Origin of the sequence: Pseudomonas sp. SWRI68 (assembly GCF_014269165.1) — a bacterium.
Taxonomy (GTDB): Bacteria; Pseudomonadota; Gammaproteobacteria; order Pseudomonadales; family Pseudomonadaceae; genus Aquipseudomonas; species Aquipseudomonas capeferrum.
The window spans coordinates 1-113,944 of record NZ_JABWRU010000012.1 but is presented as its reverse complement, the minus strand read 5'-3'; the positions used below and the strand labels follow the sequence as shown (position 1 = coordinate 113,944).

The 113,944-nt window shown below is 63.4% G+C and carries 103 protein-coding genes, 1 other RNA gene and 1 pseudogene (1 of these 105 cut by a window edge); 38 read left to right on the top strand and 67 right to left on the bottom strand.

Going from position 1 to position 113,944, the window contains the following annotated elements; translation table 11 throughout:
* Positions 1-2,143: the 5' portion of a heavy metal translocating P-type ATPase gene (locus tag HU770_RS18110; protein WP_186657816.1), read on the bottom strand. Its footprint begins 71 nt before the window's first position; only the first 2,143 of its 2,214 coding nucleotides appear in the window; its start codon is at positions 2,141-2,143; its stop codon lies beyond the left edge, outside the window.
* An 83-nt stretch (positions 2,144-2,226) separates the two neighbouring features.
* Between HU770_RS18110 and cadR the strand changes: the two genes are divergently transcribed.
* On the top strand, positions 2,227-2,670 hold the full coding sequence (gene cadR / locus HU770_RS18105) for a cadmium resistance transcriptional regulator CadR (protein WP_186657814.1): 444 nt from the start codon (positions 2,227-2,229) through the stop codon (positions 2,668-2,670).
* 39 nt (positions 2,671-2,709) lie between these two features.
* On the opposite strand, the gene HU770_RS18100 is transcribed toward cadR, so the two are convergent.
* Genes HU770_RS18100 through HU770_RS18090 form a run of 3 tightly spaced genes read right to left on the bottom strand, consistent with a single transcriptional unit; the run spans position 2,710 to position 5,352 of the window.
* Complete coding sequence (locus HU770_RS18100) at positions 2,710-3,681, bottom strand: thymidylate synthase (protein WP_186664688.1); 972 nt, start codon at positions 3,679-3,681, stop codon at positions 2,710-2,712.
* Positions 3,682-3,730: 49 nt separating this feature from the next.
* On the bottom strand, positions 3,731-4,540 hold the full coding sequence (gene lgt / locus HU770_RS18095) for a prolipoprotein diacylglyceryl transferase (protein WP_033702066.1): 810 nt from the start codon (positions 4,538-4,540) through the stop codon (positions 3,731-3,733).
* A 29-nt stretch (positions 4,541-4,569) separates the two neighbouring features.
* On the bottom strand, positions 4,570-5,352 hold the full coding sequence (locus tag HU770_RS18090; RefSeq protein WP_186664686.1) for a sulfite exporter TauE/SafE family protein: 783 nt from the start codon (positions 5,350-5,352) through the stop codon (positions 4,570-4,572).
* A gap of 130 nt (positions 5,353-5,482) precedes the next feature.
* Here HU770_RS18090 and HU770_RS18085 point away from each other — a divergent pair, with 130 nt between their 5' ends.
* Positions 5,483-6,229, top strand: coding sequence for an NRDE family protein (locus HU770_RS18085; RefSeq protein WP_033702070.1), 747 nt, complete (start codon positions 5,483-5,485; stop codon positions 6,227-6,229).
* 42 nt (positions 6,230-6,271) lie between these two features.
* Here the strand turns inward: HU770_RS18085 and ptsP are convergent, their stop codons facing one another.
* Positions 6,272-8,551, bottom strand: coding sequence for a phosphoenolpyruvate--protein phosphotransferase (gene ptsP, locus HU770_RS18080; RefSeq protein ID WP_033702071.1), 2,280 nt, complete (start codon positions 8,549-8,551; stop codon positions 6,272-6,274).
* Positions 8,552-8,573: 22 nt separating this feature from the next.
* Positions 8,574-9,053, bottom strand: coding sequence for an RNA pyrophosphohydrolase (locus tag HU770_RS18075; RefSeq protein ID WP_003249017.1), 480 nt, complete (start codon positions 9,051-9,053; stop codon positions 8,574-8,576).
* A gap of 141 nt (positions 9,054-9,194) precedes the next feature.
* Between HU770_RS18075 and HU770_RS18070 the strand changes: the two genes are divergently transcribed.
* Complete coding sequence (locus HU770_RS18070; protein ID WP_033702072.1) at positions 9,195-9,851, top strand: HAD family hydrolase; 657 nt, start codon at positions 9,195-9,197, stop codon at positions 9,849-9,851.
* Positions 9,852-9,901: 50 nt separating this feature from the next.
* Here the strand turns inward: HU770_RS18070 and HU770_RS18065 are convergent, their stop codons facing one another.
* Together HU770_RS18065 and ilvA are read right to left on the bottom strand one after the other, a co-directional pair.
* Positions 9,902-10,327: a DUF2269 family protein gene (locus HU770_RS18065; protein ID WP_033702073.1), complete on the bottom strand. Its 426-nt coding sequence runs from the start codon at positions 10,325-10,327 to the stop codon at positions 9,902-9,904.
* A gap of 44 nt (positions 10,328-10,371) precedes the next feature.
* Positions 10,372-11,886, bottom strand: a complete 1,515-nt coding sequence (gene ilvA / locus HU770_RS18060) for a threonine ammonia-lyase, biosynthetic (RefSeq protein ID WP_033702075.1) — start codon at positions 11,884-11,886, stop codon at positions 10,372-10,374.
* Between the two features lie 133 nt (positions 11,887-12,019).
* On the opposite strand from ilvA, the gene rpiA reads away from it, so the two are divergent.
* Positions 12,020-12,694, top strand: a complete 675-nt coding sequence (rpiA, locus tag HU770_RS18055; RefSeq protein WP_033702077.1) for a ribose-5-phosphate isomerase RpiA — start codon at positions 12,020-12,022, stop codon at positions 12,692-12,694.
* A 121-nt stretch (positions 12,695-12,815) separates the two neighbouring features.
* Here rpiA and HU770_RS18050 read toward each other — a convergent pair whose 3' ends face one another.
* From HU770_RS18050 to HU770_RS18035, 4 genes are all read right to left on the bottom strand, one after another.
* The gene (locus tag HU770_RS18050; RefSeq protein ID WP_033702078.1) at positions 12,816-13,718 is read right to left on the bottom strand and encodes an SdiA-regulated domain-containing protein; all 903 of its coding nucleotides are present in this window, start codon (positions 13,716-13,718) and stop codon (positions 12,816-12,818) included.
* A 91-nt stretch (positions 13,719-13,809) separates the two neighbouring features.
* Entirely contained in the window at positions 13,810-14,736 is a 927-nt protein-coding gene (locus HU770_RS18045) for an SdiA-regulated domain-containing protein (RefSeq protein WP_186657769.1), read from the bottom strand.
* Between the two features lie 239 nt (positions 14,737-14,975).
* A complete protein-coding gene (locus HU770_RS18040; protein ID WP_186657765.1) occupies positions 14,976-15,641 on the bottom strand; it encodes a fumarylacetoacetate hydrolase family protein in 666 nt (221 codons plus the stop codon).
* Positions 15,642-15,666: 25 nt separating this feature from the next.
* Positions 15,667-17,064, bottom strand: coding sequence for an FAD-binding oxidoreductase (locus tag HU770_RS18035; protein ID WP_033702081.1), 1,398 nt, complete (start codon positions 17,062-17,064; stop codon positions 15,667-15,669).
* A gap of 171 nt (positions 17,065-17,235) precedes the next feature.
* On the opposite strand from HU770_RS18035, the gene serA reads away from it, so the two are divergent.
* Entirely contained in the window at positions 17,236-18,465 is a 1,230-nt protein-coding gene (gene serA / locus HU770_RS18030) for a phosphoglycerate dehydrogenase (protein ID WP_027592284.1), read from the top strand.
* A gap of 81 nt (positions 18,466-18,546) precedes the next feature.
* Here the strand turns inward: serA and HU770_RS18025 are convergent, their stop codons facing one another.
* Positions 18,547-19,026 carry a DUF4399 domain-containing protein gene (locus tag HU770_RS18025; protein WP_186657759.1) on the bottom strand — a complete coding sequence of 160 codons (480 nt, stop codon included), beginning with the start codon at positions 19,024-19,026 and terminating at the stop codon, positions 18,547-18,549.
* Between the two features lie 199 nt (positions 19,027-19,225).
* Here HU770_RS18025 and HU770_RS18020 point away from each other — a divergent pair, with 199 nt between their 5' ends.
* Entirely contained in the window at positions 19,226-19,714 is a 489-nt protein-coding gene (locus HU770_RS18020) for a transporter substrate-binding domain-containing protein (RefSeq protein ID WP_186657757.1), read from the top strand.
* A 6-nt stretch (positions 19,715-19,720) separates the two neighbouring features.
* Here HU770_RS18020 and HU770_RS18015 read toward each other — a convergent pair whose 3' ends face one another.
* Together HU770_RS18015 and HU770_RS18010 are read right to left on the bottom strand one after the other, a co-directional pair.
* Positions 19,721-20,218: a DUF523 domain-containing protein gene (locus HU770_RS18015; protein ID WP_186664684.1), complete on the bottom strand. Its 498-nt coding sequence runs from the start codon at positions 20,216-20,218 to the stop codon at positions 19,721-19,723.
* A complete protein-coding gene (locus tag HU770_RS18010; RefSeq protein WP_033702087.1) occupies positions 20,205-20,837 on the bottom strand; it encodes a 2OG-Fe(II) oxygenase in 633 nt (210 codons plus the stop codon). The genes HU770_RS18015 and HU770_RS18010 overlap by 14 nt, the downstream gene beginning before the upstream one ends.
* A gap of 113 nt (positions 20,838-20,950) precedes the next feature.
* Here HU770_RS18010 and HU770_RS18005 point away from each other — a divergent pair, with 113 nt between their 5' ends.
* Complete coding sequence (locus tag HU770_RS18005; protein WP_186664682.1) at positions 20,951-21,703, top strand: DUF2059 domain-containing protein; 753 nt, start codon at positions 20,951-20,953, stop codon at positions 21,701-21,703.
* Here the strand turns inward: HU770_RS18005 and HU770_RS18000 are convergent, their stop codons facing one another.
* Positions 21,704-22,630 (bottom strand): alpha/beta hydrolase, encoded by a 927-nt coding sequence (locus tag HU770_RS18000; protein ID WP_033702090.1) that lies wholly within the window; start codon positions 22,628-22,630, stop codon positions 21,704-21,706.
* 235 nt (positions 22,631-22,865) lie between these two features.
* Between HU770_RS18000 and HU770_RS17995 the strand changes: the two genes are divergently transcribed.
* Entirely contained in the window at positions 22,866-23,423 is a 558-nt protein-coding gene (locus HU770_RS17995) for a DUF6436 domain-containing protein (RefSeq protein ID WP_186664680.1), read from the top strand.
* Here the strand turns inward: HU770_RS17995 and HU770_RS17990 are convergent.
* On the bottom strand, positions 23,402-23,968 hold the full coding sequence (locus HU770_RS17990; protein WP_186664678.1) for a sugar O-acetyltransferase: 567 nt from the start codon (positions 23,966-23,968) through the stop codon (positions 23,402-23,404). The genes HU770_RS17995 and HU770_RS17990 overlap by 22 nt on opposite strands.
* Positions 23,969-24,054: 86 nt before the next feature.
* Between HU770_RS17990 and HU770_RS17985 the strand changes: the two genes are divergently transcribed.
* Positions 24,055-26,418 (top strand): penicillin acylase family protein, encoded by a 2,364-nt coding sequence (locus tag HU770_RS17985; protein WP_186664676.1) that lies wholly within the window; start codon positions 24,055-24,057, stop codon positions 26,416-26,418.
* 105 nt (positions 26,419-26,523) lie between these two features.
* Here HU770_RS17985 and HU770_RS17980 read toward each other — a convergent pair whose 3' ends face one another.
* The 11 genes from HU770_RS17980 to HU770_RS17930 form a co-directional block, all read right to left on the bottom strand.
* On the bottom strand, positions 26,524-27,309 hold the full coding sequence (locus HU770_RS17980; protein ID WP_047582135.1) for a MetQ/NlpA family ABC transporter substrate-binding protein: 786 nt from the start codon (positions 27,307-27,309) through the stop codon (positions 26,524-26,526).
* A gap of 176 nt (positions 27,310-27,485) precedes the next feature.
* Positions 27,486-28,316: a sigma 54-interacting transcriptional regulator gene (locus HU770_RS17975; protein WP_186664674.1), complete on the bottom strand. Its 831-nt coding sequence runs from the start codon at positions 28,314-28,316 to the stop codon at positions 27,486-27,488.
* Positions 28,317-28,380: 64 nt separating this feature from the next.
* Positions 28,381-28,962, bottom strand: a complete 582-nt coding sequence (locus HU770_RS17970) for an alpha/beta hydrolase (protein ID WP_186657736.1) — start codon at positions 28,960-28,962, stop codon at positions 28,381-28,383.
* Between the two features lie 443 nt (positions 28,963-29,405).
* Positions 29,406-30,395, bottom strand: a complete 990-nt coding sequence (locus HU770_RS17965) for a sulfate ABC transporter ATP-binding protein (RefSeq protein ID WP_033702112.1) — start codon at positions 30,393-30,395, stop codon at positions 29,406-29,408.
* A gap of 3 nt (positions 30,396-30,398) precedes the next feature.
* Positions 30,399-31,271, bottom strand: a complete 873-nt coding sequence (cysW, locus tag HU770_RS17960) for a sulfate ABC transporter permease subunit CysW (protein WP_033702114.1) — start codon at positions 31,269-31,271, stop codon at positions 30,399-30,401.
* A 12-nt stretch (positions 31,272-31,283) separates the two neighbouring features.
* Positions 31,284-32,102, bottom strand: a complete 819-nt coding sequence (gene cysT, locus HU770_RS17955) for a sulfate ABC transporter permease subunit CysT (RefSeq protein WP_033702116.1) — start codon at positions 32,100-32,102, stop codon at positions 31,284-31,286.
* An 87-nt stretch (positions 32,103-32,189) separates the two neighbouring features.
* Positions 32,190-33,197, bottom strand: a complete 1,008-nt coding sequence (locus HU770_RS17950; RefSeq protein ID WP_033702118.1) for a sulfate ABC transporter substrate-binding protein — start codon at positions 33,195-33,197, stop codon at positions 32,190-32,192.
* Between the two features lie 51 nt (positions 33,198-33,248).
* Positions 33,249-33,431 (bottom strand): sulfur starvation response protein OscA, encoded by a 183-nt coding sequence (oscA, locus tag HU770_RS17945; RefSeq protein WP_186657732.1) that lies wholly within the window; start codon positions 33,429-33,431, stop codon positions 33,249-33,251.
* Positions 33,432-33,615: 184 nt separating this feature from the next.
* Positions 33,616-36,669 carry an efflux RND transporter permease subunit gene (locus tag HU770_RS17940; protein WP_186664672.1) on the bottom strand — a complete coding sequence of 1,018 codons (3,054 nt, stop codon included), beginning with the start codon at positions 36,667-36,669 and terminating at the stop codon, positions 33,616-33,618.
* On the bottom strand, positions 36,666-37,733 hold the full coding sequence (locus HU770_RS17935) for an efflux RND transporter periplasmic adaptor subunit (protein WP_186664670.1): 1,068 nt from the start codon (positions 37,731-37,733) through the stop codon (positions 36,666-36,668). The genes HU770_RS17940 and HU770_RS17935 overlap by 4 nt, the downstream gene beginning before the upstream one ends.
* Entirely contained in the window at positions 37,730-38,818 is a 1,089-nt protein-coding gene (locus HU770_RS17930) for an efflux RND transporter periplasmic adaptor subunit (RefSeq protein ID WP_033702123.1), read from the bottom strand. The genes HU770_RS17935 and HU770_RS17930 overlap by 4 nt, the downstream gene beginning before the upstream one ends.
* 108 nt (positions 38,819-38,926) lie before the next feature.
* Between HU770_RS17930 and HU770_RS17925 the strand changes: the two genes are divergently transcribed.
* Positions 38,927-40,087 (top strand): AAA family ATPase, encoded by a 1,161-nt coding sequence (locus tag HU770_RS17925; RefSeq protein WP_186657700.1) that lies wholly within the window; start codon positions 38,927-38,929, stop codon positions 40,085-40,087.
* A gap of 27 nt (positions 40,088-40,114) precedes the next feature.
* On the opposite strand, the gene HU770_RS17920 is transcribed toward HU770_RS17925, so the two are convergent.
* The 7 genes from HU770_RS17920 to HU770_RS17890 form a co-directional block, all read right to left on the bottom strand.
* A complete protein-coding gene (locus HU770_RS17920) occupies positions 40,115-41,008 on the bottom strand; it encodes an ABC transporter permease subunit (protein WP_033702126.1) in 894 nt (297 codons plus the stop codon).
* The gene (locus tag HU770_RS17915) at positions 41,005-41,886 is read right to left on the bottom strand and encodes an ABC transporter permease subunit (RefSeq protein ID WP_177326479.1); all 882 of its coding nucleotides are present in this window, start codon (positions 41,884-41,886) and stop codon (positions 41,005-41,007) included. The genes HU770_RS17920 and HU770_RS17915 overlap by 4 nt, the downstream gene beginning before the upstream one ends.
* Before the next feature lie 35 nt (positions 41,887-41,921).
* On the bottom strand, positions 41,922-43,064 hold the full coding sequence (potA, locus tag HU770_RS17910) for a polyamine ABC transporter ATP-binding protein (RefSeq protein ID WP_033702130.1): 1,143 nt from the start codon (positions 43,062-43,064) through the stop codon (positions 41,922-41,924).
* Positions 43,065-43,136: 72 nt separating this feature from the next.
* Positions 43,137-44,231, bottom strand: a complete 1,095-nt coding sequence (locus tag HU770_RS17905; protein ID WP_033702132.1) for a polyamine ABC transporter substrate-binding protein — start codon at positions 44,229-44,231, stop codon at positions 43,137-43,139.
* A gap of 159 nt (positions 44,232-44,390) precedes the next feature.
* Positions 44,391-45,488, bottom strand: coding sequence for a polyamine ABC transporter substrate-binding protein (locus HU770_RS17900; protein ID WP_186664668.1), 1,098 nt, complete (start codon positions 45,486-45,488; stop codon positions 44,391-44,393).
* Between the two features lie 169 nt (positions 45,489-45,657).
* Complete coding sequence (locus HU770_RS17895) at positions 45,658-47,019, bottom strand: aspartate aminotransferase family protein (protein ID WP_186664666.1); 1,362 nt, start codon at positions 47,017-47,019, stop codon at positions 45,658-45,660.
* A gap of 48 nt (positions 47,020-47,067) precedes the next feature.
* Complete coding sequence (locus HU770_RS17890; RefSeq protein ID WP_033702137.1) at positions 47,068-48,426, bottom strand: glutamine synthetase family protein; 1,359 nt, start codon at positions 48,424-48,426, stop codon at positions 47,068-47,070.
* Positions 48,427-49,000: 574 nt separating this feature from the next.
* On the opposite strand from HU770_RS17890, the gene HU770_RS17885 reads away from it, so the two are divergent.
* Entirely contained in the window at positions 49,001-50,377 is a 1,377-nt protein-coding gene (locus tag HU770_RS17885; RefSeq protein WP_186657692.1) for a glutamine synthetase family protein, read from the top strand.
* 51 nt (positions 50,378-50,428) lie between these two features.
* On the opposite strand, the gene argA is transcribed toward HU770_RS17885, so the two are convergent.
* A complete protein-coding gene (gene argA / locus HU770_RS17880; RefSeq protein WP_033702141.1) occupies positions 50,429-51,727 on the bottom strand; it encodes an amino-acid N-acetyltransferase in 1,299 nt (432 codons plus the stop codon).
* A gap of 124 nt (positions 51,728-51,851) precedes the next feature.
* Complete coding sequence (gene argE / locus HU770_RS17875; RefSeq protein WP_033702143.1) at positions 51,852-52,994, bottom strand: acetylornithine deacetylase; 1,143 nt, start codon at positions 52,992-52,994, stop codon at positions 51,852-51,854.
* Between the two features lie 115 nt (positions 52,995-53,109).
* On the opposite strand from argE, the gene HU770_RS17870 reads away from it, so the two are divergent.
* Positions 53,110-54,486, top strand: a complete 1,377-nt coding sequence (locus HU770_RS17870; protein ID WP_186657690.1) for a CYTH domain-containing protein — start codon at positions 53,110-53,112, stop codon at positions 54,484-54,486.
* A gap of 116 nt (positions 54,487-54,602) precedes the next feature.
* On the opposite strand, the gene HU770_RS17865 is transcribed toward HU770_RS17870, so the two are convergent.
* The gene (locus tag HU770_RS17865) at positions 54,603-55,073 is read right to left on the bottom strand and encodes an Lrp/AsnC family transcriptional regulator (RefSeq protein WP_033702147.1); all 471 of its coding nucleotides are present in this window, start codon (positions 55,071-55,073) and stop codon (positions 54,603-54,605) included.
* 126 nt (positions 55,074-55,199) lie between these two features.
* Between HU770_RS17865 and HU770_RS17860 the strand changes: the two genes are divergently transcribed.
* The 3 genes from HU770_RS17860 to HU770_RS17850 all read left to right on the top strand — a co-directional run bounded on the left by HU770_RS17860 (position 55,200) and on the right by HU770_RS17850 (position 57,703).
* Positions 55,200-55,505: a hypothetical protein gene (locus HU770_RS17860; RefSeq protein ID WP_186657687.1), complete on the top strand. Its 306-nt coding sequence runs from the start codon at positions 55,200-55,202 to the stop codon at positions 55,503-55,505.
* 109 nt (positions 55,506-55,614) lie between these two features.
* Complete coding sequence (locus tag HU770_RS17855; protein ID WP_186664664.1) at positions 55,615-57,300, top strand: GspE/PulE family protein; 1,686 nt, start codon at positions 55,615-55,617, stop codon at positions 57,298-57,300.
* A gap of 88 nt (positions 57,301-57,388) precedes the next feature.
* Positions 57,389-57,703, top strand: a complete 315-nt coding sequence (locus HU770_RS17850) for a DUF2388 domain-containing protein (protein ID WP_186657680.1) — start codon at positions 57,389-57,391, stop codon at positions 57,701-57,703.
* A 28-nt stretch (positions 57,704-57,731) separates the two neighbouring features.
* Here the strand turns inward: HU770_RS17850 and gcvP are convergent, their stop codons facing one another.
* From gcvP to HU770_RS17800, 10 genes are all read right to left on the bottom strand, one after another.
* Positions 57,732-60,605, bottom strand: a complete 2,874-nt coding sequence (gcvP, locus tag HU770_RS17845; RefSeq protein WP_186664662.1) for an aminomethyl-transferring glycine dehydrogenase — start codon at positions 60,603-60,605, stop codon at positions 57,732-57,734.
* Between the two features lie 130 nt (positions 60,606-60,735).
* Positions 60,736-61,119: a glycine cleavage system protein GcvH gene (gene gcvH, locus HU770_RS17840; protein WP_186657668.1), complete on the bottom strand. Its 384-nt coding sequence runs from the start codon at positions 61,117-61,119 to the stop codon at positions 60,736-60,738.
* 51 nt (positions 61,120-61,170) lie between these two features.
* Positions 61,171-62,253, bottom strand: a complete 1,083-nt coding sequence (gcvT, locus tag HU770_RS17835; protein ID WP_186657665.1) for a glycine cleavage system aminomethyltransferase GcvT — start codon at positions 62,251-62,253, stop codon at positions 61,171-61,173.
* Between the two features lie 123 nt (positions 62,254-62,376).
* Positions 62,377-63,999, bottom strand: a complete 1,623-nt coding sequence (locus HU770_RS17830; RefSeq protein WP_033702160.1) for an iron ABC transporter permease — start codon at positions 63,997-63,999, stop codon at positions 62,377-62,379.
* 160 nt (positions 64,000-64,159) lie between these two features.
* Positions 64,160-65,161, bottom strand: a complete 1,002-nt coding sequence (locus tag HU770_RS17825) for an extracellular solute-binding protein (RefSeq protein WP_033702162.1) — start codon at positions 65,159-65,161, stop codon at positions 64,160-64,162.
* Positions 65,162-65,275: 114 nt separating this feature from the next.
* A complete protein-coding gene (locus tag HU770_RS17820; RefSeq protein WP_167334469.1) occupies positions 65,276-66,493 on the bottom strand; it encodes a 2-octaprenyl-3-methyl-6-methoxy-1,4-benzoquinol hydroxylase in 1,218 nt (405 codons plus the stop codon).
* A gap of 9 nt (positions 66,494-66,502) precedes the next feature.
* The gene (locus tag HU770_RS17815; RefSeq protein ID WP_033702166.1) at positions 66,503-66,985 is read right to left on the bottom strand and encodes a DUF4442 domain-containing protein; all 483 of its coding nucleotides are present in this window, start codon (positions 66,983-66,985) and stop codon (positions 66,503-66,505) included.
* Positions 66,982-68,181 (bottom strand): 2-octaprenyl-6-methoxyphenyl hydroxylase, encoded by a 1,200-nt coding sequence (gene ubiH, locus HU770_RS17810; RefSeq protein ID WP_033702168.1) that lies wholly within the window; start codon positions 68,179-68,181, stop codon positions 66,982-66,984. The genes HU770_RS17815 and ubiH overlap by 4 nt, the downstream gene beginning before the upstream one ends.
* Entirely contained in the window at positions 68,178-69,512 is a 1,335-nt protein-coding gene (gene pepP, locus HU770_RS17805) for a Xaa-Pro aminopeptidase (RefSeq protein WP_033702170.1), read from the bottom strand. The genes ubiH and pepP overlap by 4 nt, the downstream gene beginning before the upstream one ends.
* A 21-nt stretch (positions 69,513-69,533) precedes the next feature.
* The gene (locus HU770_RS17800; RefSeq protein WP_186664660.1) at positions 69,534-70,088 is read right to left on the bottom strand and encodes a YecA family protein; all 555 of its coding nucleotides are present in this window, start codon (positions 70,086-70,088) and stop codon (positions 69,534-69,536) included.
* A gap of 181 nt (positions 70,089-70,269) precedes the next feature.
* On the opposite strand from HU770_RS17800, the gene HU770_RS17795 reads away from it, so the two are divergent.
* The 4 genes from HU770_RS17795 to HU770_RS17780 all read left to right on the top strand — a co-directional run bounded on the left by HU770_RS17795 (position 70,270) and on the right by HU770_RS17780 (position 71,644).
* Positions 70,270-70,452, top strand: coding sequence for a TIGR02449 family protein (locus tag HU770_RS17795; protein ID WP_033693939.1), 183 nt, complete (start codon positions 70,270-70,272; stop codon positions 70,450-70,452).
* The gene (locus HU770_RS17790) at positions 70,449-70,769 is read left to right on the top strand and encodes a cell division protein ZapA (protein WP_033702174.1); all 321 of its coding nucleotides are present in this window, start codon (positions 70,449-70,451) and stop codon (positions 70,767-70,769) included. The genes HU770_RS17795 and HU770_RS17790 overlap by 4 nt, the downstream gene beginning before the upstream one ends.
* A 17-nt stretch (positions 70,770-70,786) precedes the next feature.
* A non-coding RNA gene (ssrS, locus tag HU770_RS17785) (6S RNA) lies at positions 70,787-70,966 on the top strand.
* A 69-nt stretch (positions 70,967-71,035) separates the two neighbouring features.
* Positions 71,036-71,644, top strand: coding sequence for a 5-formyltetrahydrofolate cyclo-ligase (locus HU770_RS17780; protein WP_033702176.1), 609 nt, complete (start codon positions 71,036-71,038; stop codon positions 71,642-71,644).
* 19 nt (positions 71,645-71,663) lie between these two features.
* Here HU770_RS17780 and HU770_RS17775 read toward each other — a convergent pair whose 3' ends face one another.
* Positions 71,664-71,816: a hypothetical protein gene (locus HU770_RS17775; RefSeq protein WP_167334468.1), complete on the bottom strand. Its 153-nt coding sequence runs from the start codon at positions 71,814-71,816 to the stop codon at positions 71,664-71,666.
* Between the two features lie 178 nt (positions 71,817-71,994).
* Between HU770_RS17775 and HU770_RS17770 the strand changes: the two genes are divergently transcribed.
* The 4 genes from HU770_RS17770 to HU770_RS17755 all read left to right on the top strand — a co-directional run bounded on the left by HU770_RS17770 (position 71,995) and on the right by HU770_RS17755 (position 77,329).
* Positions 71,995-72,444, top strand: coding sequence for an EVE domain-containing protein (locus tag HU770_RS17770; protein ID WP_033702178.1), 450 nt, complete (start codon positions 71,995-71,997; stop codon positions 72,442-72,444).
* Positions 72,445-72,538: 94 nt separating this feature from the next.
* Positions 72,539-73,498, top strand: coding sequence for an HlyD family efflux transporter periplasmic adaptor subunit (locus HU770_RS17765; RefSeq protein ID WP_033702180.1), 960 nt, complete (start codon positions 72,539-72,541; stop codon positions 73,496-73,498).
* Complete coding sequence (gene rbbA, locus HU770_RS17760) at positions 73,495-76,215, top strand: ribosome-associated ATPase/putative transporter RbbA (protein ID WP_186664657.1); 2,721 nt, start codon at positions 73,495-73,497, stop codon at positions 76,213-76,215. The genes HU770_RS17765 and rbbA overlap by 4 nt, the downstream gene beginning before the upstream one ends.
* 1 nt (position 76,216) lies before the next feature.
* The gene (locus HU770_RS17755) at positions 76,217-77,329 is read left to right on the top strand and encodes an ABC transporter permease (protein ID WP_186657657.1); all 1,113 of its coding nucleotides are present in this window, start codon (positions 76,217-76,219) and stop codon (positions 77,327-77,329) included.
* On the opposite strand, the gene HU770_RS17750 is transcribed toward HU770_RS17755, so the two are convergent.
* Positions 77,330-77,734: a flagellar basal body-associated protein FliL gene (locus tag HU770_RS17750; RefSeq protein ID WP_033702186.1), complete on the bottom strand. Its 405-nt coding sequence runs from the start codon at positions 77,732-77,734 to the stop codon at positions 77,330-77,332.
* Between the two features lie 157 nt (positions 77,735-77,891).
* Between HU770_RS17750 and HU770_RS17745 the strand changes: the two genes are divergently transcribed.
* The gene (locus HU770_RS17745) at positions 77,892-78,869 is read left to right on the top strand and encodes an NADPH:quinone oxidoreductase family protein (RefSeq protein ID WP_186664656.1); all 978 of its coding nucleotides are present in this window, start codon (positions 77,892-77,894) and stop codon (positions 78,867-78,869) included.
* Between the two features lie 94 nt (positions 78,870-78,963).
* Here HU770_RS17745 and HU770_RS17740 read toward each other — a convergent pair whose 3' ends face one another.
* The 5 genes from HU770_RS17740 to trxA form a co-directional block, all read right to left on the bottom strand.
* Entirely contained in the window at positions 78,964-79,614 is a 651-nt protein-coding gene (locus tag HU770_RS17740) for a gamma-glutamylcyclotransferase (RefSeq protein WP_186657648.1), read from the bottom strand.
* 246 nt (positions 79,615-79,860) lie between these two features.
* A complete protein-coding gene (locus tag HU770_RS17735) occupies positions 79,861-80,829 on the bottom strand; it encodes a CDP-6-deoxy-delta-3,4-glucoseen reductase (protein ID WP_033702191.1) in 969 nt (322 codons plus the stop codon).
* Positions 80,829-82,295, bottom strand: a complete 1,467-nt coding sequence (gene ubiD / locus HU770_RS17730) for a 4-hydroxy-3-polyprenylbenzoate decarboxylase (RefSeq protein ID WP_033702193.1) — start codon at positions 82,293-82,295, stop codon at positions 80,829-80,831. Before ubiD ends, HU770_RS17735 begins: the two co-directional genes overlap by 1 nt.
* A 190-nt stretch (positions 82,296-82,485) precedes the next feature.
* Entirely contained in the window at positions 82,486-83,745 is a 1,260-nt protein-coding gene (gene rho, locus HU770_RS17725; protein ID WP_003253661.1) for a transcription termination factor Rho, read from the bottom strand.
* Positions 83,746-83,973: 228 nt separating this feature from the next.
* Positions 83,974-84,300 (bottom strand): thioredoxin TrxA, encoded by a 327-nt coding sequence (gene trxA / locus HU770_RS17720; protein WP_186657633.1) that lies wholly within the window; start codon positions 84,298-84,300, stop codon positions 83,974-83,976.
* A gap of 245 nt (positions 84,301-84,545) precedes the next feature.
* Here trxA and ppx point away from each other — a divergent pair, with 245 nt between their 5' ends.
* On the top strand, positions 84,546-86,048 hold the full coding sequence (ppx, locus tag HU770_RS17715; protein ID WP_033702200.1) for an exopolyphosphatase: 1,503 nt from the start codon (positions 84,546-84,548) through the stop codon (positions 86,046-86,048).
* On the opposite strand, the gene ppk1 is transcribed toward ppx, so the two are convergent.
* A complete protein-coding gene (gene ppk1 / locus HU770_RS17710) occupies positions 86,035-88,284 on the bottom strand; it encodes a polyphosphate kinase 1 (protein ID WP_033702202.1) in 2,250 nt (749 codons plus the stop codon). The two genes, ppx and ppk1, sit on opposite strands and share 14 nt — an antisense overlap.
* Positions 88,285-88,500: 216 nt before the next feature.
* Here ppk1 and HU770_RS17705 point away from each other — a divergent pair, with 216 nt between their 5' ends.
* Positions 88,501-89,145, top strand: coding sequence for a DedA family protein (locus HU770_RS17705; protein ID WP_186657619.1), 645 nt, complete (start codon positions 88,501-88,503; stop codon positions 89,143-89,145).
* 501 nt (positions 89,146-89,646) lie between these two features.
* Here the strand turns inward: HU770_RS17705 and HU770_RS27125 are convergent.
* Positions 89,647-90,273 (bottom strand): annotated as a pseudogene (locus HU770_RS27125) (sterol desaturase family protein); the annotation flags it as partial.
* Between the two features lie 112 nt (positions 90,274-90,385).
* Here HU770_RS27125 and elbB point away from each other — a divergent pair.
* Positions 90,386-91,054: an isoprenoid biosynthesis glyoxalase ElbB gene (gene elbB / locus HU770_RS17695; protein ID WP_186664654.1), complete on the top strand. Its 669-nt coding sequence runs from the start codon at positions 90,386-90,388 to the stop codon at positions 91,052-91,054.
* A gap of 173 nt (positions 91,055-91,227) precedes the next feature.
* On the opposite strand, the gene HU770_RS17690 is transcribed toward elbB, so the two are convergent.
* On the bottom strand, positions 91,228-91,683 hold the full coding sequence (locus HU770_RS17690; protein WP_033702205.1) for a YaiI/YqxD family protein: 456 nt from the start codon (positions 91,681-91,683) through the stop codon (positions 91,228-91,230).
* A gap of 198 nt (positions 91,684-91,881) precedes the next feature.
* Here HU770_RS17690 and HU770_RS17685 point away from each other — a divergent pair, with 198 nt between their 5' ends.
* Positions 91,882-94,737, top strand: a complete 2,856-nt coding sequence (locus tag HU770_RS17685) for a class I adenylate cyclase (protein ID WP_186664652.1) — start codon at positions 91,882-91,884, stop codon at positions 94,735-94,737.
* A 31-nt stretch (positions 94,738-94,768) separates the two neighbouring features.
* Here the strand turns inward: HU770_RS17685 and rnk are convergent, their stop codons facing one another.
* The 3 genes from rnk to cyaY all read right to left on the bottom strand — a co-directional run bounded on the left by rnk (position 94,769) and on the right by cyaY (position 95,858).
* A complete protein-coding gene (gene rnk / locus HU770_RS17680) occupies positions 94,769-95,179 on the bottom strand; it encodes a nucleoside diphosphate kinase regulator (RefSeq protein ID WP_033702208.1) in 411 nt (136 codons plus the stop codon).
* A gap of 132 nt (positions 95,180-95,311) precedes the next feature.
* Entirely contained in the window at positions 95,312-95,524 is a 213-nt protein-coding gene (locus HU770_RS17675; protein ID WP_095063924.1) for a DUF1289 domain-containing protein, read from the bottom strand.
* A 1-nt stretch (position 95,525) separates the two neighbouring features.
* Entirely contained in the window at positions 95,526-95,858 is a 333-nt protein-coding gene (gene cyaY, locus HU770_RS17670) for an iron donor protein CyaY (protein ID WP_186657601.1), read from the bottom strand.
* A 191-nt stretch (positions 95,859-96,049) separates the two neighbouring features.
* On the opposite strand from cyaY, the gene HU770_RS17665 reads away from it, so the two are divergent.
* The 6 genes from HU770_RS17665 to HU770_RS17640 are packed head-to-tail and all read left to right on the top strand — an operon-like array spanning position 96,050 to position 100,672.
* Positions 96,050-96,265 carry a lipoprotein gene (locus tag HU770_RS17665; protein ID WP_033702214.1) on the top strand — a complete coding sequence of 72 codons (216 nt, stop codon included), beginning with the start codon at positions 96,050-96,052 and terminating at the stop codon, positions 96,263-96,265.
* Positions 96,266-96,274: 9 nt separating this feature from the next.
* Positions 96,275-97,522 (top strand): diaminopimelate decarboxylase, encoded by a 1,248-nt coding sequence (gene lysA / locus HU770_RS17660; protein WP_033702216.1) that lies wholly within the window; start codon positions 96,275-96,277, stop codon positions 97,520-97,522.
* A 4-nt stretch (positions 97,523-97,526) separates the two neighbouring features.
* Positions 97,527-98,357, top strand: a complete 831-nt coding sequence (gene dapF / locus HU770_RS17655; RefSeq protein ID WP_033702218.1) for a diaminopimelate epimerase — start codon at positions 97,527-97,529, stop codon at positions 98,355-98,357.
* Between the two features lie 13 nt (positions 98,358-98,370).
* Complete coding sequence (locus HU770_RS17650; RefSeq protein ID WP_033702220.1) at positions 98,371-99,081, top strand: DUF484 family protein; 711 nt, start codon at positions 98,371-98,373, stop codon at positions 99,079-99,081.
* Positions 99,081-99,980 carry a tyrosine recombinase XerC gene (gene xerC / locus HU770_RS17645; RefSeq protein WP_033702222.1) on the top strand — a complete coding sequence of 300 codons (900 nt, stop codon included), beginning with the start codon at positions 99,081-99,083 and terminating at the stop codon, positions 99,978-99,980. Before HU770_RS17650 ends, xerC begins: the two co-directional genes overlap by 1 nt.
* A complete protein-coding gene (locus HU770_RS17640) occupies positions 99,977-100,672 on the top strand; it encodes an HAD family hydrolase (protein ID WP_033702224.1) in 696 nt (231 codons plus the stop codon). The genes xerC and HU770_RS17640 overlap by 4 nt, the downstream gene beginning before the upstream one ends.
* Positions 100,673-100,898: 226 nt before the next feature.
* On the opposite strand, the gene sutA is transcribed toward HU770_RS17640, so the two are convergent.
* The 3 genes from sutA to glnK all read right to left on the bottom strand — a co-directional run bounded on the left by sutA (position 100,899) and on the right by glnK (position 103,375).
* On the bottom strand, positions 100,899-101,225 hold the full coding sequence (sutA, locus tag HU770_RS17635; RefSeq protein WP_033702226.1) for a transcriptional regulator SutA: 327 nt from the start codon (positions 101,223-101,225) through the stop codon (positions 100,899-100,901).
* 432 nt (positions 101,226-101,657) lie between these two features.
* Positions 101,658-102,989 (bottom strand): ammonium transporter, encoded by a 1,332-nt coding sequence (locus HU770_RS17630; protein ID WP_186664650.1) that lies wholly within the window; start codon positions 102,987-102,989, stop codon positions 101,658-101,660.
* A 47-nt stretch (positions 102,990-103,036) separates the two neighbouring features.
* The gene (gene glnK, locus HU770_RS17625; protein WP_002555808.1) at positions 103,037-103,375 is read right to left on the bottom strand and encodes a P-II family nitrogen regulator; all 339 of its coding nucleotides are present in this window, start codon (positions 103,373-103,375) and stop codon (positions 103,037-103,039) included.
* 384 nt (positions 103,376-103,759) lie between these two features.
* On the opposite strand from glnK, the gene HU770_RS17620 reads away from it, so the two are divergent.
* The gene (locus HU770_RS17620) at positions 103,760-104,020 is read left to right on the top strand and encodes an accessory factor UbiK family protein (protein WP_033702230.1); all 261 of its coding nucleotides are present in this window, start codon (positions 103,760-103,762) and stop codon (positions 104,018-104,020) included.
* A gap of 3 nt (positions 104,021-104,023) precedes the next feature.
* Here HU770_RS17620 and HU770_RS17615 read toward each other — a convergent pair whose 3' ends face one another.
* On the bottom strand, positions 104,024-106,051 hold the full coding sequence (locus HU770_RS17615; RefSeq protein WP_186664648.1) for a DUF4034 domain-containing protein: 2,028 nt from the start codon (positions 106,049-106,051) through the stop codon (positions 104,024-104,026).
* A 255-nt stretch (positions 106,052-106,306) separates the two neighbouring features.
* On the opposite strand from HU770_RS17615, the gene HU770_RS17610 reads away from it, so the two are divergent.
* The 3 genes from HU770_RS17610 (at position 106,307) to HU770_RS17600 (ending at position 110,846) form a co-directional block, all read left to right on the top strand.
* The gene (locus HU770_RS17610) at positions 106,307-107,794 is read left to right on the top strand and encodes a YifB family Mg chelatase-like AAA ATPase (protein WP_186664646.1); all 1,488 of its coding nucleotides are present in this window, start codon (positions 106,307-106,309) and stop codon (positions 107,792-107,794) included.
* Between the two features lie 158 nt (positions 107,795-107,952).
* Complete coding sequence (locus HU770_RS17605; protein ID WP_033702242.1) at positions 107,953-109,740, top strand: monovalent cation:proton antiporter-2 (CPA2) family protein; 1,788 nt, start codon at positions 107,953-107,955, stop codon at positions 109,738-109,740.
* A 194-nt stretch (positions 109,741-109,934) separates the two neighbouring features.
* Positions 109,935-110,846, top strand: a complete 912-nt coding sequence (locus HU770_RS17600; RefSeq protein ID WP_033702243.1) for a LysR substrate-binding domain-containing protein — start codon at positions 109,935-109,937, stop codon at positions 110,844-110,846.
* Between the two features lie 107 nt (positions 110,847-110,953).
* Here the strand turns inward: HU770_RS17600 and HU770_RS17595 are convergent, their stop codons facing one another.
* Together HU770_RS17595 and HU770_RS17590 are read right to left on the bottom strand one after the other, a co-directional pair.
* Complete coding sequence (locus HU770_RS17595; RefSeq protein WP_162181163.1) at positions 110,954-112,795, bottom strand: amidohydrolase; 1,842 nt, start codon at positions 112,793-112,795, stop codon at positions 110,954-110,956.
* A 301-nt stretch (positions 112,796-113,096) separates the two neighbouring features.
* On the bottom strand, positions 113,097-113,915 hold the full coding sequence (locus HU770_RS17590) for an alpha/beta hydrolase (RefSeq protein WP_047582060.1): 819 nt from the start codon (positions 113,913-113,915) through the stop codon (positions 113,097-113,099).
* Positions 113,916-113,944 lie beyond the last annotated feature (29 nt).

Sequence of the window (113,944 nt, the reverse complement as noted above, 5' to 3'; positions counted from 1 at the left end):
TCCACAAGGTGGCCATGCCGGCAAAGGTGATCGCCAGGAAAATCGCCTTGATGCCCAGGGCCAGAATGATGTTCTGCCTGAGAATCGCCGCACTTTGGCGCGACAGCCTGACGAAGGCCGGGATTTTGCGCAAGTCGTCGTCCATCAACGCCACATCGGCCGTCTCGATGGCGGTGTCGGTACCAGCAGCGGCCATGGCAAAGCCGATTTCGGCACGGGCCAGGGCCGGCGCATCGTTGATACCGTCGCCGACCATGCCCACCCGATGGCCCTGGCTGTACAGCGCTTCGATGGTCTTGAGCTTGTCGTCCGGCAACAGGTTGCCTTCGGCGCGATCGATGCCGACCTGGGCGGCGATGGCCTCGGCGGTATGGGGATTATCACCGGTCAGCATGACCGTCTTGATACCCAGCTCATGCAGCTCGGCGATGGCCTGGCGACTGCTTTGCTTGACCGTGTCGGCCACGGCGAACAAGGCCAGCGGGCCGCTGCGGTCGAGCAGCAAGACCACGGTCTTGCCCTGACGCTCCAGTGCATCCAGCTGCGCCTCCAGCGCCGGCGAGCACAGGCCCAGCTCCTCCACCAGGCGGTGATTACCCAGGTGGTAGACCTCGCCCTCGATCACCCCGCGCACACCACGCCCGGCCAGGGCGGCGAAATCGCCCACCTCGCTCAAGGCCAGCCCTTGTGCCCTGCCGAACTGGGCAATGGCACGCGACACCGGGTGGTCCGAACGCTCACCCAGGCTGGCAGCCAAGGCTTGGGCACGGCCTTCGAACAGAGGCTCCAGCACCTTGGCGTCGGTCTGCACCGGCTTGCCGTGGGTGAGGGTGCCCGTCTTGTCGAGGGCCAGGTAATCCAGCTTGCGCCCGCCCTCCAGGTAAACCCCGCCTTTGATCAGGATGCCCTTGCGCGCCGCTGCGGCCAGGCCACTGACGATGGTAACCGGGGTAGAAATGACCAGTGCACACGGGCAGGCCACTACCAGCAGCACCAGCGCACGGTAGACCCAGTCGAACCAGGCGCCAGCCAGGAACAGCGGCGGGATCAGCGCCACGGCCAAGGCCAGGGCAAAGACCACCGGGGTGTAGATACGCGAGAACTGGTCGACGAAGCGTTGGGTGGGCGCACGGGCGCCTTGGGCCTCCTCGACGGCCTTGATGATGCGCGCCAGCGTCGATTGCCCAGCGGCGGCAGTTACGCGGTACTCCAGGGCACCGGCCTGGTTGATGGTGCCGGCGAACAGCTTGTCACCCATGGCCTTTTCCACAGGCAGGCTTTCACCGGTGATCGGCGCCTGATCGACGCTGGATTGGCCGCTGGTGACTTCACCGTCCAAGCCGATGCGCTCACCTGGCCGTACCCGCACCTGGGCACCGATGGCCACCTCACGCACCTCCACTTCACGCCACTGGCCATCGGCCTGCTGTACCGTCGCCATGTCGGGGGTGAGCTGCATCAGGCCGCTGATGGCATTGCGGGCCCGGTCCAGGGAGCGCGCCTCGATCAACTCGGCGACCGTGAACAGCACCATCACCATGGCCGCTTCCGGCCACTGGCCGATCAGCACCGCACCGGTCACGGCAATGCTCATCAAAGCGTTGATGTTGAGGTTGCGGTTTTTCAGGGCGATCCAGCCCTTCTTGTAGGTGCCCAGGCCGCAACCCAGGATCGCCGCCAAGGCCAGCGCGGCCACCAGCCACTCAGGCGCCAGCCCGGTGAAATGCACCACTTCCGCGGCAATGGCGGCAACAGCGGACAGCCCCAGCGGCCACCAGCGGGTCTTGCTTGGCGAGGCGCTGGCGGCCGTTGCCGCGTCCCCTTCAATGAGGGGTTCGGCCTTCATGCCCAGGCTGTCGATGGCCCGTTCGATCTCGACGGTGCCGCCCAGCGTGTGCCGCACGCCAAGTACGCGGTTGATCAGGTTGAATTCCAACTGCTCGATGCCCGCCAGCTTGCCCAGCTTGTCCTGGATCAGCGTTTGCTCGGTGGGGCAGTCCATGGCCTCGATACGGAAGCGGCTGAGCTGTGCGTCGCCGCTGGCTTTTTCGCTCAACTGCACCAACGCTGGGGCGGCGGCGCTACCGCAGCAGCTGTGGGCGTGGTGGTCATGCTTGTGGTGGGGGCTGGCAGGCTGGTTCATTGGGTCATCCTTAAAGTGAGCCTGTTGCCAAGTGAACACCCTGTAGCCACTATAGGGTCAAGCCATCCGCTGGAGATTTCGCGATGAAGATTGGAGAACTGGCAAAAGCCACCGATTGTGCCGTGGAAACCATCCGCTATTACGAGCGTGAGCAGCTGTTGCCAGAGCCGGCGCGCACCGACGGCAATTACCGGCTCTACACCCAAGCCCACGTCGAGCGGCTGACCTTTATCCGCAACTGCCGCACCCTGGACATGACCCTGGACGAGATCCGCAGCCTGCTACGCCTGCGCGACAGCCCTGAAGGGTCGTGCGGCAGCGTCAATGCGTTGATCGATGAGCATATCGCCCATGTGCAGGCGCGGATCGATGGGTTAGTGGCGTTGCAGGAGCAGTTGGTGGAACTGCGGCAGCGGTGCAATGCGCAAGGGAATGAGTGCGCGATCTTGCAGCAACTGGAGGTGAACGGGGCGGTATCAGTGCCGGAAGGTGAGCATTCGCATGTGGGGCGAAGCCACGGGCATTGAGCATGCTGGGGGCGCTTTGCGCCCCAGCAATTGCGAAGGTTAAACCGCCATCGGCGCCGTCATCGGCGCATGGTGCTCATACCCTTCCAGGCTGAAATCACTCGGCTCGATCTGCTCCAGCCACTGCGGCTCATACTTGCCGGTCTCGGCAAACGCTGGCACGCGGTCGCTGATCACCAGCTTCGGCGCTTGCAGCGGCTCGCGTTTGAGCTGTTCGTTGAGCATGTCCAGGTGGTTCTCATACACATGGGCATCGCCAATGAAATACGTGAACCAGCGCGGCGTGTAGCCGGTCAGGCGGCCGAACAGCGACAGCAAAGCCGCGCCCTCGGTGAGGTTGAACGGCGTGCCCAGGCCCAGGTCGTTGGAGCGAATGTACAGGGTCAGGGAAATTTCCCGAGTCTCGGCATTCGGGTGGAACTGGTACAGCAGGTGGCACGGCGGCAGGGCCATTTCATCCAGCTGGGCGCAGTTCCAGCCGTGGAACAGGATGCGCCGGCTGCCCGGGTCGTTGGCGATGGTGTCCAGGCACTGGCGCACCTGGTCGATGGCCTTGTACAGGATGACAAAGGCCTGGTCGTCTTCCTCGTCCTGGGCAATCTTGCGGAACCCCTGCTTTTCAGCCATTTCGATGGCCGCCGGGTTGCTCAGCGGTACACGCTTGTAGCCCGGCCACTGGCGCCACTGAACGCCGTAGATCTCACCCAGGTCGTCATGCCCCTGGCGGAACGGGTTGGCCAGCCACTGGGCGTTTTCGTTGGCGTTCTGGTCCCAGACCTTGCAGCCCAGGTCGCGGAATTCACCGGCGTTCTTCACGCCACGCAGAAAACCGACCATCTCGCCGATGGCCGACTTGAACGCCAGCTTGCGCGTGGTGATGGCCGGAAAGCCCTTCTGCAGGTCGAAGCGCAGCATGGCGCCCGGCAGGCTGATGGTGCGGATGCCGGTGCGGTTTTCCTGCAGGGTGCCGTTTTCGATGACGTCACGGACCAGGTCAAGATACTGTTTCATGGCTTACCTGTAGCAAGAACGGCAGAGGGATCGCCCCTGCCGTCGGGAATCAGATGGCGGGTGTCGCCGTGGGTTTGCGATTATAAGCCCACCAGATCAATCCGAGGCCGGCCAGAATCATCGGGATGCAGAGTATCTGACCCATGGTCAGCCAGCCCCAGGCGATGTAGCCCAGCTGGGCATCGGGTACCCGGACGAATTCGACGATGAAGCGGAAGATGCCGTAGAACAGCGCGAACATCCCGGAGACCGCCATGGTTGGCCGCGGCTTGCGCGAATACAGCCAGAGAATCAGGAACAGTGCCACGCCTTCCAGGGCGAACTGGTACAACTGCGACGGGTGGCGTGGCAGTTGCTCTGGGTCGCTGAACGGCGGGAACACCATTGCCCACGGCACGTCGGTGGCCTTGCCCCACAGCTCGGCATTGATGAAGTTGCCGATACGCCCGGCGCCCAGGCCGATCGGTACCATCGGCGCAACGAAGTCCATCAGCTCGAAGAAGGTCTTGTTGTTGCGCTTGCCGAACCACAACGCCGCCAGCATCACGCCGATGAAGCCGCCATGGAACGACATGCCGCCCTTCCACACCTCGAAAATCAGCGTCGGGTTGGCCAGGTAGGCGTGCAGGTCATAGAACAGCACGTAGCCCAGGCGACCGCCGACGATCACCCCCATCGACAACCAGAACACCAGGTCGGACAGCTTTTCACGGGACCAGGTGGGGTCGAAGCGGTTCAGCCGACGCGAGGCGAGCAGCCAGGCGCCGCCAATACCGACCAGGTACATCAGGCCGTACCAGTGGATTTTCAGTGGCCCGAGGGCCACGGCCACGGGGTCTATCTGCGGGTAAGGCAGCATGGATATTCCTCTAGTTTCAAATCAGCGAGCTAAATCAAAAAGCTGAGGCCGACGCAGAACAGCAACGCGGCGAACAGACGCTTGAGCAGGCGTGGCGACAGCTTGTGCGCCAGGCGCGCGCCGAAGCGGGCGAAAAACATACTGGTCACGGCAATGCCGAGCAGCGCTGGCAGGTACACGTAACCCAGGCTGTGCGCCGGCAGGTGTTGTTCGTGCCAGCCCAGCCACATGAAACTCAGGGCACTGGCCAGGGCAATCGGCAGGCCACAGGCCGAGGACGTTGCCACCGCCTGCTGCATGGGCAGGCTGCGCCAGGTCAGGAACGGCACGGTCAACGAGCCGCCACCGATACCGAAGATCGCCGAAGCCCAGCCAATCACCCCGCCTGCTGCGGTCAGCGCGGGCTTGCCAGGGATGCCGCGGCTGGCCTTGGGCTTGAGGTCCAGGGCCATTTGCGCGGCGATGATCAGGGCGAACACACCGATGATCTTCTGCAGCAGCGGGCCCTGGATCAAGGATGCGGTCTTGGCGCCGACGCCGGCGCCGAGCAGGATGCCCACGGTCATCCAGGTGAAGATCGGCCATTGCACCGCTCCACGGCGATGATGCTCGAGCACCGCATTGATCGAGGTGAAAATGATGGTTGCCAACGAAGTGCCGACTGCCAGGTGGGTCAATACCGAAGGGTCGAAGCCCTGCAAGGTGAAGCTGAACACCAGTACCGGCACGATGATGATGCCACCGCCCACGCCGAACAGCCCGGCCAGCACGCCAGCGCATGCGCCTAACAGCAGATAGAGTACGAACTCCATTCGTTGCCCCTGAGCAAATCAATCCGGCATGGTAACGGAAGCCGGGCTCGAGGCTCTAGTGAACTTCGTGACAGGATGGATCAGCACCGCCGCAGTGGGTACAGTGGCACAAAACACAGAGGCCCAACCGATGTGCCTGATCGTATTCGCCTGGCGGCCGGGGCATGCCCTGCCGCTGATCGTGGCGGCCAACCGCGACGAGTTCTATGCCCGCCCCACGCAGGCCCTGGCGGCCTGGGAGGATGCGCCTGGGGTGTATGCCGGGCGTGACCTGGAGGCCGGCGGCACGTGGCTCGGCGTGGGGCCGCAGGGGCGCTTCGCTGCGCTGACCAACATTCGCGACCCTGGGCAGGCGCTTGGCGTGCGTTCCCGTGGGGAGCTGGTGGCGGCGTTTCTGCAGGGAGAGCTTGGCGTTGAAGCGTATCTGGACCAGGTAGCCAGCCGCAGCAGCCAGTATTCGGGGTTCAACCTGCTGGTGGGCGATGGTACGCAGTTGGGGTATCTGCACGCTCGAGACGCGGCGCCGCGTTTGCTGGAGGCTGGGGTGTACGGGCTTTCCAATGCCGGGCTGGATACGCCGTGGCCCAAGCTGGTCAAGGCGCGCGACGGGCTGGAACGGTTGCTGGGCTCAGCTGACCCGCAGCGTTTGCTGGCGTTGCTGGCCGATGGCGAGACGGCGCCTGAGGCTGAGCTGCCGGAGACTGGCGTGGGGGTAGCGACCGAGAAGCTGCTGTCGAGTGTGTTTATTGCCAGCCAGAATTATGGAACGCGGGCCAGTACGGTGCTGATCGTGGATGATCAGGGTGAAAGACGGCTTATTGAACGCAGTTTCGGGCCATTTGGGGGGCATTTGGGGGAAGTTGAGGTAATGGTCTGATAGAAGTGTTTCGGCAGTACCGGCCCCTTCGCGGGGCAGGTATCAGAGGGTCTTGTTGGCCCCAGGCCCGATCATCCGCGCCAGCCCAAGGTTCTTCAACGCCAGCTGCAACGAGCTGTGGATAACCTGCGGGTTGTCATGGCTCATGGCATCGGTCAGCAGTTCCTTGGCCTTGCTCATGTTGATCTGGCGCAGCATCCACTTCACCTTGGGCAGGTTGGTGGCGTTCATCGATAGGCTGTCGAAGCCCATGGCCATCAACAGTACCGCCGCCGCCGGGTCACCGGCCATCTCACCGCAGATGCTCACCGGCTTGCCCTCGCCGTGGGCATCGCGCACCACGGTATTGAGCGCCTGCAGCACCGCCGGGTGCAGGTAGTCGTACAGGTCGGCGACCCGTGGGTTGTTACGGTCGACTGCCAGCAGGTATTGGGTCAGGTCGTTGGAACCGACCGACAGGAAGTCGACCTGCCGCGCCAGCTCCTTGGTCTGGTACACCGCCGCGGGGATTTCGACCATCACCCCAACCGGTGGCATCGGCACATCGGTGCCTTCGTCACGCACCTCGCCCCAGGCGCGGTGAATCAGGTGCAGGGCTTCTTCCAGCTCATGGATGCCGGAAATCATTGGCAGCAGGATACGCAGGTTGTTCAGGCCTTCGCTGGCCTTGAGCATCGCGCGGGTCTGGACCAGGAAGATTTCCGGGTGGTCGAGGGTGACGCGGATGCCGCGCCAACCCAGGAAGGGGTTTTCTTCCTTGATCGGGAAGTACGACAGCGCCTTGTCCCCGCCGATATCCAGGGTACGCATGGTCACCGGCAGCGGGTGAAAGGCCGCCAGTTGCTCACGGTAGATCGCCAGCTGCTCTTTCTCGCTGGGGAAGCGCTGGTTGATCATGAACGGCACTTCGGTGCGGTACAGGCCTACCCCTTCGGCGCCGCGCTGCTGGGCACGTGCGACGTCGGCCAGCAGGCCGGTGTTGACCCACAGCGGCATACGGTGGCCGTCGGGGGTGATGCAAGGCAGCTCACGCAGTGCATCCAGGCCCTGCGCCAGCTGGCGCTCCTCCTCGACCACTTCGCTGTACTGCTTGCGCAGCACGTCGCTGGGGTTGGTGAACACCTCACCCTTGTAACCGTCGACGATCAGCTCGATGCCGTCGACCTTCGAATACGGCAGGTCGACCAGGCCCATCACCGTGGGGATACCCATGGCACGGGCCAGGATAGCGACGTGGGAGTTGCCCGAGCCCAGTACCGAAACCAGGCCGACCAGCTTGCCTTCAGGCACTTCGCCGAGCATCGCCGGGGTCAGTTCTTCGCTGACCAGGATGGTGTTGTCGGCGTACACCAGCGACTGCGAGCGTGCCTCCTGCAGGTAGGCCAGCAGTCGGCGGCCAAGGTCCTTGACGTCCGAAGCCCGCTCACGCAGGTAGTCGTCGTCCATCAGTTCGAAGCGGTTGACGTGTTCGCCGACCACCTGGCGCAACGCGCCCTGGGCCCACTGGCCGGTCTTGATGACCTCGGTCACTTCGCCGCCCAGGGCGGCGTCCTCGAGCATCATCAGGTACACGTCGAACAAGGCGCGCTCTTCGGGGCGCAGCTGGGTGGCCAGCTTTGCCGACAGCTTGCGCATGTCGGCGCGCACGCCTTCAAGGGCGTTCTGGAACAGCTTGAGTTCAGCGTCGATGTCTTCGACGGTCTTGTCCGGCACCACTTCGAGGTCGGCCGGCGGCAGCATCACCACCGCACGCCCCACGGCAGCGCCTGGCGAGCCCGGCACACCGACGAAGCGAGCTTCCTGGATGCCCTTGCCCTGGCGGCCCAGGCCACGAATCGAGCCAGTCGCCTCGGCATGGGCGATAACCCCGGCGAGCTGGGCGCTCATGGTAACCAGGAAGGCTTCTTCGCCCTCATCGAACTGGCGGCGCTCCTTCTGCTGGATGACCAATACCCCAACCACACGACGGTGGTGAATGATCGGCGCACCCAGGAAGGAGGCGAATTTTTCTTCACCGGTTTCGGCAAAGTAGCGATAACGCGGGTGATCGGCGGCATTTTCCAGGTTCAGCGGCTCTTCCCGGGTACCGACCAGGCCGACCAGGCCCTCGTTGGGGGCCATGCTGACCTTGCCGATCGAACGCTTGTTCAGGCCCTCGGAGGCCATCAGCACAAAGCGGTTGGTTTCCGGGTCGAGCAGATAGACCGAGCAGACCTGGCTGCCCATGGCCTCCTTGACGCGCAAGACAATGATCCCCAACGCCGTCTTGAGATCTTTGGCGGAGTTCACTTCCTGGACGATCTTGCGCAGCGTATTGAGCATGGCTCGGGGTCGAACTCCGTCGTCAGTCGCGCGTCAGCAGACGCGGTGCTAGCTCTTTCAGGGCGCGACGGTAGACCTCGCGCTTGAATGTCACAACCTGGCCCAGCGGGTACCAATAGCTGACCCAGCGCCAGCCGTCGAACTCCGGCTTGCCCGTCAGGTCCATCCGTACCCTTTGTTCATTGCTGACCAGACGCAGCAGAAACCACTTCTGTTTCTGGCCGATGCACAGCGGCTGGCTGTGCGTACGCACCAGACGCTGGGGTAAACGATAACGCAACCAGCCGCGGGTGCAGGCAAGAATTTCCACATCATCGCGTTCAAGGCCAACTTCTTCGTTCAGCTCGCGGTACAGGGCATCTTCCGGCGTCTCGTCAGGGTTGATACCACCCTGGGGGAATTGCCAGGCATCCTGGTTGATCCGTCGAGCCCATAGCACCTGCCCGGCATCATTCGTGAGAATGATCCCGACATTGGGGCGAAAACCATCCGGGTCGATCACGGCAGCAACCTCGCAAACGCATGTCACCGCATTGTTCCACAAAGCCTGCGAGCGCAGCAACGCGCCCGCCAAGCTTATGTGCAGCGAGGTGAAAACTCCGTATTCTGCGGGCCTACCCTGTGGCTGATGCGAGTGAACGCGATGCGCCTGGCTTTATTCGACCTGGACAATACCCTCCTCGGTGGCGACAGCGACCATGCCTGGGGTGACTATCTGTGCGAGCGCGGCATTCTCGACCCGGTTGCCTACAAACAACGCAACGATGCCTTCTACCAGGACTACCTGCACGGCACCCTGGACCTGCAGGCCTACCTGGCCTTTTCCATGGAGATTCTCGCGGCAACGCCTACGGCCCAGCTCGACGCGTGGCACCGCGATTTCATGCGCGACTGCATCGAGCCGATCATCCTGCCCAAGGCCCTGGCATTGCTGCAGCAGCACCGCGAAGCGGGCGACAAACTGGTAATCATCACTGCCACCAACCGTTTCGTGACCGCGCCGATTGCCCGCCGCCTGGGCGTGCGCACCCTGCTGGCGACCGAATGCGAAACCCGTGATGGCCGCTTTACCGGGCGCAGTACCGATATACCGTGTTTCCGTGAAGGGAAGGTGACGAGGTTGCAGCGCTGGATGCTGGAAAACGACTATGACCTGGCAGACAGCTATTTCTATAGCGATTCGATGAATGACTTGCCGTTGCTGCAGCAGGTGACTCACCCGGTGGCGGTGGACCCGGACCCTAACCTGCAGGCGGAGGCGCAGCAGCGCGGGTGGCCGGTAATTTCGCTGAGGGATTGATGTTGTCTGTGCCGGCCGCTTCGCGGATACCTGCGAAGCGGCCGGCAGGTTCAGACCGGCTTGGCGCCCATCAGTCCGGCAATCGACAGGAAGCACACCCCGCTGAACACCGCCAAGGCCAAGGTAAACCGCAACCCCACCACCTCAGCCTTGCGCAGCCGATTCAAGCGCACCAGCAGCCACCACACCGCCAATGCCCCGAAGGTATAGATGACGCTGGAAGCCAGCACCCAGGTCTGCCCCAGCGGCCAGCCCACCAGGTGCACCAGCCACCAGCCCGTGAACGGCATGCTCACCAGGCACAGGCCCATGACCAGCCAGACAAACACCAGCGGCCGCCGCAGCAATTTGCCGTAAGCCTCGCCATCGCCCAGCCTGCGGGCGCGAACCGTCCAGATCGCCAGGCCCAGCGCGCCCAGAAGCAGCAGCGCGGTGGCGAGGATGTGCAAGGTTTTGAGTGTGGTCAGGTGTTCCATGTTTCGATTGTCCTTGTGCAGGCCGTCAGCCCCAGCTTAGCCGCTCAGCCCAGAAACAGCCGGTAAGCCGGGTTCTCGGTCTCGTCCCAATACGGGTAGCCGATTTTCGCCAAGGCCGCCGGCACCAGGTGGCGCTCGTCCTCTGGCACCTGCAGCCCCGCCACCACACGCCCGTCGGCCGCGCCGTGGTTACGGTAGTGGAACATCGAGATATTCCAGCGCCCGCCCAGTTTGTTGAGGAAGTTGAACAACGCACCCGGACGCTCCGGGAACTCGAAGCGCAGCACGATCTCATCACTGGCACCGGCCGAATGGCCACCGACCATGTGCCGGATGTGCAGCTTGGCCAGTTCGTTGTCGGTCAGGTCGGTGACCGGGAAGCCCTGCTCGATCAACTGCTGCACCAGCACCGCGCGCGGGTCGTTGTCCGGGTGGGTCTGCACGCCGACGAAGATATGCGCCTCGTCGGAGGTGTGCTTGCGGTAGTTGAATTCGGTGATCTGGCGTTTGCCGATCGCTTCGCAGAAGGCCTTGAAGCTGCCAGGGCGCTCGGGGATGGTGACGGCGATGATCGCCTCGCGCTTCTCGCCCAGTTCGGCCCGCTCGGCCACATGGCGCAGGCGATCGAAGTTCACGTTGGCGCCCGAATCGATGGCGACCAGGGTCTGGCCGGTCACGCCGTACAGCTCGACATACTTCTTGATGCCGGCAACACCCAGCGCCCCGGCAGGCTCGGTGATCGAGCGGGTATCGTCGTAGATATCCTTGATTGCTGCGCAGATCTCGTCAGTACTGACGGTAACCACCTCATCCACGTGCAGGCGGCAAATATCGAACGTGTGCTGGCCGATCTGCGCCACCGCCACACCGTCGGCGAACAGCCCGACCTGCGGCAGCACCACGCGCTCGCCCGCAGCCATGGCGGCCTGCAAGCAGTTGGAGTCGTCCGGCTCGACGCCGATCACCTTGATTTCCGGGCGCAGGTACTTCACGTAGGCAGCGATACCGGCGATCAGGCCGCCGCCACCGACCGGCACGAAGATCGCGTCCAGCCGGCCTGGGTGCTGACGCAGGATTTCCATGGCCACGGTGCCCTGGCCGGCGATGGTGTGCGGGTCATCATAAGGGTGGATATAGACGAAGCCCTTTTCGTCGACCAGCTTCAGCGAGTAGGCCAGCGCCTCGGGGAACGAGTCGCCATGCAGCACCACCTTGCCGCCACGCGAACGCACGCCTTCGATCTTGATCTCCGGGGTGGTCTTGGGCATCACGATCGTGGCCTTGATACCCAGCTCGCGGGCCGCCAGGGCCAGGCCCTGGGCATGGTTGCCGGCCGAAGCGGTGACCACACCGCGGGCCAGCTCTTCCGGGCTCAATTGCGCCAGCTTGTTGTACGCCCCACGGATCTTGAACGAGAACACCGGCTGCAGGTCTTCACGCTTGAGCAAAATCTGGTTGCCCAGGCGCTTGCTCAGCTGCCCGGCGCTTTGCAGCGGGGTTTCGACAGCGACGTCGTAGACGCGCGAGGTGAGGATCTTCTTGACGTACTGTTCGAGCATCGGGAAAGCATCACTGGCCGCAGGACAAGGGCTGCGAGTCTACCCCAGCGCTACGTCGGGCGACCACAGCAAAGCCGCGCAAGCCGTTATACTAAGCCCCTTTGAAACCTCCCCCGCCCCTCTCGGAGCCCGCATGACCCAGGACCAACTCAAACAGGCCGTCGCCCAGGCCGCTGTCGACTTCATTCTGCCCAAGCTGGATGAAAAGAGCGTTGTCGGCGTCGGTACCGGTTCGACCGCCAACTTCTTCATCGACGCCCTGGCTCAGCACAAGACCGCCTTCGATGGCGCGGTCGCCAGCTCCGAGGCCACTGCCCAGCGTCTGAAGGGCCATGGCATCCCGGTCTACGAGCTGAACAGCGTCAGCGAGCTGGAGTTCTATGTCGACGGTGCCGACGAGAGCGACGCGCACCTGAACCTGATCAAAGGCGGTGGCGCGGCCCTGACCCGCGAGAAGATCGTCGCGGCCGTGGCCAAGACCTTCATCTGCATCGCCGATGCCAGCAAGCTGGTGCCGGTGCTGGGCGCCTTCCCGCTGCCGGTCGAAGTGATCCCGATGGCCCGCAGCCACGTGGCGCGCCAGCTGGTCAAACTGGGCGGTGACCCGGTGTACCGTGAAGGCGTGCTGACCGACAACGGCAACGTGATCCTGGATGTGTACAACCTGCAGATCACCAACCCGGTCGAGCTGGAAGCGCAGATCAATGCGATCGTCGGCGTGGTCACCAACGGCCTGTTCGCGGCACGTCCGGCAGACCTGCTGCTGCTGGGCACCGCTGAAGGCGTGCAGAGCCTGAAGGCCGAGTAACCCCTCCTTCGCGGGGCAAGTCGGATCGCCGAACCGCCGCGCCCATAGATCCCCGCCTTTTCAATCCAGCGGGGGCGTCTGTGGGGCGGGCTTTGCCCCGCGAAGCGGCCCTCAAGGCCAATCAATCTGCCGGCTGCTTGAACACATAGAACAGGTTCGGCTCACTGACCAGGTAAATGGTCCCCGCCTCGTCCATGGCGATCCCTTCCGCCTGCGGCACCGTCTGCTTCAACCCCTGGTAACCCTTGCGCAACGACAGGGTGCTCAGCGGCCTGCCCTTCACGTCGAGCTCCAGCACCAGCCGCGATTCATCCGACAACGCCAGCAGGTGGCCGCTGCGTTCATCGAACTGCAAACTGGACAGATCCCGCACGAACAAACGCGAATCACGCTTGCGATCCTGCACCACATTCACGGCATAAGGCTGCTCGGGGTTTTCATGCGGGAAGCCATGCACTTCGTAGATCAGCATCGGGTCACGCTCCTTGGCCACGAACAAGCGCTTACCGGCCGAGTCGTAAGCCAACCCCTCGAAGCCCTTGTTGCCGTTCAGGCCAATGCCCAGGGTCAACTGCTCGGCATCACCGGCATCGAGGAACAGCGTGTCGTCATCAAGGCGCACGCGAATCAGCCGCTGCTGGCGTTCATCGGTGATCACATAACTGTTGGGCCCCACGTACTCCACCGCTTCCGGGTCGCCGAAGCCGGTCAGCGGCACCCGCCGCAGGATGCGGCCGTCCAGCGACAGCTCGATCAGCTCCGAGCGTGCATTGGTGACGGTGAACAGGGTCTTGCGGTCGGGGTCGTAGGTCAGGGCCGAAATGTCGTCATCCAGGCCCTCGACAGGCTGTGCCTCGACCACTACCCGATAGCGGTCCAGGCCAATGCCTTGTTCGGCAGGCTGCCACCAGGTCTTGAGGTTGAACCAGCCCCGCTCGAACAGGCGAAACTCTTGCCCGGCCCAACCGAGCAAGAGCAGGCCAATGAAGGCCGGGATCAGTGACAGGCGAAGAAAACGACGCATTTGAGGCAGACTCGACGAAGGGGTGACGAATCTAACCACGAACAACTGAACTAAAGCTTAATGCCATCATCCGAAAAATCAGATGATCGTGTCAGTTTTTCTTGAAACGATAGAAAAGCGCCGGCTCGCTGACCATGTACAGGTTGCCCTTGTCGTCCATGGCCACGCCTTCGGCACGCGGAATGGTGTCTTCAAGGCCGTTGAAACCACCCAGCAAGGTCATGAAGCTCACTTGCTGGCCCTGCTCATCCAGCTCCAGCAACATGTTGGAGTCTGCCGACAGCACCAGCAGGTGCCCGGTACGCGGGTCCACGCCAAGGGCCGAAAGGTTGCGCAGGTCGAGTTCATCACTGGGCAGCGGCTGTTTGTCGCCCTTGAGCGGGCTCCGGCCATCGGTGCTCCAGGTGTAGAGCTTGGGCGGGCGCTCTTCGCCGATCACCAGGCGTTGGCGCAAAGGGTCCCAGGCCACAGCTTCGAAGCCCTTGTTGCTCTTCACCGACTTGCCCAGGTCGTAGCTTGGGAAATCGCCGTGGTTGAGCGCTGTGGTGTGCGCATCCACCTTGACCACGGTCAGGTCGTGCAGCCGCTCGTCGACGATCGCCAGGTGCCCACCCTCCATCACCGCCACCCCTTCCGGGTTGTTCCAGCCGTGCAGCGGGATCTGGCGCAGCACATTGCCGTCCAGGCTCAGCTCGACCAGGAACGGGTTCTTGCCCATGACGGCGAACAGGGTGCGGGTTTGCGGGTTGAAGGCGATGTCCGAGGCTTCGTCATCGTCCATGCCCGGCAGAGGTTTGGCGTCGATATCGACCTGGTAGGCCGGCAACCACACGCTCTCGCTCTGCTCGGCCGTGCTTTCAAAGCTTTCCTGGATCCACAGCACCGCGCGGTCATCCCAGTGCATGGCCACGGCGACGCCATAGCCGATGACCGCAGCAACTGCCAGGCCAAAGGGCCAGCGCAGGTAGAAGCGTCGCTTGGGCTTTGCAGAAACGGGGGCGCCGGAAGGCAATGCCATGCAGAGTTATCCTGGGTGAATGGGCGAAGGTTTGCGCATTATCCAGATGCCGTGTGAAAAAACGGTAAAAACCCGTCAGGTTACATCCGCGTGTGTGTAGGCGCGGCCTTGCCGGGGCGCCGGACCGGTCGGAAAGGGGTGCGAAGCAGCCCCGGGATATTGGCGGCGACGCTGAAATCGAGGGGCCGCTTTGCGGCCCGTTCGCGACGCAAGGCCGCTCCTACACAAGCGGTGCCAGGTTAGAGCACCCGGCTTTCGAAGCGGCTGACACCCGGCAGTTCCAGCACCAGCTCATCACCGACATTGAACGGGCCTACGCCAGCGGGTGTACCGGTCAGAATCACGTCGCCGGCCTGCAGCGAGAAATGCGCAGCAATGTGCTGGATGATCGGCACGATCGGGTTGAGCATCATCGCGCTGGTGCCGTCCTGCACCACTTCGCCATTGAGGGTCAGGCGCACCGGGATGTCGGTCACGTCCTCGAAACTGGACGCCGAAACGAACGGCGGCAGCACGCAGGCGCCGTCGAAGCTCTTGCTCAGCTCCCACGGCAGGCCCTTTTCCTTGAGCTTGGCCTGCACGTCGCGCAGGGTCAGGTCGAGCGCCGGGGCGAAACCGGAGATGGCGTCGAGCACCTCCTCTTCGGTCGGCCGGGTGGACAACGGCTTGCCAATCAGCACGGCGATCTCGGCCTCGTAGTGCACGGCACCACGGTCGGTCGGGATCTTGAAACCACCTTCCAGCGGCACCACGCAGCTACCCGGCTTGATGAACAGCAACGGCTCGCTGGGGATGGGGTTGTCCAGTTCCTTGGCATGCTCGGCATAGTTGCGGCCGATGCACACCACCTTGCCCATCGGGAAGTGAATGCGCGTGCCGTCTACGTACTGGTGCTGGTAACTCATGGCCGACTCCTCTGGATACTGCTTTTTATACGGGTGCGAAGATCTTACCCGGATTCATGATGCCGTTAGGGTCGAAGACGGCCTTTATTGCTTTCATGCAGGCGATTTCTTCGGGCGAGCGGCTGTAGCCCAGGTAGTCGCGCTTGGTCATGCCCACACCATGCTCGGCGGAGATCGAGCCGTTGTAGCGCTGGACGATTTCGAACACCCACTTGTTGACCTTGGCGCACGAGGCAAAGAAGTCATCCTTGCTCATGGCGTCGGGTTTGAGGATGTTCAGGTGCAGGTTGCCGTCGCCGATATGGCCGTACCAAACCACTTCGTAGTCCGGGTAATGCTCTGCGACGATGGCGTCGATATCACGCAGGAACGCGGGCACTTTCGACACGGTGACGGAAATGTCGTTCTTGTACGGTGTCCAGTGCGAGATGGTTTCGGACAAGTACTCGCGCAGCTTCCACAGGTTTTTGAGCTGGGTTTCGCTCTGGCTCATCACCCCGTCCAGCACCCAGCCTTGCTCGACGCAGTGCTCGAAGGTAGCCAAGGCTTCGTTGGCGACCTCCTCGGTACTGGCCTCGAACTCCAGCAGCGCATAGAACGGGCAATCGGTCTCGAACGGCGCCGGCACGTCGCCACGGCCCATGATCTTGGCCAGGCCCTTGTCGGAGAAGAACTCGAAGGCGGTCAGGTCGAGCTTGCCCTGGAAGGCATGCAGCACCGGCATGATCGAGTCGAAGTCTGGCGTGCCCAGCACCATCGCGGTGAGGTTGCGCGGGGCGCGGTCCAGGCGCATGGTCGCCTCGACCACGAAGCCCAGCGTGCCCTCGGCGCCAATGAACAGCTGGCGCAGGTCGTAGCCGGTGGCGTTCTTGATCAGGTCTTTGTTCAGTTCCAGCAGCTCGCCCTTGCCGGTGACCACTTTCAGCCCGGCCACCCAGTTGCGGGTCATGCCGTAACGAATGACCTTGATCCCGCCGGCATTGGTACCAATGTTGCCGCCAATCTGGCTGGAGCCGCTGGAGGCGAAGTCCACCGGGTAATACAGGCCCTGTTCTTCGGCATAGGCCTGCAGCTGCCGAGTGATCACCCCTGGCTGGCAGACCACGGTGCGGTCGAAGGCATTGAAATCGAGAATCTGGTTCATGTAGTCGAAGGCGACCACGACTTCACCATTGGCGGCCACCGCGCCACCGGAAAGCCCGGTGCGCCCGCCAGATGGCACCAAGGCCACCTTGTGCGCATTGGCCCAGCGCACAATCGCCTGCACTTGCTCGACAGTCTTGGGCAACACAATGGCAGTCGGCGCGGGCGGGTAATGCTTGGTCCAGTCCTTGCCATAGGCTTCGAGGGAAGCCGCGTCGGTCAGGACCTTGCCAGGGTCGACAAGGGTCATCAGTTCATCAATAACAGCGGGGTGGTTCATCGCTGGAACTCTCGACTTATTCATAGTCACCCTGAGCACTCTTCACCTGTCGGGATAAGCTCAGATTGTGTCGCGTATGCTAGCATAGCCCTCCCGCTGTTCATGCTAAGGCCGATGCCGCGCCTAGCATCACCCCTCGCCATTTTTTCTCCGGGATACAGGTTTACGCAGATGAGCAAGACTTCTCTCGACAAGAGCAAGATCCGGTTCCTTCTTCTTGAAGGTGTGCACCAGAACGCGGTCGATACCCTCAAGGCTGCCGGCTACACCAACATCGAATACCTCACTGGTTCGTTGCCGGAAGCCGAGCTGAAGGAAAAGATCGCCGATGCCCACTTCATCGGCATCCGTTCGCGCACGCAACTGACCGAAGAGATCTTCGACTGTGCGAAGAAGCTGGTCGCGGTTGGCTGCTTCTGCATCGGTACCAACCAGGTCGACCTGGAAGCGGCCCGCGAGCGCGGTATCGCCGTGTTCAACGCACCGTACTCCAACACCCGTTCGGTGGCCGAGCTGGTGCTGGCCGAAGCCATCCTGCTGCTGCGCGGCATCCCTGAGAAGAACGCTTCCTGCCACCGTGGCGGCTGGATCAAGAGCGCGGCCAATTCCTTCGAGATCCGCGGCAAGAAGCTGGGCATCGTCGGCTACGGCTCGATCGGCACCCAACTGTCGGTCCTGGCCGAGAACCTGGGCATGCAGGTCTACTTCTTCGACCCGCTGACCAAGCTGCCGCTGGGCAACGCTGTACAGGTCGCCAGCCTGCACGAGCTGCTGGGCCTGGCCGATATCGTGTCGCTGCACGTGCCTGAGCTGCCATCCACCCAGTGGATGATCGGCGAGAAGGAAATCCGCGCGATGAAGAAGGGTTCGATCCTGATCAACGCCGCCCGCGGTACCGTGGTCGAGCTGGATCACCTGGCCGCCGCGATCAAGGACAAGCACCTGATCGGCGCCGCCATCGACGTATTCCCGGTCGAGCCGCGCTCCAACGACGAAGAGTTCGAAAGCCCGCTGCGCGGCCTGGACAACGTGATCCTGACCCCGCACATCGGTGGTTCCACCGCAGAGGCCCAGGCCAACATCGGCCTGGAAGTTGCCGAGAAGCTGGTCAAGTACAGCGACAACGGTACTTCGGTGTCTTCGGTCAACTTCCCGGAAGTTGCCCTGCCGGCGCACCCAGGCAAACACCGCCTGCTGCACATCCACGAAAACATCCCAGGCGTGCTCAGCGAGATCAACAAGGTCTTCGCCGAGAACGGCATCAACATCTCCGGTCAGTTCCTGCAGACCAACGAGAAAGTGGGTTACGTGGTAATCGACGTCGACGCCGAATACTCGGACCTGGCGCAGGAGAAGCTGCAGCACGTCAAGGGCACCATCCGCTCCCGCGTACTGTTCTAAGTTTCACTGCATCATGAAAAAGGGAGGCCCTGGTGGCCTCCCTTTTTCGTTTGGATCCTGGGCCTGCTGCGCAGGCCTGTTTCACTCTTCCACAGTGACCGTGACCTTCTTCGATTCAACGCTCGGCTTGAACGGCACGTGATACTGGTCACCCAGCACCAGCTGCAAGGTGTGCTTGCCCGGCGTCAGGGTAATGGTCGCCTCGGTCTGTGCCTTGCCGAAGTGCAGCACTTGCGGGCCGGCCGGCAGCGGCGCGTTGTTCTCCGGCATCAGGCTGGTTGGCAGCGGCATGTCGGCCACCGGCTGCTTGTCGACATCCACCAGCAAATGGTGATGCCCGGTATGCGGGGTCTGGTCACCCGCAGGTTTTAGCCCCATGCCCTCGATGCCGAACTTGACGGTGAAGGTCTTGTCGACCGTAGCGCCATCGGCGGGGGAAACGATGAAGACCTTGGCATCCTTGGGCGGCTCCTGGCTCTTCAGGGCATCCGCAGCACTGGCGAACACCGAGGCCCCCATCAGCAGACCGGCTACGGCAGCACGCGAAAATAGGCTGTTCATTCACTTCTCCTGTGATTCACTTATTGACCGCCACCTGCAAACGATCGGCGGCGGTAGTTCACCATAGCCCACAAAGAGAAATATTTCAGTTAGGGTTAAACCTCGCCAAGGCTTCAAGGTCATAGGCTGCGCTCGACCACGACGAGGAAGAAAGTCGTGGCGAAAGTTATTCATTTGCCAAAGGATAAAGGGGCATTACATGCGTTCGACCATAGGTGTACTGCTGGCAGTACTGATCACGCCATTGGCTCAAGCCGAGCTGATCGACGAAATCGCCGACCGGGGCGAACTGCGCATTGCCGTGCAGGCCGACAACTCGCCGTATGCGTTCAAAGAAAACGACCACCTGACGGGCTTTGAAATCGACTTCGGCCAAGCGTTGGCCAACCAACTGGACCTGCGTGCCGAGTTCATCGAAACGCCTGCGGCCGAAGTGCTGCCAGGTGTCGAAAGTGGCAAGTACGACATCACCCTGACCCCGTTGGACAACGCGCCCAAAGCCGATACACCGTTCGACCTGAGCCAGCCTTTTGGCGAGAAAAAGCTGGTCATCCCGTTCCAGAAGGACAACCCGGCATTCGAGAGCGCGGTGAACAACGCCTTGCAGCGCCTCAAGGACAGCGGGCGCACGGCGGAGCTTGAGCAGAAGTGGTTCAAGGGTGTGCAGGAGACGGCCGCAGGCCAGTGACCGCGCCTACACGTTCGCCAGTGCCTGCTGCGCTTCATCCAGCTCCAGCTCACTGAACACCAGCACCCCCTCGCGCCGCAGCAAGGCCGTGGTCACCCCTTCCCCCGGCACCTTCACCCCACTGAAGGTGCCATCGTAGGTCAGGCGATTACCACACGAGGGGCTGCCGGACTTGAGCACCGCGACCCGAATCCCGTGCCGGCGCACCAGCGCCAATGCCAGTTGAGCACCCGCCAGGAAGGCGTCGCTGACGTCCTCACCGGATACCGTCAACACCTGTGCCTGGCCGTCGAGCACCTCGCCGCCCTGTCCGCCGGGGATCTCCGCAAGCGGGCGCGGGGTCGGCAGGCCGCCGGCCACTTCCGGGCACAACGGCACCACCCGCCCTTCGCCCTGCCAGAGCTGCAACAGGCCCGGGTGGCCACTGGCGCGGCCGTCATAGCGCACCGGCTGCCCCAGCAGGCAAGCGCTGACCAGTACCTTCGGCAGCTCAGAACGGGTCATTGCCACGCCTGCGGAACCAGCCGGTCAACGACAGTCGCTCACGCCCGGCCGGCAACACCTCATGGGGCACATCGCCCGCCAGAAACACCACCAGGCAGCCGGCCACAGGCTGCACATCGTGCTCGACACCATTGGCCAGGAACATGCGTAACTGGCCGCCATCCTGCGGCTGCCAACCCTCGTTCAGGTAGAACACCGCCGAGACCATGCGCCGGTCATCGTCACGGAAGCGATCCAGGTGACGGCGGTAGAACGCCCCTGGTGGGTACAGGGCGAAATGGCATTCGAAGTCTTCCAGGCCGAGAAACAGCCCCTGGTTGATGGCCAGGCGCAGCTGGTCCATGGCTGCCAGGTACTGGTCGCAGGCGGCGGCCTGGCCGGGGTCGATCCACTGGATCTGGTCGCCGCGGATCGCCTCGCGTACCTCCTGTGAAGCCCCGCGCCCGACCCCAGCCGGGTTGAGTTCGCCTTCGGCATCACGGCGTCGGCACTCGGCCGCCAGCGCGCGCACCAGGTCGGCAGGCAGAAAGAGCGCCTGCTGGGACCAGCCATGGGTGGCCAGATCGTCGACGACGGCCGCAAGCATCGGGTGTTCAGGGGAGGTGTGCATGGCGCGCATCATATCCATTAGCCCTGCACTCGCACAGCGCCACTTGGCTGAGAAGCGCGCAGGTATCTCGACAAACCGACGCTGGGACAAGGACAATGGCAGCCTGCCGACAGGAGTCCTGAATGCGCCGTCTGTTTTCCCTGATTCTGCTGATGATCTGCGCCATGCCTGTCTGGGCAGACAACCTGGATCAACTGTACAAGGCCGCCGGCTGGCCCGACCAGCGCGCCCACTTCAACGATGCCCTGAGCGCCGCCCAGGAACGCTATCGCAACAGCCTGCCGCCTGCGGTCTACCAAGCGCTGGTCAACAACAGCAATCAGCGCTTCCAGGCCCAGGCCGTGGACCGTCGTGCCCAGGCGCAACTGCGTGCCACCCTGAACAACCCCGCACCCGCGCTGGCCTTCTTCCAGTCGCCGCTGGGCCGCAAGGTGGTGGCCGCCGAACTGCAGGCCACGCGCAAGGACCAATTGGCCAAGCATGCCAAAGGCCTGCCGAAGATCCAGGCCAGCGACGACCGTTTGCTGCTCATCGGCCACCTGGCCCAGGCGCTGCCAGCCCGCGAGGCGGGTGCCGAAGTCAGCCTGGCGATTGCCGGCGTCGCCGCCGACAGCCTCAGCTCGATGATCCCCGGCCTGTTCGGCGGCGGCCAGGCCCAGGGCCTGCTCGACGGCCAGCGCCAACGGCTGATGAACCAGATCGGCGAAGACCTCAACAATACCTTGCTGTACGTCTACCGCGACTTGTCCGACGCCGAGCTTGAAGCGTTCGCCACCTTCGCCGAATCGACCGAAGGCAAGGCGTATTACCAGGCGGCACTGGCGGCGGTGCGAGCGGGGCTGGCGGTGGGCCAGAGCGCTGCCGACCTCAAGTGATCAGCCCAGGCGCTGGTCGATGAAGGCGAAGTAACGCTGGCGAATGCCGGGCAGTTCATTGGCCAGGTGGTGCCGCGCGTCGGGCAGCATCAGGATCTGCGGCTCGGTGAACTTGGCCTTGAGCACTTCGAGGTTGTAGGGCCAGTCTACCGTGCCATCCGCCTCACCCTGTACGATCAAGGGCCGCCGCGTGCTGCGTGGCGCCGCTTCTATGCGCTTGACCCAGGCGATCAGTGCACCGACCCATGCGGTCGGGAGGCGGCGCGGTTGCAGCGGGTCGGCCTCCAGGAACGTCAGGAATGCCGGGTCATTGGTGTTCTCACTGAACCGCCGTTCGATGCCGTTGACGAAATGGCGCAGCACGCAGTAGCTGAACTTCGACCACCGCCAGGCACTGGGCCGCACCAGCGGCGCAAGCAGAATCACCTGTCCGTCGGCCGGGCTTTGCTCGCCCCGGTGCAACAGGTGGTCGACCACGATGGCGCCACCCGTACTCTGCCCGCACAGGTGCCAAGGGCGCGGCAGGTCCAGCCTGCGTGCTTGCTCGAACAGGGTATCGAGCACCTGCTGATACAGCGAGAAGTCACTGATACTGGCCCGCTCACCACTGGATAGGCCATGCCCGGGCAAGTCGCAGCTGATCACCGCGTAGCCCTGGCCCAGCGCCCACTCGATCACATGCCGATAGAGACCCATGTGGTCGTAATAGCCATGCAGCAGGAATACGGTGGCCACCGGCTGCGGTGGTAGCCAGACTTGCCCGACCACATCGAACCCGGCCGCCTGGAAGCCACCCAGCCAGCGCTGTACAGGCAGATCCAGGCCGTAGAAATGCTGGTAATCCCGACCCTGCGCCGACAACGGCTGGCGATCGGTCAAGGGCGCCAGGCTGGCGCGCAGCAGGTCGGGGAGTAAGGCAGCGGGCATTGGGTACATCCAGAGCGAAGCGAGTATTGATCTGTGATATTCAGCTCTGAGCCTCAACGTGGCAAGCTTGGTCACTTACCAATGCCTGGCATCGGTCCTTGTAGGAGCGGCCTTGCGTCGCGAATGGGGTGCGGAGCAGCCCCGGCAATGTCGGCGGCGAAGCTGAAATCCTGGGGCTGCTCCGCAACCCGTTCGCGACGCAAGGCCGCTCCTACAAAGGCCCGCGGACACCCTCATGAATACTCGCGCCATCAAACTGCTTGCCCTGTTGCTCTGCATCCTCACCCTGTGGCTGGCCTACGACGCCTTCCAGGCCCGCTACCTGCGCCCGTTCGACAACCAGACCACCCTGTTCGACGGCAGCCAACTGCAACTGCCCCCTGAACTGGCCGGCCCCGGGCCGATCCGCGTCGTGCACTTCTGGGACCCGGCCTGCCCGTGCAATGTCGGTAACCAGCAACACCTGGGCGACTTGGTCAGCCAGTTCACAGGCCAGGGCGTCACCTTCCATGTGTTGCAAAAGCCCGGCAGCCACGGCCAGCTACCGGCGAACCTCACTGCCCTCAAGCCCCTCGCCAGCCTTCCTGGCAGCGAACACCTGCCCGCCTCCCCGGCCGTGGCCATCTGGGACCGGCAAGGCCACCTGGCCTACTTCGGCCCCTACAGCGAGGGCGCGGTGTGCAACGCCAGCAACAGCTTCATCGAGCCGATTATCAAGGCGTTGCTCGACGGCCGCCCAGTGACCGCCTCCAACACCCTGGCGGTGGGTTGCTACTGCCCTTGGGGCGCCTGACGCACCCGCGCCGGGTTACCCACCACCACCGCACCCGCGGGCACATCGCGCGTCACCACGCTGCCCGCGCCGACCACCGCGTTGTCGCCAAGGGTCACCCCCGGCAGGATGATCGCCCCGCCACCAATCCACACATTGTTGCCAAGGGTCACCGGCCGACCGCTTTCAAGGCCGGTGCGGCGCAGCTCAGGGTCCAATGGGTGGTCGGCGGTGTAGATCTGCACCGCCGGGCCAATCTGGCAATCGTCGCCGATGTGCACCGGCAGCACATCGAGGATCACACAGTTGAAGTTGATGAACGTATTGCTGCCAACGTTGATGTTGTAGCCATAGTCGCAATAGAACGGCGGGCGGATCACCGTGCCTTCGCCGGCTTGGCCAAAGTGCTCGGCCAGCAGGCTGTGACGTGCGTCGTTGAGCAGTTCGAAGCTGTTGTTGTAGCGATGCATCCAGTGCTTGTTGGCAATCTGCTCGGCCTGCAGCTCGGGGCAGCCAGCGTGGTAGAGCTGGCCGCTGAGCATTTTCTGTTTTTCGCTGAGGGACATGGAAACTCCTTCCGAGGGCTATGCTCTGTTCGCGAATCCGTCGATGATCGGACCACAGTTTCCGTTCGAATGCACAAGGAGTCTCGATGAAGCGCAGCCTGACCCTGTTGGCCGTGGTGATCGCCGTGGCCGCTGGCGCCGGTTACTGGTACGTGCACGGCAAGCTGCCACAACGCGAGGGCGAGGTGCTGATCGCCGGCCTGCAGGCGCCGGTCAGTGTGCGCTATGACGCGCGCGGCGTGCCGCACCTGCAGGCGCAGAACGAACAGGACCTGTACCGCGCCTTGGGCTACGTGCATGCCCAGGACCGGTTGTTCCAGATGGAGATCATGCGCCGCCTGGCCCGAGGCGAGCTGGCCGAGGTGCTTGGCGACAAACTGCTGCCCACCGATACCCTGTTCCGCAGCCTGCGCATCCGCGATCAGGCGGCACTGATGGTGCAGCGGCTGGACCGTCAATCGCCCGCCTGGCAGGCCTTGCAAGCCTACCTTGAAGGCATCGACAGCTGGCAGGCCAGCCACCCCAAGCCAATCGAATTCGACCTGCTGGGCATTACCCCACGTCCGTTCACTGCCGAAGACACCCTCAGCATCGCCGGCTACCTGGCCTGCAGTTTCGCCGCCGCGTTCCGTACCGAGCCGGCACTGACCTACATCCGCGACCAGCTTGGTCCGCAGTACCTGAAGATCTTCGACCTCGACTGGCAGCCCGAGGGTGCCTTGGCTAGCCCCTTGGCCGCCGCCGACTGGCGCAGCCTGGAGGCACTTGCCCGGCTCAGCCATGACGCCCTGAACGACGCCGGTATCCCGCAGTTCGAAGGCAGCAACGCCTGGGCCGTTTCCGGCAGCCGTACCCGCAGCGGCAAGCCCCTGCTGGCCGGTGACCCGCACATCAGTTTCGCAGTGCCGGCGGTGTGGTACGAGGCCGAACTGTCGGCGCCTGGGTTCAACCTCTACGGCTACTTCCAGGCCCTGAACCCCTTCGCACTGCTCGGGCACAACCGCGACTTCGGCTGGAGCCTGACCATGTTTCAGAACGATGACGTCGACCTGATCGCCGAACGGACCAACCCCGCCAACAGCGACCAGGTGATGATCGACGGCACATGGCAAACACTGGAGAAGACTGAACAGACCATCGCCGTCAAAGGCGAGGCTCCGGTCACCATCAGCCTGCGCCGCTCGCCCCACGGCCCGATCGTCAACGAGGTGCTGGGCGCAAGCGCCGGGACCACGCCGGTGGCCATGTGGTGGGCTTTTCTTGAAACCGAAAACCCGATTCTCGACGGGTTCTACCAGCTCAACCGTGCCGACACCCTGGGCAAGATGCGCGAGGCCGCCGCCAAGGTTCAGGCGCCTGGGCTGAACTTCGTCTGGGCCAATGCCCGTGGCGATATCGGCTGGTGGGCAGCGGCACAACTGCCGATCCGCCCGCAAGGCGTCAACCCGACATTCATCCTCGATGGCGCCGGCCCGCAGGCGGACAAGCTCGGTTTCTACCCCTTCAGTGCCAACCCGCAGCAAGAGAACCCGGCACGCGGCTACATCGTTTCGGCCAACTATCAGCCGCCCTCGGCAGTGCCCGTCCCGGGCTACTACAACTTGCCGGACCGCGGCCGCCAGCTCGACCGCCACCTGGCCAACCCTGACGTGAAATGGGACACCCAGAACAGCCAGGCCTTGCAGCTGGACACCACCAGCGATTATGGCCCGCGCACCCTTGCCCCGTTGCTGGCGACGCTGCGCGCGGTGGCCGAGGGCGACGAGGAAAAAGAGCTGGTCGAGCAACTGGCCGCCTGGGGCGGTGACTACCCGCTGGACTCGACCAGCGCGACGCTGTTCAACCAGTTTCTCTATGAACTGGCATTCGCTGCCCTGCATGACGAACTGGGCGACACCTGGTTCCCGGTGCTGATCAGCACCCGCGCCATCGATGCCGCCCTGCCCCGCCTGGCAGCCGATGCCGCGTCGCCCTGGTGGAGCACCCGAGGTGCCAACGAACGTACCGACCGCGCGGCAATCGTGCGCATCGCCTGGCAGAAGAGCTTGAAGCACCTGCGCGATACCCTGGGCAGCGACCCGGCCAGTTGGCAATGGGGCAAGGCCCATACCTTGACCCATAACCATCCGCTGGGCGTGAAAAAGCCGCTGAACCTGCTGTTCAACGTCGGCCCGTTTGCCGCGCCAGGCACGCATGAGGTGCCCAACAATCTGTCGGCGAAGATCGGGCCGGCGCCATGGCCGGTGACTTATGGGCCTTCGACGCGAAGGCTGATCGACTTTGCCGATGCAGGGCAGGCATTGACGAGCAACCCGGTTGGGCAAAGTGGCGTGCCGTTTGATCGGCATTACGCGGATCAGGCCAAGGGTTATATCGAGGGGCGGTATCAGAAGGCACAGATGGGAGTGATTCCGGCGCAGAGCACTTTGAGATTGCTGCCGGCTGAGTAAGGGCTGCTGCGCAGCCCATTCGCGGGGCAAGCCCGTTCCCACAGGATGGGCACTGGAACACAGGTTTGTGCAGTACCTGGACCGTGTGGGAGGGCTACAACCGGATCAGAACGCCGGCAGTACAGCACCGCTGTATTTCTTGGCGATGAATTCCTTCACTTCCGGGCTGGTCAGGGCCTTGGCCAGCTTCTGGATGGCGTCGCTGTCCTTGTTGTCCGGGCGGGCTACCAGGAAGTTCACGTACGGCGAATCGGCGCCTTCGATCACCAGCGCATCCTTGGCCGGGTTCAAGCCGGCTTCCAGGGCGTAGTTGGTGTTGATCATGTCCAGGTCAACCTGATCCAGCACACGCGGCAGCATGGCCGATTCCAGCTCGCGGAATTTCAGATTCTTCGGGTTCGTGGCGATGTCTTTCGGGGTGGCCAAGGCATTTTTCGGATCTTTCAGCGTGATCAAGCCAGCCTTCTGCAGCAGCAGCAGGGCACGGCCGCTGTTGCTGCCCTCGTTAGGGATGGCAACAGTAGCGCCTTCCTTCAACTCGCTCAGGCTCTTTACCTTCTTCGAGTAGCCACCGAACGGTTCGACGTGCACGCCGACCACGGTTTCCAGGTGAGTGCCTTTGCCCTCGTTGAAGTTCTGCAGGTACGGCAGGGTCTGGAAGTAGTTGGCGTCCAGACGCTTCTGGTCAACCTGCACGTTGGGCTGCACGTAGTCGGTGAAGACTTTGATCTGCAGGTCCACGCCTTCCTTGGCCAGGGTCGGCTTGATCAGCTCGAGAATCTCGGCATGCGGCACCGGGGTAGCAGCCACCACCAGTTTTTCGGCGGCATTGGCCAGGCCAGCGAGCGACAGGGCGGCGGCCAGGGCAGTGGTCAGCAGGGTCTTCTTCATGGTGGTCCTTGTTCTGAATCTGGGCCATCGGCGATGGCGAAGTCGGGTGCCCTGCCCCGTGTGGGGTGGGCGTGAAGCGGACAATACCGAGATTTCTTATACCGTAACAATATCTTTTAATTAGCTGCTTATTCCAAAAACAAACTGCCATCACCGCCTTTGCTTATGAGCGCTGTCTAACGCGCAGGGTTGGGCAGGTCGAGGTCCTCCGGCTGGATCTCTTCGCTGTCATTCACCAGCAGGGCGAAGTGGATGACGTTCTCCAGCTCGCGGGTGTTGCCGGGCCAGGCATGGGTTTCCAGCACCTGCTGGGCCGCGTCGCTGATCAGCGGCACCGAGCGTTGCAGGCGGGCGGTGTAGATACCCACAAAGTACTCGGCCAACGGCAGAATATCGCCACGGCGCTCGCGTAAGGGGGGCAGTTCCAGCGCGCCCTCGCGCAGGTATTGGTACAGGCGCTCATTGAACCTGCCAGCCTTCACCACCCGCGCCAGGTCGATGCTGGTCGCCGCCACCAGGCGCACATCCACAGGCTGAGGCTGCTGCGCGCCGACGCGGGTCACTTCGCGGTTTTCCAGCGCGGCCAGCAGCTTGCCTTGGATCTCCAGCGGCAAGTCGGCTATCTCGTCCAGGTACAGGGTGCCGCCGTTGGCCGAACCGAACCACCCGGCGCGGCTGCTGGCAGTGCCGCTGTGGGCACCAGCGCTGTAGCCGAACAATTCGGCGTCGGCGTAGGTCGGGCTGATGGCCGCGCAATTGACCGACACGAACAGCCCGCTGCGGTCACTGGCGCGATGAATCTGCCGCGCCAGCAACTCCTTGCCGGTGCCGGTCTCGCCACGAATAAGCACAGGCAAGGGCAGTGGCGCCAGGCGTTCGAGGTCTTGGCGAAGCTGTTGCGAACGGGGGTCGATGAACACCAGGGCCTTGGCACGAATGCTCAGCGGGCTCTTGTCCAGCTCGGGGAAGGTCAGCAGCGGCTGGCCAAACGGGTTTTGAAAGGTCATGACGAACTCCCGCCCCAGGCCTTCGATGGCCGGGCGTCAGGCTAACGGTAATCAGTAGGGGCGATCAGGCGCGGCGCAGTGCGCGCTGCTCGACCCGGCTCTGCAGGCGATACAGGTAGGCGAAGCCTTGTTCCCAACGCTCGTGGCCGGACTTGACGTTGATGTGCCCGGCATTGGTCAGCAACCCCGCTTCAGCACCCCAGGCCTGGGCCAGGTGCAGTGCACGCGGCACGCTCACTGCCGGGTCGTTGTCGGAGCTGACCACCTGGCTTGGGAACGGCAGCGCCTGCATCGGGATCGGCGCGAAGTTGCGCAGGGCCGGCGCGCAGGTCGGCCGTTCGACATCCGCAGGCGCCACCAGCAGCGCGCCACGCACTTGGCGCAGCAATGCCGGGCTGGCCTCGGCGGCCCAGTGGGCGACGGTGATGCAGCCCAGGCTGTGGGCGATGAGGATCACCGGCGAGCGTTCGGCGGTAATCGCCTGCTCCAGGGCCTGCACCCAATCGCGCCGTTGCGGGGTCAGCCAGTCGTGCTGCTCTACCCGGGCGCTGTTGGGCAGGGTGCGCTGCCAGTGACTCTGCCAATGGTTGTCTGGCGATCCTTGCCAGCCCGGCACAATCAGGTAACGAATAGGCTCATTGCGCATGGGGACGCCTCCAGTGAGTTTGCGTGCTTGGAGACCAGTATAGGGAGGCAGTTATATTCGTAAAGGAATAAGAAGCTATTTATTAATAACTTAAATTCATTTACAGAGCGACTGAGATGGGGATGTGTGATGGCGTCGTGGTGCCTGGTTCAGGGGTTGCGGTGATGCGTAAACCGAGCGCCGCGCGGGCGGCGCATCGCGAGCTAGCTCGCTCCATTTGTTTCGGGCCAATCACGCCTGTCCCTGCGTACGCGACCGCCTTGTTTGTACGACGCGATATCGAGGCGGGCGCCAAAGGGGGCCGCGCGCCAATGCCTCAGGAATAATTGGCCCGCAACAAATGTACAAGCGGCCTTGTGCCGCGAAAGGGCCGCAGAGCGGCCCCCGGCGAACTTAAGTGAACAGCATTAGGGACCATGCCCGGGTTTTTATTTTGAAGCGGCTCAGATATCCGCCACCTTCTGCCAGACCTTCGGCCTGAAGAACAGCGTCTCCCCCCGCGCCAGGCCCGTCAGGCTATCGTGGTCCTTGACCACCTCAGCTTCGATCAGCTCGCTCTGCCCTTCCACCTTCAAGGTCACCCGGGTCGTCGCGCCCAGCGGGCGAATGTCGCGCACCTCGGCGGCGTGATGCCCCTCGGTCTCATGCCGCGACAGCGACACCTCGTGGGGGCGGAACAGCACATGGTTCCCTTCGCTCAAGGCCAGGCGGTTGGAGTCACCCAGGAAGTGATAAACGAAGTCGTTGGCCGGCTGCTCGTACACTTCACCCGGCGAACCGATCTGCTCGATCACGCCCTTGTTCATCACCACGATGCGGTCCGCTACTTCCATGGCCTCTTCCTGGTCATGGGTCACGAACACCGAGGTGAGGTTGATGTCCTCGTGCAGGCGCGCCAGCCAGCGGCGCAGCTCTTTACGCACCTTGGCATCCAGGGCACCGAACGGCTCATCGAGCAACAGCACCTTGGGCTCCACCGCCAAGGCGCGAGCCAGGGCGATACGCTGGCGCTGGCCACCGGAAAGCTGCTCGGGGTAACGGTCGGAGAGCCAGTCGAGCTGCACCATGTTCAGCAGCTCATGCACTTTCTCGGCAATTTTGCTCTCGCTCGGGCGCTCGCCCTTGGGCTTCATGCGCAGGCCAAAAGCGACGTTGTCGAACACGCTCATGTGGCGGAACAGCGCGTAATGCTGGAACACGAACCCGACGTTGCGATCACGCACGTCGTGGCCAGACACATCCTCGCCGTGGAACACGATGCTGCCGTCATCCGGCGTTTCCAGCCCGGCGATGATGCGCAGCAGAGTGGTCTTGCCGCAGCCGGACGGGCCGAGCAAGGCCACCAGCTCACCGCTGTGGATATCCAGGTTGATGTTGTCCAGGGCCTGGAAGCTGTTGAAGCGCTTGCTGACGTTACGAACTTCGATCGACATGAATTATTCCTCCGCAGCGCTGTGGCGCAGGCGGTTAATACGGTTCTCGCTCCACTGCTTGAGCAGCAGGATGAAGAGCGCCAGGATCAGCAACAGGCTGGCCACGCTGAAGGCCGCAACGTGGTTGTACTCGTTGTAGAGGATCTCCACGTGCAGCGGCAAGGTGTTGGTGACGCCGCGGATATGGCCCGACACCACCGACACCGCGCCGAACTCACCCATGGCTCGCGCGGTACACAGCACCACGCCGTAGATCAGGCCCCACTTGATGTTCGGCAGGGTCACGTGCCAGAACATCTGCCAGCCATTGGCACCGAGCAGGCGCGCGGCCTCTTCTTCCTGGGTGCCCTGCTCCTGCATCAGCGGGATCAGTTCACGGGCCACGAACGGCACGGTGACGAAGATGGTGGCCAGCACGATGCCCGGTAAGGCAAAGACGATCTGGATATCGTGGTCCTGCAGCCATGGCCCGAAGAAGCCTTGGGCACCGAACATCAGCACGTAGACCAGGCCGGCGATCACCGGCGACACCGAGAACGGCAGGTCGATCAGGGTGACCAGCACGCTCTTGCCGCGGAAGGTGTACTTGCTTACGCACCACGCGGCGCTGACGCCGAACACCAGGTTCAGCGGTACCGAAATGGCCACCGCCAGCAAGGTCAGCCTGAGCGCAGACAGCGCATCAGGCTCGAAAATCGCTTCGAAGAAGGTGCCAAACCCGTTCTTCAAAGCCTGCGACACCACGATCACCAGCGGCAGCAGCAGGAACAGCGCGAACACCAGCCAGCCAAGGCCGATCAAAATACGCCGCGAGGTGGCGCTGCCACGCCGGGCAGCATTGGCGGCGGCAGTAGCGCTCAGGGATGAACTAGACATAGCCGGCCTCCTTCAAGGGGTTTCGATACGGCGCTGCAGCAGGTTGATCAGCAGCAGCAGAATGAAGGAAACCACCAGCATCAACACGCCGATGGCGGTTGCGCCGGTGTAGTCGTACTGGTCGAGCTTGACCATGATCAGCAGCGGCAGGATCTCGGTCTTCATCGGCATGTTGCCGGCAATGAAGATCACCGAACCATACTCACCCACCCCGCGGGCGAAGGCCAGGGCAAAACCGGTCAGCCAGGCGGGCAGCAGTGCTGGCGCCAGTATATGGCGGAACACCTGTAGCGGTTTCGCGCCCAGGCAGGCGGCGGCCTCTTCCACTTCACGCGGGATGTCGGCCAGTACCGGCTGCACCGTGCGCACCACGAATGGCAGCGTGACGAAGGTGAGCGCCAGGGTGATGCCCAGCGGCGTGTAGGCAATCTTGAAGCCCAGGTCAGTGGCGAACTGGCCAACCCAGCCCGCCGGCGCGTACAGGGCAGTCAGGGCGATACCGGCAACGGCAGTCGGCAGGGCGAATGGCAGGTCGATCATCGCGTCGATGATCTTGCGCCCGGGGAAGGTGTAGCGCACCAGCACCCAGGCCAGCAGGGTGCCGATCACGCCATTGATGATGGCGGCGAACAGGGCGGTGCCGAAACTCAGCTTGAGCGCGGCGATCACCCGCGGCGCGCTGATGATGGTCCAGAACTGCTCCCAGGTCAGCTGCGCGGCATGCACGAACATCGCGGCCAGCGGTATCAGCACAATCAGGCTGAGGTACACCAAGGTGTAGCCCAGCGTCAGCCCGAAGCCGGGTATGACGGGGGAAATACGACGTGACATAAATATCCCTGGTTGAACGCACGAAGCCCGGCGGTTAAGCCGGGCCCGTGCAGGCTACTGAAGGGTGTTGCTCCCGCAGGCGCAGAATTACTGGGCCTGATAGATCTGGTCGAACACACCGCCGTCGTTGAAGAACTTCGGTTGCGCAGTTTTCCAGCCACCGAAGTCCTTGTCGATGGTTACCAGGTCCAGTTTCGGGAATTGCTTGCCGAATTCGGCAGCGACCTTCTCGTCACGTGGGCGGTAGAAGTTCTCGGCGGCAATCTTCTGGCCAGCCGGGCTGTACAGGTGCTTGAGGTATTCGGTGGCAATTGCGGTATTGCCCTTCTTCTCGGCGTTCTTGTCGACCACGGCCACCGGTGGCTCGGCCAGGATCGACAGCGAAGGCACGACGATTTCGAACTTGTCGGCGCCACCGTCTTCCTTCAGCGCCAGGAAGGCTTCGTTTTCCCAGGCCAGCAGGACGTCGCCCTGGCCGTTGTTGACGAAGGTGATGGTCGAGCCACGGGCGCCGGTATCCAGCACTGGCACGTGCTTGAACAGCTCTTGCACATAGGCCTTGGCCTTGTCTTCGCTACCACCGGTCTTCAGGCCGTAGGCCCAGGCGGCAAGGAAGTTCCAGCGTGCGCCGCCGGAGGTTTTCGGGTTCGGGGTGATGACCGAAACGTCTTTTTTGATCAGATCGCCCCAGTCCTTGATGCCTTTCGGGTTGCCCTTGCGCACCAAGAACACGATGGTCGAGGTGTACGGGGTGCTGGCGTCCGGCAGGCGGGTCTGCCAGTTGTCCGGCAGGGTCTTGCCGAGCTTGGCGATTTCGTCGATGTCGCCGGCCAGGGCCAAGGTCACCACGTCGGCGCGCAGGCCATCGATCACGGCACGGCCCTGCTTGCCCGAGCCACCGTGGGATTGCTGGATCTTCACCTTGTCGTCCGGGTGGGACTGCTGCCAGTGCTTGATGAATTCGGCGTTGTACTGTTGGTATAACTCACGGGTCGGGTCATAGGACACGTTCAGCAGTTCGTAGTCCTTGGCAATTGCGGAACCGGCAAAAACAGCACTGGCCAGGGCGGCGAGCGCATAACGGCGGATGGACATGGTGAAGCTCCCGATTGGCATTTTTCTAATTTTTTGGAAGGTGTGGCGCGATCAGCCGGACTTGCTGCCGGGCTGTTGCAGGCGGAACTTCTCCTTGCGCTCGATCTGGACGACCTGAGCGTTGTGCACGGTAATCTCCACCGCACCGAAGCGCAGATCGCGCAAGGCGCTCTGGATCTCACGCAGAATGGTGGCTTCGTCCTGACCGTCGATGCTACGCAGCGATGCACTCATGCTCGTTCTCCTTGCAGTGAGGGTGCCGGGCAGAGGTTTGAAGGGGGGGTTGCGCCTGGCTTGAGGGCAATAGTAGTGAGGCGCGGATATTCTTAAAAATACTGTTTAAGAATTTTTATATAACCATTTTAAAAAACCCTGTGGTCGCGGCTTTAGCCGCGCCCACAGGGTTCGATGACGCGCTTCAGTTTTGTTTTTGCGGCTCGCGGATCTTGTACCAGGCCACATACAGGGCCGGCAGGAACAGCAAGGTCAGCAACGTCGCGACGATGATGCCGCCGATCATGGCGTAGGCCATCGGCCCCCAGAACACCTCTCGGGCTATCGGAATCATGCCCAGGCTGGCTGCCGCCGCAGTCAACAGGATCGGCCGCCGCCGATGGTTGGTGGCCTCCACCACTGCATCCCATGGCGAGAACCCCTGCGCTTCGAACTCGTCGATCTGGGTCACCAGGATCACCGAGTTGCGAATGATGATGCCGGCCAGGGCGAGAATCCCGAGAATCGCCACAAAGCCCATCGGCGTGCCGGTCGGCACCAGCGCCAGCACCACACCGATCAGCCCCAGCGGCGCCACGCTGACCACCAGGAACAGCTTCTGCACGCTGTGCAGCTGGATCATCAGGAAGGTCGCCATGAGGAACAGCATCAGCGGGATGACCTTGGCGATCGGGCCTTGCGCCTTGCCGCTCTCCTCCACCGTACCGCCCGTGGCCACTTCGTAGCCGACCGGCAACTGGCTGGCGAACTCATCGATCTTCGGCTTCAGTTGGGCCACCAGGTCGGTGGGCTGGATGTCGCCGTTGACCGAGGCCTTGATGGTGATGGTCGGCTTGCGGTCACGGCGCCACACCAGCGGCTGCTCCAGTTCGTAGCGCACGGTGGCGAAGGCCAGCAGCGGTATCGAGGTGCCACTTGGGGTGACGATCTGCAGGTTCTGCAGTGTGTCCGGCGAACCCCGCTCGCTGTCCACGGCACGGGCGACCACGTCCACCAAGTAGATATTGTCGTTGACCTCGGTCACCGGTGCGCCGCTGACGATGCTGTTCATCACGTTCGCCACGTCTTCGGACGACAGCCCCAGCTGGCGTGCCTTGTCCTGGGCGATTTCGATCCGCAGCACCTTACCGGGCTCGTTCCAGTCGTAGATCATCTCGCCGATGTGCTCGTTGGCATCGAGCAGCGTGGCCAGGTCGATCGCATGCTTGCGCACCTGGTCGATGTCCTTGCCGCTGACGCGGTACTGGATCGGCCGGCCCACCGGCGGGCCCATCTCCAGCGACTGCACGTTGGTGCCGATACCGACGAACTCTTCATGCAGCAGTTTCTGCAGGCGCGCCATCATGCCTGCACGCTCCTCGAAGCCTTTGCTGACGATGACCAGCTGGGCGTAGTACGGGTTCTGCAGTTGCTGGTCCAGGGGCAGGTAGAAGCGGATTGCGCCCTGGCCGATATAGGTGCTCCAGCGCACCAGGTCCGGGTCGTCCTTGATTCTTGCCTCCAGGCGGTCGACCACCTTGCGCGTCTCCTCGATCGAGGCGTTTTGCGGCAAGTTGAGATCGACGAGGATTTCCGGGCGATCGGACGACGGGAAGAACTGGTTTTGCACAAAGCGCATGCAGAACAACGCCAGGACGAACAATACGATGGTGCCGATGATGGTCAGCCATCTGTTGCGCATACACCACAGCAAACCGCCTTCGAACGCCCGCCCTAACCGGCCAGGCTCGGCGTCGTGGGCCTTGAGCTTGTCAATCTTGAGAATGTGCACGCCCAGCACCGGCGCAAAGAACACCGCCACCACCCAGGACACGATCAGTGCCACGGCGATCACTGCGAACAGGGTATAGGTGTACTCGCCGGCAGAACTGGCATTGAGGCCGATCGGCACGAAGCCGGCCACGGTCACCAAGGTGCCGGTGAGCATGGGGAATGCCGTCGAGGTGTAGGCGAAGGTGGCCGCCTGCTCCTTGCTCTCGCCCATTTCCAGCCGTGTGACCATCACCTCGACGGTAATCATCGCATCGTCCACCAGCAGCCCCAGGGCGATGATCAGCGCACCCAGCGAGATCCGCTGCATGGTGATGCCGCTGTATTCCATGAACACAAAGACCATGGCCAGCACCAGCGGGATCGAGCAGGCCACCACCAGCCCGGCGCGCACGCCCAGGCTGACGAAGCTCACCGCCAGCACGATCACCACCGCCTCGAACAAGGCGCTGGTAAAGCCGCCCACCGCGTCCTTGACCACCACCGACTGGTCGGACACGGTGTGCACACCCACGCCCACTGGCAGGTCGCTGACGATGCTGTCCATCTTCTGCTTCAGCGCAGCGCCGAACACTTGAATGTTGCCGCCGGCCTTCATGCCGATCGCCAGGCCAATGGCAGTCTGGCCGTTGTAGCGGAACATCGGCGAAGGCGGGTCGACATAGCCGCGCTCGATATCGGCGATATCGGCCAGGCGGAAGAAGCGGTCATTGATCCGCAGGTTGACGGTTTGCAGGTCTTTCTCGGAGGCGAACTGCCCGGTAGTACGTACCGAGATGCGCTCTGGCCCGGCTTCGATCACCCCGGCCGGGGTCACCGCGTTCTGTTGCTGCAGCGCCTGCATGACTTGGCGCTGGTCGATGCCCAGGGCCGCCAGCTTGCGGGTCGAGAACTTCAGGTACAGCACTTCGTCCTGGGTGCCGACCAGTTCGATCTTGCCGATATTGGGTACTTCACGCACCTCGGCCCGGGCCTGCTCCACATAGTCGCGCAACTGGCGCAGGGTCAGGCCATCGGCGGTAAAGGCGTAGATGGAGCCAAACACGTCGCCGAATTCGTCGTTGAAGCCCGGCCCCTGGATGCCTTGGGGGAATTCGCCGCGAATGTCCTGGATCTTCTTGCGCACCTGATACCAGATGTCCGGGATGTCGGCGGCCTTGGTGGTGTCGCGCAGGTAGACGTAGACGGTGGACTCGCCGGGGCGTGTGTAGCTTTTGGTGTAGTCGAGGGAGTCGAGCTCTTCGAGCTTCTTCTCGATGCGGTCGGTGACCTGGTAAAGGGTCTCGTCCTGCGTCGCACCCGGCCAGCGGGTCTGGATCACCATGGTCTTGATGGTGAACGACGGGTCTTCCTCACGGCCCAGGTTGAAATAGGAAAAAATCCCCATCAGCAAACCGACGAACATCAGGTACCAGACGAAGGACTGGTGGCGCAGCGCCCACTCGGACAGGTTGAAGCTTCCTTTCATTGCGCGTCCTCGTCGAAGGTAACTTTCTGGCCGGGCTTGAGGCTGTTCACGCCAGCGGTAACCACGCGCTCGCCGGGTTGTACGCCGGCGCTCAACATGAAGCTGTCGCCGGTGCGTTCGGTCAACGTGACGTCACGGGGGGCGACTGTTTTCTGTTGAGGGTCGATCACCCAGACCTGGGTTTTGCCATCACGCTCAAGCAGCGCGCTCAAGGGCAGTTCACTGCGCGGGGTGATCGCAGAGGTCAGGGTCACGCTGATCGCCGTGCCCAGGTGGAACGCGTCCGGGGTGCTGGCCAGGGTCAGCCGGGCACGCCGGGTGCGCGTGGCAGCGTCGGCCTGGGGCTCCAGCTCGCGCAGGGTGGCGGTGGTGTTGATGCTGGTATCCAACTGCGAGGCAACGGTGAACGTAAGGTCCTTGGTCAATGCTTCGGCAATGTTTATGGGCAAGTCGATGACCGCTTCCTTGACGTCTGGTCGGGCCAGGGTGACCACGGCCTGCCCGGCCGTGACGGTCTGCCCGGCTTCGGCCTGCCAGGCGGTGATCACGGCCGCATGGTCGCTGCGCAGGGTGCTGTAGTCGAGCTGATCGCGAGCCTGGCTGACCGCCGAGCGCGCCTGCTCCAGGCTGGCACCGGTGGTTTTCAGGTCGGTCTGGGCAATATCCAGCTGGGCCTGGGCGCCAACGCCGCGGTCATACAACTGCTGCTGACGACGTGCGTTGGCCTGGGCGTTGATCCACTGCGCCTGAACCCTGGCGAGGTCGCCCTCGGCCGCGCGCAGCTGGTTCTGCTGGTCGGTCGGGTCAAGGGTGGCCAAGGTATCGCCGGGTTTCACCTGGGCGCCGACATCCAGCCAACGCCGGGCGATGCGCCCGGAGACGCGAAAACCCAGGGTACTTTCAAAACGCGCCTGGATGGCGCCGGCGAAGCGGCCCAGCTGCGACTGCGCCTGCGCCTCGACCAGGGTCGACAGCACAGGGCGCACGGCTTCAGGTTGCTGTTCTTCACTGCCACAGGCGCTCAACAACAGCCCTGCCGCGCCTATCAGCATTAGACGTTTCATGGCGCGGCGCCTCCATCCTGAGCATCGACTTTTTCAACCTGCATGCCCGGATGCAAGAGCTGACCACCGCTGACCACAACCGTTTCGCCACCTTTGATGCCTTGGGCGACGACGACCTTGCCGGTGAGGTAGCGCGTGACCTGCACTTTGCGCAGCTCGACCTTGTCGCCCTCGCCCACCACCCACACTGCCGGCTCATGCAAGGCCTTGGTCAGTGCCGCCCAAGGTAACTCGATGCTCGGCCGCCCCTGAGCATTGGCCGTGGCGGTGACCGGCGAGCCCAATTGCATGCCCGGCGGCACGTTGCGCAAGGCCACCTTGACCTGCACCGTGCCGCTCTGCGCCGACACCGTCGGGGTGATTTCGCGGACAAAACCTTGGGCCTGAACCTTGGGGTCATCGAGCAGGCTGACGACCACTCCGGCATCGCTTGGCGGTGCCACCAGCAGCGATTCATAGACATTGAACACCGCGTCGCGGTCGCCATCGCGGGCCAGGCCGAAGATCGGCATGGTCGCCTGCACCACCTGGCCGACTTCGGCCTGGCGCTCGGTGATCACGCCATCGGCCTCGGACACCAGCGCGGTATAGCTCAACTGCTCCCGGGCATTGGCCAGCTGTGCCTGAGCGGCCTTGAGCGCGCTCTGATTGCTGCGCAGCGCCGCTTCGGCAGAGTCGTACTCGCTCTGGCTGGTATAGCCTTTGGGCAACAGTTTTTGCTGGCGCACGAAGGCGGCGGCCGTCTGTGTCACACGCGCCTGGGCGGCGAACACTTCAGCCTTGGCCGAGTCGACGTTGTTCTGCAAGTCTTTGGGGTCGAGCCGCGCCAGTACCTGGTTGGCCTTGACGTGATCGCCCACATCGACGCTGCGTGAAATGATCTTGCCGCCCACACGGAACGACAAATCGGTTTGCACCCGTGCCTGCACGTCGCCGGTCAGGGTGACCCTGGCAGCGAAGTCAGTGGGTTGTACTTGTAGCACGCCGACCCGAGGCAGTTCCGGGCTCGAGACTTCCCTCTCGCACCCCGACAACATGAACAGCAACCCCAGGCAGACGACCGACAGAAGACGCCTCAACGTCATGCGGGCTCCTTGCTTGCGCGCAAATGGTTCGAGGAATGCGACTGTTAGCGTAGTTCAGGGTTCAGCAAACAGCGATACTGCCTGTTCGCCCGCACACGGAAGCGCCCCATGCTCACAACCTTGGCCATCGCCAACTACCGCTCGATCAACCAACTGGTGATGCCGCTGGGTCGGCTGAACCTGATTACTGGCGCCAATGGCAGCGGCAAGTCCAACCTGTACAAGGCCCTGCGCCTGCTGGCCGAGACAGCGCGCGGCGGGGTCGTCAATGCCTTGGCCGCCGAGGGTGGGCTGGAATCCACGTTCCATGCCGGGCCAGAAAAACTCAGCCGGCGCATGCTCAAGGGCGAGGTGCCGGTGCAAGGTGGGCCGCGCCAGCAGGTACGGCGCCTGAAAATGGGCTTCACCGATGAAGATTTCGGTTATGCCATTGGCCTTGGGCTGCCGGAGCCAAGCCAGTCGAAGTTTTCCCTGGACCCGCAGATCAAGCATGAAGCGATCTGGGCGGGCCCGGTCTGCCGCCCCGCCAGCCTGCTGGTGGAGCGCAGCGCGGCCATGGTGCGCGCCCGCGAGGGGCGCCAGTGGCAGGTCATGAGCCAGCACATGACCGAGTTCGACAGCCTGTTCGACCAGGTCGGTAGCGTGCAGGGTTCACCTGAAGTGCTGCACCTGCGTGAGCAGATCCGCAGCTGGCGCTTTTATGATCACTTCCGTACCGACCCCGAGGCACCGGCACGCCAAGCGCGCCTTGGCACCCGCACGCCTGTGCTGCACCACGATGGCCGTGACCTGGCGGCGGCGTTGCAGACCATCAAGGAGATCGGCGATTTCGAGGCGCTGCAGGCGGCGGTCAGCGATGCCTTCCCTGGCTCACAGGTGGGCATCGAGGCGACACCGGGTGGCTTGTTCAGCCTGCGCTTTCAGCAGGCAGGGCTGTTGCGGCCGTTGAGTGCCGCCGAGCTGTCCGACGGCACCTTGCGCTACCTGCTGCTGGTGGCAGCCCTGCTAACACCGCGCCCGCCGAGCATGATGGTGCTAAACGAACCGGAGACCAGCTTGCACCCCGACTTGCTACCGGCGCTGGCGCGGCTGATCCGGCGGGCTTCGCAGCAGTGCCAGGTGTGGGTGGTATCGCATGCCCCGCGGTTGGTGGCGGCGCTGGGAGAGGATGAGGGGTGCAATGCCATAAGGCTGACGAAAGAGCTGGGGCAGACTGTGATCGTCGGGCAGGGGATGCTGGATGAGCCGGCTTGGCATTGGCCGGATTGAGGGGCCGCGAAGCGGCCCCAAACCGGGTCAGGCCGACGCTGCAGCAGCCGTCGGGCGCTTGACCTGTGGCTGCGACACGTTCGCCGCTGCACCTTCCTCGATTGCTTGCTGAATCGCCTTGCGACGACGCTCTTCAGCACGGCGGCTGAAGAACCAGACCATGAACGTCACCAGCGACACCGACAGCAGGATCAAACTGGCCACGGCGTTGATCTCAGGCTTCACGCCCAGGCGCACCGCCGAGAACACTTCCATCGGCAAGGTGGTCGAGCCAGGCCCGGACACGAAGCTGGCCAGCACCAGGTCGTCCAGCGACAGCGCGAACGACATCATGCCGCCCGCCGCCAGCGAAGGCGCAATCATCGGGATGGTGATCAGGAAGAACACCTTCCACGGCTTGGCACCCAGGTCCATCGCCGCTTCCTCGATCGACAGGTCCAGCTCACGCAGCCGCGCCGACACCACCACCGCCACATACGCCGCACAGAACGTGGTGTGGGCGATCCAGATGGTGACGATGCCACGCTCCTGCGGCCAGCCGATCATCTGCGCCATGGCCACGAACAGCAGCAACAGCGACAGACCAGTGATCACCTCAGGCATGACCAGCGGCGCGGTGACCAGGCCACCGAACAGCGTACGGCCCTTGAAGCGAGTGACCCGGGTCAGCACGAAGGCCGCCAGGGTACCCAACGCCACCGCCGCCACCGCCGTGTAGCAGGCGATCTCCAGCGAGCGCATCACCGACCCCATCAACTGGGTGTTGTCGAGCAAGCCGACGTACCACTTCACCGACCAGCCACCCCACACCGTCACCAGCTTGGAGGCGTTGAACGAGTAGATCACCAGGATCAGCATCGGCAGGTAGATGAACAGCAAGCCGAGCACCAGCATCAGCTTGGAGAAACTGAAACGCTTCATGCCCTGCCCTCCATCTCTTTGGCCTGGCTGCGGTTGAACAGCAGGATGGGCACGATCAGGATCGCCAGCATCACCACCGCCAGCGCGGACGCCACCGGCCAGTCACGGTTGTTGAAGAACTCTTGCCACAGCACCTTACCGATCATCAGGGTTTCCGGGCCGCCCAGCAGTTCCGGGATCACGAACTCACCCACCACCGGGATGAACACCAGCATGCAGCCGGCGATGATGCCGTTCTTGGACAGCGGCACGGTGATCTTCCAGAAGCTGTTGAAGGTGCTAGAACCCAGGTCCGATGCAGCTTCCAACAGGCTCGGGTCATGCTTCACCAGGTTGGCGTACAGCGGCAGGATCATGAACGGCAGGTACGAATAGACCACGCCGATATACACCGCCAGGTTGGTGTTGAGGATCTGCAACGGCTGGTCGATCAGCCCCAGCCACATCAGGAAGCTGTTGAGCAGCCCGTTGTTGCTGAGGATGCCCATCCAGGCGTAGACGCGGATCAGGATCGCCGTCCAGGTCGGCATCATGATCAGCAGCAACAGCACGGTCTGCGACTCTTTGCGGGCATTGGCGATGGAATAGGCCATCGGGTAGCCGATCAACAGGCACAGCAGGGTGCTGATGAAGGCCATCTTCAACGAGCCGAGGTAGGCCGAGATGTACAGCTCGTCCTCGGTCAACAGCCCGTAGTTGGCCAGGTTGAGCACCAACTGGATCTTGTCTTCGACGTAGCTGTAGATCTCGGTATACGGCGGGATCGCCACGTCGGCTTCAGCAAAGCTGATCTTCAACACGATGAAGAACGGCAGCATGAAGAACAGGAACAGCCAGATGAACGGCACACCGATCACCAGGTGCCGCCCCTCAGGGATCAAGCGCTGGAAGGCTCGCTTGAGCTTGCGCAGTTTCATGACCGCAGTACCACGCCGCTGTCGTCTTCCCACCACACGTACACTTCATCGCCCCAGGTCGGACGCGTGCCCTGGCGCTCGGCGTTGGCCACGAACGACTGGACGATCTTGCCGCTCGGCAGCTCGACGTAGAACACCGAGTGGCCGCCCAGGTAGGCGATGTCGTGGACCTTGCCGCGCGACCAATTGTGCTCGCAGGTCGGCTGCTGGGTAGTGACCAGCATTTTTTCCGGGCGCAGCGCGTAGGTAATGTGTTTGTCTTCGACCGACGTGGTGATGCCGTGGCCGACGTAGATCTTGCGCTCCAGCTCAGGGCTGGCAATGATCGCGTGGCCTTCGGCGTCGTCGACCACATCACCTTCGAACAGGTTGACGTTGCCGATGAATTCGCACACCAGGCGGCTGGTCGGGGTCTCGTAGATGTCCACCGGCGAGCCAATCTGGGCGATCCAGCCCAGGTGCATGATGGCGATGCGCTGGGCCATGGTCATGGCCTCTTCCTGGTCGTGGGTCACCATCACGCAGGTCACACCCACGCGTTCGATGATCTCCACCAGCTCCAACTGCATCTGCGAGCGCAGCTTCTTGTCCAGGGCGCCCATCGGCTCATCGAGCAACAGCAGCTTCGGCCGTTTGGCCAGCGAGCGGGCCAGGGCCACACGCTGGCGCTGGCCGCCAGACAGCTGGTGCGGCTTGCGCTTGGCGTACTGGGTCATGTGCACCAGCTTGAGCATCTCGGCCACGCGGGCGTCGACGTCGGCCTTGGGCAACTTGTCCTGCTGCAGACCGAAGGCGATGTTCTGCGCCACGGTCATGTGCGGGAACAGCGCGTAGGACTGGAACATCATGTTGATCGGCCGCTCGTAGGGCGGCATGTCGGTGATGTCGACGCCGTCGAGCAGGATCCGCCCTTCGCTCGGCCGTTCGAAACCGGCCAGCATACGCAGCAAGGTCGATTTGCCGGAACCGGAGCCACCCAGCAGGGCGAAGATCTCGCCCTTGCGGATTTCCAGGGACACATCGTCCACAGCTACCGTTTCGTCGAACTTTTTCGTGACCCGGTCGATCTTGACCAGCACCTGCTTGGGTTGCTGGCCACCCTCGAGGGCTTTCTTATAGGCACCGGAGGCAACTGCCATGAGTGAAACTCCCAACAAGATTTGTGTGCCCGCGCAACCTGTTCTGCAGAGGGCCGCGGCGGGCCTGGATTGTTACTTGCCCGACTTGACCTTGGTCCAGCTACGGGTCATCAGACGTTGCACCTTGGGTGGCAACTCAGCGTTGACGAACATCTTGTCCAGCACTTCCTGCGGTGGGTAAACCGCGGCGTCAGTCCTCACGGCCTGGTCCATCAGGTCGCCAGCCTTGGGGTTCGGGTTGGCGTAACCGACGTAATCACTGACCTGGGCGATAACCTCAGGTTTCAGCAAATAGTTGATGAAGGCATGGGCCTCTTTGACGTTCTTGGCGTCCTTGGGGATCGCCAGTACATCGAACCAGAGGTTGCCGCCTTCCTTGGGAATCGCATAAGCCAAGTTCACACCCTTCTTGGCTTCTTCCGCACGGGCCTTGGCCTGGAAGATATCGCCCGAGAAGCCCGCCGCGACGCAGATGTCGCCGTTGGCCAGGTCGGTGATGTACTTGGACGAGTGGAAGTAGGTCACGTACGGGCGTACCGCCAGCAGCTTCTTCTCGGCCTTTTTATAGTCGTCGGGGTTGCTGCTGTTGGGGTCCAGCCCCATGTAGTTGAGCACCGCCGGGAGCATTTCGTCCGCCGAGTCGAGGAAGGCAACACCACACGTGGAGAGCTTCTTCATGTTCTCGGGTTCGAACAACACAGCCCAGGAATCGATAGTGTCGACGCCCAGCGCAGCCTTGACCTTTTCTACGTTGTAACCAATGCCGTTGGTGCCCCACAGGTAAGGCACGGCGTACTGGTTGCCCGGGTCATTCTTCTCGAGGCGCTTCATCAGCGCCGGGTCCAGGTTGGCATAATTGGGCAGCAGGTTCTTGTCGAGCTTCTGGAACGCGCCCGCCTTGATCTGCTTGCCGAGGAAATGGTTGGACGGCACGACGACGTCATAACCGGTGTTACCGGCCAGCAGCTTGCCTTCCAGTGTTTCGTTGGAATCGAAAACGTCCTGCACGGGCTTGATACCCGTTGCCTTCTCGAAGTCCGCGAGTGTGGTTGGGCCGATGTAATCGGACCAGTTGTAGAAATGCACCGTAGGCGCCGCTTGGACGCTGCATGCCAGCGTCAGGCCCGCTCCAGCCATCAAGGCCTTGCGTAATACAGAAATAGACAAGTGGGTGGTCCTCACAATCAGTGCATGGGTAGCGGCAATGTGGCCGCACACGCAAAACCGGCGCGCAACTTACCTTCGCAGCTTCGATGCCGCAATCAACAATTGCCTTTCACTGCCTCTGGGCCGGGAGTCCCCGGCCCAGAGGGCCTCGCATCGGGCTTACTTGCCCGACTTGATCTTGGTCCAGCTGCGGGTGATCGCACGCAGGGTGGCGGCGTCCAGGTCGCTGATCGCGTACAGCTGCTTCTTCACGGCCTCCGACGGATAGATGCTCGGATCGCTGGTGATGTCTTTTTCCACAAGCGGAGTGGCCGCCTTGTTGCCGTTCGGGAAGCGCACGGCGTTGGTGATCTCGGCCATGACCTCCGGCTGCAGCAGGTAGTTCATGAACTGGTAGGCGGCGTCGAGGTTGGTGGCATCCTTGGGGATCGCGACCATGTCATAGAAGGTACCGGCGCCTTCCTTGGGAATGGTGTAGGCCAGCTTGACCTTGTCACCGGCTTCGTGGGCGCGGGCCTTGGACTGCTCCAGGTCACCCGAATAACCGACCGCGACGCAGATGTTGCCGTTGGCCAGGTCGGAGATGTACTTGGACGAGTGGAAGTAAGCGATCGAAGGGCGCACCTTGAGGAACAGGTCTTCGGCGGCTTTGAGATCAGCCTTGTCCTTGCTGTTGGTCGGCTTGCCCAGGTAGTGCAAGGCGGCCGGAATCATTTCGGTCGGTGCGTCGAGGAAGCTCACGCCGCAGCTCTTGAGCTTTTCGATGTTCTCGGGCTTGAACACCACATCCCATGAGTCGATCTTGTCGACGCCGAGCGCCGCCTTGACCTTCTCCGGGTTGTAGCCGATACCGATCGAGCCCCACATGTACGGGAAGGCGTGCTTGTTGCCCTGGTCGCTGGCGTCACCGACGGCCTTGAGCAGGTCTTCGTCGAGGTTCTTCCAGTTGGGCAGCTTGGAGCGGTCCAGCTCCTGGTAGACACCGGCCTTGATCTGCTTGGCCAGGAAGTTGTTGGACGGCACGACGATGTCATAGCCCGACTTGCCTGCCAGCAACTTGGCTTCGAGGGTCTCGTTGCTGTCGAAGACGTCATAGACGACCTTGATGCCGGTCTCTTTCTCGAAATTGGCCACGGTGTCCGGGGCGATGTAGTCCGACCAGTTGTACACGTGCAGTACTTTGTCATCAGCCTGAACAGCGGTCGCCATGGCACCCATCAGGGCGGCGGCCAGCAACGTCTTGCCCATTTTCTTCATGCGTCATGCTCCAGATTTTTTTGATTAGCCATCCGTTCAGCTGCCAGGTCCCGCAGTACACGCGCTGGGCGACTGAAACAGTCGCTAGTCTGGCAAGTTACAAGGCGCTGTTTCAAGGAAAGCAGCCCCTTGTAACCAACTAATGTCACAACGCTAGCCTAGCAGGTGCTCATCTGATCGCTTCGAGGGTCAGGTCCAGGCACTTGCGCGCCTTTTCCACCAGCTCGTCGATCTCTGCATGGCTGATCACCAGCGGTGGCGCGATGATCATGGTGTCACCCACCGCACGCATGATCAGGCCGTTCTCGAAGCAGAAGTTGCGGCAGATCATGCCCACCCCCTTGCCTTCGTAACGGCTGCGGGTCGCCTTGTCCTTGACCAGCTCGATCGCGCCGAGCAGGCCCAGGCCGCGCACCTCACCCACCAGCGGGTGGTCTTGCAGCTCAAGCAAACGCTTTTGCAAATACGGTGCCGCTTCGTTGCGTGCCTGCTCGACAATGTGCTCGTCGCGCAGGATGCGCAGGTTTTCCAGGCCTACTGCGGCCGCTACCGGGTGGCCCGAATAGGTGAAGCCGTGGTTGAAATCGCCGCCCTCGCTGATCACCTTGGCCACAGTGTCACGCACGATCACACCGCCCATGGGGATGTAACCGGAGGTCAGGCCCTTGGCGATGGTCATCAGGTCGGGCTTGAGGTCGTAGTAGTCGGAGCCGAACCACTCGCCGGTGCGGCCGAAGCCGCAGATGACTTCGTCGGCAACGAACAGGATGTCGTACTTGGCGAGGATCTCCTTGACCTTCGGCCAGTAGGTTTCTGGCGGGATGATCACCCCGCCCGCGCCCTGGATCGGCTCGGCGATGAAGGCCGCGACGTTGTCTTCGCCGACTTCGAGGATTTTTTTCTCCAGTTGCTCGGCGGCCCACACCCCGAACGCGTCCGGGCTCATGTCCCCGCCCTCACCGAACCAGTACGGCTGCGGGATGTGCACAATGCCCGGGATCGGCAGGCCGCCCTGCTCGTGCATGCCACTCATGCCACCCAGGCACGCACCGGCGAAGGTGGAGCCGTGGTAGCCGTTGATGCGGCCGATGATGGTCTGCTTGTGCGGTTTACCCTTCAGTGCCCAGTAGTGACGGACCATGCGCAGCACGGTGTCGTTGCCTTCGGAGCCGGAGCCGGTGAAGAACACATGGCTCATGCCTTCGGGCGCCACGTCGGTGATCGCCTTGGCCAGCTCCAATGCCGGCGGGTGCGCGGTCTGGAAGAACAGGTTGTAGTACGGCAGCTCGCGCATCTGCTTTTCGGCAGCCTGCACCAGCTCTTCGCGGCCATACCCCACCGCAACGCACCACAGGCCGGCCATGCCGTCGAGGATCTTGTTGCCCTCGCTATCCCACAAATGCACGCCCTGGGCCTTGGTAATGATGCGCGGCCCCTTCTCCTTCAGCTGTTTGTAGTCGCTGAAGGGCGCGAGGTGGTGCTCGCCGCTCAGGGTTTGCCATTCACGGGTTTGCGGGTTTTTGACGCTCATGTGCTTCTCCGTTATCCGACAGCCGCGCTCCTGCGGCACCAGGGTTGATCAGACTGCAAACAGCAGGAACTCACGTTCCCAGGAACTGATGACGCGTTTGAAGTTTTCGTGTTCGGCGCGTTTGGTGGCGACGTAGCCGGTGATGAACTTCTTGCCCAGGTACTGCACCAGCGCACGGCTGACTTCCATGCGTTCCAGGGCGTCTTCGATGGTCAGTGGCAGGCGCAGGTTGCGGCGTTCGTAACCACGGCCCTGCACCGGTGCGCTGGCCTCGATGCCTTCGACCATGCCGATGTAGCCGCACAGCAGGCTGGCGGCGATGGCCAGGTAAGGGTTGGCATCGGCGCCCGGCAGGCGGTTCTCGACCCGGCGGTTCTGCGGCCCGGCATCCGGCACGCGCAGGCCGACGGTACGGTTTTCCTCGCCCCACTCGACGTTCACCGGCGCCGAGGTGTCGGGCAGGAAGCGGCGGAACGAGTTGACGTTGGGGGCGAACAGCGGCAGCGCCTCGGGGATGAACTTCTGCAGGCCACCGATGTGGTGCAGGAACAGCTCGCTCATGCTGCCGTCTTCGTTACTGAAGATGTTCTTGCCGGTGGCCGCGTCGATCACGCTCTGGTGCAGGTGCATGGCACTGCCAGGCTCGCCGGTCATGGGCTTGGCCATGAAGGTCGCGGCCACATTGTGCTTGAGCGCGGCCTCGCGCATGGTGCGTTTGAACACCAGGATCTGGTCGGCCAGGTGCAGCGCGTTGCCGTGACGGAAGTTGATTTCCATCTGCGCCGTGCCGTCTTCGTGGATCAGCGTGTCGAGGTCCAGCTTCTGCAGTTCGCACCAGTCATAGACATCCTCGAACAGCGGGTCGAATTCGTTGGCGGCTTCGATCGAGAACGACTGGCGGCCGGTTTCCGGGCGACCCGAGCGGCCTACCGGCGGCTGCAGCGGGAAGTCCGGGTCTTCGCTACGCTTGGTCAGGTAGAACTCCATCTCGGGCGCGACAATCGGCTGCCAGCCTTTGTCGGCGTAGAGCTTGAGCACTTTCTTCAAGACGTTGCGCGGCGACAGTTCGACCGGGTTGCCCTTCTTGTCGTAGGTGTCGTGGATCACCTGCGCCGTCGGCTCGATGGCCCAGGGCACCAGGAACACGGCGTCTTCGTCGGGGCGGCAGATCATGTCGATGTCGGCCGGGTCGAGCAGTTCGTAATAGATGTCGTCGTCGACGTAGTCACCCGTCACGGTCTGCAGCAGCACGCTCTCGGGCAGGCGCATGCCTTTCTCGGCGATGAACTTGTTGGTCGGCGAGATCTTGCCGCGCGTGATACCAGTGAGGTCGCTGATCATGCATTCGACTTCAGTGATCTTGTGCTCTTTCAACCAATCGGTGAGCTGGTCGAGGTTGTTACTCATAAATACCTCAGGAGGTAAGGTGGTCCGCGCATTGATTCTGGATGGAGAAGATTGCTAAAGCAAAAACCCCCACGCACGAGCACAGTGGATACACTGAAACCAAGCGTGTCCGTAATGAGTTTGAAGGGCAGGAAGGCGAATCGAGTAGCGCAACGCCGCTACGGGGTAAGGTCCGGGTGCGCCAAGCGTCAATTATTGCGGCCAGGGCGGCCACACCGTTGACGGTGCGTTCATGAACGACAGGGGTACCCGACCGCACTGCGCAGGCAGCGCTTTCAGGTCGCGACAAGCGGACCATATGACCCTCGTATTATTGTGTTTTGGGTTGTGACCGAGCTTAGCCTTGTTCATTTTTTTACACAACACCTCCGTAAAAAATAAAACACGGCAAGCTTGAGATAGCCCTTTGAGCGGTAAATAGCGGATAATGGCACGCCCCGATATGCAGCAAATCTGCCGTAGATGTGCCATTTCAGGGCGTCATGGGGTTGGCTTGACATCAGTATGGCTTTTCGATTGACTGGTCCTGCAAGCCCCCCTTGATTGATATTTTTAACAACAAAGGTGTTGCATCATGTCGGTACCCCCGCGTGCCGTTCAGCTTAACGAAGCGAACGCGTTCCTTAAGGAACATCCTGAGGTTCTCTACGTTGACCTTCTGATTGCAGATATGAATGGTGTGGTGCGCGGCAAGCGCATAGAGCGCACCAGCCTCCACAAGGTTTACGAGAAAGGCATCAACCTGCCGGCCTCCCTCTTCGCCCTGGACATCAACGGTTCCACCGTCGAGAGCACTGGGCTTGGCCTGGACATCGGCGATGCTGACCGCATCTGCTATCCAATCCCCGACACGCTGTGCAACGAGCCGTGGCAGAAACGCCCCACCGCACAGCTGCTCATGACCATGCACGAGATCGAAGGCGAGCCGTTCTTCGCCGACCCTCGTGAAGTGTTGCGTCAGGTTGTCAGCAAGTTCGACGACATGGGCCTGACCATCTGCGCCGCGTTCGAGCTGGAGTTCTACCTGATCGACCAGGAGAACGTGAACGGCCGCCCGCAACCACCCCGCTCGCCGATCTCGGGCAAGCGCCCACAGTCGACCCAGGTGTACCTGATCGACGACCTCGACGAATACGCCGACTGCCTGCAGGACATCCTCGAAGGTGCCAAAGAGCAGGGTATTCCGGCCGACGCCATCGTCAAGGAAAGCGCCCCGGCGCAGTTCGAAGTCAACCTGCACCACGTCCCCGACCCGCTCAAGGCCTGTGACTACGCGGTGCTGCTCAAGCGCTTGATCAAGAACATCGCCTACGACCATGAAATGGACACCACCTTCATGGCCAAGCCCTACCCGGGCCAGGCAGGCAACGGCCTGCACGTACACATCTCCGTGCTGGACAAAGATGGCAACAACATCTTCACCAGCGAGGATCCCGAGCAGAACGCCGCGCTACGTCACGCTGTCGGCGGTGTGCTCGAGACCCTGCCCGCGTCCATGGCGTTCCTTTGCCCGAACGTCAACTCGTACCGTCGCTTTGGCGCGCAGTTCTATGTGCCGAACGCGCCGAGCTGGGGCCTGGACAACCGCACCGTGGCCCTGCGCGTGCCGACCGGTTCTGCCGATGCCGTGCGCCTCGAGCACCGGGTAGCCGGCGCCGATGCCAACCCGTACCTAATGATGGCGGCCGTACTGGCCGGCGTGCACCACGGCCTGACCAACAAGGTCGAGCCCGGCGCGCCAATCGAAGGCAACTCGTACGAGCAGCTGGAGCAGAGCCTGCCGAACAACCTGCGCGATGCCCTGCGTGAGCTGGACGACAGCGAGATCCTCAACAAGTACATCGATCCGAAGTACATCGACATCTTCGTCGCGTGCAAGGAAAGCGAGCTGGAGGAGTTCGAGCATTCGATCTCTGACCTCGAGTACAACTGGTACCTGCATACCGTGTAACTGAAAACGCCGCCCATCAGGGCGGCGTTTTTCATTGAGGCCGAGGCAGGCTTACAGCGACTTCTCGAAAATCTTCGAATTGCGCTGATAGTTGTACAACGAAGCCCGCGCCGCCGGCAGCCGCTCCACGCCACTTGGCGCAAAGCCACGCTCGCGGAACCAGTGCGCAGTGCGCGTCGTCAGCACGAACAGCGTATTCAAACCCATCTGCCGTGCCCGGCTCTCGATGCGTTCAAGCAGCTCATCGCCGCGCCCACCATGCCGGTACTCCGGGTTCACCGCCAGGCACGCCAGCTCCCCCGCCTCGGAATCGGCAATCGGGTACAGCGCCGCACACGCGATGATCATGCCCTCGCGCTCGACCACGCTGAACTGCTCGATTTCCCGCTCCAGCACCTCGCGCGAACGGCGCACCAGGATGCCTTGCTCTTCCAGCGGGCTGATCAGCTCCAACAGGCCGCCGACATCTTCGATGGTTGCCTCACGCACGACCTCGAACTGCTCCTGGGACACCAGCGTACCGCCACCCCCGCGGGTGAACAGCTCGGTCAGCAGCGCACCGTCTTCGGCATAACTGACGATATGGCTGCGCGCCACGCCGCCCTTGCAGGCCTCGGCGGCAGCATCCAGCAGCTCCCCCTGATAGTCGCTGCCCAGGCGCAGCAGATGCGGGGCCACCTGCTGCGGGCGCAGCTCACGCACCAGCTTGCCCTGTTCATCCAGCAGCCCCGGCTCGGCACCGAACAGCAGCAGTTTGTCGGCACCCAGCTCGATGGCCGCGCGGGTGGCCACGTCTTCGCAGGCCAGGTTGAAGATTTCACCGGTGGGCGAGTACCCCAGCGGCGACAGCAGCACGATGGAGCGCTCGTCGAGCAAGCGGCTGATGCCTTTGCGGTCGACCCGGCGCACTTCGCCGGTGTGGTGGTAGTCCACGCCTTCGAGCACACCGATGGGCCGGGCAGTGACCAGGTTGCCGGACGCCACGCGCAGGCGCGAGCCCTGCATCGGCGAAGCGGCGATGTCCATCGACAAGCGCGCCTCGATGGCCAGGCGCAGGGCACCCACAGCATCGATCACGCAATCCAGCGTGGCCGCATCGGTGATGCGCAGGCTGCGGTGGTAGTGCGGGGTCAGGCCGCGTTCGGCCAGGCGGCTCTCGATCTGCGGGCGCGAGCCATGCACCAGCACCAGCCGCACGCCCAGGCTGTGCAGCAGCACCAGGTCGTGGACGATATTGCCGAAATTAGGGTGCTCCACCCCATCGCCGGGGAGCATGACCACAAAGGTGCAGTCGCGATGGGCATTGATGTACGGGGAAGCATGGCGCAGCCAGTTGACGTAATCGGGCATGACAGGGCCTGTGGATAAGTGGACGGAGAACGGCGATACAGGGGGCGTTCAAGATCATCGTCGGAACAGGCTTGCGGTCACGCGCGGTCTCCTCTAGGCAGGAACGAATCAGCTCAATGGACGTTTAGTGCAGGCAATAGTGCCGGATCAGGTCACGCAATAGACGCACGGTAGGCTCGATTCGTGACATTTCAAGGTACTCGCCAGGCTGGTGGGCACAGGCGATGTCGCCAGGGCCCAGCACGATGGTCTGGCAGCCCAGCTGCTGAAGATAAGGCGCTTCGGTGCCGAACGCTACCGCTTCGGCGCGATGACCGGTCAGGCGCTCGGCCACGTGCACCAGCTCGGCGTCCGCAGCCTCCTCGAACGGCGGCACTTCAGGGAACAGCGGCGCATAGTCGATGCGCACCTCATAACGTTCCGCCAGCGGTACCAGCTTCTGGCGAATCGCCGCACGCAACTGCTCTGCATCCATCCCCGGCAGCGGCCGCAGGTCGAATTCCAGTGCACACTGGCCACAAATGCGGTTGGGGTTGTCGCCGCCATGGATGCAGCCGAAGTTCATCGTTGGCGTAGGCACGGTGAACTGTGGGTTGCGGTACGCCTGCTGCCATTGCCCGCGCAACTGCATCAGCTCGCCCATCACCGCGTGCATGGCTTCCATGGCGCTGCGCCCGAGGCTTGGGTCCGACGAATGGCCGCTGCGGCCCAAGATGTCGATGCGGTCCATGAGGATGCCCTTGTGCATGCGGATCGGCCGCAGGCCGGTGGGCTCGCCGATCACCGCTGCGCGGCCCAGCGGCTGGCCGGCCTCGGCCAGGGCGCGGGCGCCGGACATGGAGCTTTCTTCGTCGCAGGTGGCGAGAATCAGCAGCGGTTGCTTGAAGTCGTGCTCCAGCAACGGCAGCACGGCCTCGATGACCAGGGGGAAGAAGCCCTTCATGTCGCAGCTGCCCAGGCCGACCCAACGGCCATCGATCTCGGTCAGCTTCAGCGGGTCGCTCGACCACAGCTGCTCGTCGAAGGGCACGGTATCGCTGTGCCCAGCCAGCACCAGGCCACCTGGGCCAGTGCCACGGCTGGCCAGCAGGTTGAACTTGCCGGGGCTGACCTGCTGGATGTCGCACGTGAAACCCAGGTCGCCCAACCAGCCGGCCAGCAGGTCGATGACCTGGCGGTTGGACTGGTCCAGCGCAGGCTGGGTACAACTGACCGAAGGCGCGGCGATCAAAGCGGCAAACTGGTCTTTCAGCGTCGGCAACGGCATGCCCGTACTCCTCGGAAGCGTTGCCCATCATAGGACCATCTGCCGTCTGGAATAAACCGTTGGCGGCCGACTGCTGTAGACTCTGTTGCCAACGAGCCCCTCCTTCGAGCCAGCGATGCACAAAGAAACCGAACTCAAGCTCCGCGCCAGCCGCGAGACCCTTGCCGCCCTGCGCGAGCACCCCTTGCTGAAAAAGCGCAACAAGTCCGGTTGGCAGACCCGCGAACTGCTCAACCAGTACTTCGACACCCCGGAGCGTGACCTTTCCGCTGCCCGCGTGGCCCTGCGCCTGCGCCGCGATGGCGAGGCGATCATCCAGACCTTGAAGTGCCGTGGCCAAAGCGTGGCCGGGCTGTCCGAGCGCAACGAGTACGAGTGGCAGCTGGACAAGGTCAAGCTCGACCTGAAAAAACTCGACGCCACCTGCTGGCCCGAGCAGCTGGCCGCGCTCGACAAGAAAACCATCAAGCCGCTGTTCACCACCGACTTCACCCGCGAATTCGCGGAAATCGCCTGGGGCCGTGGCAAGAGCAAAGTCGTGATCGAGGCCGCGCTGGACCAAGGCTTCGTGATCGCCGGCAAGCGCAAGGAAGAAATCTGCGAGCTGGAGCTCGAGCTGCGCGAAGGTGCGCCTGAAGCCCTGCTGGAGCTGGCCGCCGAGCTCGCCGCCAGCCTGCCGTTGATGCCCTGCGACATCAGCAAGGCCGAGCGTGGCTACCGCCTGCTGGAGCCCGAGAGCTATGAGCTGGGCTTGCCGCACACCGAGCTGGACGCCGAAATGGCCGTGGACGATGCCTACGCCGCCCTCGCCTGGCAGCTGTTGGCCAGCAGCCAGCGCCTGGCCGAGCAATATCGCCACAATGGCCACTGGCGCCTGTTGCAGGACTGGGTCGAGTGCCTGGCCGAGTTGCGCGCACTGACCAGCAGCCTGGGCCAGGCGGCGCCACGCCCGTCCACCCGCGCCCTGCGCAGCAGCCTCGACGCATTGCTCGAAGACTGGCGCCCGCTGGTGCAGGCCGGTAACGATGACGAAGACATCCGCCGCGCCGCGCCCGAGCAGTTTGCCGAAGAGCTCGAAGACGTGCGTTGGGGTCAGTTCTCCCTGGAAACCTCGCGCTGGCTGCTGGCCCGTGGCTGGACCGCCGAACGCAAAGGCCGTGGCGAACGCCAGGGCAATGCGCAGCTGGCCAGCTGGATGGCCCATCTGCTGGGCGAAGAAGGCCGTGCGCTGAAGCTGCCGCTGTACACCCAGCGCCCGGAAGACCTGGCCGAACAGCTGCCGCGCATCGAACAGGTGCTAGCCTGGCTGCACCATGCCCGCCAGGTGCTCGAAGCACCGCAAATGGACCGCCTGTACGGTGACCTGAAGAAACTGCACGAGCTGGCCGAGCTGCCGCTGTCGGAAGAGCCCGACGAGCTGCTTGAAGCCCGTATCGAACAGGCCCGCGCCGTTGATCAGAGCCGCGGCTGGAAGCACCTGCTCAAGCCCTGACGACACGGCCCTTGTAGGAGCGGCCTTGCGTCGCGAAAGGGTCGCGCAGCGGCCCCAAGATCTCCAAAGCAGCACAGATCTTAAGGCCGCTCCTGCAAAAATCACGAAAATCTACCTCAGCGACCCAGTGGCAGGCTCGTCGTGGACTTGATCTCCGAAAGCGCCACAATCGAATTGACCTCCTGAATCCCCGGCACATTCGACAGCTTTTCAAAGAAGAACCGCTCGTACGCCTCGATGTCCGAGGTAACGATGCGCAGCAGGAAGTCCACCGACCCCATCAGCACATAGCACTCCAGCACCTCCGGGAACCCCCGAATCGCCTCGGTGAACTCGGTGAAATTCGAGCGCCCGTGCGCGTTCAGCTTCACCTCGGCGAAGATCTGCGTGTTCAAGCCGATTTTCTTGCGGTCGAGCAAGGTCACCTGCCCGCGTATCACCCCCTCCTCCTTCAGCCGCTGAATACGCCGCCAGCAAGGCGATTGCGACAGCCCGACACGCTCGGCAATCTGTGCGCTGGACAGCGAAGCGTCCTCCTGAAGCAGTTCGAGGATGCGCCGATCATAGGCGTCCAGCTCGCTGTGCATGAATATTCCCCCAAAACCAGATAATCAGAATTAAACGATCTGCCATTCCAGCAAATCGATGGAATCATAGCGAAAAAATACCCGCCTTAACGTGCAAGAATTTCTCCCACATTCGCGGAGACCAGCATGAACGCACTGCCACGTACCGACGCCTGGGCCGCCAGCAACGCCCACAGCACCGTGCACTACCGCCTGCAGGCCGAGGCCGAGCCCGACAGCCTGTGCCGGGTGCTCAACCTGTTTGCCTTGCAGTTTCTGACCCCGCACCACGTGCAGGTCAGCCAACAGGAGGACTGGCTCGATATCGAAATCGGCGTTGGCGGGCTGAGCTGGCACCGGGCCGAGGTCATTGCACAAAAATTGCGCAACCTGGTGTGCGTGGGTGAGGTGAGCCTGGCGAACCTTGCGCGCGTGGAGCTGGCGGTGGTCTGAGCCCGCTTCTTTTGTTCATGTCGCAAGATCCCGAAACCCTTTGCCAGCAGACAGCTCACCGCACCCGGCTAGCCTTCATCAGGACTCCCCACCTGGCAAGGACGCCAACATGCATACCCCCGGCAAGCAAGCACTCGACCTCAACCGCCTGCTCCAGGCGCTGCTGACCGAGCAGCACCTGGACGCCAGCGACACCCTTCTGGTACTTGAGCAGGCCGCCGCACGCCCGGCCTGCCACCCACTGGAGCTGATCGCCGGCCCTGGTCTTGAAGACCGCATGCACCCCGGCCAGCCGCTGGACTTGGACCGCCTCTGTCAGTGGCTGGCCGATAAGGTCGGCCAGCCCTTTGTGCGCATCGACCCGATGCAACTGGACATGTCCCAGGTCAGCGGGCTGATCTCCCCGGCGTTCGCCCAGCGCCATGGCATCCTCGTCGTGGCCGCCGACGCCTCGGGCGTCACCGTGGCCAGCGCCCAGCCTTATCAGGATGACTGGCAGGCAGACCTGGCCCGCAGCCTCGGCAGGCCGATCCGTCGGGTGTTGGCAAGCCCGTTGCAGATCCGCCAGCTGGGGCAATCGTTCTTGCGCCTGGCCCAGTCGGTACAGGGTGCGCAACACCAGCAGCCGGCCAGCCTGGGGGAGCTCGAACACCTGCTGGAACTGGGCAAACGCCAGGCCGAGGCCAATGCCGACGATGCGCATATCGTGCACATCGTCGACTGGCTGCTGCAGTACGCCCTCGAACAACGCGCCAGCGATATCCACCTGGAGCCCCGCCGCGAACAGGGGCAACTGCGGTACCGCATAGACGGCCTGCTGCACACCGTCTACGCCTTTCCCGCAGGCGTGACCCTGGCGCTGGTCAGCCGCCTCAAACACCTGGGGCGTATGGATGTAGCGGAGAAACGCCGGCCACAAGACGGTCGCCTGCAAAGCCGCCTGCCGGGCGGCGGCGAGGTGGAGCTGCGCCTGTCGACCCTGCCGACGCCGTTTGGCGAAAAACTGGTGTTACGCCTGTTCGACCCGCAGCAACTGCATGAAGGCTTCGACCGCCTGGGCCTCGAAGGGCAGCAGCTGGAGCAATGGCGGGCGCTGCTGCGCCACCGCCAAGGCATCATCCTGGTAACGGGCCCCACCGGTTCCGGCAAGACCAGCACGCTCTACGCCAGCCTCAAACTGCTGGCCACCCCGCAAATCAACCTGTGCACCATCGAAGACCCGATCGAACGGCTGGAACCGGCGTTCAACCAGTTGCAAGTGCAGCCGGCCCTGGGCCTGTGCTTCGCCAACGGCGTGCGGGCGATGCTGCGCCAGGACCCGGACATCATCATGATCGGCGAGATCCGTGACCGTGAAACCGCCCTGGTGGCCGTACAGGCAGCCCTCACCGGGCACCTGGTGCTGTCGACCCTGCACACCAACGATGCCTGCGCTGCGATCACCCGCCTGCAGGAACTGGGCGTAGCCGACTACCTGATCAAGGCGACGCTGATCGGGGTCATGGCGCAACGGCTGATTCGTACCCTTTGCAGCGATTGCCAGGGTTGTGCCTCGGCGGCCAGCGGCCAGCCCTGCCGTACCTGTCGTGGTACCGGATTTCACGGTCGCACGGGCTTGTTCGAACTGTTGATACCCAGCGAAAACTTGCGCGCGCAGATAGGCCCGCACACCGACCTTGCGCACTTGCGGCGCCAGGCACTGACGGAAGGCTTGCTGGACCTGCGCCGCTGCGGGGAGGCGAAAGTGGCCTGCGGGCTGACCCGCGCAGAGGAAGTGCTACGGGCCTGCTCCTGAGCGAAAATCCCTTGTATTCAAGGAACTTGCCTCCTTTGCCACGATCAAACCGCGCATCTTCAACCCTCACCCTTCGAGGTGTTTCAACATGCGTCTCAAAACCGCCATCGCGACCGCTGCCTTGCTTTCGCTGCCAATGGGCTCCGCCATGGCCGATACCTTCTGGCGTAACGTGATTTCTTCCGGTGCGACCACCGCGTCCACCTACCTGACCTCCAAGGATCACAAGCTGGTACTGGCCGCGCAGGAAGACGCTGGCAGCTTCGTGGCCAGCGAAGGCGCCATTCGTGGGCCGTTCCTGGAGTCTGCGCTGCACCAGGTGCGCGCCGAAAACCCAGGCATGCAAGCCAGCGACATGGAACTGGCCAATGCCATTCTGGCCAAGAACGCAGTAGCCGAGTAAATAATCGGGGGGCCAAGCCCCCCGAAACTCAGCGATAAGCCTCCACCGGCACACACGCGCAGAACAAGTTCCTGTCTCCATACACATTGTCGACCCGGTTCACCGCTGGCCAATACTTGTGCTGGCGTACGTGAGCACTGGGGGCGATGCCCTGCTCCAGGCTGTACGGCCTGTTCCACGCTACCAACACATCGGCCAAGGTGTGCGGCGCATGCTTGAGCGGGTTGTCTTCGGCCGGCCAGTTGCCCTCCTGCACCTGGGCGATTTCTGCACGGATCGCCAGCATCGCCTCGACGAAACGGTCCAGCTCGGCCTTGGACTCACTCTCGGTCGGCTCGACCATCAGCGTGCCCGGTACCGGGAATGACATGGTCGGGGCATGAAAGCCGTAGTCCATCAAACGTTTGGCCACGTCCTCCTCACTGATGCCGGTCTGGGCCTTGAGCGGGCGCAGGTCGAGTATGCATTCGTGGGCCACGCGCTGGTTACGCCCGCGGTAGAGCACCGGGAACGCCCCGGCAAGCTGGCTGGCCAGGTAGTTGGCCGAGAGGATCGCCACCTCGCTGGCATCGGCCAGTTGCGGGCCCATCATGGCGATGTACATCCAGCTGATCGGCAGAATGCTCGCACTGCCCCAGGGCGCGGCACTGACCGCGCTGTTGTTCGGGTCCAGGCCGGGTACCGGCACCACCGGGTGGCTGGCGACAAAGGGCTTGAGGTGGGCGCGGATGCCGATCGGGCCCATGCCGGGGCCGCCGCCGCCATGGGGGATGCAGAAGGTCTTGTGCAGGTTCATGTGCGAAACGTCGGCGCCGATGTCTGCGGGCCGTGCCAGGCCGACCTGGGCATTGAGGTTGGCACCGTCCATGTACACCTGGCCACCGTGCTGGTGCACCACGTCGCAGATTTCGCGGATACCCTCTTCGTACACCCCATGGGTCGAGGGGTAGGTGACCATCAGGCAGGACAACCGATCCCCTGCCGCCTGGGCCTTGACCTTGAGGTCCGTGAGGTCGACGTTGCCGTCTTCGTCGCAATCGACGATCACCACCTCCATGCCGGCCATTTGCGCCGAGGCCGGGTTGGTGCCGTGGGCCGAGGACGGAATCAGGCACAGCGTACGCTGCGGCTGATGGCGGCTGCGGTGGTAGCGGGTGATGGCCATGAGGCCGGCGTATTCACCCTGGGCCCCGGAGTTGGGCTGCATGCAAATGGCGTCAAAGCCGGTGATCGCGCACAACCAGCTCTCCAGCTCGTCGATCATCGCTTTGTAGCCAACCGCCTGGGCAGCAGGCGCAAAGGGATGAAGCTGGGCGAAGCCGGGCCAGGTGATGGGGATCATCTCGCTGGTGGCGTTGAGCTTCATGGTGCAGGAGCCCAGCGGGATCATCGACTGGTTCAGCGCCAGGTCCTTGTTTTCCAGCTGCTTGAGGTAGCGCAGCATCTCGGTTTCACTGTGGTGCAGGTTGAAGACCGGGTGCGCAAGGAACGGCGTGCGCCGCACCAGCCCCGCGGGTATGCCTTCGGGCAGCGCCAGTTGGTCGAGCGTCGCGATGTCCAGGCCGTGGTCGACCCCCAGGAAAACATCGAACAGGCGCAACACGGTCTGTTCGCTGCAGGTTTCGTCCAGGCTCACGCCCAGGTGCCCACGCCCGAGGATGCGCAGGTTGATCTGCGCGTGCTCGGCACTTTCGATGATCGCCGCCTGCGCGCCGCCCACCTCCAACGTCAGGGTGTCGAAAAAATGCTGGTTGAGCCGCTTGATGCCCTTGGCTTCAAGGCCGGCCGCCAGGATAAAGGTCAGCCGATGCACGCGCTGGGCAATGCGCTGCAAGCCCTCTGGGCCATGGTAGACGGCATAGAAGCCGGCGATATTGGCCAGCAGTACCTGGGCCGTGCAGATGTTGGAGTTGGCCTTCTCACGGCGGATGTGCTGCTCGCGGGTCTGCAGGGCCATGCGCAGCGCGGTATTGCCACGGGCATCGCGTGACACACCGATGATGCGCCCCGGCATGGCCCGCTTGAAGTCGTCACGGCAGGCGAAATAGGCCGCGTGTGGCCCGCCGTAGCCCATCGGTACGCCAAAGCGCTGGGTCGAGCCCAACACCACATCGGCGCCCAGCTCACCGGGCGGCGCCAGCACCACCAGGCTGAGCAGGTCGGCGGCAACGCAGGCCAAGGCTTGCTGGCTGTGCAACTGGTCGATCAATGGGCGCAGGTCGCGCACCTCGCCATGGGTGTCCGGGTATTGCAGCAAAGCGCCGAATACCGAGTGCTTGGCAAGGTTATCCACAGCGTCGACGATCAGCTCGAAGCCGAACCCCTCGGCGCGGGTTTTCAGTACCGAGAGGGTTTGCGGGTGGCAGTGCTCGTCGGCGAAGAAGGCGTTGCTCTTGTTACGTGCCACGCGCTTGGCCAAGGCCATCGCCTCGGCGGCGGCGGTGGCTTCGTCGAGCAGCGAGGCGTTGGCCAGGGCCAGGCCGGTCAGGTCGATGACCATCTGCTGAAAGTTGAGCAGGGCTTCCAGCCGGCCTTGGGCGATTTCTGGCTGATAAGGCGTATAGGCGGTGTACCAGCCTGGGTTTTCCAGCATGTTGCGCAGGATGACAGTTGGCGTGACGGTGCCGTGGTAGCCCATGCCGATGAGGCTGGTCCAGACCTGATTCTGCTCGGCGTAACCGGCGAGCTTGGCCAGTGCGGCCTGTTCATCCAGGGCCGGCGGCAGGTCGAGTGGGCGATTGAGGCGGATCCCTGGCGGGACCGTCTGCTCGATCAGCTCGCTGCGGCTGGCAACACCCAGCGCGCTGAGCATGGCCTGCTGCTCCGAGGCATCGGGGCCAAGGTGGCGACGCAGGAAAGGGTTGAGCTCTTGCAGTTGATGCAGGGACGGCGACTGGGACATGACGACGCTCTCTTCCTAGACCAGGCCTCATGGAGACTTATAAGTCTAGGAAGGATTGCCGATTGTGCGGAGAAACTTGCTTTTGCCGCACCATGGCCGGGCGGCGCAGTGCGCCCCCCGGCCTGATCAGTTACTCGCCGATCGCAGCCTGATAAGCCGCAGCATCCAGCAGCTCTTCCAATTCAGCTGCGTCGCTTGGCTTCAATTTGAAGATCCACGCCCCATAAGGTTCTTCGTTCAACAGCTCCGGATTGTCTGCCAGCGCGTCGTTGACCGCGATCACTTCGCCAGCGATCGGGGCGTAGATGTCGGAAGCCGCCTTGACCGATTCGACCACGCCTGCGGCATCGCCTTTGGCAAACACCTTGCCGACTTCCGCCAGTTCGACGAACACGACGTCACCCAGGGCTTCCTGTGCATGGTCGCTGATGCCAACGGTCACTGTGCCGTCGCTTTCCAGGCGCGCCCACTCGTGGCTTTCGGCAAAACGCAGGTCGGCGGGGATATTGCTCATGTCTTGAATTCCTCGATTGGCTCAGCGGTCGGCCCGCCGGTTAATAATTGTTCAAATCAGGATTTTGCCGTGGCGCACGAAGGTCGGTTTGACCACCCGCACCGGGTACCATTTGCCGCGAATCTCGACCTCGGCGCGGTCGCCGGTAGCCATGGGTACACGCGCCAAGGCAATGGATTTGCTCAGCGTAGGAGAGAAACTACCACTGGTGATCTCACCTTCGCCAATACCGGTAACACGAACCACCTGATGGGCACGCAGAACGCCGCGTTCTTCCAGCACCAGGCCAACCAGTTTTTCCTTCACACCCTGCTCGATTTCCGCCAACAGGCCAGTGCGGCCGATGAATTCGCGCGCAGCCGGCTCCCAGGCGATGCTCCAGCCCAGGTTGGAGGTCAGCGGGGTGTGGGCTTCGTCGATGTCCTGGCCGTAAAGGTTCATGCCGGCTTCCAGACGCAGGGTATCGCGGGCGCCCAGGCCACTGGGGGCGATGCCGGCCCCTACCAGGTCGTTGAAGAAGGCCACGGCCTGGTCACCTGGGAGGATGATCTCCAGGCCGTCCTCACCGGTATAACCGGTACGGGCAATGAACCAGTCGCCTTCGGCGATACCTTCGAACGGGCGCAGCTCGCGGATCAGCGCGGCGCGCGACGGGCTCAGCAAGGCCGCCACCTTTTCACGGGCGTGGGGGCCTTGGATGGCGAGGATGGCGAGGTCCGGGCGAACCTGAACATCCACCTCGAAGCCTGCACGCTGCGCATGCAGCCAGCCAAGCACCTTTTCGCGGGTGGCGGCGTTGGTCACCAGGCGATAGCCGCCTTCGGTACGGTAGGCGATAAGGTCGTCGATAACCCCGCCCTGCGCGTTCAGCAGTGGGCTGTACAGCGCCTTGCCAATACCCGCGAGACGTGCGACGTCGTTGGCCAGCAACCGCTGCAACCAGGCAAAGGCATCACTGCCCGTGACGTCGATGACGGTCATGTGAGAGACATCGAAGACCCCGCAGTCACTGCGCACCTGATGGTGCTCCTCGACTTGCGAGCCATAGTGCAGGGGCATGTCCCAGCCGCCAAAATCGACCGTCTTGGCGCCGAGCGCCAGGTGCAGGTCATACAGAAGCGTGCGCTGTCCCATGGGTTTCTCCTTCCGGGCGTGGCGAAGCGGCGGCGGTCGATGACGTTGGGTCGTCAGCTCTTCTTGTAGGACCCGCCGCGCGAATGCCGCGCATTGTAGCCGCATGGGCGCAGGCTGGCACCCTTAGTGTCTGTGACCGGGGCGCCGAGCCGAACGGCGGATCAGCCCGATGACCGGCAGCAGCCCCACCAGTACCAGGGTCAAGGCAGGCAGCGAGGCGCGCGCCCACTCCCCCTCGCTGGTCATCTCGAACACCCGTACCGCCAAGGTGTCCCAGCCGAACGGACGCATCAGCAAGGTAGCCGGCATTTCCTTTAACACATCGACGAATACCAGCAGGGCCGCACTCAGTGCACCGGGCACCAACAACGGCAGATACACCCTGAAAAACAATCCCACGCCGCCGACGCCCAGGCTGCGCGACGCTTCAGGCAAGGAGGGCCGGATACGCTCCAGGCTGCCTTCCAGCGGCCCGTAGGCCACGGCGATGAAGCGCACCAGGTAGGCCAGCAGCAAGGCCGCGAGGCTACCCAGCAGCAAGGGTTTGCCAGCGCCGCCCAGCCATGTGGAGAGCGGCACCACCAGTTGGTTATCGAGGTAACTGAAGGCCAGCATGATCGACACCGCCAGCACTGAACCTGGCAAGGCATAACCAAGGTTGGCCAGGCCGACCCCAGCGCGGATGCCAGCCGTCGGCGCCTGGCGCCGGGCAAATGCCAGCAACAGCGCCACGCTCACCGTGATCAATGCCGCCATGCCGCCCAGGTACAAGGTGTGCAGCACCAGGCCGACATAGCGATCGTCCAGGTCATGCCGACCGCGCTGCCAGAACCACACCAGCAATTGCAGCAGCGGTATGACGAAGGCGCAGGCGAACACCAGCAGGCACCAGCCGCTGGCCAGCAGCGCCTTTGCCCCGCGCAGGTGATAGAGCGCTTGCCCACGCGGCCGCTCGTTGCCGGTACGGCTGGCGCCGCGCGCACGGCGCTCGCCGTAGAGCACCAGCATCACCGCCAACAGCAGCAGGCTGGCCAACTGCGCGGCGCTGGACAGGCTGAAGAAGCCGTACCAGGTCTTGTAGATGGCCGTGGTGAAGGTATCGAAATTGAACACTGCCACTGCACCGAAATCGGCCAGGGTTTCCATCAACGCCAGGGCGATACCGGCACCGATGGCCGGGCGCGCCATGGGCAACGCCACGCGCCAGAACGCCTGCAGCGGCGACAGCCCCAGTACCCGGGCCGCCTCCATCAGGCCCCGGCCCTGCGCCAGAAAGGCCGTGCGCGCAAGCAGGTAGACATAAGGGTAGAACACCAGCACCAACACGATGACCACCCCACCCGTGGAGCGTACGCGGGGCAGGCGCATCGGCCCGAAGGCTTCACGCAAGGCGCTTTGCACGGGGCCGGCAAAGTCCAGCAGGCCGACGAAGACGAATGCCAGCACGTAGGCGGGGATGGCGAACGGCAGCATCAGCGCCCAGTCCAGCCAGCGCCGGCCGGGGAATTCGCAGAGGCTGGTGAGCCAGGCCAGGCTGACCCCCAGGACAGTGACGCCGATGCCTACGCCCAGCACCAGGGTCAGGGTGTTGCCGAGCAGGCGGCTCATCTGGGTGTCGAGCAGGTGCGACCAGATCTGCTGGTCGATCGACTGCCACGACAGCAGCAGGACGCTCAGGGGCAGGAGCACCAGGGCAGCGATCAGGGCGACCGGGAGGTACCAGCGGCGTTGGGGGGTGTGGGGCAAGGCTCAAGTCTCGAAGGCGATGGCGACCGCTGCGCGGTCGTTCGCGGGTAAACCCGCTCCTACAGGTACGGTGCCGCCGCTTGGGCTGCGCTGTACCTGTGGGAGCGGGCTTGCCCCGCGAAAGGGCCCTTGCAGGCCCCGCAAGGATAAAGCCTGGCGCTTAGTTCCAGCCAGCCCGGTCCATCAACCGAATCGCTTCTGCCTGGCGCTTGCCCGCGATCTCGACCGGAATGCTGTCAGCTTTGAAGCTGCCCCAGGCTGCAACCTCGTCCGACGGTTTGACCTTCGGGTTGGCCGGGAACTCCTGGTTGATGTCGGCGAACAGCTTCTGCGCGTCTTCGCCGGTCATCCACTCGACCAGCTTTTTCGCAGCCTCTGGGTGCGGAGCATGCTTGGTCAGGCCGATGCCCGACAGGTTCACGTGTACGCCACGGTCACCCTGGTTGGGCCAGAAGATCTTCACCGGCAACGCGGGGTTTTGCTTGTGCAGGCGCCCGTAGTAGTAAGTGTTGACCACGCCCACATCGCACTGGCCGGCCTCGATGGCCTGGATCACGGCGTTGTCATCGGAGAACACGTCGGTGGACAGGTTGTTGACCCAGCCTTTGACGATCTCTTCGGTCTTCGCCTCACCGTGGTTCTCGATCAGCGTGGCGGTCAGCGACTGGTTGTAGACCTTCTTCGCGGTGCGCAGGCACAGGCGGCCCTCCCACTGCTTGTCGGCCAGGGCTTCGTAGGTGCTCAGCTGTTCGGGTTTGACCCGGTCGGTGGCATAGATGATGGTCCGGGCGCGCAGGCTCAGGCCGGTCCAGTCATGGGACGAGGCACGGTACTGCGCCGGGATGTTCTGGTCGATGATGTCGGACTTGATTGGCTGCAGGATGCCCATCTGCTCGGCCTGCCAGAGGTTGCCGGCATCGACGGTCAGCAGCAGGTCGGCCACACCGTTCTCGCCCTCGGCCTTGATGCGTTGCATCAACGGGGCTTCCTTGTCGGTGATGAACTTGATCTTGACCCCGGTCTTGGCGGTGTAGGCATCGAACACCGGCTTGATCAGCTCGTCGATGCGCGAGGAGTACACCACCACCTCCTCCGCTGCCTGGGCAGTGCCGCCGAACAGGGTCAGGGCCAGGGCGGCCAGTAGGGGCTTGCGTGGCAACATGGAAAGCACTCCTCGGATCGTATGAGAGGCGCAAATGGTAGTGAATCCCATTTTGTCACTCACCCTTGGAGCCGTTACCGGATGTTGCAGGGGCCGCAAGGCGGCCCCGTAGGCTCAAGGCCTGGCCAACGCCGGCAGGTCCCCGCTCAACCCCAATGCCTGGCGCACGAACAATGCCTTGGCCTCCGGCATCTGCTCCACCAGCTTCAAGCCACTGTTACGCAACCAGCGCAACGGCAGTGGGTTGGCCTGGAACAGCCGCTCGAAACCCTCCATCGCCGCCATCAGCCCCAGGTTGTGCGGCATGCGCCGCCGCTCATAGCGGCTCAGCACCTTCACATCCGCCAGCCGTTCGCCCCGCTCGCAGGCATTGACCAGCACCTCGGCCAGCACAGCGGCATCGAGGAAGCCCAGGTTGACGCCCTGGCCAGCCAACGGGTGAATGGTGTGCGCGGCATCGCCAATCAAGGCCAGCCCCTCGTCCACATAGCGCTTGGCGTGGCGCTGGCGCAGCGGCACGCAGACGCGCGGGTCTGCCTGCAGGACTTCACCCAGGCGCCCCTCGAAGGCTCGTTCCAGGGCCTTGAGGAAGGCCGGCTCATCCAGCGCCATCAACTGCTCGGCATGCTCCGGGGTGGTCGACCAGACAATCGAGCACCAGTCCTGCTGGCCATCGCGCGTCAGCGGCAGGAACGCCAGCGGGCCGTCGTCGGTGAAGCGCTGCCAGGCCGTGGACTGGTGCCCCGCGCTGCAACGCACGCTGGTGACGATGGCGTGATGCAGGTAATCCCACTCACGGGTTTCGCAACCGGTCAGGCGGCGCACCGCCGAGTTGGCGCCATCAGCCGCCACCACCAGCGGCGCACGCAGCTGGCGGCCGTCGGCCAGGGTCAGCAGCCACTCGTCACCGGAGCGGCGCAGTTGCTCCAGCCGCGCATTGGGCAGCAGGCCGATGTCGCTGTCATGCAGACGCTCCAGCAGGCCATCCTGCACCACCCGGTTCTCGACGATGTGGCCGAGTACCTGAGCGTGCACGCTGGCCGCCGAGAAGTGGATCTGGCCCGTGCCGCTGCCATCCCACACGTGCATGTCGGTGTACGGCGTGGCCCGCCGCCGGGCGATACCGTCCCAGGCGCCAAGGCGCTCGAGAATGCGCTGGCTGGCCGCCGACAGGGCACTGACACGCGGCTCGAACGCGGCCTCGTTATCGTAGGGTTTGACCGACAGCGGGCTGCCGTCGAGCAGGAGAATGTCCAGGCCACTGTGGCGCAACGCCAAGGCCAGGGCGCTGCCGACCATACCGGCACCGACAATCAACAGATCTGCGCGCATTTCCATGCCTTACGCCTGCCTCGCTTGCGGCTTGAGCCGCACGTATAGGGTTTTGTCGACCCGCGCCACCAGCTCGCCGGCAGCGTCGCGGATATCCACCTGCAAACGCGGCAGGCACTTCTTGCCGGTAGCGGTCTGCTGGCGGATCTCGTCCAGCAGGGCGTCATCGAGGTGGAACTCGGCGTACACCGGGCCTTTGCCCGGCGAGATGAAATCGATGCTCGCCGCCTTGTCCCAGACGATGTATTCACGCCCCAACTGCTCGATCAGCAGCAACATGTAGAACGGATCGACCATCGAGTAGAGGCTGCCGCCGAACTGGGTACCGACGTAATTGCGGTTCCAGCGCGTGAGCTTCATGCATACCTTGACGCTGCGCATGTCCGGGCTGATGTGCTGCACACGGATACCGGCGCCCAGGTACGGTGGGTAGAGGTTCAACAACCAGCGCAACATACGGGCCCGGCGCGCCAGCCTGCGCGGATTACTCATGCCTGGCCTCGCGGGTCGGGGCGCGTACCCAGGCCCATGGCCTGGCGGGCAAACCAGCTTTTCGCCGGGGGCAACAGGTCGAGGCCGAGCAGGCCGATGTTGCGCCCTGCGGCCAACAACGGCTGGTTGCTGCCGAACAGGCGCGTAACCTGGTCGGAAAAGCCGATGGTCAGGGCCTGATCCAGGCGCTGACGCTGGTGATAGACGCGCAAGGTAGCCAGGTCTCCGGGTTGCTGCGGGCCCGCCAGCAGCGCTTCGGCCAGTGCCTGAACGTCACGCAGCGACAGGTTGAAGCCCTGGCCGGCAATGGGGTGCAGGCTGTGCGCGGCGTTGCCCAGCACCACCAGGTGCGGGCGTACCTGCTCGTCGGCTTCGACCAATGCCAGCGGGTACAGATGCCTTGCCCCCACCTGGCGCAATGCGCCGAGGCGATAGCCGAAGGCGTCCTGCAGCTCGCGCAGGAAGCTGCGTTCGTCGATTTCGGCCAGCCGCTGCGCGTCCATGCCCTGACGGGTCCAGACCAGCGCACAGCGGTTTTCCGGCAATGGCAGCAGCGCCATCGGGCCTGCCTCGGTGAAGCGCTCGAACGCCTGGCCGCGATGGGCCTCGCCAGGCGTGATGTTGGCGATCAAGGCGCTTTGCTCATAGGGCGTGCGGCGCACATGAATGCCGAGTTGCTCACGCAGGCCGGAGCGGCCGCCATCGGCCAGCACCGCCAGGTCGCAGTCCAGGCTGGTGTCGTCATCCAGCTGCAGGCGGTAACCGCCTTCGATGGCGTGCATTGCCCGCACCTCGGCGGGGCAACGCCAGCTCACCACGTCACTGTCGAGCCCCTGCCACAGGCACTGGCCAAGCCAGGCGTTCTCGACCACGTAGCCGAGCGCTGGCACGCCCTCCTCGACGGCATCCAGGCGCGTGGCGCCGAACCGGCCGCGGTCGGATACCTGAATCTGCCGGATCGGTTCGGCGCGTTGGCCGATGGCCTGCCACAGCCCCAAGTGCTGGTAGATCTGTTGTGTGCCAAACGACAGCGCCGAGGAGCGCGCATCGTAGCTGGGCTGGAAGTTGTCGCCAGGCGCGAACGGCTCGATCAGCAGGATCTTCCAGCCGCGCGCCTTGGCCCCGGCTTGCAGGGCCAAGGCCAGGCTGGCGCCGACCAGGCCGCCGCCGATGATCGCCAGGTTTACTCGATTCATGCCGCGTCCTTGCGCGCAGCCTGCATCAGCGCCTCGATCTCGGTGACCGTGCGCGGCACGCCTGAGGTCAGAATTTCACAGCCTTGCCTGGTCACTACCACGTCGTCCTCGATCCTTATGCCGATGCCGCGCCACTTCTTCGCCACCGCCTGGTTGTCGGCGGCAATGTAGATGCCCGGCTCGACGGTCAGCGCCATGCCGGGCTCCAGCACGCGCCACTGACCGCCCACCTTGTACTCGCCCACATCGTGCACATCCATGCCCAGCCAGTGCCCGGCGCGGTGCATGTAGAAGGCGCGGTAGGCTTCGCTTTCGATCAGCCCCTGCACATCGCCCTTGAGCAGCCCCAGTGCCACCAGGCCCTCGGTGATGACCTGCACGGTCGCCTCGTGGGCGTGGTTCCAGTGCTTGCCGGGGGCGATTTCGGCGAAGGCCGCAGCCTGGGCCTTGAGCACCAGCTCGTAGATGGCCTTCTGCTCGGGCGAGAAACGCCCGCTGACCGGGAACGTGCGGGTGATGTCGCTGGCATAGCAGTCGATTTCGCAGCCCGCATCGATCAACACCAGGTCGCCATCCTTGAGCGGGGCGTCGTTCTGCTGATAGTGCAGGATGCAGCCATTGCGCCCGGCGGCGACGATCGAGCCGTAGGCCGGCATTTTCGCCCCGCCCTTGCGGAATTCGTAATCCAGCTCGGCTTCCAGGCTGTACTCGTGCAGCCCGGCCCGGCATGCCTGCATGGCACGCACGTGGGCGCGAGCGGAAATTTCGGCGGCAGCGCGCATCACTTTCACTTCCGCCGCCGATTTATACAGGCGCATGTCATGCAGCAGATGATCCAGCGCAACGAACTCGTTCGGCGGCTGGGCACCAAGGCGCGCCTTGGAGCGGATCACGTTGATCCAGTCCATCAGCCGGCGGTCGAACTCGGGGTTGCTGCCCATGGCGCTGTAGACCCGCTCGCGGCCTTCGATAAGGCCCGGCAGGATCTCGTCGATGTCGGTGATCGGGAAGGCATCGTCGGCGCCGAAATCACGCACCGCACCTTCCTGGCCGGCGCGCAGCCCTTCCCATTGCTCGCGCTCGGGGTTGCGCTCGCGGCAGAACAGCACGTACTCGCCATGTTCCCGGCCGGGGATAAGCGCGATGACAGCCTCAGGCTCCGGGAAGCCGCTGAGGTACTGGAAGTCGCTGTCCTGGCGGTACACGTGCTCGACGTCGCGGTTGCGAATGGCAACTGCGGCGGCGGGCAGGATGGCAATGCTATTGGGGACCATCTGCGCCATCAGCGCCTTGCGCCGACGGGCATACTCGGCCTTGGGAATGTGGCTCATGGGCAGACTACCCCCGGTTGATCAGTGCAACGATGGCTTGGACGCAGGTGCGGCCGGCTTGGCCAGCTCGGAGAACAGCAGCAGCGGCGCTACGCGCAGGTATTCCATGACTTCCATGTAGTCGCTCTCGCCGTCTTCGGACTCTTCGAGGGCTTCTTGCACCTGCGAGATGGCAACCAGGTCCTGCAGCACGTCCTTGGCCTCGGTGGAAAGCTCCTTGCCACCTGCGTTCAGGCCGAAGCCGGTGATGAAGCCCTGGCACCACTGGCCCAGCGCCTCAGCGCGGTCGGCCAGCGCGGCGTCATCGGTAGGCAGCAGCAGGACGATGGCCATGTCATCGCTGGTCAGCTCACCCTTGACCATCTCCTGCAGGCCGATCAGGGCATTGCGGACAGTGTCACCGGGTTCGTTTTCCAGCAGTTGGGCGGCGTCGGCCAGCCAGGCGTCGGCATCGAAGCCGGCACCGGCGCAACTGCGCCCGACCAGCAAGCCGTGCAGCTCGGCAGGAGTGACAGGGTGGCCATTGCTGGAAAGCAGCATGGCGAAGGCGATGTAGGGCGATTGGGTATTGGGCATGGGCAACTAGGCGCCAGACGGCGCAATGACTAGAATGGAGACCTTGTATCCTAGCACCGGCAGGCGCGCCAAGACCATCGGCACTGGCCGTCGCGGGCCAGGGAGAGGCATCATCGCCAGGTGACTCAACGACGGAGCGATTCGAGTGCAACCCACGCAAGAGAACGACCTGCAAGCGCTGATGAGCCGATTCGAGTTGCTGATTGAACGTGTCGAGCAACTAAAACGGCAAAATGCACTCCTAGTAGCTCAGGAAAAGTCCTGGCGCGAAGAGCGCGCCCACCTCATTGAAAAGAACGAGATCGCAAGGCGCAAGGTCGAGTCGATGATTTTACGCCTCAAGGCTCTGGAGCAAGACTCATGAGTTCAAGCAATAGCGTCACCGTGCAGATCCTCGACAAGGAATACTCGATCATCTGCCCGCCGGAAGAGCGCAACAACCTGGTCAGCGCGGCGCGCTACCTGGACGGCAAGATGCGCGAGATCCGCAGCAGCGGCAAGGTGATTGGTGCCGACCGCATCGCGGTGATGGCGGCGTTGAACATTACCCACGAGATGCTGCACCGCCAGGAAGAGCGTACCGATGCACCCGCTGCTGGCACCAACCGCGAACAGGTGCGCGAGCTGCTGGATCGGGTCGATAAGGCTTTGTCCGACGACACGGATACCAAAATCGGCTGAGATTGGTATACTGGCGCCACTCCCTGGGGGATGCGCCAGTCGGTTATGTCCCTGAGCCGATACGCACAACCACGGGGGTTGCACGCTGGGGCCGGTGTGCATGTCCGCTCGACGGAAAGCCTTAACGCCCCCTGCAATCTCCACCTTGAACTTTCGGGTTCAAGGGCTACACCGATAGCGGTCCTATCGGGGAGCCTTATTTCTCTTGCCTGCATTTGCTGCGGGCAGACTCCACACCAGTAGCGACAACTGGGAACGCCCGTGCCATGACCGACACCGCGCCGCCTACCCGCCCCCAGCTCCGTCGCCTGCTGCGCAATGCCCGCCGCGCACTGACGCCTGCCCAGCAGCGCCAGGCCGCCCTCGGCCTGTACCGCCAGTTGGCGCAAGACCCGCTGTTCCGCCGCGCCCGGCACATCGCCCTGTACTTGCCCAACGACGGCGAAATCGACCCATACCTACTACTGCGCGAAGCCCAGCGACGCGGCAAGCGCACCTACCTGCCGGTACTGCACGCCTGGCCGCGCACGCGCATGGTGTTTCAGCGTTTCGAGCAGGGTGAAAAACTCAAGCGCAACCGCTTCCGTATTCCAGAGCCACTGACCGACCGCAAACGCCAACGCCCGATCTGGTCCCTGGACCTGATCCTGCTGCCGCTGGTGGGCTTCGATGAAGTGGGTGGGCGCCTGGGCATGGGCGGGGGGTTCTATGACCGCAGCCTGGCCTACCAGGCGCGCCGCAAGACCTGGAAAAAGCCCTTGCTGCTGGGGCTGGCGCATGAATGCCAAAAGGTCGAGCGGCTGGCGCAGGCCAGCTGGGATGTACCCTTGCAGGGGACGGTCTCGGACTGCGACTGGTACCTGGCGCCGAGCTGAGCGGCGCCAGCGAAGGGCATCAACGTGGCGGCTGGCTGGCGTCGACTGGCATCTGATAGGCGGTATCCAGCTTGCGCTCCCAGAACCCCTGCGCATAACCGGTAGTGACCACACCCAGGCCAAAAATGAACACCAGGATCCACAGCAGATCCGGCTTTTTGCGTTGATTCATCGAAGATTGCCCCCCAGGCAAACTGTTCCGGCTTGGCGATTTTCTGGGTATCGCCAGCGCATCTCGCTTTAAACGGGGCGCATTTTCCGACAACCTGCGTCTACACGCAAACATTGACGCCAACCGGCTGTCGGTTTCGTGCAACAGGTTATTTCAAACCTTTTCAGGAGCAGCATCCATGGCCTATTGGCTGATGAAATCCGAGCCCGACGAGCTCTCGATCGAAGGCCTTGGCCGCCTGGGCGAAACACGCTGGGACGGCGTGCGCAATTACCAGGCGCGCAACTTCCTGCGGGCCATGAGCGTGGGCGACACGTTCTTCTTCTACCATTCCAGCTGCCCGCAGCCGGGCATTGCCGGCATCGCCCGGATCACGCGGGCAGCCTACCCGGACCCAACCGCACTGGACCCAGAGAGCCCCTATCACGACCCCAAGGCCACGGCCGAGAAAAACCCGTGGAGCGCCGTAGATGTGGCGCACGTGCAGACCCTGCCCAAGGTGCTGGAGCTGGGCTGGCTCAAGCAACAGGCTGCCCTTGCCGAACTGCCGCTGGTACAGAAAGGCAGCCGCCTGTCGGTGATGCCGGTGACCCCCGAGCAATGGGCGGCGATTGTCGCGCTGAGCTGAAGGTGCGCTATGGTCATGGGGTTTGACCGATATCAACACGCCATGGATAGCCACACGCCACGATAGGGGCGTGCATTGAGCAGGATGCTGACTGATGAATCGATATGCCCCCAGGGTCTTCGCCACCGCGTTGATCGCCTTACTGGCGACCGCTGCAGGGCTGGGTTACTGGAAGTCGCTGCACGACCAATTGCCGGAAGGCTTGAGCATGGGCAACGGCCGCCTCGAGGCGACCGAAGTGCAGATTGCCAGCAAGGTCCCCGGGCGCTTGGCCGAAGTGCGGGTCGACGAAGGCGACAAGGTTGTCCGCGGCCAGCTGCTGGCCCGTATCGACACCCGTACCATGGAGGCCCAACGCAACCAGGCCGAGGCCGAAGTGCTGCGCGCGCGGGAAAACTACGCGGCAGCCCAAGCCAGTGTGCAACTGCGCCAAAGTGAACTGCTGCTGGCCGGCCAGGAGCTCAAGCGCGTGCGCGAAATCTTCCAGCGCAAGTACGCCAGCCAGCAGTTGCTCGACCAGCAACAGGCCCGCTTCGACACGGCCAACGCGGCAGTTGTCGCGGCACGTGCCCAGCTGGCGGCAGTCAAGGCCGCCATCGGCGCCGCCCAAGCCCAGGTGGCGCAGCTCACCAGCGAGATCGACGACAGCAGCCTGCGCGCGCCCATCGACGGCATCATCCAGCTGCGCCTGGCCGAACCGGGTGAGGTGTTGGGTGCTGGCGGTCGGGTACTGATGCTGATCGACCCGAGCGACCAATACATGAACCTCTACCTGCCGGCCTCCACCAGCGGCCGGCTGACCGTTGGCGATCAGGCACGCATCGTCCTCGACGCCTTGCCAGAGCAGGCCTTGCCGGCGAAGGTGGCCTTTGTTGCGGCCAAGGCACAGTTCACCCCGAAACAGGTCGAAACCCGTGACGAACGGCAGAAGCTGGTGTTTCGCGTCAAACTGCGCCTGATCGACCCAAGCGCCGTGCCTCAAGCCAAGCCGGGCATGCCGGGTGCTGGCTACGTGCGCACGGCTGATGTGGACTGGCCGGCCAACCTGCAATGAACGCGCCGGCACTGCTGGCCGAGGGTATCAGCCACCGCTATGGCGGCCTGGTCGCCTTGCACACGCTGGGCTTCAGCCTGCCTGCAGGCACGCGCTGTGCACTGATTGGCCCCGACGGGGCCGGCAAATCGACCCTGCTCGGGCTGATCGCAGGCGTGAAGCGCCTGCAACAGGGTGAGCTGCAGGTGCTCGGCGGCTCGATCCGTCAGCGCCGCCATCGCGCGGCGCTGTACCCAAAAGTGGCGTTCATGCCGCAAGGGCTGGGCAACAACCTGTATCCCGAACTGTCGATCAGCGAGAACATTCGTTTTTTTGCCACCCTGTTTGGCCTTGGCCGTGATGAATGCGACCAGCGCATGGCCAACCTGCTACAAGCCACTGACCTGCAACGTTTCGCCGAGCGCCCGGCCGGCAAGCTGTCGGGGGGCATGAAGCAGAAGCTGGGCCTGTGCTGCGCGTTGATCCACGAACCTGACCTGCTGATCCTCGACGAACCCACCACCGGGGTCGACCCCCTTTCGCGCCGGCGCTTCTGGGAGCTGGTCGAGCAGGTACGTGCGCAACGCCCGCAATTGACGCTGCTGGTGGCCACTGCCTATATGGAAGAGGCCGAGCAGTTCGAGCACTGCCTGATGCTCGATGGCGGCCAGCTGATTGCCGCAGGCCCCAGCCAGGTACTGGCCGCCGTCACGCCCAGCGGCAAGCTGGACGACGCCTTTACCCATTACCAGGGCGCAGGCAGCACGCAACACGCACCCTTGAGCATCCCGCCACGCCCGACCAATGACGGCCCGGTTGCCATCGAGGCGCACGACCTGACCCTGCGCTTTGGCGATTTCACCGCAGTGAACAAGGTCAGCTTCGCCATTGGCCGTGGGGAAATTTTCGGCTTCCTGGGTTCCAACGGCTGCGGCAAGACCACCACCATGAAAGTGCTCACCGGCCTGATGCCCGCCACCGAGGGCAGCGCCACCCTGCTCGGCCGCCCGGTGGATGCCAGCGACCTGGCCACGCGCAAGCGGGTGGGGTTCATGTCGCAGAGTTTCTCGCTGTATGGCGAACTCAGCACCCGCCAGAACCTGACGCTGCATGCCCGCCTGTTCGACCTGCCCAAGGCCGAAAGCGCGCAGCGCATCAGCGAACTGATCGAACGCTTCGACCTGGGCAGCTTCGCCGACCAGCCGTCAGGCGCCCTGCCCCTTGGCCTGCGCCAGCGCCTGTCGCTGGCGGTCGCGGTGCTGCATCGCCCTGAAGTGCTGATCCTCGACGAGCCGACTTCTGGCGTCGACCCTGCCGCCCGGGACGACTTCTGGCGGCTGCTGGTGGAATTGTCCCGCGAGCAGGGCGTGACCATTTTCCTCTCCACCCACTTCATGAACGAAGCCCAGCGCTGCGACCGCATTTCGCTGATGCACGCCGGCCGGGTGCTGGCCTGCGACACGCCCGACGCCCTGCAGCGCCATTACGCCGGCAACACCCTGGAAGACGCCTTCGTCCGCTGCCTGGAACAGGCCCAGGAGGCCGGCCCCCAGGCCCCGGGCAACGCGGTACTGGAGCAGGCAGCAGCGACCACACCGCCGTTGCGCCAGGGCTTCAGCCTGCGCCGCCTGTTGGCGGTGGCCAGCCGGGAGGGCAAGGAGTTGCTGCGGGACAGGGTGCGCCTGGCCTTTGCCCTGCTCGGCGCCGTGTTCATGATGGTGATCTTCGGCTACGGCATCTCGCTGGATGTGGAGAACCTCGCCTTCGCCGTTCACGACCAGGATCAGAGCCCGCAGAGCCGCGCCTACCTCGAGGCCTTTCGCGGGTCGCGCTATTTCGCCGAACAGGCGCCGATCCGGGATACTCGCGAGATGCACCAGCGCTTGCAGCGCTCCGAAATCAAACTGGCGCTGGAGATCCCACCGGGCTTTGGCCGCGACCTGCACGCCGGGCGCCAGCCGGTCGTGGCAGCCTGGCTGGACGGCGGCATGCCGTTTCGTGCGGAAACCAGCCGTAACTACGTGGAAGCCGTGCACCAGGCGAACCTCGAACAGCTTGCCGCCTACAGCCCGCAACCGGTGCAGCGCCAGGAACCGGTGCGCCTGGAAACACGCTTTCGCTACAACCAGGATGTGGTCAGCGTGAATGCCATCGGCCCCGGGGTGATGGCACTGATCCTGGCCTTCATACCAGCCATGCTCACCGCCCTGGGCATTGTCCGCGAGAAAGAGCTGGGCTCCATTACCAACTTCTACGCCACGCCCCTCACCCGCCTGGAGTTCCTGCTGGGCAAACAGCTGCCCTACCTGGCCGTGAGCCTGGTCAACCTGGCGTTGCTGGTGGCGATGAACCGCTGGCTGTTCGCCGTGCCGCTAAAGGGCAGCGTGCTGGCCCTGGCCTGTGGCGGCGTGGCCTACCTGTTGGCCACCACCAGCCTGGGCTTGCTGATTTCGGCGTTCACCCGCACCCAGATCGCGGCCATTCTGGGCACCATGATCATCACCAGCTTGCCGACCATTCAGTTTTCCGGGCTGATCGTGCCGCGCTCGTCGCTCGACGGCGCTGCGGCGGTGATGGGCCAGCTGTTCCCGGCCGGGTATTTCCTCGACATCGCGGTCGGCACCTTCACCAAAGCGCTGGGCCTGCGCGAGCTGTGGCCGCAGTGCCTGATCCTGCTGAGTTTCTTTGCCGTATTCACCGGCCTGAGCCTGATCATGCTCAAGAAGCAGGAGGCCTGACATGTCGCGCTTGAACCACACCCTGCGCCTGGGCCTGAAAGAACTCACCAGCCTGCGCCATGACAGCGTGCTGCTGCTGTTTCTGCTTTATGCCTTTAGCGTGGCGATCTACATGCCTGCGGCCGGCTCGGTGATCGGCGTGCACAACGCCAGTGTCGCCGTGGTCGACGAAGACCACAGCCTGCTCTCGCGCAAACTCACCGAGTCGCTGCAACCGCCCGAGTTCCAGCCTGCCGTGCCTCTGCCTCCGGACCGCCTGGACCAGGCCATGGACAGTGGCCAGTACACCTTCGTGATCAATGTGCCGGTAAATTTCCAGAGCGACCTGCTGGCCGGGCGGTCGCCGGAGCTGCAGATCAACGTCGACGCCACGGCCATGAGCCAGGCCTTCATGGGCGCCGGCTACATCGGCCGGATCTTCGAACGTGAGCTGCTCGACTATACCCAGCGCACCACCACGCAGAGCCCGGTGCTGATCAACCCCAAGGCATTGTTCAACCCCAACCTTGAGGGCGGCTGGTTTCTGGCGGTGATCCAGATCGTCAACAACATCACGATTCTGGCGATCATCCTCACCGGCACCGCGTTGTTGCGTGAGCGCGAACACGGCACGCTCGATCACTTGCTGGTGCTGCCGTTGACCGCGCTGGAAATCATGCTGGCGAAAATCGCCAGCAACGCACTGGTGGTGGTGCTTTGCACCTGGATCTCGCTGATCGTGGTGGTCAAGGGCGCCCTGGGCGTGCCGTTGTCCGGCTCCATGGGGCTGTTTCTGGGGGTGACGGCGCTGTACCTGTTCGCCAGCACCGCGCTGGGCATCTTTCTGGCCACCCTGGCGCGTTCGACGCCTCAGTTCGGCCTGCTGGCGATCCCGGTGATCATCCCGATGCTGTTGCTGTCGGGCGGCAGCACGCCGCTGGACAGCATGCCGCAGTGGTTGCAATGGGTGATGCAAGGCTCACCGTCGACGCATTTCGTCAGCCTCGGCGCCGCAATTCTGTTCCGCGACGCCGGCTTGGCCGTGGTATGGCCAGATATCCTGGCCCTGGCCGTGATCGGCCTGGTGTTCTTCAGCGTGGCACTGGCGCGCTTTCGGCGCAGCCTGGCCTCTTGATCACTGCACGATCAGGTTGTTGAACAGCAGGTCTTCGACAATCGGCTTGCCCTCTTCCGCTTCCATTACCTGCTGCACCTGCTTGAGGGCTTCCTGGCGCAGTTGCTCCTTGGCCTCGACGTTGCTCATCTTGTCTACCGTCTGCTGGGTGAACAGCGCCACCAGCTGGTTACGGATCAGCGGCTCGTGATGCTTCACCGCCTTGGCGGCCTCATCACCGGTCACGCGCAGGGCCACGTCAGCCTTGTAGACGCGCAGCTTGGGGCCACCGTCGAGCGCGTAGTTACCGACAAAGGGTGGGCTCAGGGTGATGTAGGCGACTTTTGGCTGCCCTTCCTTGGCCTCTTCGGCCATGGCCGCCACTGGCAGCATCAGGGCCAGCACCATCAAGATCCACGCTTTCACGAATTCGCTCCTCAATACAATTGGCGCCAGCTTACCCAGCACACCGCTCAAACCCAAGCCCAGGCTTATGCCGGCCCATCAGGGTGGGCCATGCTCGTTGACCCGGCAGGTGGCCCTCCTACACTTATCGGCCATTACCCGCAAAGGAATAGCCCCGATGAAAGCTGTGTTGTGCAAAACCCTGGGCCCGGCGCACGACCTGGTACTGGAAGACGTCGCCAGCCCCGTGCCGAAGAAGAACGAGCTCCTGCTGGAGGTACAGGCCGCAGGTGTCAACTTCCCGGACACCCTGATCATCGAAGGTAAATACCAGTTTCAGCCACCGCTGCCGTTTTCCCCGGGCAGCGAAGCAGCGGGGGTGGTCGCCGCAGTCGGCGAAAAGGCCGGTGCGTTCAAGGTCGGCGACCGGGTCATGGCGCTGACGGGCTGGGGTGCGTTCGCCGAGCAGGTCGCGGTGCCCTTCTACAACGTGATGCCGATCCCCGAAAGCATGGACTTCACGACCGCTGCCGCCTTTGGCATGACCTACGGTACCTCGATGCATGCACTCAAGCAGCGCGGCCAACTGCGGCCCGGTGAAACCCTGCTGGTGCTGGGGGCGTCTGGCGGTGTGGGCCTGGCGGCAGTGGAAATAGGCAAGGCCATGGGCGCCCGGGTGATCGCCGCGGCCAGCAGCGCTGAAAAACTGGCTGTGGCCAAGGCTGCCGGGGCCGACGAGCTGATTGACTACAGCCAGGCCAGCCTCAAGGACGAGATAAAGCGCCTGACCGGCGGCCAGGGCGCGGACGTGATCTACGACCCGGTGGGCGGCGAGCTGTTCGACCAGGCCGTGCGCGGGCTGGCCTGGAATGGACGGTTACTGGTGGTCGGGTTTGCCAGCGGCACCATCCCACAGATGGCGGCGAACCTGGTGCTGCTCAAGGGCGCTGCGGTGCTGGGGGTGTTCTGGGGGGCGTTTGCACAGCGTCAGCCGGAGGACAATGCGGCGAACTTCAGCCAGCTGTTTGCCTGGCATGCCGAAGGCAAACTGAAACCGTTGGTGTCGAAGACTTATCCACTGGCCGAGGCTGGGGCGGCTATCGAGCAATTGGGGCAGAGGAAGGCGGTGGGTAAGTTGGTGGTGCTAACCCGATAAGGCATCACAACTGGGTTGGCAGCACCGGCCTCTTCGCGGGGCAAGCCCGCTCCCACAACCTGAAGACCGCAGAGAACCTGAGCAACTGTCTTGCTCAAACTTCGCGCAGGTTATGGCAGCGCCTGAACCGCGCCTCCAGGTTGCGATCCGGCATCTGGTGAGTGCGCAAAGCGTTCAAGGTCTGTTCCACATACTCGCGCGTGGTGCCATACCGCCCTTTGGCACTGGCAAGGATCTGGCTGAGCAGCGTATCTGGCAGATTCCCCGCATAGCACGGCAAGTGGCGCTCCAGCACAAAACCCAAGGCCTGCACCTTGCTGCCATCCCCCAACCGGCAACTGAGCCAGTGCGGGCGGTAGGCCGGGTAAGGCATCTCCCTCTGCCACAGCGCCATCAGCGACTCATCCAGGTTGCTTTCTTCCAGCCGATAGGCAAAACCGCTGCACGACCCGCCACGGTCCAGGCCGAATACCAGGCCCGGTGTTTCCGGCGTGCCACGGTGCTCGTGCGACCACAGGTACAGCCCACGGTGGTAACCATGCACCCGCGCCCGCTGACGCTCAACCGAACTGCACTCCGGGCGCCAGATCAACGAGCCATAGGCAAACAACCACACGGGCCCGCCTTCATGGCGTGACATGGTCATGTGCATGGAGTTGATCAATTGCTCGCGGGTCAATTGCTGGCCGAAGTCGAGCGCCGGAGGGTAAGAACTATTCCAGGATAACTGTTGAAGTGCCGACATAAGCTGCCGCCATTATTCCCCGTGAACTACTGTCGTAGCGAGCGTCGCTGTGTGCCAGGGCCTGCGCCCCGCACCCAAGGTACCTGGATTAACCTTAGGATATAAACAGGCCACTACTCAAGCCCCGCAGCTAAAGATTCACGCGAACTTCCGACAGTTGGAGCGCATTGTTTCAAGCCGGGTGAAAGTTATGAGCCAAGGCGGTAACAATTACCGCCTTATACCCAGTGGTTCAAACTTCGGTTATTAGCCACGCGGCGCGTAGGCAAATACATCCGCGCGCATGCGGTGCGCATCCATGCCCGCCTCGACCAGCGCATCGAGGGTGGCATAGACCATGTTGGGCGAGCCGCTGGCATACACATGCACGGTATTGAGGTCAGGGATGTCTTCGCAAACCGCCTCGTGCAGCATGCCGCACCGGCCTTCCCACCCGCACAGGTCACTGACGACCTTGTGCAGGAACAGGTTGGGCAAGTGCTGCCATTGGTCCCAGTGCTCGATCTGGTAGAAATCCTCGGGCCGGCGCACCCCCCAGTACAGGTGTACCGGATGCTTGAAGCCCTGGGCGCGGCAGTGCTCGACCAGGCTGTGCATCTGGCCCATCCCCGTACCGGCAGCGATCAGCACCAGCGGGCCGTCTGGCAGCTCGGCCAGGTGCGCATCGCCGAACGGCAGTTCGATACGTGCCAGGCGATCGCGCTGCAATTGCTCGATCAACTGCAGTGCGCTGGGTTCACGCGCCAGCACGTGCAGCTCCAGCTCACGCCCACCGTGGGGGGCCGAGGCCAGGGAGAACGCCGCCTGCTTGCCGCCTTCACGCTCGATCATCAGATACTGCCCGGCGTGATAACGCGGCGGCTTGCCCGCAGGCGCCCGCAGGCGCACGCGCCAGACGTCGCCACCGACGTCGACGCATTCGCTCACGCTGCACGCCAGCTTGCGCACTGGCAGCTCGCCCAGGGCGAGCACACCATCCCAGAGCAACACGCAATCCTCCAGCGGTTCGGCAATGCAGGTGAACAGCTCGCCATGGTCGCGTACTTCGCCGTTCTGGCGGACGCTCCCTTCTACCAGCAAAGCGGCGCAGACATGGCAATTGCCATTGCGGCAGCTGTTGGGGCAGTCATAGCCCAGCCGCCGCGCTCCATCCAGGATCCGTTCCCCGGGTTCGAGCGCCAGCACTGCCCCGGACGGCTGCAACGTTACCTGCATCAATCTATTCCCAACTGATCCCACAGCTCATCGATACGGCGGGTGACGGCTTCGTCCTTGACGATGACCCGCCCCCATTCGCGTGTAGTCTCGCCCGGCCACTTGTGGGTGGCATCCAGGCCCATCTTCGATCCCAACCCCGACACCGGCGACGCGAAGTCCAGGTAGTCGATCGGGGTGTTGTCGATCATCACCGTATCACGCTTGGGGTCCATGCGCGTGGTGATGGCCCAGATCACGTCATTCCAGTCGCGGGCGTTGATGTCGTCGTCGGTGACGATAACAAACTTGGTGTACATGAACTGTCGCAGGAACGACCACACCCCCAGCATCACGCGCTTGGCGTGGCCTGGGTACTGCTTTTTCATGGTCACCACCGCCATGCGGTACGAACAACCTTCCGGCGGCAGGTAGAAGTCGACGATCTCCGGGAACTGCTTCTGCAGGATCGGCACGAACACTTCGTTCAGCGCCACCCCGAGAATGGCCGGCTCATCGGGCGGCCGGCCGGTGTAGGTGCTGTGGTAGATCGGTTTTTGCCGGTGGGTGATGCGCTCGACCGTGAACACCGGGAAGCTGTCCACTTCGTTGTAGTAACCGGTGTGGTCGCCATAGGGGCCTTCGGGCGCCATTTCGCCAGGGTGGATCACCCCTTCGAGGATGATCTCGGCGGTGGCCGGCACCTGCAGGTTGCTGCCACGGCACTTGACCAGCTCGGTGCGGTTGCCACGCAGCAGGCCGGCGAAGGCGTACTCGGACAGGGTATCCGGCACGGGCGTCACCGCCCCAAGAATGGTCGCCGGGTCTGCGCCCAGCGCCACAGCAACCGGGAACGGCTGGCCGGGGTGCTTCTCGCACCATTCGCGGTAGTCCAGCGCGCCACCGCGGTGGCTCAGCCAGCGCATGATGACCTTGTTGCGGCCGATGACCTGCTGGCGGTAGATACCCAGGTTCTGGCGGTCCTTGTTGGGGCCGCGGGTCACGGTCAGGCCCCAGGTGATCAGCGGCGCCACATCGCCTGGCCAGCAATGCTGGATCGGCAGCTGGCCGAGGTCGACGTCGTCACCTTCGACCACCACCTCCTGGCACACGGCATCCTTGACCACCTTGGGCGCCATCGACACGACCTTCTTGAAGATCGGCAGTTTCGACCAGGCGTCCTTCAGGCCCTTCGGCGGCTCGGGCTCCTTGAGGAAGGCCAGCAACTTGCCGATTTCGCGCAGCTCTTCGACCGACTCGGCGCCCATGCCCATGGCCACCCGTTCTGGCGTACCGAACAGGTTGCCCAGCACCGGGATGTCGTAGCCGGTGGGCTTCTCGAACAGCAACGCCGGGCCCTTGGCACGCAGGGTGCGGTCGCAGACCTCGGTCATTTCCAGGACGGGAGAAATCGGAACCTGGATGCGCTTGAGTTCGCCGCGCTGTTCCAGGCCACGGATGAAGTCGCGCAAGTCGCGATACTGCATGCAGGAGCCTCGTGTTGGCCGTATCGGTCGGGGTGCAGAGTGTAGCGCCTAAGAGGGCAAAATGGCCAAGGGAGTCTGGGCCGCGCGCAGTCTCACCGACTGGCCTGCGTTCAGGGGGCTGGCTAACGATCTTTTGTGACAAGCAGCAAAAAGCCGGGTTTCCCCGGCTTTTTGTATGATGCAGCGAAGCTTACTTGCGCTTCATCGACAAGAAGAACTCGTCGTTGGTCTTGGTCTGCTTGAGCTTGTCGACCAGGAACTCGATGGCGGCGATTTCGTCCATCGGGTGCAGCAGCTTGCGCAGGATCCACATGCGCTGCAGTTCGTCGTCGGCAGTCAGCAGCTCTTCACGGCGGGTGCCGGAGCGGTTGATGTTGATGGCCGGGAACACACGCTTCTCGGCGATGCGACGGTCCAGGGGCAGCTCCATGTTGCCGGTACCCTTGAACTCTTCGTAGATCACTTCGTCCATCTTCGAGCCGGTTTCAACCAGCGCGGTGGCGATGATGGTCAGCGAGCCGCCTTCCTCGATGTTACGCGCGGCACCGAAGAAGCGCTTCGGCTTCTCCAGGGCATGGGCGTCGACACCACCGGTGAGGACCTTGCCGGAGCTCGGGATCACGGTGTTGTAGGCACGCGCCAGGCGGGTGATGGAGTCGAGCAGGATGACCACATCCTTCTTGTGCTCGACCAGGCGCTTGGCCTTCTCGATCACCATTTCGGCAACCTGCACGTGGCGGGTCGGCGGCTCGTCGAAGGTCGAGGCAACCACTTCGCCGCGCACGGTGCGCTGCATTTCGGTCACTTCTTCCGGGCGCTCGTCGATCAGCAGGACGATCAGGTGGCACTCGGGGTTGTTCCGGGTGATGTTCGCCGCGATGTTCTGCAGCATGATCGTTTTACCCGCTTTCGGCGGGGCGACGATCAGGCCACGCTGGCCCTTGCCGATCGGTGCACACAGGTCGATGACACGGCCGGTCAAGTCTTCGGTGGAACCGTTGCCGGCTTCCATCTTCAGACGCTTGTTGGGGAACAGCGGCGTCAGGTTTTCGAACAGGATCTTGTTCTTCGCGTTTTCAGGGCGATCGAAGTTGATCGTGTCGACCTTCAGCAGGGCGAAGTAACGCTCCCCTTCCTTCGGCGGGCGGATCTTGCCGACGATGGTGTCGCCGGTACGCAGGTTGAAACGGCGGATCTGGCTGGGCGAGACGTAGATGTCGTCGGGGCCGGCCAGGTAGGACGCATCAGCCGAACGCAGGAAACCGAAACCATCCTGGAGAATCTCCAGCACGCCGTCACCCGAGATCTCTTCGCCGCTTTTCGCGTGCTTTTTCAGCAGGGCGAAAATCACGTCCTGTTTGCGCGAACGGGCCATGTTTTCGATGCCCATCTGTTCGGCCATTTCCAGCAGATCGGTAATCGGCTTTTGCTTGAGTTCAGTCAGGTTCATAAGGGGAGTGACGTAATCATGTATGAAGGGAGGATTAAGCTTCTGGCTTAATGAAGCCGCGCCGCTAGAAGGCGATAGGATCGCGCACAGATTCTAATTAGGAGTGCGTCGGCGACGGCGTGCAGGGGGCACTGGAGAAGCAGTGCGAGGCCGAATGTAACACTTGCTTTTTTCGACGTCTAGTGGGTTGGAAAAGAAAAGCCCCGGTTTTTCCGGGGCTTTTTCACATCACAGGTGGGCGTCGAGGAACGCGGCCAATTGCGATTTGGACAGTGCGCCGACCTTGGTGGCCTCGACGTTGCCGTTCTTGAACAGCATCAGCGTTGGGATGCCACGCACGCCGTGCTTGGCGGGGGTTTCCTGGTTCTCGTCGATGTTCAGCTTGGCGACGGTCAGTTTGCCCTCGTAAGTGCTGGCGATGTCGTCCAGGACTGGAGCGATCATTTTGCATGGGCCGCACCATTCAGCCCAGTAGTCAACCAGCACCGGGCCTTGAGCCTGCAGTACGTCGGCTTCGAAGCTGGCGTCGGTGACGTGTTTGATTTTGTCGCTCATGGAAATCTCCAAGGTCGTAAGCTAAAAAACGTTGCCCATCATAGCCGCACCTACGCCCTACAGGAAGTCGCGGGCGATTGAGTGTAACTATAGTGGTGCAAGACGCCGCGAATCGAAAACTGTCATACGTGTGTCATAACATCGAATGGCACATTGCCTTGCATCAAGCCTTGGCGTGCCACGCGTTGGCGACAGCCCCGTATCGTGGCACGATTGCCAGGTTAACGACCGAGAACATCCAGATCATGCCGCATACCAACGCGAAGAACCTGTCTCTGATCGCCGCCATCGACCTTGGCTCCAACAGTTTTCACATGGTCGTGGCCAAGGCCCACCACACCGAGATCCGCATTCTCGAACGGCTGGGGGAAAAGGTTCAGCTGGCCGCCGGCATCGACGAAGAGCGCAAGCTCAGCGAAGAAGCCATGCAACGAGGCCTCGATTGCCTCAAGCGCTTCGCCCAGTTGATCAACGGCCTGCCTGCGGGCGCCGTGCGCATCGTTGGCACCAACGCACTGCGCGAAGCGCGCAACCGTAACGAATTCATCCAGCGCGCCGAGGCCATTCTCGGCCACCCGGTGGAGGTGATTTCCGGCCGTGAGGAAGCCCGCCTGATCTACCTGGGCGTCTCCCACACCCTGGCCGACAATCCGGGCAAGCGCCTGGTCGCCGACATTGGCGGCGGCAGTACCGAGTTCATCATCGGCCAGCGTTTCGAGCCGCTGCTGCGCGAGAGCCTGCAGATGGGCTGCGTCAGTTTTACCCAGCGCTACTTCCGCGACGGCAAGATCACCCCGGCGCGCTATGCCCAGGCCTACACCGCCGCACGCCTGGAACTGATGAGCATCGAAAACGCCCTGCACCGCCTGACCTGGGACGAAGCCATCGGCTCGTCCGGCACCATTCGCGCCATCGGCGCAGCCATCAAGGCCAGTGGCCTGGGCAATGGCGAGGTCAACGCCGAGGGGCTGGCGTGGGTCAAACGCAAGCTGTTCAAGCTGGGTGAGGTCGACAAGATCGACTTCGACGGGGTCAAGCCAGACCGGCGCACTATCTTCCCGGCTGGCCTTGCGATTCTCGAGGCGATCTTCGATGCCCTCGAGCTGCAACGCATGGATCACTGCGACGGCGCCCTGCGCGAAGGCGTGCTGTTCGACCTGCTTGGCCGCCATCATCACGAAGACGTGCGCGAGCGCACCCTCAACTCATTGATGGAGCGCTACCACGTTGACCAAGGCCAGGCCGCGCGCGTCGAGCGCAAGGCATTGCATGCCTTCGACCAAGTGGCCAAAGCCTGGAAGCTGGAAGACGGAAATTGGCGCGATCTTCTGGGTTGGGCGGCAAAAGTGCATGAAGTTGGGCTGGATATTGCCCACTACCACTACCACAAGCACGGCGCCTACCTGATCGAACATTCCGACCTGTCAGGCTTCTCCCGCGAGGACCAGCAGATGATGGCCCTGCTGGTGCGCGGCCATCGCCGCAACATCCCCAGAGACAAATTCGCCGAGTTCGGCGATGAAGGCGTGCAGCTGATTCGCCTGTGCGTGCTGCTGCGCTTCGCCATCCTGTTCCACCACATTCGTGGTACCCAACAGATGCCGAAAGTGCAGCTGCAAGCCGGCGACAACAGCCTCGAAGTGGTCTTCCCGCAGGGTTGGCTGGAGCAACACCAGCTGACCCAGGCCGACTTCGCCAACGAGGCGGAGTGGCTAGCCCGGGTCGGCTTCGTCCTCAGCGTACGTTGAGCACCGGGTTGCTCAGGCGCTCCAGCAGGGTCGCCTGGGCACTGCGCGGGTTCTGGTTGCCGGTCGGGGTGCTGCGCACGTAGCGCCCGTCCGACTGCAGCGTCCAGGCATGAGTGTTGTCGGTCAGGTAGCTTTCCAGCTCCTTCTTCACCCGCAGCAACAGCTTCTTGCCTTCGACCGGGAAGCACGTCTCGACGCGCTTGTCGAGGTTGCGTTCCATCCAGTCGGCACTGGACAGGTAGATCTGCTCCTCGCCACCATTGAGGAAGTAGAACACCCGGGTGTGCTCCAGAAAGCGGCCGATGATCGAGCGCACGTGAATGTTGTGCGAAACCCCCGCAATCCCTGGCCGCAGGCAGCACATGCCGCGCACCACCAGGTCGATGCGCACGCCGGACTGGCTGGCCTTGTACAGCGCCTTGATGACCTTGGCGTCGGTCAGCGAGTTGAACTTGGCGATGATGTGCGCAGGCTTGCCTTCGAGCGCGAACTGAGTCTCGCGCGCAATCATGTCGAGCATGCCCTTCTTCAGGGTGAACGGCGCGTGCAGCAGCTTCTTCATGCGCAGGGTCTTGCCCATGCCGATCAACTGGCTGAACAACTTGCCGACGTCCTCGGTCAGAGCGTCGTCGGACGTCAGCAGGCTGTAGTCGGTGTACAAACGGGCGTTGCCAGCGTGGTAGTTACCGGTGCCCAGGTGCGCATAACGCACGATTTCACCGTGCTCGCGGCGCAGGATCAACATCATCTTGGCGTGGGTCTTGAACCCGACCACACCGTAGATCACCACCGCACCCGCCGCTTGCAGGCGGCTGGCCATCTGCAGGTTGGACTCTTCGTCGAAGCGCGCGCGCAATTCGATCACCGCAGTGACCTCCTTGCCGTTACGGGCGGCGTCCACCAGCGCGTCGACGATCTCCGAGTTGGCACCGGAGCGGTACAGGGTCTGGCGCACGGCGAGCACATGCGGGTCCTTGGCAGCCTGGCGCAGCAGGTCGACCACCGGCGTGAAGGACTCGAACGGGTGCATCAGCAGGATGTCCTGCTTGCTGATCACACTGAAGATGTTGTCGGCGTTCACCAGCAGCTTGGGGATCGCCGGGGTGAACGGCGTGTATTGCAGCTGCGGGTGGCTGTCGAGGCCGGTGATGCTGAACAGGCGGGTCAGGTTGACCGGGCCGTTGACCTGGTACAGCTCGCTCTCGCTCAGGCTGAACTGTTTTAGCAGGTAATCCGAGAGGTGTTTCGGGCAGGTATCGGCCACCTCGAGGCGCACGGCGTCACCATAGCGGCGCGAGAACAGCTCGCCGCGCAGGGCGCGAGCCAGGTCGTCGACCTCTTCGGAGTCCAGCGCCAGGTCGGCGTTACGGGTCAGGCGGAACTGGTAGCAGCCCTTGACCTTCATGCCCTGGAACAGGTCGTCGGCGTGAGCGTGAATCATCGACGACAGGAACACGTAGTTGGCACCTGGGCCACCGACCTCTTCAGGCACCCGGATGACCCGCGGCAACAGGCGCGGCGCCGGGATGATCGCCAGGCCCGAGTCGCGGCCGAAGGCATCGACGCCTTCGAGCTCGACGATGAAGTTGAGGCTCTTGTTCACCAGCAAAGGGAACGGGTGGGTCGGGTCGAGGCCGATCGGGGTGATGATCGGGGCGATCTCGTCGCGGAAGAAGCGCCGCACCCAGGTCTTGAGCTTGGGCGTCCAGTGACGGCGGCGGATAAAGCGGATGTGGTGCTTTTCCAGCTCCGGCAGCAGCACATCGTTGAGGATGGCGTACTGGCGGTCCACCTCCGAGTGCACCAGCTCGCTGATGCGCGCCAGCGCCTGGTGCGGCTGCAGCCCGTCGGCACCGGCCTGTTCGCGGGCGAAGTTGATCTGCTTCTTGAGGCCGGCGACGCGGATCTCGAAGAACTCGTCGAGGTTGCTGGAGAAGATCAGCAGGAATTTCAGGCGTTCGAGCAGCGGGTAGCTCTCGTCCAGCGCCTGCTCCAGTACCCGAATGTTGAACTGCAGCTGCGACAGCTCGCGATGAATGTACAGGCTGCTGTCGTCAAGGCCGGGGACGGCGATCGCCGGTGCCGGCGCAGGGGCCGGTGCCGCAGCCTCGACCACCGGCGCAGGTTCTGGCTCGGGCTCTGGCGCCGGCGGCAGGTCTGGCGGGGTCTGCACCATCTCTTCGGGGACGGCCTGGGCGTCCTTGATCGCGACAGGGGTGAGCACTTCATTATTCATCTGGACGTTCCTGGAGGACGTTAACGCCCTATCATCAATTGAGCGGGACGATAAGCGGCCATTATGACGCCTGTGTTACACCCACTGGCAAGCCTGCGACTTGTGGCCGAAGGCATTGTCCTTGTAGGAAATGTTCACGTCGAGACACATTTGGACACTTTCATCCACGCGCGCGAAGGGGTAGGCTGCGCGTTCATTTCGCCAGCACCTCAGAAAATGCTTCAACAATTCCTGCAGGATTTCGGCTACTTCGCCCTTTTTCTAGGCACCTTCTTTGAAGGCGAGACCATCCTGGTGCTTGCGGGTTTTCTTGCGTTCCGCGGCTACATGGACATCAAGCTGGTGTGCCTGGTGGCCTTCCTGGGCAGCTATGCTGGCGACCAACTGTGGTACTTCATGGGCCGTCGCCATGGGCGCAAGATCCTGGCACGCAAGCCGCGCTGGCAGGCCATGGGTGATCGGGCGCTGGACCACATTCGCCGCCACCCCGATATCTGGGTGCTGAGTTTTCGCTTCGTCTATGGCCTGCGCACGGTGATGCCGGTGGCCATTGGCCTGTCGGGCTATCCGCCGCGCCGCTACCTGCTGCTCAACGGCCTCGGCGCCGCCATCTGGGCGTTGGCCCTGGGTACTGCGGCCTATCACTTCGGCGCTATCCTCGAAGGCCTGCTGGGTAATGTGAAGCGATACGAGCTATGGGTGCTCGGCGGCCTGCTGTTGCTTGGCGCCCTGCTCTGGCTGCGCCGGCGCTTTCGCACCATGCGCGCCGAGCGCAAGGCGGCCGCACTGGGCCAAGCCGCAGACGCTGAGCAGGCTGTAGACCAGGAGCAGGAACCACCCCAGCGGCGTGATCACCGCTAAACCCAGTGCGCCAGCCAAGTACAGCGCTGGCGCATTCGACAGCAACCGCAGCCACTCCAGGCGCCTGGCCCACGGCCGATTCTCAAGCAGCGTGCCAAGCACGAACAGGCCCACGGCCATGACCGACCAGCCCAGCACCAGGGCGGCGCCCGGCACGCGCTCTGCCACTTCCATCAAGTAGCTGCCCACGGCCACGTAGACGACGAACTGCACCGCTACGTAAGCCTGCTGCGCCCGCCCCAGGGCTACCTCGAACTTGCGAAACAGCGCCAGGTCCGGCTTGGCCTGCGGATAGCGCGCCGCGACATCGGCCGGGCGCCAGCCCGTGGGCATGAACCAGATCCGCAGCTTGTCCCACACGCGCTGGGTACGCCGGGCATCGCTCCACAGCTGGGCGTAGAACTGCAGGTTGGCCCACAACGGGTTCCAGCTGGCCAGTGGCGTGGTCACCCCGAATACCACCGGCTCGTCCGGGTCCTCTTCCTTGAACGTGCCGAACAGGCGGTCCCAGAGAATGAACACGCCGCCGTAATTGCGATCCAAGTAAACAGGATTTTGCGCATGGTGGACGCGATGGTTGGATGGCGTGATCAGTATCCACTCGAGCCAGCCCAGCTTGGGAATGTGCCGGGTATGCACCCAGAACTGGTACAGCAGGTTCAGCGACGCCACGGTGATGAACACCAGCGGCGGCACGCCGACCAGCGCCAACGGCAGGTAGAAGACCCACGCAAAGATGAACCCGCTGCTGGTCTGGCGCAGCGCCGTGGTGAGGTTGTACTCCTCGCTCTGGTGGTGCACCGAATGAGCTGCCCACAGCACGTTGCGCTCATGCCCCAGGCGGTGCAGCCAGTAGTAGCAGAAGTCGTAAAGCACAAAGGCCAGCACCCACACCCACCATGCCTGTTGCGGCAGGCGCAACAACGCCAGGTGCTCCCAGGCCAGGGCATAGGTCACCAGCCCTACACCTTTGGTCAGCAGGCCGGTACTGGTCGACAAGGCGCCCGTACTCAGGCTGTTGATCGAGTCGGCCAAGGTGAAATTGCGCTGGCCGCGCACGCGGTCGGCCACCAGCTCGGCGGCAATCAATACGAAGAAGAACGGCACGGCCAGCAGTATCAGGTCCATGGCAACGACCTCAGGCGTTATCCACCAAGATTAGGCCGCAACTGCGGGAACCCCTATGGCTACATCTGCCAAACTAGAGGACATTTAGCGCCTCGACACTGGAGTAATGAGCATGACAAAAAAAGTAGCGGTGATTCTTTCAGGCTGTGGCGTGTATGACGGTGCCGAAATCCACGAAAGCGTGATCACCCTGCTGCGCCTCGACCAGCGCGGGGCGCAGGTGCAGTGCTTTGCGCCGAACATCGCGCAGATGCATGTGATCGATCACCTGAGCGGCGAGCCAATGCCCGAGTCGCGCAATGTACTGGTGGAGTCGGCACGTATCGCCCGCGGTGAGGTCAAGGACATCCGCGAAGCCAATGCCGAAGACTTCGACGCACTGATCGTGCCCGGTGGTTTTGGCGCGGCAAAAAACCTGTCCAACTTTGCCGTCGAGGGCGCCAACTGCAGCGTCAACCCGGACGTGCTGGCCCTGGCCGAAGCCTTCGCCGACGCCTGCAAGCCGGTCGGGCTGATCTGCATCTCGCCAGCGCTGGCAGCGAAAATCTATGGCCCGGGTGTGGTCTGCACCATCGGCAACGATGCCGGTACCGCTGCAGCAGTGGAAAAAATGGGCGGCAAGCATGAAGAATGCGATGTGCACGATATCGTCGAAGACACCCAGCGCAAGCTGGTGACGACCCCGGCATACATGGTGGCGAAGTCGATCAGCGAGGCGGCGGGCGGGATCTACAAGCTGGTGGATCGCGTGCTGGAACTGACCCACGAGAACGACCAGTAACCCCGGCCTGCACCCTCTTTGTAGGAGCGGCCTTGCGTCGCGAAAGGGGCGCGGAGCGGCCCCGGGTTTTCGGGTGCCAGCAAGAACGTAGGGGGCCGCTCCGCGCCCCTTTCCGACCGGTCCGGCGCCCCGGCCTTGCCGCTCCTACAAAAACCAAAACCCGCGCTCGCGCGTCAGGGGCCCTTGGACAAGCGCGCGATGATGCGGTCCAGTGCATTGGCGAACGCCTGTTTCTCCCGCTCGCCATAAGGCGCCTGCCCGCCTCCAACCTGCCCCTGCTCGCGCAATTCGGTGAACAGGTTGCGCGCCGCCAGCCGATCACCCATGTTGCGCTCGTCAAACTCACGCCCCCGTGGGTCCAGCGCCGCCACGCCTTTCTTGACCAGCCGATCGGCCAGCGGCACGTCGCTGCAGATCACCAGTTCGCCAGGCGCGGCGTTGTCGACCAGGTAATCATCAGCCGCATCCATGCCGCTGGGCACCACGATCAGCCGCACACAGGCAAAGGCCGGCTTGCTTTGCGCCTGGCCCGCCACCATCACCACCTCGAGTTTGCGCTTGAGGGCAAACTTGACGATCAAGTCCTTGGCCGGCTTGGGGCAGGCGTCAGCATCGATCCATACACGCATCGGGAAACACCTCTAAATCAGCGCGACTACGCTCATGCCTCACATCATGCCCCAAGCGTGGCAAAAGCTGGAGCTGCCTGGCCGGCACAAGGCATACCGGCGCTTGAAAAATGGCGTCAACAATCCATTTAGCGCTTATCCGAGTGCGTCACTCAGGCTAAACTCGCCGCAGCCCCACTGGCCTGCCCCGAGTGTGCAATGAACCACCCCCACGAAATCCGCCCCGACCTGGACGAAGGCATCGACCGCAAGGTCCTGGCGACATTACGGGCGCGGTTCCTGCAGCTCAATCAAGGCCGTTTGCAGCGTGCGAGGGAGGGGCTGTCGACGCGCCAGCAGCAGGTACTGACGTTGTTGCCGCTGCTGTTCCACGTCAATCACCCGCTGCTGCCCGGCTATGTCTCGGGCAGCACCCCTGCCGGGGTGGCCGGCTTCGAGCCTGGCGCAGAACGGGTCGCCGAAGCCCAGCGCCTGGCACGCTCGTTTGCCTACAAGGCTCGCCAGGGGCACGCACCGCGCCCGATCCATGGGCTGTTCCTGATGGGCAGCCTTGGCTCCCTGGCCCAGGCCGAACTGAGCGACATGGACTTCTGGGTCTGCCACGCGCCTGACCTGGGCGACAGCCAGCTGGACGAGCTTCGGCGCAAATGCCAGTTGCTGGAAACCTGGGCCGCCGGCCTGGGGGCCGAGGCACACTTCTTTTTGATCGACCCACAAGGCTTTGCTCAAGGCGAGCGGGATGGCCAGCTCGGCTCCGACGACTGTGGCACCACCCAGCATTACCTGCTGCTCGACGAGTTCTATCGCACCGCCATCTGGCTGGCCGGGCGTACGCCCCTGTGGTGGCTGGTGCCGGTGTATGAAGAGCACAACTACAGGGCCTACACCCAGACCTTGCTCAGCAAGCGCTTCATCCGCAGCCAGGACGTGCTCGACCTTGGCAACTTGGCGCATATCCCGCCCGGCGAGTTCGTCGGTGCTGGGCTGTGGCAGCTGTTCAAGGGCATCGACTCGCCTTACAAATCGCTGCTCAAGCTGCTGTTGACCGAAGCCTACGCCAGTGAGCACCCCGCCGTACGCTGCCTGAGCCTGGACTACAAGCAAGCGGTGTTCGCCAACCAGCTCGACCTCGACGCGCTGGACCCCTACGTGATGGTCTACCGGCGCATCGAGCAGTACCTGCACCAACGCGGCGAGCCGGTACGCCTCGAACGGGTAAGGCGCAGCCTGTACCTGAAGGTGAACAAGAAACTCAGCGACCAGGTGCGCGGCAACGGTTGGCAGCGCCAACTGCTGCAGCGCCTGGCAGACGAATGGGGCTGGGACGAGCGCCAACTGGCCCTGCTCGATAGCCGCAGCCAATGGAAAGTCGGCCAGGTGGCCGTCGAGCGCCGCGAACTGGTGGCCGAACTGAACCACAGCTACCGCTTCCTCAGCCAGTTCGCCCAGACCCGCAACGCCAGCAGCCGCGCCGACCAGCGTGACCTGAATGTGCTGGGGCGGCGCCTGTATGCCGCCTTCGAACGCCGAGCCGGCAAGACCGAGGTGATCAACCCGGGGATTGCCCCGGACCTGGCCGAGGGCACCCTCACCCTGGTCCAGGCCCCCAATCGCAAGGAGCCCGGCAGCCATCACTGGGAACTGTACACAGGCAACCTGAGCACCCACGAAGTGGAGCACTTCAGCCCGATCAAACGCTGCCGCGAACTGCTCGAACTACTGACCTGGGCCCATCGCAATGGCGTGATCGACAGCAGCACGCGCTTCGCCCTGCACCCTGGTGCCAGCGATCTCAGGGAGCTCGAACTGTTCAACCTGCTGGGCAGCCTGCAGCAGGCCATCGACCTGCCGCTGCCCACCGTCAGCGAGGTCCGCCTGCTGCAGCCCAGCGTGGCCGACGACATCCTGTTGCTGGTCAACGTCGGCGTCGACCCACTGCGCCACCACCGCGACCTGAACATCCTGATGACCACCGAGCGCACCGACTCGTTGAGCTACGCCGGCGTGCGCGAAAACCTGGTGCTGACGCTCGACCAGGTCACCCTCAACAGCTGGAGCGAGGTGCTGGTGCAGCGCTACGACGGTGAGCACGCGCTGCTGCGCTGCCTGCGCGACTACCTCAACAGCCTCGGCCAGCGTGGCCATCGCCCACGGCTGCGGGTGCGCTGCTTCTGCCACAACCGCGCGCAGGCCATCGAACAGCGGGTCGAGGACATTTTCGCCACGGTGCAACGGCTGCTCGACCAGGGTGCCAAGCACCGCTACGTGCTGCAGGTGGCCCAGCACACCCACGTGCTGGAGCTTCTGCCCGGCCAGGTCAGCCTGGCGACCCTGGGCGACCATGAGGCCGTGCTGGACTGCCTGAGCGAAGAGCGCAGCGTCTACAGCCCACTGCACCTGGACGCCAATGCCCTGCAGGACCACGACCTGCCACTGGTACTGGAGCGCGGCCGGCCCGCTTGCATCCAGGTGTTCTATCGCCTGTTGGGTGACTGGGCCGACCTGTATGTGCTGGATGAGTACAACGCGTTGTGGCAGCAACGCTTGCCACTGCAGGATGAAGCCCACTTGCTGCTGCCGCTGCAACGCTTTTTGCGCTCTGTGCTGATGCGCCGCGATGCGCAACTGCCGCTCGACAGCCTGGGGGCGGCTTCGCTGGATATCCGCTATGGGCAGTTGCTGCCTTCAGGCACAGGCAAGGCCCGCAGCATCGAGCCGCGCCTGGCGCCGGTGGACGGCAGCGACCAGCCTTTCTATGAGGTCCAGGCCATCATTCAGGCCGGGGCAGCGGGCGCCGTGCAGGTCACCTTGTACTGTGACCAACAGGAGTTTTCCGAACTGGATCATGGTGACCAGCTGTACGCAGTGGTCGCGCGGCAGATCATCGGCCAACGGCGCAATGCCGGGCATTACCGCTGCTACATCACCGACCTGGATTTGTCCGAGCTACTGGGGGACGAGCTGGGGGCGACCGTATTGTATCTGCGCTACAAGCGGGAGCTGGAGCAGGCGTTGAACGAGGGGTTGGAGCAGGTGCAGGCGATGGGTTTCTGAATAGTAGGGGGCGCTTTGCGCCCCCAAAGGCTCACAGGTCGAAATCACCCGCCGCTTCCGGCTGGTACTCAACCGCCACCAGCTTCAATTTCAGCGTCTTGCCGCCGGGCGCCGGCCAGTCGATCTGCTCGCCCACCGTCAGGCCCAGCAATGCGCAACCAATTGGCGCCAGGATCGAGACCTTGCCTTCGCCGCCGGCATCCTTTGGATACACCAGGGTCAGGTGGTAATCCTTGCCACTGGCCTCTTCACGGCAGTGCACGCGCGAGTTCATGGTCACCACGCCGGCCGGTACTTCCTCATGACCGACAACCTTCTCAGCGCGGTCCAGCTCGTCCTGCAGGGCGAGCACACCCGGCGTACTTTCGTCGAGGCTGTCGATCAGACGCTCCAGACGTTGTACGTCCAATCGGGTGAGGGTGAGGGAAGGCTTGGTGCTCATGATCCAGTCAGACTCCATTGAACAGGCGGTTTTCTGTGGGCAAATAAAGCAAAACCCCGCCCAAGGGCGGGGTTTGTGAATGCTTTGGCGTCACCGACGCATAACCCGACACTACCACAGCCGGACAAATACTCAAGCCCGCGCGCGCAAGGCCTCGGCTTCCTGGCAGATCTGCCGGCGCCGCTGGTCATCTGCAGAGCGCCATTCGCGGATGTGCTCCACATGGCGATGACAGCCGGTGCAGACGCGCTGCTCGTCAAGGCGGCAGACACTGATGCACGGCGATTTCACGGCGGTGCTGACATTGCTGTAAAGCGGCTTGGGCGGCCGCGGCTGCTCACTCATCTCAGATCTCGTCGAAGTCCAGCTCAACGCCGGCGCACTCCCCGACGAGGCGTACAAGCATCTCGCCGAGCAGCTCGTCGGTCTTCTCGCAGGTCCACTTCTTGCTCTCTTCATCGTAGTCGAAGTGGAAACCACCGGACTTGGCAGCCAGCCACAACTGGCGCAGCGGCTCCTGACGGCTGAAGATCAGCTGGCTGCCGTTGTCGAACTTGATGGTCAGGACGCCGGCGGAGTTTTCCATGTCCAGGTCCAAGTCGCTGTCGTCGAACAGGTCTTCCAGCGCCTGTTGGGTCGCGTCGACCAGATCATGGAAACGCGCTTCGCTCAAACTCATTGCAGGAACCTCGAAATTGGCTGCGTGACAGGCAAGCCGGGCAAGATACGGGCGCTTGGCGCTGAATGCAAAGATTAGCCATTGAAGGCAGCAAGAATAGCCCGCCCGGCGGACCGGCCCTTGCATAGGCAATCCGCCGGTCGCTCGGTATACTCGGGCGCAATACTGCATATTTCAAAGGATTTCACCCAATGAAGCGCCTGATTTCCTCCCTCGCGGCGCTGGTCGCTGTTGCCTGCCTCGTTTCTGCCTGTGGCCAGAAAGGCCCCCTGTACCTGCCGGAAGACGGCAAGGACGGCAAGGACACCCGCAAATCGCACCAGCACCAGCCCAAAGCCAAGCCGGCCCAGACGCAAGAACAGCAGCCCGAGCTGCAATCCGAGCCCGAGCAGTCGCCAGCGCAGTAAGGAAATCAGATGAACGCTTTCAACTACCGCGACGGTGAACTGTTCGCGGAAGGCGTGGCCCTGTCGGCCATCGCCGAACGCTTCGGCACCCCCACCTACGTGTACTCGCGCGCCCACATCGAGGCCCAGTACCGCAGCTATGCCGACGCGCTGGACGGCATTTCCAGCCTGGTCTGCTTTGCCGTCAAGGCCAACTCCAACTTGGGCGTGCTGAACGTCCTGGCGCGCCTGGGCGCAGGCTTCGACATCGTCTCCGGCGGTGAACTGGAGCGCGTACTGGCCGCTGGCGGGCGCGCGGATCGCGTGGTGTTCTCGGGTGTCGGCAAAACCCGCGAAGACATGCGCCGCGCCCTCGAAGTCGGCGTGCACTGCTTCAACGTCGAGTCCACCGACGAGCTTGAGCGCCTGCAGGTGGTGGCTGCCGAGATGGGCAAAGTCGCCCCGGTCTCGCTGCGGGTCAACCCGGACGTCGATGCCGGTACCCACCCGTACATCTCCACCGGCCTCAAAGAAAACAAGTTCGGCATCGCCATCGCTGACGCCGAAGCCATCTACGTGCGCGCCGCGCAGCTGCCGAACCTGGACGTGGTCGGTGTCGACTGCCACATCGGCTCGCAGTTGACCACCGTCGAACCGTTCCTCGATGCCCTCGACCGCCTGCTGGACCTGGTCGACCGCCTCGCCGACTGCGGCATCCACCTGCGCCACCTGGACCTGGGTGGCGGCGTGGGCGTGCGCTACCGCGATGAAGAGCCGCCTTTGGTGGCCGACTACATCAAGGCCATCCGCGAGCGCGTCGGCGACCGCGACCTGGCCCTGGTATTCGAGCCAGGCCGCTACATCGTGGCCAACGCCGGTGTCCTGCTGACCCGTGTCGAGTACCTCAAGCACACCGAACACAAGGACTTCGCCATTATCGATGCGGCGATGAACGACCTGATCCGCCCGGCCCTGTACCAGGCCTGGATGGGCGTCAGCGCGGTTACCCCACGCGAAGGCCAGGGCCGCGCCTATGACCTGGTCGGGCCGATCTGCGAAACCGGCGACTTCATCGCCAAGGACCGCGAGCTGAACCTGGCAGAAGGCGATCTGCTGGCCGTGCAGTCTGCTGGCGCCTATGGTTTTGTCATGAGCTCGAACTACAACACCCGTGGCCGCTGCGCCGAAATCCTGGTCGACGGCGACCAGGCATTCGAAGTGCGCCGCCGCGAGACCATCGCCGAACTGTATGCTGGCGAAAGCCTGCTGCCGGAGTGAGCCCATGCTGCTGCGTTTCACCAAGATGCATGGGCTGGGCAATGACTTCATGGTCCTCGACCTGGTCAGCCAGCACGCACATATCCAGCCCAAGCATGCCAAGCAATGGGGCGACCGCCATACCGGCATCGGTTTCGACCAGTTGCTGATCGTCGAGGCGCCGAACAATCCGGAAGTGGACTTCCGCTACCGGATTTTCAACGCCGACGGCTCCGAGGTCGAGCAGTGCGGCAACGGCGCGCGCTGCTTCGCCCGCTTCGTGCTGGACAAACGCCTGACCGCGAAAAAACGCATCCGCGTGGAAACCAAAAGCGGCATCATCGAGCTGGACGTGCAGAACGACGGCCAGGTGAGTGTCGACATGGGCCCTCCGCGCCTGGTGCCGGCCGAAATCCCCTTCGTCGCCGACGAGCAGGCATTGAGTTACCCACTGGAAGTCGACGGCGAGGTCTATTCGATCGCCGCAGTGTCCATGGGCAACCCACATGCCGTGCTGCGTGTCGATGACGTACATACTGCGCCCGTGCACGCACTGGGCCCGAAGATCGAAAACCATCCGCGCTTCCCGCAGCGGGTCAACGCTGGCTTCATCCAGGTCATCGACCGTCACCGTGCCAACCTGCGGGTCTGGGAACGCGGCGCGGGCGAAACCCAGGCCTGCGGCACCGGCGCCTGCGCCGCGGCCGTGGCGGCTATCAGCCAGGGCTGGATGGACTCACCGGTAAGCCTTGACCTGCCGGGTGGCCGCCTGCACATCGAATGGGCCGGCCCCGGCAAGCCCGTGCTGATGACCGGCCCGGCCGTACGCGTCTACGAAGGACAGGTTCGTCTCTAAGTGAGTAACCGCCATGACCGATCAGCCCAAGGTTGTACCCCAGCAATCCAGTGACCTCGATGCCGAGGCGGTGGTCGCGTACCTGCGTGCCCACCCGACCTTCTTCGCCGAACACGACGAGTTGCTGGTCGAGCAGCGCATCCCCCACCAGCGCGGCGACAGCGTGTCGCTGGTGGAGCGTCAGCTCAAGCTGCTGCGCGATCGCAACATCGAGATGCGCCATCGCCTGTCGCAACTGATGGACGTGGCGCGTGACAACGACCGGCTGTTCGACAAGACCCGCCGGCTGATCCTCGACCTGCTCGATGCCGGCAGCCTGGAAGAAGTGGTGATGGCGGTCGAAGACAGCCTGCGCCAGGAGTTTCAGGTGCCCTTCGTCAGCCTGATCTTGTTCGGCGATAACGTCGCACCGGTCGGCCGCTGGGTCAGCAATGCCGAGGCACACCAGGCCATCGGTGGCCTGCTGGGGGGCGGCAAGACCGTCAGCGGCAACCTGCGCGAACACGAACTGGCCTTCCTGTTTGGTGAAGAAGAGCGACGCGAGGTCGGCTCCAGTGCTGTTGCAGCACTCGAATATCAAGGGCTGCACGGTGTACTGGCAATCGGCAGCCGCGACCCGCAGCACTACAAGAGCAGCGTCGGCACGCTGTTCCTCGGCTACATTGCCGAAGTGCTCGGCCGCGTCGTCCCACGCGTGACCCAGACCCTGCGCCAGGTGCGCTGATGGACCGCCAGCTGGAAGCTTATTGCGCACACCTGCGCAATGAGCGCCAGGTGTCCGAACACACCCTGCTGGCCTATCGCCGCGACCTCGACAAGGTCGTCGCGTATTGCAACGAACACGGCATTGCCGGCTGGCAAGCGTTGCAAATCCAGCAATTGCGCCAACTGATCGCCCGTCAGCACCATCAGGGGCAGTCCTCGCGCAGCCTGGCGCGCCTGCTTTCAGCGGTACGCGGGCTGTACCGTTACCTGAACCGTGAAGGGCTGTGCCAGCACGACCCGGCCAACGGCCTGTCTGCGCCCAAAGGCGAACGGCGCCTGCCCAAGACGCTGGATACCGACCGTGCCCTGCAACTGCTCGACGGCGGTGTCGACGACGACTTCATTGCCCGGCGCGACCAGGCCATCCTCGAACTGTTCTATTCATCAGGCCTGCGCCTGTCCGAGCTGACCGGCCTGGACCTCGAATACCTCGACCTCGCCGCCGGGCTGGTGCAGGTGCTTGGCAAGGGCGGCAAGGCACGCGTGCTGCCGGTCGGGCGCAAGGCACGCGAGGCGCTGCAGGCCTGGTTGCGCCTGCGCGGCATCGGCGGCCCGCGCGACAGCGCCGTGTTCATTACCCGCCAGGGCAATCGCCTGAGCCCGCGGGCCATCCAGATGCGTGTGAAGGCGGCCGGCGAGCGCGAGCTGGGCCAGCACCTGCACCCGCACATGCTTCGCCATTCCTTCGCCAGCCATGTGCTGGAATCGTCCCAGGACCTGCGAGCGGTGCAGGAGATGCTCGGCCATGCCGACATCAGCACCACGCAGATCTACACCCACCTGGACTTCCAGCACCTGGCCGCGGTGTACGACAGCGCCCACCCTCGGGCCAAACGCAGCAAAGGCACAGACTCATGAGCATCAAGCTGATCACCTTCGACCTCGATGACACCTTGTGGGACACCGCGCCGGTCATTGCCAGCGCTGAAGTCGTCCTGCGCGACTGGCTCGAAGCCAACGCACCGATCCTGGGCGGCGTACCGGTCGAGCACCTGTTCACCCTCCGCGAGCGCCTGGTGCAGGCCGAACCGGGCCTCAAGCACCGTATCAGCGCCTTGCGTAGGCGGGTGCTATGCCATGCCTTGGAAGAGGTCGGTTACAGCGAAAAGCACGCCCAGGCGCTTGCCAACGAAGGCTTTGAAGTGTTCCTGCATGCCCGGCATCAGGTGGAAATTTTCCCTGAGGTGCAGCCTGTGCTGGAAATCCTGCGCCATCAATACACCCTGGGCGTGGTCACCAACGGCAATGCCGATGTGAGCCGCCTGGGCCTGGCGGACTACTTCCGCTTCGCCCTGTGCGCCGAGGACCTAGGGATCGGCAAGCCGGACCCGGCGCCGTTCCTCGAGGCGCTGAAACGTGGCGAGGTCGAGGCCGGCGCGGCGGTGCATGTGGGTGACCACCCTGGCGACGACATCGCCGGCGCCCAGCGTGCCGGGTTGCGTGCCGTGTGGTTCAACCCGCAAGGCAAGCCCTGGGCCGGAGAGCGGGCGCCGGATGCAGAGATTCAGCGCCTCTCGCAACTGCCTGAAGTGATAGCACGCTGGCGCTGACAGCCGATACCTTCCCAACGCCGCACAGACCTGCGTAGGAGCGGCCTTGCGTCGCGAAAGGGCTGCGTAGCGGCCCCGGCGATTTTTGCTGCGCCACAGAACCTGGGGGCCGCTCCGCGACCCGTTCCGACCGGTCCGGCGCCCCGGCAAGGCCGCTCCTATAAGACCGCATTCATGGCGCACAAAAAAGCCCGCAGCGACGGCGGGCTTTTTTGCATGCAACCACTCAGATAGGGCGGCTGCCGTATTTGTTGTCCGGCTTCTTGGGCGGATCGGCGACCACGTTGGCCTCCACTTCCTGCACCTTGCCACCGCGCGAAAGGAATTCTTCCATCGCTTTGGCCAGGGCATCACGCTCCTTCTGCTTGGCTTCCAAGCTCGGCATCTCGTCTACCGAGACAGCGGCCTTGGACTTGCCTTTGGCAGTGGGCGCGGGGCTATCGTCTTCGCCGGAGTCTTCCGCTACGTCATCAGCCGCAGCTTCCAGACCCTCATCAGCCTCATCATCATCGCCTACTTCGAGGTCGTCGTTTTCCAGATCATCGTCGCTCATGTTCTACCTCATGACTTGCGAAAAGCAGGTTAGTTATAGACCAGTGCAGCCGTAGACCGGCAGCCACCAGTGAAAATTCAACTGGCCGTGGGTTGGCCACTGCCTTGGGCATGCACCTCCTGATGGGAGGGTTTGTACCCTGCAGGCCCTGCTCCTGGCAGGGCCTGACGAAATCCTTGAGCCATCTGCTGGCCACGCGCTAATGGCAAGCCTAGCAAAGGCTGGGGGCGCCTGCGGACTGCTTGTCCAACACCCTTCGGCGCGCATTCTAGCGCGCCCGTAGAAAAAGCAAAGCGCCATAAACGCCCATCATCTTGTAAGTTTTCCGCCTGCGTCGCGAACGTGGCGGATAAACCGTTTGCTGTGCGGGAAAAGGCAAAAATCAGGCGAAAAAATGCCCGGCGAACCGGGCAAGATTTTCCAGCGTCGCAGTTACAGGTTGTAGCCGCGTTCGTTGTGCTGAGCCAGGTCGAGGCCGACCGACTCTTCTTCTTCGTTGACCCGCAGCCCCATCACCACGTCCAGTACCTTGAGAATCACGTAGGTAACGATGGCGGTGTAGACCACGGTGAAAATCACGCCCTTGGCCTGGATCCAGACCTGCATGCCGATATCGGTCACAGCGCCGAAACCGCCCAGGGCTGGAGCTGCGAACACACCGGTCAGGATGGCGCCGACGATACCGCCGATGCCGTGCACGCCGAAGGCGTCCAGCGAGTCGTCATAGCCCAGCTTGCGCTTGAGGGTGGTGGCGCAGAAGTAGCAGATCACGCCAGACGCCAGGCCAATCACCAGGGCGCCCATCGGGCCCACGGTACCGGCAGCCGGGGTGATGGCGACCAGGCCGGCGACCACACCCGAGGCGATGCCCAGGGCACTCGGTTTGCCGTGGCCGATCCACTCGGCGAACATCCAGCCCAGCGCCGCAGCAGCGGTGGCGATCTGGGTCACCAGCATGGCCATGCCGGCAGTGCCGTTGGCAGCGGCGGCGGAACCGGCGTTGAAGCCGAACCAACCGATCCACAGCATTGCCGCGCCCATCAGGGTGTAGCCCAGGTTGTGCGGGGCCATCGGCGTGGTCGGGTAGCCCTTGCGCTTGCCCAGTACCAGGCAGCACACCAGGCCCGCGATACCGGCGTTGATGTGCACCACGGTGCCGCCAGCGAAGTCCAGCACGCCCCAGTCCCACATCAGCGCGCCATCACCGCTCCAGACCATGTGCGCGATCGGCGCATACACCAGGGTGAACCAGATGCCCATGAACACCAGCATCGCGGAGAACTTCATGCGCTCGGCGAAGGCACCGACGATCAGCGCCGGGGTAATGATGGCGAAGGTCATCTGGAAGGTGATGAACACCGCCTCAGGGAACAGCGCGGTGGCCGAAGTGAGGCTGTCGGGGGTGACACCGCTGAGAAACGCCTTGGAGAAGCCACCGACGAAGGAATTGAAGTTGAGCACGCCCTTTTCCATACCCGTGGTATCGAAGGCCATGCTGTAGCCGTAGACGACCCAGAGAATGCTCATCAGACCGGTGATCGCGAAGCACTGCATCATCACCGAGAGCACGTTCTTGGAACGCACCATACCGCCATAGAACAGGGCCAGGCCCGGGATGGTCATGAACAGCACCAGCGCCGTTGCGGTCAACATCCAGGCAGTGTCGCCGGAGTTCAGCGCTGGGGAAGCTTCCTCTGCCAGGGCAAGCCCGGGCATTACGAGGGACAATAGGGCTCCTAGCCCTGCGATCTTACGCAGAGTCATGTTGTTTTCTCCTGGGGCGTTGGGTTTGGTGAGGCTTTTTTTGTTACTTAGATCGCGTCGGTATCGGTTTCGCCGGTACGGATGCGGATCGCCTGCTCCAGATTCACCACAAAGATCTTGCCGTCACCGATCTTGCCGGTGTTGGCAGCCTTGGTGATGGCTTCGATCACCCGATCAAGGTCCTTGTCGTCGATGGCGACGTCGATCTTCACCTTGGGCAGGAAGTCGACCACATATTCAGCACCGCGATACAACTCGGTGTGGCCCTTCTGCCGACCGAAGCCTTTGACTTCAGTGACGGTGATGCCCTGCACGCCGATTTCCGACAGCGACTCGCGCACGTCGTCCAGCTTGAACGGCTTGATGATGGCTGTGACTAGCTTCATGAAACTCTCTCCCGATTTGGTGGACTTGCCCCAGGAAAACAAACCCGTCTCAAGTCTAAGCGCAGCGGTTGGCTTTGTAACGCGTCGTCGGCATCCGGCTCCGCGTGCGCACTGCCTGGTCACAAGGAACTGCATCAGTGCATGGCTCGTACAGGTCTTTGCAGAAACCTTGCCAGTTCCACTAAACCGCCAGAAAACAGTGAGTTGCTTGAAAGCGTCGGCGTTGGCCAGTCGCCAGCATCAAAAAGATGCACGATTTCGGTGCGCTACCCGTTGGCGTCTTGCTCGAAAAATGTGCAAGGCTCACCCGCTCCTGCCCTCAAAACAGTGTTTTGCTGCGTGCTACACTGCGGGTCATTTTTCAGATTCAGTGGACAGCCGAACATGCTCGCGCCCAAAGCCCTCCTCGACGCCCTGAGCGACCAGGCCTCGCGCCTTTTCAGCAGCGATACCGCCCAGCCTCGCGCCGAACTCGAAAGCCAGTTCAAGGTGCTGATGCAGGGCGCCTTCAGCAAGCTGGACCTGGTCAGCCGCGAAGAATTCGACAGCCAGATGGTCGTCCTCGCCCGCACCCGCGCTCGCCTGGAAGCCCTGGAGAAACAGGTCGCCGAGCTGGAAGCACGGATGGCGCCACCTCAGGCATAAGGTTCAGGCCGATGCCTGCAATCGCCCTTCGCCCGGGTTGCCCGATTTAGGCGGCAACTCGCTGGCATGCAGCGTCCCCCGAAACAAAGCGGCACCGCACAAGGTGAACAGCGTTTTCACCCGGTTGTGCGAGTTGAGTATCTCGGCCTGGATATGCTCGATGTCGTTGTCCGCCGGCTGCAACGCCACTGCGCGGTTGATCCACTCGATGGCCGCGAAGCGGCTTTGCTTGCGTGTGCCATGCCCCTGCATCCAGGCCAGCCCCAGCTCTGCGCTGGCACGGGCGGCAATCCAATCGTCCGGGTGCTCGACCAGGCCAAGCAAGTAGTCGACGGCCTCGGCCTGCTCCTGCGGCTCGCCAAACTGCCGCAGCAGAATACCCAGTTGCAGGCGCGCACCGGCAGCGGTCTGCGCACTGCCCAACGCATCGTTCAATAGCCGCCTCACTGCCAGCATGGCACTTCGGTCGCTCAAGGCTTCGGCACTTTGCATACGCTGGCATGCCAAGGTGTATTTGGCCACCTTGCAGCCAGCCTGCACCGCGCGCAGCAGCCAGTATTCGGCCGCATCCGCGTCCAGGTAGTGCCCAGGGGTGTTGGCCAGTGCACCGCGATGCAGGTGATGAAGGCTCAGCGCAGCCTCTGGCAGGCTCAGATCGGCACAGCGTTCATAAAGGAAATAAGCGGCCTCTTGCTGGTTGGCAGACCAGAGCAGACGTGGCACTTCGAGCACATCGAAATCCGGCCGCTGGCGGCCAAGTTGCCGCTTCACCGCACGCTGCGACCACATACGTGCCTGCTCAGGCGAACATGCAAACCCCCAGCGCCCAAACGCATGCCCCACCGCCCGCAGCGCACAGGCAGCCGGGTGCGAACCGCTCTCGCACAGCCGCTCGATCGCGCTACGAAATGCCTGCTGGTCATCGTCCATGCCGTGGAACAGCATGAGGCAGACAAAACTACGAAAGGGCTGGCCGATACCCGGGACAAAGCCCAGGTCAGGGTAAAGGTCTACACAGCCAGCAAAATCGCGCAGCGCGCCCGTGTAGTCCTGCAGGGCACAACCACGCAAGGCACCACGCCATGCCAGCAAGGTAGCGCGCTCCCTAGGCCTGAGCGCACGCAGCGACCACCCCTTGAACACCTGCTGCCAGGCAGCGATCGACTGCACCTGGCCGGCATGCGGCAGTTCGAGCTGGTCCTCGATAGCCAGCCAGCGCAGCGCATTGCGCTGCTCCTCTCGCCATCCTTCACACAGCGTGCCACCAGCCAATTCGTCGATTGCCGCGTAACTGCCGCCCCAACGGGGCAGCAGGTAGACGGCATGCGCCTGAATCGCTTCAAAACAGCCGGGGAAAGCACCCAGCGCATGCTGCAGCCAATAGTGCTGCGCGGCTTCTCGCCCATGCACGGCACGTTTGCCCAGGCACGCCGGCAAGGTCTGTGGCACTTGGGCCAGGGGTAGCAGGCCGTACTTCACCAGCAGCGGCGCCGCAGCCTCCTGCACCTCCACATCCGCGTGAGCGCTCGGGCTGAAGCGTGCCGGCTGGCCGTCGAACAGTTCGCACAACCAACCTGGCTCGGCAAACTGCGCGCTGAGCCGCAGCATGCCGATGGCCGCCGCCACCGGCTGCGCCGAGCGCCCCATGGCACGCAACAGGTGCGCGGCGCCGAGCTCGCAAACCTGCTCGGCCGCCAACTGCTGCTCGGCACTGAGGGGCTCGGCATTGGCACTGTCGTGGATATCGCAGGCGCGGCTGAAGCAATGCAAGCCCATCACCACCTGAGGGTGGTAGGCCTTGGGGCAGGCGTCGATCCAGGCCTTTAGAACCTGCGTCAGGGCCTTGTCGCCCTGGCAGTCCCAATCGACCAGCATGTGCCCTTCGACGGCCTCCAGGTAGGCAGGAAACTCGCCGGGTGGCGACTGTCGCCAGCGCACTTCGAGGATGTCGAAGTAGCGGTTGAGTTCAACGAATGCACTGGCCTGCACCAATTCTCGGATTGCCTGGCGAGTGCGAGTGAGCGTTTGCACGGAGCAATACCTCAAGTCCATTTGTGGGAAGCGGCGCTGCCATCCCATGGCAAGCGCAGTAGCCTTTCAACACTAAGCCATACCCTGGATCTGCGCAAAGTTATTGGATCCATTTTTGTCAGATTGTATGAAAAACCAGGGGAAATCCCTGACCTGAAAAACCAGGACGCACACTTCTTGCGCTGATTGCCACTCCCCCCGCTAACCTTGCCCAAGCCGCCGGAAGCGGCCCTTTTCAGCGACAACGGAGCGTCCATGTCACTTGCCCTCGTCCACAGCCGCGCCCAGGTAGGCGTGCAGGCACCGGCGGTCAGCGTCGAAACCCACCTGGCCAACGGGCTCCCCCACCTCACCCTGGTCGGCCTGCCCGAAACCACGGTCAAGGAAAGCAAAGACCGGGTACGCAGTGCCATCGTCAACTCAGGCCTGGACTACCCGGCAAGGCGCATCACCCAGAACCTGGCGCCCGCCGACCTGCCCAAGGATGGCGGGCGCTATGACCTGGCCATTGCCCTGGGCATTCTGGCCGCCAGTGGCCAGGTCCCGGTGGCCACCCTCTGCGACATCGAGTGCCTGGGCGAGCTGGCGCTGTCCGGGCAACTGCGCCCTGTGCAGGGCGTGTTGCCGGCGGCGCTGGCGGCAAGGGATGCGGGTCGGGCATTGGTGGTACCACGCGAAAACGCCGAAGAAGCCAGCCTTGCAGGTGGGCTGGTGGTGTATGCCATCGGGCACCTGCTGGAACTGGTCGCCCACCTGAACGGCCAGGTACCGTTAGCGCCCTATGCCGCCAATGGCTTGATATTGAACAGCCGGCCCTACCCCGACCTCAGCGAGGTACAGGGCCAGGTGGCGGCCAAGCGTGCCTTGTTGCTGGCCGCAGCCGGGGCGCACAACCTGTTGTTCACCGGCCCGCCCGGCACTGGCAAGACCTTGCTCGCCAGCCGCTTGCCAGGGCTGTTGCCGCCGCTGGACGAGCGCGAAGCGCTGGAGGTGGCAGCCATTCAGTCGGTCAGCGGCCATGCGCCGCTGAACAGCTGGCCACAGCGCCCTTTCCGCCACCCGCACCACTCGGCCTCAGGCCCTGCACTGGTGGGCGGCAGCAGCCGGCCACAGCCGGGCGAAATCACCTTGGCTCATCATGGTGTGCTGTTTCTCGATGAGTTGCCGGAATTCGAGCGGCGCGTGCTGGAGGTACTGCGCGAACCGCTCGAGTCCGGCGAGATCGTGATTGCCAGGGCGCGGGACAAAGTGCGCTTCCCGGCGCGTTTTCAGCTGGTGGCGGCGATGAACCCCTGCCCTTGCGGCTACCTCGGCGACCCGAGCGGCCGCTGCCGCTGCAGCACCGACCAGGTCCAGCGTTATCGCAACAAGCTGTCGGGGCCGCTGCTGGACCGTATTGACCTGCACCTGACCGTGGCGCGCGAAACCACCACGCTGAACAACCAACCCAGCGGTGACACCAGCGCTGCGGTCGCCGAGCGGGTGGCCGAGGCGCGCGACCTGCAGCAACGTCGGCAAGGGTGCGCCAATGCGTTTCTCGACCTCAACGGTTTGCGCAGCCATTGCCTGCTGGAGGCGGCCGACCAGGCTTGGCTGGAGACTGCCTGCGAGCGATTGAACTTGTCGTTGCGCGCTGCCCATCGGCTGCTGAAAGTGGCGCGCACGCTGGCGGACCTGGAGGGCGTGGCGTCGATTGCCCGGGGGCATCTGGGCGAGGCGTTGCAGTATCGGCCTGGGAGCTGACAGGGGCAGGCTTGCCCGCAAGAAGGCCACCACTGACTGTCACTTTTTTCGGGACAATCTTTCCTGCCGTCAGCAGATTGTCTAACACCCCCTCCACCTCCAGAATTGTCCGCCACACTGTTCTAACGCTGCCCCGGCAGCTCATGGAGTTCGAGCCAATGCCACACGAAGGCAGCCTTCTGCAAACCGCGGTGATCTTCCTCTTCGCCGCCGTCCTTGCCGTCCCCTTGGCCAAGCGCCTGCAACTGGGCGCGGTGATCGGCTACCTGCTGGCTGGCGTGGCCATCGGCCCGCAGGCGCTGGGGCTGATCCGCGATACCGAGAGCGTCGCGCACATTTCTGAACTGGGCGTTGTTCTGCTGCTGTTCATCATCGGCCTGGAGCTGTCACCCAAACGCTTGTGGCTGATGCGCAAGTCAGTGTTCGGCGTGGGGGCTGCGCAGGTGTTGCTGACCGGTGCGGTGATCGGCGCCATCGCCCTGTTTGGCTTTGCCCAGTCATTGCCGGCGGCCCTGGTACTGGGCCTGGGCCTGGCGCTGTCATCGACCGCCCTCGGCCTGCAGAGCCTGGCCGAAAGCAAGCAGCTGAACGCGCCGCACGGTCGCCTCGCGTTCGCCATTCTGCTGTTTCAGGACATCGCGGCCATCCCGCTGATCGCCCTGGTCCCGCTGCTGGCCGCCAGCGGTCCGGATACCAGCCACGGTGACAGCCTCGAACATGCACTGAAGGTATTCGCCAGTATCGCCGTGGTCATCGTCGGCGGCCGTTACCTGCTGCGCCCGGTGTTTCGCATCGTCGCCCGTACCGGCCTGCCGGAGGTTTCCACCGCCACCGCGCTGCTGGTGGTGATCGGTACCGCCTGGCTGATGGAAGAGGCCGGCATTTCCATGGCCCTGGGCGCCTTCCTCGCCGGCCTGTTGCTGGCCGACTCGGAGTACCGCCACGAGCTGGAGTCGCAGATCGAACCGTTCAAGGGGCTGCTGCTGGGGCTGTTCTTCATCAGTGTCGGCATGGGCGCCAACCTGAGCCTGCTGCTGGAAATGCCGCTGGTGCTGTTGGGCCTGACCCTGCTGCTGATCGCGGTCAAGCTGACCTTGCTGATCGTGGTCGGCCGGCTGGCGGGTGGCCTCAACAGCGCCAGCGCCCTACGCCTGGGGATGGTGCTGGCGGCGGGTGGCGAGTTCGCCTTCGTGGTGTTCAAGCTGGGCAAGGACCAGGGCTTGTTCGACACCCAGACCTACGACCTGCTGATGATGACCATCACCCTGTCGATGGCCCTCACCCCCCTGCTGATGCTCGGCTGCGCCCGCGCCCTCAAGCGCCCGCAGCCGCAGCGTGAAGTGCCGGAGCAGTACAAGCAGATCCAGACCGACGCCCCGCGTGTGGTCATCGTCGGCATGGGCCGCATGGGGCAGATCGTCTCGCGCATCCTGCGCGCGCAGAAGATCCCCTTCATCGCCCTGGAAACCTCGGTGGACGCCATCGAGATGACCCGCATGTTCGAGCAGGCTCCAGTGTTCTACGGCGACCCCTTGCGCGCCGAGGTGTTGCATGCGGCCAAGGTGGGCGAGGCCGAGTACTTCGTCATCACCACCGACGACCCGGAAGTCACCACCCGCACGGCGGAGCGGGTCAAGCGCCTGTACCCGCACCTGAAAGTGCTGGCCCGCGCGCGTAACCGCCAGCATGTGCACAAGCTGATCGATGTAGGCGCCGAGCCGATTCGCGAGACGTTCTATTCGAGCTTGGAGATGACCCGCCGTGCGCTGGTGGGGTTAGGGTTGAGTGATGAACAAGCGGCGGATCGCATCGCCCGGTTTACCCAACACGACGAAGAAGTGCTGGTAGCCCAAGGGCAGGTACGCGATGACCGGGCCAAGGTGATGCAGACAGCCAAGGAAGCGCGGGTGGAACTGGAGCGGTTGTTTGATTCGGATGCGGATTGAGTTGTGGATTGAGGCTTGGAGCGCTCGCCGTTAGGTGATTTGTCGCCATAGAGATCGAGCGCCGCGCGGGCGGCGCTCGATTTCATAGGCCCTGAACGCCTATCGACAGGCGCCTAGAAGCCATTAAGCCAGCCCCACAGATTAAACCGTTAAACTGCGAAACTGCCCTTACCGTTCCACCCGGAGAACGATCATTGGAAGACCTCAACTCCCTCTACTACTTCACCCAGGTAGTGGAGCACGGCGGTTTCGCCCCGGCAGGTCGCGCGCTGGACATGCCCAAGTCCAAGCTCAGCCGGCGTATCGCAGACCTTGAAGAGCGTCTTGGCGTACGCCTGCTGCACCGCACCAGCCGGCATTGCTCGCTGACCGAAATCGGCCAGGCTTACTACAACCGTTGCCTGGCCATGCGCGTGGAGGCCGAGGGCGCGGCGGAGATCATCGAACGCAACCGCAGCGAGCCGCGCGGGCTGGTGCGCATCAGCTGCCCGACCACCTTGCTCAACTCCTGGGTCGGGCCGATGCTGACGCGCTACATGCTCAAGTACCCGCAGGTAGAGCTGTTCATCGAAAGTACCAACCGCCGCGTCGACCTGCTGCATGAAGGCTTCGACGTGGCGCTGCGCGTGCGCTTTCCGCCGCTGGAAAACACCGACATGGTGATGAAGGTGCTGAGCAACAGTACCCAGTGCCTGGTCGGCCAGCCGCAATACCGGGAGCAACTGCCCAAGGGCTTCGACCCGCAGATGCTCGGCCAGCTGCCCAGCGTGCACTGGGGCAGCGCCCAACGTGAGTACCAGTGGGAGCTGTTCCAAGGGGAAGACCAAAGCCACAGCATCGTGATCCCGCACACACCGCGCATGGTCACCGACGACCTGTTTGCCTTGCGCCATTTCGTGGTGGCCGGTGTGGGCATTGCGCACCTGCCCCGGGTAGCCGTGCGCGAGGACCTGGCCGAGGGCCGGCTGGTGGAGCTGTTGCCGGGCTGGCACCCGCGCTGCGGCATCGTGCATGCGATCTTCCCGTCGCGGCGCGGCTTGCTGCCGTCGGTGCGGTCGCTGATCGATCACCTGGCCGAGGAGTTCGCCATCAGCGACATGGCCTGAATCTGTGCTGGTCTCATCGCGAGTGAATCCGCGCCCACAGTTACAGCGCAGTGCTGAAGATCTACACACAAAAAAGGGGCCTCTGCAGGCCCCTTCTTCACATCAACTCAGAACGCGAAGCACGAACAACCCAGCGCCCCCCAGAACCCTTGGAAGTCGTTCACCGGCACGCTGGAATGCCGCGCCTTTTCATGGCTGTGCGCATGCACCCCACACGGGCCGCTGCACTGGTGCACCGCTGCGGCCAGCGATGGCGTACCCACCCGCCAGTGCCCCGGCACCTTGGCCACCGGCGACCATTCCGGCAGTACTGGCACCTGCGGCGGGCCGAGCCTGTCGAACTCGCCGGCGCCGTACACGACCTTGCCATCGACGAGGGTCAGCACCGACTCGATGCCCTTGATCGCCTCTTCATCGACACTGAAGAAGTCCAGCGACAACGCCGCCAGGTCGGCCAGCTGGCCCACCTTGATCTGGCCTTTCTTGCCCTGCTCGCTGGAGAACCAGGCGCTGCCCTGAGTGAACAACTGCAGCGCGGTGTCGCGGCTCAGGCCTTCCGGGTACAGCGCCATGCCGCCAACGGTCTTGCCGCTGACCAACCAATACAGCGAAGTCCACGGGTTGTAGCTGGAGACGCGGGTTGCGTCGGTACCGGCCCCAACCGGCACACCCATGTCGAGCATGCGCTGGATCGGCGGTGTCTTTTCGGCTGCCTTGGCACCGTAGCGGTCGACGAAGTATTCACCCTGGAAGGCCATGCGGTCCTGGATGGCGATGCCCCCGCCCAGGGCACGCACGCGCTCGATGTTTTCCGGGGTGATGGTTTCGGCATGGTCGAAGAACCACGGCAGGCCGTTGAACGGAATGTCCCGGTTAACCTTTTCGAACACATCGAGCATGCGCGTGATCGATTCGTTGTAAGTAGCGTGCAGGCGGAACGGCCAGCGCTGCTCGACCAGGTGGCGCACCACCGGCTCCAGCTCTTCTTCCATGGTTTGCGGCAAGTCCGGCCGCGGCTCAAGGAAGTCCTCGAAGTCGGCGGCGGAGAACACCAGCATCTCGCCCGCGCCGTTATGGCGCAGGAAGTCCGTGCCGCTGTGCAGCTTCACGCTCGACGTCCACTTCTTGAAGTCGTCGAGTTCTTCCTTGGGCTTCTGGGTAAACAGGTTGTAGGCGATGCGCACGGTCAACTGGCCTTTGTCAGCCAGCTCCTGGATCACCGAATAGTCGTCGGGGAAGTTCTGGTAGCCACCCCCGGCGTCGATGGCGCTGGTCAGGCCCAGGCGGTTGAGCTCACGCATGAACTGGCGGGTCGAGTTGACCTGGTATTCCAGCGGCAGCTTCGGCCCCTTGGCCAGGGTAGCGTAGAGGATCATCGCGTTAGGGCGGGCAATGAGCATGCCGGTCGGCTCGCCGAATTTGTTGCGCTGGATCTCGCCACCTGGCGGGTTCGGCGTGTCCTTGGTGTAGCCCACGGCCTTGAGCGCAGCGCGGTTGAGCAGTGCGCGGTCGTACAGGTGCAGCAGGAACACCGGGGTATCGGGCGCGGCCTGGTTGATTTCTTCCAGGGTCGGCATGCGCTTTTCAGCGAACTGGAATTCGTTCCAGCCACCGACCACACGCACCCACTGCGGGGTTGGGGTACGGGCGGCCTGGTCTTTGAGCATGCGCAGGGCGTCGGCTACCGACGGTACGCCTTCCCAACGCAGCTCCAGGTTGTAGTTCAGGCCACCACGGATCAAGTGCAGGTGGGAGTCGTTCAGGCCTGGGATAACGGTACGCTGCTTGAGGTCGATGATCTGCGTGGCAGCGCTTTTGTGGGCCATGGCGTCGGCGTCACTGCCGACGGCAATGAAGCGGCCGTCCTTGATGGCAACGGCGGTGGCGGTGGGCTTCTCACGGTCAACGGTGTGCAGTTTGCCGTTGAACAGGATGAGGTCGGCGGTCATGGAGCCTCCTTGGGTGGATGCATGGGCGGAACCGGCGGAGCCGGCGAAGGGCAATGCGGACCAGAGCGCGCCAGCAGCACCGAGCACGGTGCTGGTGGCGAGGAACTGGCGACGGCTCTTGTCGTTGGGGTCCTGGGACATGGTCTTCTCCGTCTGGGTGCGGCGGCGGCAAGCGCAACTGCGGAGCATGCCGGTTCGTGCCTGGCCAAGGCTTGGATGGATGTGCGGTGGGTGGGTGAAGGTTAGCCTTGATCAGCTTTTGTGCAGCGGCCGGCCTCGGCGCGAGGCGGCCGCTGGATTTTCACCGGTTCAAGAACGCCAGCAGGTCTTCGTTCAACTGCTGCGTATGCGTCACGGCAAAGCCATGCGGCGCGCCTTCATACACCTTCAACTCGGCCCCACGAATCAACTCGGCAGCCTTCTTGCCGGTGGTCTCGAACGGCACGATCTGGTCCGCGTCACCGTGGATAACCAAGGTAGGCACCTCGATCTTGGCCATGTCGGGGCGGAAGTCGGTCTCGGAAAACGCGCTCACGCAATCCAGCGTGCCCTTGATCGAGGCCAACAGCGCGATGTTCAGGGTTTGCGTCAGCACGCCCTGGGACACTTGCTGGCCCTGGTTCAAGCCATAGAACGGCGTGGCGAAATCAGCGATGAACTGCGCCCGGTCCGCACGCAGCCCTGCCTGAATACCTGCGAACACCGATGCATCGACCCCCTCTGGGTTGTCATCACGCTTGCCGAACACCGGCGTCACCGCGCCCAGCAGCACTAGCCCGGCAACTCGCTCGTTGCCATGGCGGGCGATATAACGGCTGACATCGCCGCCGCCCATGGAGAAGCCCACCAGGGTCACTTCACGCAGGTCGAGGTGCTCGATCAACTGGGCGATGTCATCGGCAAAGGTATCGTAGTCGTAACCGTTCCACGGTTGGCTCGACCGGCCGAAGCCACGGCGGTCGAAAGCGATGGCGCGGTAGCCGCGGCTGGCCAGGAACTCCATCTGCGCGTCCCACATGTCGGCATCCAGCGGCCAACCGTGGCTGAACAGCACGGGCTTGCCGCTGCCCCAGTCCTTGAAATAGAGCGAAGTGCCGTCGCGGGTTACGAGTGTGCTCATGTCGGTATCTCCTTGAAAGCCTTTTTGGG

Coding starts and splice junctions, on each gene's coding strand:
- cadR (WP_186657814.1), top strand. CDS start 2,227: ATGAAGATTGGAGAACTGGCAAAAGCCACCGATTGTGCCGTGGAAACC.
- HU770_RS18100 (WP_186664688.1), bottom strand. CDS start 3,681: ATGAAACAGTATCTTGACCTGGTCCGTGACGTCATCGAAAACGGCACC.
- lgt (WP_033702066.1), bottom strand. CDS start 4,540: ATGCTGCCTTACCCGCAGATAGACCCCGTGGCCGTGGCCCTCGGGCCA.
- HU770_RS18090 (WP_186664686.1), bottom strand. CDS start 5,352: ATGGAGTTCGTACTCTATCTGCTGTTAGGCGCATGCGCTGGCGTGCTG.
- HU770_RS18085 (WP_033702070.1), top strand. CDS start 5,483: ATGTGCCTGATCGTATTCGCCTGGCGGCCGGGGCATGCCCTGCCGCTG.
- ptsP (WP_033702071.1), bottom strand. CDS start 8,551: ATGCTCAATACGCTGCGCAAGATCGTCCAGGAAGTGAACTCCGCCAAA.
- HU770_RS18070 (WP_033702072.1), top strand. CDS start 9,195: ATGCGCCTGGCTTTATTCGACCTGGACAATACCCTCCTCGGTGGCGAC.
- HU770_RS18065 (WP_033702073.1), bottom strand. CDS start 10,327: ATGGAACACCTGACCACACTCAAAACCTTGCACATCCTCGCCACCGCG.
- ilvA (WP_033702075.1), bottom strand. CDS start 11,886: ATGCTCGAACAGTACGTCAAGAAGATCCTCACCTCGCGCGTCTACGAC.
- rpiA (WP_033702077.1), top strand. CDS start 12,020: ATGACCCAGGACCAACTCAAACAGGCCGTCGCCCAGGCCGCTGTCGAC.
- HU770_RS18050 (WP_033702078.1), bottom strand. CDS start 13,718: ATGCGTCGTTTTCTTCGCCTGTCACTGATCCCGGCCTTCATTGGCCTG.
- HU770_RS18045 (WP_186657769.1), bottom strand. CDS start 14,736: ATGGCATTGCCTTCCGGCGCCCCCGTTTCTGCAAAGCCCAAGCGACGC.
- HU770_RS18040 (WP_186657765.1), bottom strand. CDS start 15,641: ATGAGTTACCAGCACCAGTACGTAGACGGCACGCGCATTCACTTCCCG.
- HU770_RS18035 (WP_033702081.1), bottom strand. CDS start 17,064: ATGAACCACCCCGCTGTTATTGATGAACTGATGACCCTTGTCGACCCT.
- serA (WP_027592284.1), top strand. CDS start 17,236: ATGAGCAAGACTTCTCTCGACAAGAGCAAGATCCGGTTCCTTCTTCTT.
- HU770_RS18025 (WP_186657759.1), bottom strand. CDS start 19,026: ATGAACAGCCTATTTTCGCGTGCTGCCGTAGCCGGTCTGCTGATGGGG.
- HU770_RS18020 (WP_186657757.1), top strand. CDS start 19,226: ATGCGTTCGACCATAGGTGTACTGCTGGCAGTACTGATCACGCCATTG.
- HU770_RS18015 (WP_186664684.1), bottom strand. CDS start 20,218: ATGACCCGTTCTGAGCTGCCGAAGGTACTGGTCAGCGCTTGCCTGCTG.
- HU770_RS18010 (WP_033702087.1), bottom strand. CDS start 20,837: ATGCGCGCCATGCACACCTCCCCTGAACACCCGATGCTTGCGGCCGTC.
- HU770_RS18005 (WP_186664682.1), top strand. CDS start 20,951: ATGCGCCGTCTGTTTTCCCTGATTCTGCTGATGATCTGCGCCATGCCT.
- HU770_RS18000 (WP_033702090.1), bottom strand. CDS start 22,630: ATGCCCGCTGCCTTACTCCCCGACCTGCTGCGCGCCAGCCTGGCGCCC.
- HU770_RS17995 (WP_186664680.1), top strand. CDS start 22,866: ATGAATACTCGCGCCATCAAACTGCTTGCCCTGTTGCTCTGCATCCTC.
- HU770_RS17990 (WP_186664678.1), bottom strand. CDS start 23,968: ATGTCCCTCAGCGAAAAACAGAAAATGCTCAGCGGCCAGCTCTACCAC.
- HU770_RS17985 (WP_186664676.1), top strand. CDS start 24,055: ATGAAGCGCAGCCTGACCCTGTTGGCCGTGGTGATCGCCGTGGCCGCT.
- HU770_RS17980 (WP_047582135.1), bottom strand. CDS start 27,309: ATGAAGAAGACCCTGCTGACCACTGCCCTGGCCGCCGCCCTGTCGCTC.
- HU770_RS17975 (WP_186664674.1), bottom strand. CDS start 28,316: ATGACCTTTCAAAACCCGTTTGGCCAGCCGCTGCTGACCTTCCCCGAG.
- HU770_RS17970 (WP_186657736.1), bottom strand. CDS start 28,962: ATGCGCAATGAGCCTATTCGTTACCTGATTGTGCCGGGCTGGCAAGGA.
- HU770_RS17965 (WP_033702112.1), bottom strand. CDS start 30,395: ATGTCGATCGAAGTTCGTAACGTCAGCAAGCGCTTCAACAGCTTCCAG.
- cysW (WP_033702114.1), bottom strand. CDS start 31,271: ATGTCTAGTTCATCCCTGAGCGCTACTGCCGCCGCCAATGCTGCCCGG.
- cysT (WP_033702116.1), bottom strand. CDS start 32,102: ATGTCACGTCGTATTTCCCCCGTCATACCCGGCTTCGGGCTGACGCTG.
- HU770_RS17950 (WP_033702118.1), bottom strand. CDS start 33,197: ATGTCCATCCGCCGTTATGCGCTCGCCGCCCTGGCCAGTGCTGTTTTT.
- oscA (WP_186657732.1), bottom strand. CDS start 33,431: ATGAGTGCATCGCTGCGTAGCATCGACGGTCAGGACGAAGCCACCATT.
- HU770_RS17940 (WP_186664672.1), bottom strand. CDS start 36,669: ATGAAAGGAAGCTTCAACCTGTCCGAGTGGGCGCTGCGCCACCAGTCC.
- HU770_RS17935 (WP_186664670.1), bottom strand. CDS start 37,733: ATGAAACGTCTAATGCTGATAGGCGCGGCAGGGCTGTTGTTGAGCGCC.
- HU770_RS17930 (WP_033702123.1), bottom strand. CDS start 38,818: ATGACGTTGAGGCGTCTTCTGTCGGTCGTCTGCCTGGGGTTGCTGTTC.
- HU770_RS17925 (WP_186657700.1), top strand. CDS start 38,927: ATGCTCACAACCTTGGCCATCGCCAACTACCGCTCGATCAACCAACTG.
- HU770_RS17920 (WP_033702126.1), bottom strand. CDS start 41,008: ATGAAGCGTTTCAGTTTCTCCAAGCTGATGCTGGTGCTCGGCTTGCTG.
- potA (WP_033702130.1), bottom strand. CDS start 43,064: ATGGCAGTTGCCTCCGGTGCCTATAAGAAAGCCCTCGAGGGTGGCCAG.
- HU770_RS17900 (WP_186664668.1), bottom strand. CDS start 45,488: ATGAAGAAAATGGGCAAGACGTTGCTGGCCGCCGCCCTGATGGGTGCC.
- HU770_RS17895 (WP_186664666.1), bottom strand. CDS start 47,019: ATGAGCGTCAAAAACCCGCAAACCCGTGAATGGCAAACCCTGAGCGGC.
- HU770_RS17890 (WP_033702137.1), bottom strand. CDS start 48,426: ATGAGTAACAACCTCGACCAGCTCACCGATTGGTTGAAAGAGCACAAG.
- HU770_RS17885 (WP_186657692.1), top strand. CDS start 49,001: ATGTCGGTACCCCCGCGTGCCGTTCAGCTTAACGAAGCGAACGCGTTC.
- argA (WP_033702141.1), bottom strand. CDS start 51,727: ATGCCCGATTACGTCAACTGGCTGCGCCATGCTTCCCCGTACATCAAT.
- argE (WP_033702143.1), bottom strand. CDS start 52,994: ATGCCGTTGCCGACGCTGAAAGACCAGTTTGCCGCTTTGATCGCCGCG.
- HU770_RS17870 (WP_186657690.1), top strand. CDS start 53,110: ATGCACAAAGAAACCGAACTCAAGCTCCGCGCCAGCCGCGAGACCCTT.
- HU770_RS17865 (WP_033702147.1), bottom strand. CDS start 55,073: ATGCACAGCGAGCTGGACGCCTATGATCGGCGCATCCTCGAACTGCTT.
- HU770_RS17860 (WP_186657687.1), top strand. CDS start 55,200: ATGAACGCACTGCCACGTACCGACGCCTGGGCCGCCAGCAACGCCCAC.
- HU770_RS17855 (WP_186664664.1), top strand. CDS start 55,615: ATGCATACCCCCGGCAAGCAAGCACTCGACCTCAACCGCCTGCTCCAG.
- HU770_RS17850 (WP_186657680.1), top strand. CDS start 57,389: ATGCGTCTCAAAACCGCCATCGCGACCGCTGCCTTGCTTTCGCTGCCA.
- gcvP (WP_186664662.1), bottom strand. CDS start 60,605: ATGTCCCAGTCGCCGTCCCTGCATCAACTGCAAGAGCTCAACCCTTTC.
- gcvH (WP_186657668.1), bottom strand. CDS start 61,119: ATGAGCAATATCCCCGCCGACCTGCGTTTTGCCGAAAGCCACGAGTGG.
- gcvT (WP_186657665.1), bottom strand. CDS start 62,253: ATGGGACAGCGCACGCTTCTGTATGACCTGCACCTGGCGCTCGGCGCC.
- HU770_RS17825 (WP_033702162.1), bottom strand. CDS start 65,161: ATGTTGCCACGCAAGCCCCTACTGGCCGCCCTGGCCCTGACCCTGTTC.
- HU770_RS17820 (WP_167334469.1), bottom strand. CDS start 66,493: ATGCGCGCAGATCTGTTGATTGTCGGTGCCGGTATGGTCGGCAGCGCC.
- HU770_RS17815 (WP_033702166.1), bottom strand. CDS start 66,985: ATGAGTAATCCGCGCAGGCTGGCGCGCCGGGCCCGTATGTTGCGCTGG.
- ubiH (WP_033702168.1), bottom strand. CDS start 68,181: ATGAATCGAGTAAACCTGGCGATCATCGGCGGCGGCCTGGTCGGCGCC.
- pepP (WP_033702170.1), bottom strand. CDS start 69,512: ATGAGCCACATTCCCAAGGCCGAGTATGCCCGTCGGCGCAAGGCGCTG.
- HU770_RS17800 (WP_186664660.1), bottom strand. CDS start 70,088: ATGCCCAATACCCAATCGCCCTACATCGCCTTCGCCATGCTGCTTTCC.
- HU770_RS17795 (WP_033693939.1), top strand. CDS start 70,270: ATGAGCCGATTCGAGTTGCTGATTGAACGTGTCGAGCAACTAAAACGG.
- HU770_RS17790 (WP_033702174.1), top strand. CDS start 70,449: ATGAGTTCAAGCAATAGCGTCACCGTGCAGATCCTCGACAAGGAATAC.
- HU770_RS17780 (WP_033702176.1), top strand. CDS start 71,036: ATGACCGACACCGCGCCGCCTACCCGCCCCCAGCTCCGTCGCCTGCTG.
- HU770_RS17775 (WP_167334468.1), bottom strand. CDS start 71,816: ATGAATCAACGCAAAAAGCCGGATCTGCTGTGGATCCTGGTGTTCATT.
- HU770_RS17770 (WP_033702178.1), top strand. CDS start 71,995: ATGGCCTATTGGCTGATGAAATCCGAGCCCGACGAGCTCTCGATCGAA.
- HU770_RS17765 (WP_033702180.1), top strand. CDS start 72,539: ATGAATCGATATGCCCCCAGGGTCTTCGCCACCGCGTTGATCGCCTTA.
- rbbA (WP_186664657.1), top strand. CDS start 73,495: ATGAACGCGCCGGCACTGCTGGCCGAGGGTATCAGCCACCGCTATGGC.
- HU770_RS17755 (WP_186657657.1), top strand. CDS start 76,217: ATGTCGCGCTTGAACCACACCCTGCGCCTGGGCCTGAAAGAACTCACC.
- HU770_RS17745 (WP_186664656.1), top strand. CDS start 77,892: ATGAAAGCTGTGTTGTGCAAAACCCTGGGCCCGGCGCACGACCTGGTA.
- HU770_RS17740 (WP_186657648.1), bottom strand. CDS start 79,614: ATGTCGGCACTTCAACAGTTATCCTGGAATAGTTCTTACCCTCCGGCG.
- HU770_RS17735 (WP_033702191.1), bottom strand. CDS start 80,829: ATGCAGGTAACGTTGCAGCCGTCCGGGGCAGTGCTGGCGCTCGAACCC.
- ubiD (WP_033702193.1), bottom strand. CDS start 82,295: ATGCAGTATCGCGACTTGCGCGACTTCATCCGTGGCCTGGAACAGCGC.
- rho (WP_003253661.1), bottom strand. CDS start 83,745: ATGAACCTGACTGAACTCAAGCAAAAGCCGATTACCGATCTGCTGGAA.
- trxA (WP_186657633.1), bottom strand. CDS start 84,300: ATGAGCGACAAAATCAAACACGTCACCGACGCCAGCTTCGAAGCCGAC.
- ppx (WP_033702200.1), top strand. CDS start 84,546: ATGCCGCATACCAACGCGAAGAACCTGTCTCTGATCGCCGCCATCGAC.
- ppk1 (WP_033702202.1), bottom strand. CDS start 88,284: ATGAATAATGAAGTGCTCACCCCTGTCGCGATCAAGGACGCCCAGGCC.
- HU770_RS17705 (WP_186657619.1), top strand. CDS start 88,501: ATGCTTCAACAATTCCTGCAGGATTTCGGCTACTTCGCCCTTTTTCTA.
- elbB (WP_186664654.1), top strand. CDS start 90,386: ATGACAAAAAAAGTAGCGGTGATTCTTTCAGGCTGTGGCGTGTATGAC.
- HU770_RS17690 (WP_033702205.1), bottom strand. CDS start 91,683: ATGCGTGTATGGATCGATGCTGACGCCTGCCCCAAGCCGGCCAAGGAC.
- HU770_RS17685 (WP_186664652.1), top strand. CDS start 91,882: ATGAACCACCCCCACGAAATCCGCCCCGACCTGGACGAAGGCATCGAC.
- rnk (WP_033702208.1), bottom strand. CDS start 95,179: ATGAGCACCAAGCCTTCCCTCACCCTCACCCGATTGGACGTACAACGT.
- HU770_RS17675 (WP_095063924.1), bottom strand. CDS start 95,524: ATGAGTGAGCAGCCGCGGCCGCCCAAGCCGCTTTACAGCAATGTCAGC.
- cyaY (WP_186657601.1), bottom strand. CDS start 95,858: ATGAGTTTGAGCGAAGCGCGTTTCCATGATCTGGTCGACGCGACCCAA.
- HU770_RS17665 (WP_033702214.1), top strand. CDS start 96,050: ATGAAGCGCCTGATTTCCTCCCTCGCGGCGCTGGTCGCTGTTGCCTGC.
- lysA (WP_033702216.1), top strand. CDS start 96,275: ATGAACGCTTTCAACTACCGCGACGGTGAACTGTTCGCGGAAGGCGTG.
- dapF (WP_033702218.1), top strand. CDS start 97,527: ATGCTGCTGCGTTTCACCAAGATGCATGGGCTGGGCAATGACTTCATG.
- HU770_RS17650 (WP_033702220.1), top strand. CDS start 98,371: ATGACCGATCAGCCCAAGGTTGTACCCCAGCAATCCAGTGACCTCGAT.
- xerC (WP_033702222.1), top strand. CDS start 99,081: ATGGACCGCCAGCTGGAAGCTTATTGCGCACACCTGCGCAATGAGCGC.
- HU770_RS17640 (WP_033702224.1), top strand. CDS start 99,977: ATGAGCATCAAGCTGATCACCTTCGACCTCGATGACACCTTGTGGGAC.
- sutA (WP_033702226.1), bottom strand. CDS start 101,225: ATGAGCGACGATGATCTGGAAAACGACGACCTCGAAGTAGGCGATGAT.
- HU770_RS17630 (WP_186664650.1), bottom strand. CDS start 102,989: ATGACTCTGCGTAAGATCGCAGGGCTAGGAGCCCTATTGTCCCTCGTA.
- glnK (WP_002555808.1), bottom strand. CDS start 103,375: ATGAAGCTAGTCACAGCCATCATCAAGCCGTTCAAGCTGGACGACGTG.
- HU770_RS17620 (WP_033702230.1), top strand. CDS start 103,760: ATGCTCGCGCCCAAAGCCCTCCTCGACGCCCTGAGCGACCAGGCCTCG.
- HU770_RS17610 (WP_186664646.1), top strand. CDS start 106,307: ATGTCACTTGCCCTCGTCCACAGCCGCGCCCAGGTAGGCGTGCAGGCA.
- HU770_RS17605 (WP_033702242.1), top strand. CDS start 107,953: ATGCCACACGAAGGCAGCCTTCTGCAAACCGCGGTGATCTTCCTCTTC.
- HU770_RS17595 (WP_162181163.1), bottom strand. CDS start 112,795: ATGACCGCCGACCTCATCCTGTTCAACGGCAAACTGCACACCGTTGAC.
- HU770_RS17590 (WP_047582060.1), bottom strand. CDS start 113,915: ATGAGCACACTCGTAACCCGCGACGGCACTTCGCTCTATTTCAAGGAC.